This is a genomic window from Pseudomonas tremae, assembly GCF_001401155.1.
Classification (GTDB): domain Bacteria; phylum Pseudomonadota; class Gammaproteobacteria; order Pseudomonadales; family Pseudomonadaceae; genus Aquipseudomonas; species Aquipseudomonas tremae.
Map to the genome: position 1 here is coordinate 1 of NZ_LJRO01000090.1, position 114,781 is coordinate 114,781.

Genomic DNA, 114,781 nt, shown 5'->3' on the forward strand with positions numbered 1-114,781 from the left:
GCTAACCAATACTAATTGCCTGTGAGGCTTGACCATATAACACCCAAGCAATTTGCGTCGAATGACCAGATTGCGGTGACTGTGAAGATGACACGAACCGAAAGTTTGCGTCACGAGCGACACCTGAATAACTGACTGTCACATACCCGATTTGCTGAAGCGCGCCGCATGGCACGACTCGGTACCCGAATTTCTTGACGACCATAGAGCATTGGAACCACCTGATCCCATCCCGAACTCAGCAGTGAAACGATGTATCGCCGATGGTAGTGTGGGGTTTCCCCATGTGAGAGTAGGTCATCGTCAAGATTGAATTCCAGAAACCCTCATCGCTCACGCGTTGAGGGTTTTTGTTTTTATGGCGTTCGTCAAATTTCACTCCGCGCCAGCCTTTGACTTTGTATGTATGAAGCTCAGTGGGAAAATCCTGGTAGTGCCCGTGCTCTAATTGCAGGCATAAAAAAACCACCGGCAAGGTGGTTTTTACGTTTGGTGCAGATCAATCTCCGCGATACTCACAGCCACTGGTGCAGGTCTCGTGAATGCGGATGGCCGAAAGCTCAGGTAGCAACGGTTTCAATTCATCCCAGATCCACTTCGCAAGATTTTCGCTGGTCGGGTTTTCCAAGCCTGGAATGTCATTCAGATAATGGTGGTCAAGGCGCTCGTAAAGCGGCTTGAAGATGGCTTTGATTTCGGAGAAATCTCGAATCCAGCCAGTATGCGGGTCTACCTTGCCGGCCAGGTGAATACCGACTCGAAATGAATGACCGTGCAGACGTCCGCATTTATGCCCCTCAGGAACGTTGGGGAGGAGATGTGCTGACTCAAACGTAAACTCTTTGAAGATTTCCACTGTGTATTGGCCCCGAAAAATGGCGATCGCAGACGCGATAAATGCAGGCGGCAAGTTTAACAGCAATGGTCCGAAACTCCATGCAACCAAAAAAATGACGACGCCTTAAAAAGTGATGGCACTCGGCCAGATCTATTCAGCTTGAGTTAAGTTGCGCCAGTTAAGGTGAGCACCATAAAAGCATCGACGGCTATGGACTCCCATTAATAATGAAAACGCTGACGAACCTTGCGTCGCTTATCACTCTTGCTCTGGTTTCTTCGGCCAGTCAGGCGCAAGGTGTTGATCCGCTTGAGGTGCTGCGTCTCAGTGATGCGGGCACGCTCCAGTCAAGCGAAAAGCTTGATGCCAAGGCCTTAAGCAAGCACCCAGGCGCGAGCATTATTGGCACTCAGATCAAGAACATCTACGGCAGGTACGTTTACAATGTCGAGCTGCGCGATGCGCAGGATATTGAGTGGGACCTCGAAATAGACGCCGCCACAGGCCAGGTCTACCGGAATCATCAGGACAACTAATGAATGTCGACAAGCATCTCTGTGCCATCCTTGGTTTGAGCCTGATCTGCTCCTTAGCGCTTGCCAGAGATTTGAATCAGGATGAAGCGCTCAGTTTGCGTCAGCGCGGAGTGATTCTGCCGCTTGAACAGTTCATCGAACGAGCGATGGGGCTGCACCCCGGTTCGCGTTTGCTGGAAGCCGAGCTTGAAGAGAAAAACAATAGGTACGTTTACGAGTTCGAGCTGCTGACTCCGCAGGGTGTTGTGCGAGAGCTCAAGTTCGATGCACGCGACAGCAGTCAGTTACTGAAAGACGAGGATGATTGATGCGCCTGCTACTGGTTGAAGACCATGTTCCCCTCGCCGACGAGCTGCTTGCTGCCTTGGGCAGGCAAGGTTACGCAGTCGATTGGCTGGCTGACGGACGTGATGCGGTGTATCAGGGGGCCAGTGAGCCGTACGACCTCATAGTTCTGGATCTGGGTTTGCCTGGGATGTCGGGGCTTGAGGTATTACAGCAATGGCGTGGCAAAGGTCTGGCGACTCCGGTACTGATCCTGACGGCGCGGGGCTCTTGGTCAGAGCGAATAGAAGGATTGAAGGCCGGTGCCGACGATTACCTGACCAAGCCTTTTCATCCTGAAGAGCTGCAACTGCGTATTCAGGCCCTGTTGCGTCGCTCGCATGGTCTGGCCAACCAGCCAACGCTTGAATCCGCAGGTCTTAATCTGGATGAAGGTCGGCAATGCGTCAGCCGCGATGGTGTTGATATCCAGCTTACGTCCGCAGAGTTTCGCCTTTTACGCTATTTCATGCTTCACCCTGGGCAGATTCTCTCCAAAAGCCATCTGTCCGAGCATTTGTATGACGGTGAAAACGAGCGTGACTCGAATGTCATCGAAGTCCACGTCAATCATCTGAGGCGCAAGCTGGGTCGTGCGGTCATAGAGACACGTCGCGGGCAAGGCTACCTTTACGGCGGAGCCGGAGGTTGAAGTCCATACAGCGACGTTTGAGCCTCGGCCTGATCGCTGTCATGGTGGTCGTTGGTCTGGTGATGGCGCAGACCAGTCTCTGGCTGTTTGAAGTGGGTCTGCAACGTTACCTGGAATCGGGCCTGCGTAACCAAAGCGAGAACCTTCTGGTAGCGTTGGTTCGCGGCCCCGCCGGACTGCAACTCGACGATCATCGCTTATCAGGGGCCTATCAGCGTCCTTTGTCCGGCCATTACTTTCGTATGGACCTGCCGCAAGGGCACTGGCGATCCCGGTCATTGTGGGATTTCGAGCTTCCTCAACCTGGTGTGGGTCTGCATGCCAATCTTGAGCTAGGCAAAACTGGACAGTCACTGTTGATGCTGACCAGCGAATATCGCAAGTTCGGCCAGCAGATTTCCATCACTGTCGCGCAGGACTACACCCCGGTAAGGGCAAGCTTTCGCCTCATGCAGCAGATCGGGCTAGGGCTCGGGCTCGCAGCGCTGATTCTTGTGCTTGTACTGCAGCGCATTACCGTGCGAAGGGCACTGCGTCCGCTGGAAACCGTTCGAGAGCAGATATCCCAGCTCCAGCAGGGCCAGCGTTCCCAGCTGGATAATCAGGTACCTCTTGAGCTCGAGCCTCTGGTCGCCCAGATCAACCACCTGCTTGCGCACACCGAGGACAGTCTGAAGCGTTCACGCAACGCGTTGGGGAATCTGGGGCACGCTCTGAAGACGCCGCTTGCCGTTCTCCTCAGCCTCGCCTTGAGCGGTGAGCTCGATGCCAATCCTGCGTTGCGCAAGACGCTCCAGGAGCAACTGGAAAACATCCGTCTGCGTCTTGAGCGTGAGCTCAATCGAGCACGCCTTTCCGGCGATGCGCTGCCGGGTGCTCGTTTTGATTGTGATGCAGAGTTGCCCGGGTTGTTTTCTACCCTGGGGATGATCCACGGTGCTCACCTGCAGTTGCTCAATGACGTCGAGCCAGGCATGTACCTGCCCTGGGATCGGGAGGATATTCTGGAGCTGCTGGGCAATCTGCTGGACAACGCCTGCAAGTGGGCCGACAGCGAAGTACGATTAGGCATCTTGCGTCAGAATCATGGCTTCTGCCTGTTGATCGACGACGACGGGCCCGGCATTCCCGAATCTCAGCGTGCAGAGGTATTCAGTCGTGGGGCTCGTCTGGACGAGCAGATCACGGGTCACGGGCTGGGGCTGGGCATCGTGCGCGACATCGTTGAAGCGTGGTGCGGTCAGCTGCAGTTGCTGGAGAGCCCTGCCGGGGGGCTTCGCGTACGTATCGAACTGCCTGAGCGCACGGCACCCTGAGCAGCCCACCTTGACTGGTCGGGCCGCAGCATAAAACCTTGTTGGAGGTTGTTGCCTTGCGATCATATTGCCTGCATGAGATGGCACTCGTACGTTCATGTGCTGACTAAGCTCTAGACCGCGCGCAAGGCGCGGTTTACTGACATGGACAGGACATGAACGAAACCACGTTGCAATACAAAACCCTTATTCTGCTATTGGTGCTGGTGAGCATTGCCTTCATCTGGATTCTGCTGCCGTTTTATGGCGCGGTGTTCTGGGCGGTTATTCTCGGAATCATTTTTGCGCCAGTACAGCGCAGGTTGCAGATCAAGTTCAACTGGTCACGCAATCTCACCTCCCTGTGTACCCTGACGATCTGTCTGGTGATTGCGATTCTTCCGGTGATCGTCATCAGCGCCTTGCTGGTTCAGGAAGGCACCACACTGTACAAAAACGTCGAAACCGGACAGCTGGATATTGCTGGCTATCTGGCCGAATTCAAGGACCTGCTGCCACACTCGATTCAGGCATTGCTCGACCGTCTGGGCATGGGCGATCTTGAAGGGCTGCGCGACAAGATCACCAAAGGTGCGATGCAGGGCAGTCAGTATCTTGCAACCCAGGCTTTCAGCTTCGGGCAGGGCACGTTCGATTTCGTGGTGAGCGTCTTCATCATGCTTTATCTGTTGTATTTCTTTCTGCGCGACGGGCAGGAACTGGTACGCAAGATACGCACTGCCTTCCCGCTGGGCGAACAACAGAAGCGTCGTTTGCAGCTCAAATTCACCCGAGTGGTACGTGCCACAGTGAAAGGCAACGTGGTGGTCGCGGTGACACAGGGCATGCTGGGAGGCTTCATCTTCTGGGCGCTGGATATTCCAAGCGCATTGCTCTGGGCCGTGATCATGGCCTTTCTGTCGCTTTTGCCGGCAGTCGGCGCGGGAATTGTCTGGGCTCCAGTAGCTGTCTACTTCCTGCTCAGCGGCATGATCTGGCAAGGCGTGATTCTGGGGTTGTTCGGTGTATTCGTCATCGGACTGGTGGACAACGTGTTGCGCCCGGTTCTGGTTGGCAAAGACACCAAGATGCCGGACTACCTGATCCTGATTTCCACTCTGGGCGGCATGTCGGTCTTTGGTCTGAATGGCTTTGTGATAGGGCCTCTGATCGCTGCGCTATTCATCTCCAGCTGGGGACTGTTCAGCGGAGCCAAAAAGACGGTAAAGCTGCCGGGCTAATTCTCGGAGGCAAAAAAAACCCTGCTCTAGCAGGGTTTTTTGTTTGCGGATGATCAGCCTGCGACGTGCAAGCCGGCATTGACCACCAGGTCCAGCAGCGGTTGCGGGTAAACACCCAGTGCAAACGTCAGGATCGCCACAGCCAGCAGCATTACGCCACCTGTGCGCTGTGCCCAGTTGATTGCAGCGTCGTGACGCGGCATCTTGTTGTCGACCAGATACATGGTCACCATCACGCGCAGGTAGTAGAACAGACCGATAGCGCTACCGATTACCAGCGCCCCGACCAGCCACCACAGTTGCGACTCGACGCCGGTTGCCATGATGTAGAACTTGCCGATGAAACCGGCAGTGAGCGGGATGCCGGCCAGCGACAGCATCATCAGGGTCATGACTGCCGTCAGGTAAGGACGACGCCAGAACAGACCACGGTATTCGAACATCGCATCGGCATCACGCCCGCTGTAAGGCGAGGACATCATGGTGATCACACCGAAGCTGCCCAGCGATGTCAGGACGTAGGTCGCCAGATAGACGCCAATGGCTTCGACTGCCATACCTTTGCTGGCTACCAGCGCGATCATCAGGTAACCGAAGTGTGCGATGGACGAGTAGCCCAGCAGACGCTTGAGGTTGGTCTGAGTCAATGCCAGCAGGTTACCGACCAGAATGGACGCTACTGCAATCACTGCCAGTACGTCATGCAGCACGCCGCTGCTCGCAGCCGGGGAAATCTGGAACAGACGCACCAGCACTGCGAACACGGCGACCTTGCTCGCTGTGGCCAGAAACGCAGCGACAGGGGCGGGTGCGCCTTCGTAAACGTCCGGGGTCCACAGGTGGAAAGGTACCAGTGACAGTTTGAAGGCAAGCCCCACAACCATCATGCCCAGACCCAGGCTGGCGATCGGGCTGGGCATGCCTGTAGCTGCAATAGCCTTGCCGATGCCTTCAAAGCTCAGAGAACCCGCTTCTGCGTATAACAACGCCATGCCGAACAGCAGGAAAGCCGACCCGGCTGCCGATAGCACCATGTACTTGATGCCGCCTTCCAGCGAGCGCTTGTTGAAGAAGGCATAAGCCACCAGGCCATAGACCGGCACCGACAGCAGCTCCAGGCCGATGAACAGGCCAGCCAGATGCTGAGCACTGACCAGCACCAGGCCGCCGGCAGCTGCCAGCAGGATCAGCAGGTAAAGTTCTTCGCGGTTGCCCGGATAGCCTGCCTTGCCGTCGCCCAGATAAGCGTGCGCCATCGTTACGCAAGCCAGAGTAGAGGCGAGGATGATCGCCATATACAGACAGGCAAAGTTGTCGATGTGCAGCAGTGGTGTCACCACCAGCGGGGCAACTTTCAGTGCCGGGTAAATCGACAGCAGCGCCAGGTTGAGGCCTGCTACCGACAGCAGGAACGTTTGTGAGTGATTGCGGCGCCATGCAATCGCCAACATCACCACTACAACGGTGAGGCTGGTGATCAGCAGTGGCGCAAGCGCAATAAAGTGTTGAATCGTCAGGTCCATAGCGCTCTTACCGGGCCGAAGCGAGTTGAGTGAAGGCAGTGCCTAGCCATTGCTGCACGCCGTGCATGGTCGCTGCCGAGGTATCGAGGAACGGCTGCGGGAAAACCCCGAGCACGATCAGCAACACGGCAAGGCCCAGCACCATGATCATTTCCCGTCCGTCCATGCCTTTCAGAACCGCGTCGGATTTCGACGGGCCGAAGTAGGCGCGGTGGATCATGATCAGCGAGTAGACAGAACCAAACACCAGTCCGGAAGTGGCAATTGCCGTGATCCATGGCGAACTGGCGAAACTGCCCAGCAGGATCAGGAACTCACCGACAAAGTTACCAGTGCCGGGCAGACCCAGAGAGGCAGCCGCGAAGAACAGACTGATCGCCGGTATGTAAGCGATGCGTGACCACAGGCCACCCATTTCTCGCATATCCCGAGTGTGCATACGTTCGTACAACTGGCCACTGAGAATGAACAGGGCAGCAGCTGACAGACCATGCGCAATCATCTGTATCAGCACGCCTTGCAACGCCTGCTGGCTGCCCGAGTAGATACCGATCAGCACGAAGCCCATGTGCGACACACTGGAAAACGCGATGAGACGCTTGATATCGGTCTGGGCGAAAGCCAGGAATGCGCCGTAGAAGATACCGACCAGACCCAGGCCCATCGCAATCGGCGCGAATTCGGCCGATGCATTGGGGAACAGTGGCAGGGCGAAGCGCAGCAGGCCGTAGGCAGCGGTTTTCAGCAGGATACCGGCAAGGTCGACGGAACCGGCAGTCGGTGCCTGAGCATGTGCATCCGGCAGCCAAGAGTGCAGTGGCACCACCGGCAGCTTCACCGCGAAAGCGATGAAGAAGCCCAGCATCAGGATGTACTCGGTACCTGGCGCCAGCTTGGTCTTCAACAGGTCGGCGTAGGCAAAGGTGATCACGCCGGTCTGGTTGAAATGCACCAGCACCAGACCAAGGATCGCCACCAGCATGATCAGACCGCTGGCCTGGGTGAAGATGAAGAACTTGGTCGCTGCGTAGATCCGGGTCTTCTTGCCGTCCGATGAGCTATGGCCCCACAGTGCGATGAGGAAATACATCGGCACCAGCATCATTTCCCAGAAGAAGAAGAACATGAACAGGTCGATGGCCAGGAACACGCCGACGACACCACCCAGAATCCACATCAGGTTAAGGTGGAAGAAACCCACCTTGCGCTGGATTTCCTTCCACGAGCACAGCACCGACAGAACGCCGAGCAGGCCGGTCAACAGAATCATCAGCAGCGAAAGGCCGTCGAGTGCCAGATGCACGTCGATGCCGAAGCGGGTGATCCACGGGTGGTGGAATTCCAGGGTCCAGGTCGGATCGGCACCAGGCACCGGCGCGTAGCCGAAGTTGCCGGTTGCCCACAGCCAGAGGCCGAGAACCAGTTCGAGGGTCATTGTCAGTAGCGCGATCCAGCGCGGCAGGGTAGAGCCGAAGCGCTCACCCAGCCAGCACAGCAGGCCGCCGATAAAGGGGATCAGGATTAGCCAAGGCAGAATCATGACGGGCTCAATTCCTTTCGCAAATTCGCAAGGTTCATGTCAGACCGCAACCAGAACGACGGCACCGAGTACCAGAACGGCACCTACGGCGATCGAGGCAGCATACCAACGCAACTGGCCGGTCTCGGTACGGCTCATGGTGTCATGACCGCCTTTGACCAGACGTGGGATCAAGCCGATGGTGCGGTCGAATGGATCGCTACGCAGCACATGGCTGATCGCCAGATAAGGTTTGACGAACAGCTTGTCGTAGATCCAGTCGAAGCCCCAGGCGGCGAACCACCAGGCCGAGAGGAAGCGACCCGGACCGCTGTTGGCGATAGCCGTTGCCAGGCGACGCTTGCCGAGAAACAGCAACGCTGCCAGCAGGATACCGGCCAGGGCAATGGCCCCCGAGGCGATTTCCAGGCTGTGCTTGGCTTCGCCACCGGCATGCCCGACGCTTTGCGGCAGAACACCGGCCAGCGGCGGGGTGATCATCGCGCCGACGAATGTCGACAGTACAATCAGCACCCACAGTGGCAACCAGTGAGCAATGCCGTGACCTGCGTGCGCTTCAGTCTTGGCCTCACCATGAAACGCGATGAAGATCAGGCGGAAGGTGTACAGCGAGGTCATGAACGCGCCGACCAGACCGGCATACAGCAGACCATTGTTACCGCTGGCGAACGCTTCCCAGAGGATTTCGTCCTTGGAGTAGAAACCGGCAGTCAACAGCGGCAAGGCAGACAACGCAGCACCGCCGACGATGAAGCTGGCATAGGCCAGAGGCAGTTTCTTCCACAGGCCGCCCATCTTGAAGATGTTCTGTTCATGGTGGCAGGCAACGATGACCGCACCCGACGCAAGGAACAGCAGCGCCTTGAAGAAGGCGTGAGTCATAAGATGGAAGATCGCGCCTTCCCAGGCACCTACACCCAACGCCAGAAACATGTAGCCGATCTGGCTCATGGTCGAGTAGGCGAGAATGCGTTTGATGTCGGTCTGCACGAGTGCTGCAAAACCGGCCAGTACCAGCGTGACGCCACCGACCAGACCTACCAGATGCAGGATGTCGGGTGCCAGTGCAAACAGGCCATGAGTCCGCGCGATCAGGTAGACACCTGCCGTTACCATTGTGGCCGCGTGGATCAATGCAGAAACCGGAGTAGGGCCGGCCATTGCGTCTGCCAGCCAGGTCTGCAGTGGCAGCTGCGCGGATTTACCGACGGCACCGCCGAGCAGCATCAGCGTCGCCAGCACGATCCAGAAATCGCCAACCTTGAAGTGCTCAGGCGCCTTGATCAGCAGCTCCTGCACATTGAGCGTACCCAACTGCTGGAACAGGATGAACATGCCGATGGCCATGAACACGTCGCCGATACGGGTGACGATGAAGGCCTTGAGTGCTGCGTTGCCGTTGTTGCGGTTGCTGTAGTAGAAACCGATCAACAGGTAGCTGCACAGGCCTACACCCTCCCAGCCAAAGTAAATGAACAGCAGGTTATCGCCCAGAATCAGGAACAGCATGCTGGCAATGAACAGGTTGGTGTAAGCGAAGAAGCGCGAGTAACCGGCCTCGCCGCGCATGTACCAGGACGCAAACAGGTGGATCAGGAAACCGACGCCCACCACGACACCGAGCATCGTGACGGAGAGACCGTCCAGATACAGCGCGAAGTTGGGCTGGAAGCCATCGACGTCCATCCAGCGCCACAGCACCTGGGTGTAGTGACCGCCTTCTGGTGGTGCGACATTGAACTGCCAGATGATCCAGGCCGTCACGACAGCCGACAGGCCAATGGAACCCACGCCGATCAGCGCTGCGAGATTTTCCGAGATGCGTCCTCGAGAGAACGACAGCAGCAGAAAGCCGATGAGGGGAAATACGAAAGTCAGAAAGAGAAGGTTCATCCGCGCATCTCGCTGGCAGCATCGATATCGAGAGTGTGGAAGCGGCGATACAGTTGCATCAGGATCGCCAGGCCAATACTGGCCTCGGCTGCCGCAAGGCTGATCACCAGAATGAACATGACCTGTCCATCCGGTTGCGCCCAGCGGCTGCCGGCAACTACAAACGCCAGAGCAGAAGCGTTCATCATGATTTCCAGGCTCATCAACACGAAGAGAATGTTACGGCGCACCATCAGGCCGACCAGACCCAGGCAGAACAGGACCCCGGCGACCGCCAGACCGTGCTCAAGAGGAATAGCATTCATTGGCTTGGCTCCTTGGCCTCGTTGCGGCCCAGATGGAATGCCGTGATGGCTGCGGCAAGCAGCAGCATCGAGGCGAGTTCCACCACCAGCAGATAGGGCCCGAACAGGCTGATGCCGACCGCTTTGGCGTCGACCGTGGTGTGACCGATGGCAGCACCGGTCTGGTTGGCGAAGAGGACGTACAGCAACTCGGCAAGCAACAGCGTGCCGAGAATCACCGGGCCTATCCAGATGCCGGGTTTGAGCCAGGCTCGTTCCTGCTGAACCGAAGCCGGACCCAGGTTCAGCATCATCACCACAAACACAAACAGAACCATGATCGCGCCCGCATAGGCGATAACTTCCAGTACCCCGGCAAACGGCGCGCCAAGGCTGAAAAATGTCATCGCAACAGCGATCAGCGAGATGATCAGGTAGAGCAGGGCATGCACCGGATTCGTGTTGGTGATCACCCGCAGGGTGGACACAACAGCGATACCGGATGCGAAATAGAAAGCGAATTCCATCTTTACTTCCTTAAGGCAGCAAGCTCTTGACGTTGATCGGCTCGGCTTCATTCTGTGCGGAGCCCTTGGGCTTGCCGCCGATCGCCATACCGGCAACGCGATAGAAGTTGTAGTCGGGGTTCTTGCCGGGACCGGAGATCAGCAGATCTTCTTTCTCGTACACCAGATCCTGACGTTTGAAGTCGGCCATCTCGAAGTCCGGCGTGAGCTGGATTGCGGTGGTAGGGCAGGCTTCCTCACACAGGCCGCAGAAAATGCAGCGTGAGAAGTTGATGCGGAAAAAATCCGGGTACCAGCGTCCGTCCTCTGTTTCTGCCTTCTGCAACGAGATACAACCAACCGGGCATGCCACGGCGCACAGGTTGCACGCCACACAGCGTTCTTCTCCGTCCGGGTCGCGGGTCAGCACGATGCGGCCACGGTAGCGAGGCGGCAGATACACTTGCTCCTCTGGGTATTGCAGGGTGTCGCGTTTGCGGAAGCCGTGACCGAACACCATCACCATGCTGCGCAACTGGGTACCAGTACCCTTAACGATGTCACCAATATATTTGAACATGGGTCAAATCCTCACTGAACCGAGCCTGCCGGTGTGTTCAACAACACGATCGCAGCAGTCACCAGCAAATTGATCAGGGTCAGCGGCAGACAGAACTTCCAGCTGAAATCCATGACCTGGTCATAACGCGGGCGCGGGATGGAAGCGCGCAGCAGAATGAACAGCATGATGAAGAACGCGGTTTTCAAGGCGAACCAGAAGAACGCAAGCGATGGCAGGATATCGAACGGACCGTGCCAGCCACCGAAGAACAGCGTAACCAGCAGCGCCGAGATCAGGATGATCCCGATGTATTCACCCACGAAGAACATGCCCCATTTCATGCCTGCATATTCAATGTGGTAGCCGTCAGCCAGTTCCTGCTCGGCTTCCGGCTGGTCAAACGGGTGACGGTGAGTGACCGCAACGCCTGCGATGAAGAACGTACAGAAGCCGAAGAACTGCGGAATGATGAACCACAGGTTCTGCGCCTGATATTCGACGATGTCGCGCATGTTGAACGAGCCGACCTGAACCACGATGCCCATCAGCGCCAGGCCCATGAACACTTCGTAGGATACAGTTTGCGCCGAAGCACGCAGGCTGCCCAACAGGGCGAACTTGTTGTTGCTCGACCAGCCCGCAAACAAGACGGCATACACCGACAGACCGGCCATAGCGAAGAAGAACAGCAGGCCGATGTTCAGGTCCGCCACGCCCCAGTTAGGTGTGATCGGAATCACAGCGAAGGCGATCAACAAGGCGCTCATGGCCACGACCGGTGCCAAGGTGAATATCACCTTGTCGGCGAACGGTGGTGTCCAGTCTTCCTTGAAGAACATCTTCAGCATGTCGGCTGCGATCTGGAACATGCCGAACGGGCCAACGCGGTTCGGGCCGTAGCGGTCCTGCCACCAACCCAGCAGACGACGTTCCACAAAGCTCAGCAGCGCGCCGCAGACCACCACGGCCAGCAGCACGACAATGGCCTTGACCGCAGCAAGTATCGCGTCAATCACATCAGGGGTGAACCAGGTCATTGCGCTGCCTCCTGCAGACCGTCAACGGATTTGCCGAAGATAGCTGGTGGAATGCCTGGCAAACCGGCCGGCAATGCCACCAGGCCGGCGCCCAGTTCTTCATTGATACGTAGCGGCAGTGTCAGCGACTGTCCTGCAACGCTCAGCGAAAGCAGGGCACCTTCGTTGACGCCCAGACGATCGGCTTCGGACTTGGCCAGTGCCACGTATGGCTGGGGAATGCGCTCTTGAACCGGTGCAGCCAGTGACGAGGTCTCGTCGCTGCCGAACAGGTGGAAGAACGGCACGACCTGCCAGGTACCGCGCTCCGGGGAAAACGCGCGTGGAACACCGGAGAACCACGACAGACCATCGCCATGGCTTTCGATCAGGCGGGTGCCTGGGTCGCCGGCGCGCAAATGACCGCCAACTTCGTCCTGGAACTTGTTCCAGGCTTGCGGCGAGTTCCAGCCCGGCGACCAGGCGAATGGCACCTGCTGACGAGGTTCAGCAGAACCCGAGTAGCCTTCCATGGAGAAGGAGAAGGCGGTATCGATGTCTTGCGAGGTACGAGGCTCATGCACACTGATGTTCGCGCGCATCGCTGTACGACCGCTGTAGCGCAGCGGTTCGCGAGCCAGCTTCAGGCCTTTGATGCGGAACGAGGCAGACGGTGCAGCATTGACGATACCGGCGAGTTGCGCAGAGCTGCCAGCACAGGCTTCGGTGACGTGATCAAGCTGAGTCCAGTCAACCGGCTTGTTCAGCAAGGTCGCGCGCAGGGCATGCATCCAGCGCCAGCCTTCGTGAACCAGAATGGCAGGGTCCAGATAGGTCGGGTCGAACACTTGGAAGAAGCGCTGAGCGCGGCCCTCCTGGCTGACCAGTGTGCCATCGCCTTCGGCAAAGCTGGCTGCTGGCAGAACCAGATGTGCGCGATCAACAGTCGGTGTTTTCTGATGGTCAGCAACGATCACCACTTTCGCAGCGCTCAGCGCAGCGTCGACGATTTTGGCGTCCACACGGCGATACAGATCGTTTTCCAGAACCACAATGGCGTCGGCCTGACCGGAAATCACTGCCTGCAGTGCAGCATCGACAGACTCACCGCCGAACATCGCCAGGCCCATGCTGTTGGCTTCTGGCACGATCAGGCTGATTGAGCCCTGTTTGTCGCGTAGCTTCAGAGCCTTGGCAATGTTTGCCGCTGCTTCGATCAACGCTGTCGAACCCAGCGAACTGCCGGAAATGATCAGCGGGCGCTTGGCCGCGAGGAGGGCGTCGGCAATACGTTGCGCCAGTTCCAGCGCTTCGCTGTCCAGACCTTCAACGGCCGGTGCGCTGGCGTCTAGTGCGTGGGCAACAGCGAAGCCGATGCGTGCGAGGTCATCCGGTGCGGCGTGGACACATTCTTCTGCAATGTCGTCGAGTCGGGTTTCAGCCAGGCTGGCGATGAACAGCGGATTCAGTTCATGCTGACCGATGTTCTTCACAGCAGCATCGAGCCACGGCTGGACTTTCATCGCTGCGGCCATGTCTTCGGCCTTGCCCTTGACGGCCTGACGCAGGCCCAGCGCCATGCGCGCTGCGGTCTGGGTCAGGTCTTCGCCAAGGACGAAAATGGCGTCGTGATCTTCGATGTCTCGCAGGGTAGGAATCGGCAGCGGGCTGTCGTTCAGCACCTTGAGGATCAGGCGTACACGTTCCAGCTCGCCGGCTTCGATACCACTGTAGAAGTGTTCGGCCCCGACCAGTTCGCGCAGGGCATAGTTGCTTTCCAGACTGGCACGAGGCGAGCCGATGCCGACAATATTGCGACCGCGCAACAGGTCAGCGGCCTTGTCCAGTGCCTGATCCAGGCTCAGCTTGACCTGACCATCAGCCAGTAATGGCTGACGTGGACGGTCTGTGCGGTTGACATAGCCGTAGCCAAAACGACCGCGGTCACACAGGAAGTACTGGTTGACCGAACCGTTATAGCGGTTTTCGATGCGGCGCAGCTCACCGTAACGCTCGCCTGGGCTGATGTTGCAACCGCTGGAGCAGCCGTGGCAGATGCTCGGCGAGAACTGCATGTCCCATTTGCGGTTGTAGCGCTCGGAGTGAGTCTTGTCGGTAAACACACCGGTCGGGCAGACTTCGGTGAGGTTGCCGGAGAACTCGCTTTCCAGCGTGCCATCTTCGACGCGGCCGAAGTACACGTTGTCGTGAGCGCCGTAAACGCCCAGGTCGGTGCCGCCAGCGTAGTCTTTATAGAAGCGCACGCAACGATAACAGGCGATGCAGCGGTTCATCTCATGCGCGATGAACGGCCCCAGCTCCTGATTCTGGTGGGTGCGTTTGGTGAAGCGATAACGGCGCTCGTTATGGCCGGTCATCACCGTCATGTCCTGCAGGTGGCAGTGACCGCCTTCCTCACAGACAGGGCAGTCGTGCGGATGGTTGGTCATCAGCCATTCGACGACACTGGCCCGAAAGGCCTTGGATTCATCGTCTTCGATGGAGATCCAGGTGTTGTCGGTGGCTGGTGTCATGCAGGACATGACGATACGACCACGGGTGTCGTTTTCGTCGGTGTACTGCTTGACCGCGCACTGGCGACAGGCGCCAACGCTGCCAAGGGCGGGGTGCCAGCAGAAATAAGGGATGTCGAGGCCCAGCGACAGACATGCCTGTAACAGGTTGTCTGCACCATCGACTTCGAGCGCTTTGCCGTCTACGTGAATAGTAGCCATGGTTCAAAGGTCTTCGTTGGCCCGTTGTCAGCGGGCGTGGCTAATGGAATCTCGGTAGTACCCGTATCGTTCAGCCCGCAGGCGTCAGCAGGTACGAGGACGGCAGCCCGAACAGCCGCCGACCGTTGTGTCTTGTTATGCGCCGACCACAGTCGGACTTTTACCCGGAACAAGTGTGGACGCGCTGGCGGGCGCTATGCCTGCTTCGAACTCCGAGCGGAAGTACTTGATTGCACTGCCAAGCGGCTCGACGGCACCTGGTGCGTGAGCGCAGAACGTCTTGCCAGGGCCAAGGAAATTGACCAGTCCCAGCAGGGTTTCGATATCCCCCGGCTGACCCTGGCCCATTTCGATGGCGCGAAGCATCTTCACGCTCCACGGCAGGCCGTCACGGCAAGGGGTGCAGAAACCACAGGATTCCTGGGCAAAGAACTCTTCCATGTTGCGCAGCAGCGACACCATGTTGACCGAATCGTCTACAGCCATCGCCAGTCCGGTGCCCATTCGGGTGCCGACCTTGGCAATACCGCCAGCGTACATCTGCGCATCCAGATGCTCTGGCAGCAGGAAGCCGGTTCCCGCGCCGCCTGGCTGCCAGCACTTGAGCTTGAAACCGTCGCGCATGCCACCGGCATAGTCTTCGAACAGTTCGCGAGCCTGCACGCCGAAAGGCAACTCCCACAAACCGGGGTTCTTGACCTTGCCGGAGAAGCCCATCAGCTTGGTGCCGTGGTCTTCACTGCCTTCGCGGGCAAGCGACTTGTACCAGTCGTTGCCGTTATTGACGATGGCTGGCACGTTGCACAGCGTCTCGACATTGTTCACGCAGGTCGGCTTGCCCCAGACGCCTACGGCGGCGGGGAAGGGTGGCTTGGAGCGCGGGTTGGCACGGCGGCCTTCGAGCGAGTTGATCAGAGCGGTTTCTTCACCGCAGATATAACGACCGGCGCCGGTATGCACGAACAGCTCGAAGTCGAAACCAGTGCCCAGGATGTTTTTGCCCAGCAGACCGGCAGCCTTGGCTTCAGCCACGGCACGGTTCAAGTGCTTCGCAGCCGTTACATATTCGCCTCGCAGGAAGATGTAGCCGCGATAGGCCTTGAGCGCGCGTGCGCTGATCAGCATGCCCTCGATCAGCAGATGGGGCAATTGCTCCATCAGCATGCGGTCTTTCCAGGTGTTGGGCTCCATTTCATCCGCATTGCACAGCAGGTAGCGGATGTTCATGGATTCGTCTTTGGGCATCAGGCCCCATTTCACGCCAGTCGGGAAGCCCGCACCGCCGCGACCTTTGAGGCCGGAGTCCTTGACCGACTGAACGATATCGTCAGGCGCCTGCTGGGTCAGCGCCTTGCGCGCCGCTGCATAGCCGTCTTTGGTCTGATATTCGTCGAGCCAGACCGGCTCGCCGTCATCACGCAGACGCCAGGTCAGCGGGTGGGTTTCAGCCGTACGCGTAATGCGGTTGGCTGGGCCGAAGGAAGTGATGGTCATAGGTAACCCTCCAGCATCTTGGCAACGCCAGCAGGCTGTACATCGCCGAAAGTGTCGTCATCGACCATCACGGCCGGGGCCTTGTCGCAGTTACCGAGGCAGCATACCGGCAGCAAGGTGAAGCGGCCGTCAGCAGTAGTTTGCCCAAGGCCGATACCCAGCGAAGTTTTGATTTCGTCCACCACGTTCTCGTGACCACCGATGAAGCACACCATGCTGTTGCAGACACGAATGATGTGACGTCCGACCGGCTGGCGGAATATCTGGCTGTAGAAGGTCGCAACACCTTCGACGTCGCTCGCCGGGATACCCAGCAGATCGCCGATCGCATAGATGGCGCCGTCCGGCACCCAGCCACGTTCCTTTTGAACGATTTTCAGGGCTTCGATGGACGCCGCGCGCGGGTCTTCGTAGTGATGCATCTCATGCTCGATGGCCGAGCGCTCGGTTTCGCTCAGAGCGAAACGGTCAGTCTGGATTAGCGGGCTATTCATGCTTAGCGGTCCACGTCGGCCATAACGAAATCGATACTACCCAGGTACGCGATCAAGTCCGCGACCATGCTGCCCTGGATCACCGAAGGGATCTGCTGCAGATGCGGGAAACTTGGTGTGCGGATCCGGGTACGGTAGCTCATTGTGCCGCCGTCGCTCGTCAGGTAATAACTGTTGATACCCTTGGTCGCTTCGATCATCTGGAAGGACTCGTTGGCCGGCATGACCGGGCCCCACGAAACCTGCAGGAAGTGCGTGATCAGGGTTTCGATGTGCTGCAGGGTGCGCTCTTTCGGTGGCGGCGTGGTCAGCGGGTGATCCGCCTTGTACGGGCCTTCCGGCATGTTGCGCATGCACTGGTCGATGATCTTGATGCTCTGACGCATCTCTTCGACACGCACCATGCAGCGATCATAGGCATCGCCGTTCGCGGCCAGCGGTACTTCGAACTCGAAGTTCTCGTAGCCGGAGTATGGGCGAGCCTTGCGCAGGTCGAAGTCGCAGCCGGTGGAGCGCAGGCCTGCACCGGTGACGCCCCATTCGAGGGCTTCCTTGGTGTTATAGGCGGCAACGCCGACGGTACGACCCTTGAGGATACTGTTCTGCAGCGCAGCCTTGGTGTATTCGTCGAGGCGCTTTGGCAGCCAGTCGACGAAGTCCTTGACCAGCTTTTCCCAGCCGCGTGGCAGGTCGTGAGCAACCCCGCCGATGCGATACCAGGCCGGATGCAGGCGGAAGCCGGTGATGGCCTCGATCACGGTGTAGGCTTTTTGGCGGTCGGTGAAGGTGAAGAACACCGGCGTCATGGCCCCCACGTCCTGAATATAGGTGCCCAGGAACAGCAAGTGGCTGGTGATACGGAAGAACTCGGCCATCATGATACGAATGACGTCGACTTTTTCCGGCACCTTGATGCCCGCCAGCTTCTCGACCGAAAGTACGTACGGCAGGTTGTTCATCACCCCGCCGAGGTAGTCGATCCGGTCGGTATACGGGATGAAGCTGTGCCAGGACTGACGTTCGGCCATTTTCTCGGCACCACGGTGGTGGTAGCCGATGTCTGGAACGCAGTCGACGATTTCTTCGCCGTCCAGCTGCAGAATGATTCGGAATGCGCCGTGAGCAGAAGGGTGGTTCGGCCCAAGGTTGAGGAACATGTAGTCCTCGTTCTGGCCGGAGCGCTTCATGCCCCAGTCTTCTGGACGGAAGCGCGCGGCTTCTTCTTCCAGTTGCTGTTTGGCGAGCGTCAGGCTGTAGGGGTCGAATTCGGTTGCGCGGGCAGGGAAGTCCTTGCGCAGCGGGTGACCTTCCCAGGTCGGCGGCATCATGATGCGGCTCAGGTGCGGGTGGCCCGGGAAGTCGATACCGAACATGTCCCAGACTTCGCGCTCGTACCAGTTGGCGTTCGGCCAGATGCTGGTGATGGTCGGCACGCTCAGGTCGCTTTCCGACAGCGCGACCTTGATCATCACATCGCTATTTCTTTCAATCGACAGCAGATGGTAGAAGACCGTGAAGTCAGCGCCGGGCAAGCCCCGGCGATTGGTGCGCAAACGCTCGTCCACGCCATGCAGGTCATAAAGCATGGAGTAGGGCTTGGGCACGTTGCGCAGGAACGTCAGAATTTCAAACAGGCGAGCGCGCTCTACCCATAACACAGGCATGCCGGTGCGAGTCGGCTGGGCTGTGAAAGCCTCGGCGCCAAAACGGTTATTCAGTTCAATGACGACATCTTGGTCGTCAGCCTTGTAAGGCGGGATGTACAGAGCGTTGTCTGCAGTCATAGGTCTCAATCACTTCGGTCAACGTACAGAATCAACCCCGGTTCCTGTCTTTTTTATAAGCAGAACGGGCTGTATCAGACTTCGTCGGGGCTGCGCAGGTTGGTCACCTGAATACGCTGTTCGCGGCGCTGTTCCTTTTGCGAAGGCATCTCGGCGCGGTACACGCCTTGATCGCCTACAACCCAGGAAAGTGGGCGACGCTCCTTGCCGATGGATTCCTGCAGCAGCATCAGGCCTTGCAGAAAAGCTTCGGGGCGGGGCGGGCAGCCGGGCACGTAGACATCCACGGGAAGGAATTTGTCCACCCCCTGGACCACTGAGTAGATGTCGTACATGCCACCGGAGTTGGCACACGAGCCCATGGAAATGACCCACTTGGGCTCGAGCATTTGCTCGTAGAGACGCTGGATGATCGGCGCCATCTTGATGAAGCAGGTACCGGCAATAACCATGAAGTCTGCCTGACGCGGCGATGCCCTGATGACTTCGGCGCCGAAGCGTGCGATGTCATGGGGAGCCGTGAAGGCAGTGGTCATTTCCACATAGCAGCACGACAGGCCGAAGTTGTAAGGCCAAAGGGAGTTCTTGCGACCCCAGTTGACCGCACCGTTCAGCACGTCTTCCAGCTTGCCCATGTAGATGTTTTTGTGGACTTGATCTTCTAACGGATCGGAGACGGTTTCCCGCTTGCCGATGGGGTACTGCTCGTTAGGAGCGTCCGGGTCGATCCTGGTGAGATTATATTGCATCGCCAAAGCCTCATTGTTTCAGCTTCGCTTGCCGATTACGGCGACCTTCAGGAGCCCAGTCAAGAGCGCCAACCCGCCATAGGTAGACAAGACCTGCCAACAGAATTGCTATGAAAACGAGAGCTTCGGCGAATCCGGTCCAGCCGCTTTCGCGGACGGACACAGACCAGGCAAAGAGAAAAAGGGCTTCGATGTCAAAGATCACGAAAAGCATCGCGACCAGATAGAATTTTGCGGAGAGCCGCAGACGCGCACTGCCGGTTGGCAGCATGCCGGATTCGAAAGGTTCGTTCTTGCTGCGGCCCCAGGCCTTGCTTCCGAGCAGGCTGGACAGACCGAGCATGAAGGCGCAAAGGCCGACAACCCCCAAAAGGAAAATGGCGAAGCCCCAATTGTGGGCAATCAGACCTGTCGATTCGGGCATGCTGGCAGTCCTTGTTAGAGAGCAAAGGTCTCTGTGCTTGATAAAGAGTCGAGGCAGTGACGAAATGTCGCAGCGCGGTCAACGAATTGATTTTATGTGCAAACAGTTGGCAAGTAAATTTTCTACATCAAATTTATTTACCGAATCAATCACAGTCTGCCCTCTGACTGGGCTGCAGGCCCTGCCAGGCGGGCACTGACAGGTTTTTCGGCGATTATATTTCCAGAAGACAAAAAAGGGCGAAACGAAATTTGAATGATAATTGATATCATTTAAACGCTCTGGATAGTTTATGCCTAGTTAGTCAAGCGGTAGTTGTCAGCAATGACAGTTAGAAAGTGCGCCCTTTTTAGCATTTCTGAAAGAGCAGATGATTGTCCAAGGTCAATTCAGGCAATGCCTGACAGAAAAAACAGGCCGCCCCTACGGACGGCCTGTTTTTTCAACGCGTTGCGCGATGGGTCAGTGGAATTGCTCTTCTTCTGTGGAGCCGGTAAGTGCGGTCACTGAAGACACGCCGCCCTGGATCACGGTGGTCATGTCGTCGAAATAACCGGTACCTACCTCCTGCTGGTGAGCCACAAAGGTGTAGCCCTTGGCGGCATCGGCGAACTCCTGTTCCTGCAGCTTCACATATGCCGTCATGTCGTTGCGCGCGTAGTCGTGCGCCAGGTTGAACATGCTGTGCCACATGTTGTGGATGCCCGCCAGGGTAATGAACTGGTGCTTGTAGCCCATGGCTGACAGTTCGCGCTGAAATTTGGCAATGGTCGCGTCGTCGAGGTTTTTCTTCCAGTTGAAGGAGGGCGAGCAGTTGTACGACAGCAACTGATCCGGGTACTCCTTTTTGATCGCTTCGGCAAAGCGACGTGCTTCGTCCAGATCCGGTTTCGCCGTTTCGCACCAGATCAGGTCTGCATAGGGCGCGTAAGCCAGGCCGCGTGAAATGGCTTGATCAAGACCCGCGCGAACTTTGTAGAACCCTTCATGCGTGCGCTGGCCGGTCACGAAAGGTTTGTCGTAAGGGTCACAGTCGGAAGTCAGCAGATCGGCGGCGTTGGCGTCGGTGCGGGCCAGAATAATCGTTGGCACCCCGGCAACGTCGGCGGCAAGGCGCGCAGCAACCAGCTTCTGGATGGCCTCCTGAGTTGGTACCAGCACTTTGCCGCCCATGTGGCCGCATTTCTTCACTGAGGCGAGCTGATCCTCGAAGTGGACGCCAGCAGCGCCGGCCTCGATCATGCTCTTCATCAGTTCGTAGGCGTTGAGTACTCCACCAAAGCCGGCTTCCGCGTCGGCCACGATAGGCGCGAAGTAGTCGATGTAACCCTCATCCCCAGGCGCCTTGCCAGCCTTCCACTGGATCTGGTCGGCACGGCGAAACGCGTTGTTGATGCGTTTCACTACCGTGGGAACCGAGTCCACCGGGTACAGCGACTGATCCGGGTACATGGACTCGGCGGAGTTGTTGTCGGCGGCGACTTGCCAGCCGGACAGGTAGATGGCCTGAATCCCGGCCTTGACTTGCTGAACCGCCTGGCCGCCGGTCAGCGCACCCATGCAGTTTACGAAGTCCTTGTCAGGGCGAAATGAAGGTTTGGCACCTTGCGTCACTAGGTTCCACAACTTGTCGGCGCCCAGTTTTGCAAAGGTGTGTTCAGGTTGAACCGAGCCTCGCAGGCGGACCACATCAGTTGCAGAATAAGTGCGGGTCACGTTTTTCCAGCGCGGATTTTCAGCCCAGTCTTTTTCGAGAGCCGCTATTTGTTGTTCGCGTGTCAGTGCCATTTCATAAACCCCAGGAAGTAGGTCTCGATTAAAGTCCTGCTCCGCCAAATGCCTCGTGTCTCATGGCACTGTAAATGGCTGCTCGCTGCTCGGCGCGTAACGATCAGGGCGCGTGTCACCGTGGGCTCCAGGCAGCGGGAGCGAGGCAATCATGCCTTGGGGTCTGGAAGGGCGTCAAACGTTTTGTAGTGCTTTTTTTGAATCACTACATATTTGTAAGGTGAGACCGGATAGTCATTAAAAGGCCCGCAAGTGCTGGCTTTCACGCCAGCCCTTGTTACTCAAGCGTTTCGACCTTGACTCGCAATACCATGTCGTTTCGACCCTGCGTCGAATAGCGTTGTGCGATACCTCTCTGGTCAGCAACAGACTGGTCGCTATTGCTTGCAAGGGTGATCCATTCGCCTAGCCTCCCGCTGACCTGGCTGTCGGTGCTTTGCACCTTGATGGCGTCGGGCTGTTCCTGGCTCATGCGGTCATGGTTGGTGCTGATATTGAGGTGCACGGTATCGCCGGTCACGCTGGCCGTGACGTAAAACCCCTGAGTCACATTGCGGTACTCGGTGTTGTTCTGCGAATAGCCGTAAGAGTCCGTAGAGGAGGAGGTCAGCGGAACGCTTTGTCCGACCTGAATCAGCGCCGGTGTGCCTTCGCTGGTCTGTACCTGTTGCACGCCGCCCTCGCGGCTGGCAGTGCCATACTCGATAACCTGAGAGCCGCCGCTGCTGCGCATGGCGGTGTCGCTGGTATCGACACTGATCAACAGGCGCTTTGGTGCAGTGTCCAGCTGCGAGATAAGTGCACGAAGCTCTTCGATCTTGCGCGAGTCGGCGTTGACTATCAGCTGGTTGCCATAAGCGCTGACGGTACCGTCTGACCCTATAAAGGATTTGGCCACCGGCAGCAGGTCTGCGCTGGTGCGATAGTTGAGCGGGACCACTTCAGTCGCCGCCAGCGCGCTGGCACTGAATGCGATGAGCAGTGTGACAAGCAAAGTGCGTAAAAGCATGTTCATTCTCCGCGATGGGCGCGTGACACGTGATGCACGCATGCATTACGCATGAGTGTGCCTCTGTGTCGGCCGTTATGGATGCAAACTGAATGGCCAGACGCAAAAACGCCCTGCCTTTTGTCAGTCTGGTATGAGTGATACCAGCCTTCGAAGGGCAGGGCGTCAATTATGTAGTGCTTTTAAAACCGCCTACATGATCCAGGTTCGTTACGCTTCCTGGCGAAGCATATCGACATGGGGCAAACCGGCTTCGAGAAATTCCTTGCTGGTTATCTGAAAGCCATAACGCTGGTAAAACTCCACCGCCTGTACCTGAGCGCTGAGTCTCAACGTGGTGAACCCGCGTTTCTCTGCCTCCAGAAGCACCGCCTCAAGCAACATTTCACCAACTCTAAGGCCACGCCAATCCTTGAGTACTGAAAGACGACCAATTTCACCGCCATTCAACAGGCGTGCTGTACCTATCGCGTAGTCACCTTCGTAGGCCAGAAAATGCACCGCATCGGCGTCTTCGGCATCCCACTCCAGCTCGGCGGGAACTGACTGCTCGACGATAAATACTGACTCGCGTATGCGTCGTATATCGGCGTTGTTTTTCTGCCATTGTGCGGCAGCTACGGTGACTTTATTCATCGGCAAATCCCAGGCTTCCTTGTTTTACGAGTTCGCAAAGCAAATTGCGTCCCTCGTCGTCGGCCAACCATTGGCCGAGGTTTTCGCTGTGCAGCGCGTCGGCAGCGCAGATAAGTTTGAGCAGTTCGCGCAGGCTGCCCGGTAGCAGGCGACTCTGCCCGCTGGCAAATAGTAGCAGATCGTCATCAACCTCCGACCAGGCCAGCCTTGCACTCGGGTTGCGTATGAGTACGGCTCCTTGCTCCAGGCTGTCGAGCAAGTCCTGTTCCTGCAGTTCCGGACCGGTTACCAGCTCCGGATAGCGCGGCTCAGTCATGAACTGACCGAACCAGGTCAGCAGCAGTCGTTCATCACTCATGTGCTCCGTGAGCAGCGCCTTGAGCCGATCAAGTGCGTCATGCTGGATCTGGTGAGGGTCGCTGACCGGCTGCGCATCGGCGTCGGTGTAGCGCTCTTCATCCGGAATGAACTGGCTGAGGAAGTCGGTAAAGTGGGTCAGGACCTCAGCGGCGCTGGGTGCGCGAAAGCCGACCGAGTAGGTCAGGCAGTCATCCACTGCAACGCCGCAGTGCGCCAGGCGCGGTGGCAGGTACAGCATGTCACCTGGCTCCAGCGTCCATTCTTCGGTCTTCTCGAATTCGGCAAGGATGCGCAGGTCCGCGTGCTGCAGCAGCGGGCTTTCGGCATCGCACATCTGGCCGATCTGCCAATGGCGCTTGCCATGACCCTGAAGCAGGAACACGTCGTAGTTGTCGAAATGCGGACCCACGCTGCCGCCGGGCGCCGCATAGCTGATCATCACATCGTCAATACGCCAGCTTGGCAGAAAACGGAAATTTTCCAGCAGCTCGCTGACTTCCGGGACGAATTGATCCACCGCCTGTACCAGCAGAGTCCAGTCGCGCTCGGGCAGTTTGCTGAACTCGTCTTCGGCGAACGGGCCGCGACGCAGCTCCCAAGGGCGCTCGCCGTTTTCGATGACCAGCCGTGACTCGACTTCTTCTTCCAGGGCAAGGCCGGCAAGCTCGTCTGCATCGATCGGGCTTTCGAAGTCCGGCAAGGCCTGGCGGATCAGCAACGGTTTTTTCTGCCAGTAATCGCGCAGGAAAACCCGAGCGCTGATGCCGCCGAGAAGTTGAAGAGGGATGTCAGGATTCATGTGTAAGCCCTTGAAATGAAAACGCCCGGCACAGCCGGGCGTGTGCAATAGTTATGCGTGTCAGATGCGCTTGGCCTGAGCGGCTGCGTTACCGATGTAATTGGCAGGCGTCAGCTTCTTCAGCTCGGCCTTCGCTTCGGCAGGCATGTCCAGACCGTCGATGAAAGTCTGCAGCGCTTGCGGGCCAATGCCCTTGCCGCGGGTCAGTTCTTTCAGTTTTTCGTACGGATTTTCGATGTTGTATCGACGCATCACGGTCTGGATAGGCTCGGCCAGAACTTCCCAGCAGGCGTCCAGGTCAGCAGCGATGCGTTGCTCGTTGAGCTCCAGTTTGCTGATGCCCTTGAGGCTGGCCTCGTAGGCAATGACGCTATGGGCAAAGCCTACACCCAGGTTGCGCAGCACGGTGGAGTCGGTCAGGTCGCGCTGCCAGCGAGACACTGGCAGTTTGCTCGCCAGATGCTGAAACAACGCGTTGGCGATACCCAGATTGCCTTCGGAGTTTTCGAAGTCGATCGGGTTGACCTTGTGCGGCATGGTCGATGAGCCGATTTCGCCAGCGATGGTGCGCTGCTTGAAATAGCCCAGAGAGATGTAGCCCCAGATATCACGATCGAAATCGATCAGGATGGTGTTGAAGCGCGCAATTGCGTCGAACAGCTCGGCAATGTAGTCATGCGGCTCGATCTGCGTGGTGTAGGGGTTGAAGCCCAGGCCCAGTTCGTCTTCGATGAAGGCGCGTGCGTTGGCTTCCCAGTCGATGTCTGCGTAGGCAGAGAGGTGGGCGTTGTAGTTACCGACCGCGCCGTTGATCTTGCCCAGCAGTGGAACTGCCGCAACCTGCTTGATCTGGCGCTCCAGACGGTAAACGACGTTGGCTAGCTCCTTGCCCAGGGTGGTCGGGGAGGCGGGCTGGCCGTGAGTGCGCGACAGCATCGGTACGTCGGCGAAACGTATTGCCAGTTCGCGGATGGCGTCGGCAATCTGGCGCATCAGCGGCAGCATGACGTTGTCGCGGCCTTCACGCAGCATCAGCGCGTGGGACAGGTTATTGATGTCTTCGCTGGTGCAGGCAAAGTGGATGAACTCGCTGACCTTCTCCAGCTCGGGCAGCTTTGCGGCCTGCTCCTTGAGCAGGTATTCCACAGCCTTGACGTCGTGGTTGGTGGTGCGCTCGATTTCCTTGACGCGCTCGGCGTGCTCCACGGAGAAGTCTTGAGCCAGCGTGTCGAGGATGGCGTTGGCCTGCGCAGAGAAAGCCGGCACTTCGGTGATCTGAGGGTGAGCCGCCAGGCGCTGAAGCCAGCGAACCTCGACCATCACGCGAAAACGGATCAGGCCGTATTCGCTGAAAATAGGGCGCAAGGCCTTGGTTTTGCCGGCGTAGCGGCCATCAACAGGGGAAACCGCGGTGAGCGAAGAAAGCTGCATGGGATGCTCTCGGACAGTCGGCGACGAAAAGGGGCGCGTATCATACATGAAAAGTCAGGCGGACCGGTGTCCGCCGACCAGCGTAGACAGCGTCGTGCCGGTGGTGGTGAAGGGCCATTGGTGCGCAGCGGATCAGCCGTGCAGCAATGGGTACAGTTCTTTCAATAACTTGCGACGGCTGAATACCAGCTGCCAGCGATGACCGCCAACTTGCCGCCACAGACGAGCGGAGCGTATGCCTGCCAGCAGAATGGCGCGAATCTTGGAGGCATTGTTTGGCTGCTGCAGGTTGCGCATGTCGCCCTGCACCTGAATACGTTGGCGCAATGTGCTCAGTGTGTCCTGGTACAGCGCGCCGGTCGCGGCTATCACGTTTTCATGCGCCACGCCGAAATGTTCGACCTGAGACTGAATCACCGGGATACGCTTGCCGATCACTTCGAGCAGATCATCACGCTTTGCCAGTTGCCGCTCGAGGCCGAGCATTGAAAGGGCATAGCGCAACGGTTCGCGTTGCAGTGTGGCAGGGTCGCGTTCCAGAGCGCTGGCCATGGCGCGATAACCTTCGTGCAGATTGAGGTCGTCACCGCCGTAGACGTCCAGCGTGTCTTTCGGGTTGACCACCAGCAGGCTGCCGAGCATGCAGCTCAGTGCCGCTTCGCTGATCTGTCCGGTCTTGGCGATTCGATCAACCAGCACGGCGGCCTGAAATACTCCGCCCAAGGCAATCAGTTGTTCCTGAATCGGGGTCATCAACGCTTGTCCTTGCTGGTCCAGGGTTCGGCGATTTCGATTACGCCGCCGCCCAGACATATGTCGCCATCGTAGAACACCACGGACTGACCGGGCGTCACTGCGCGTTGCGGGTCGTCAAAAATTGCCCGGTAGCCATCAGCGGTCTTTTCCAGCGTGCAAGGCTGATCGCCCTGACGATAACGAACTTTCGCAGTGAGCCTGCGCGGGGTGCTCAGGTCGACCGGATTGACCCAGTAGATTTCCGAAGAAACCAGTGCGCTTGAAAACAGCCACGGGTGGTCATTGCCCTGGCCGACGATCAATTCATTGGCGCCCAGGTCCTTGACCAGCACGTACCACGGATCATCGCTGGCGTCCTTGAGGCCGCCGATGCCCAGGCCCTGGCGCTGACCGATGGTGTGGTACATCAGGCCGTTGTGGCGCCCGATGACTTCGCCGGTGGTGGTCTTGATCTCGCCAGGCTGTGCTGGCAGGTATTGGCGAAGGAAATCGGTGAACCTGCGCTCGCCGATGAAGCAGATCCCGGTGGAGTCCTTCTTCTTCGCTGTGGCAAGGCCGTGTTTTTCAGCAATGGCCCGTACTTCCGGCTTTTCCAGTTCGCCCACTGGGAACAGCGTCCGGGCGATCTGTTCACCGCCGACGGCATGCAGGAAATAGCTCTGATCCTTGTTCGGGTCCAGGCCTTTGAGCAGCTCGGTGCGGCCATCGATATCACGGCGGCGCACATAGTGGCCGGTGGCGATAAGGTCGGCACCCAGCATCAACGCATAGTCGAGAAACGCTTTGAACTTGATTTCCCGGTTGCAGAGGATATCCGGGTTGGGCGTGCGCCCGGCCTTGTACTCTTCCAGAAAGTGCTCGAAGACGTTGTCCCAGTACTCGGCAGCGAAGTTGGCCGTGTGCAGTTTGATGCCGATCTTGTCGCACACGGCCTGGGCATCTGCCAGGTCTTCGCGAGCGGTGCAGTATTCCGTTCCGTCGTCTTCTTCCCAGTTCTTCATGAACAAGCCTTCCACCTGATAACCCTGCTCCATGAGCAGTACGGCGGAAACGGAAGAGTCCACGCCGCCGGACATGCCGACTATGACGCGCTTCATTTCTGAGTTCGAGGGGGCTGGATCATGCATGGGGATTAAACGGCTGACCTGTAAAAGGACGCGATTCTATCAGGCTGAAGGCGTCGAGTCTCACGCCTTGTCGCGCAGCAGGTCGAGACTGAAATGTTCGCCATTCAGGTAGTCGTCCAGGCAGCGCATTACCAGTTCGCTGCGCCAGCGTGTCTGTTGGGCCAGTAATTCGTCACGTGTCAGCCATACAGGGCCGACAATCCCGTCGTCCAGCAAGTAGTCGGGGCGGTGACTCAGGGCCTTGGCAGCGAAGCAGATACGCTGGTAGGTCACGCCGTTGCTCGGTGCGGTGTACAGATAGATGCCCACCACGCTGGTCAATTCGACGTCCCAGCCGGTTTCTTCCAGGGTTTCGCGAACCGCCGCGTGCTGCAGGCTTTCATCAGGGTCCAGATGGCCTGCAGGCTGGTTGAGGACCGAACGGCCGCCTTTCATTTCTTCTACGAACAGGAAGCGGCCCTGATCTTCGACGATCGTGGCGACAGTAATGTGAGCTTGCCAGGTCATGATAATGGTCTCTTTAGTAAGGGTTAAGTCAGCCGTAACAGGTCACGCCGAACGCTTTGCGCGCTATTTTGGCTCGAACTGCAGATCATGCCTCAGGGCGCTGACGCAGAAGTCTACAAAAGCTCGTACCTTGGAAGAGCGCCGACGCCCCTCCAGATAAACAACGTGAACCGGTTCCGGCATTATTTCGAAAGTGTCCAGAACACACTTGAGCCTGCCTTCCTGCAAGTGCTCGCGTATCTGATAATACGGCACCTGGGTCAGCCCCCAGCCCTGCAATGCTGCGCTGATCGCTGCCTGATAGGAGGTCAGGCTTAGTCTGGAGCCGACGTCCACTGAGTAATCCTTGCCATCAATCCGGAAAAGCCAGTGAGGCGAGCGTTCGGCGGTGGTTGTCGAGATTGTCGAATGTTGTCGCAAATCGTCGGGATGCTGCGGGGCTCCGTGCTTTTCGAGATAGGCAGGGGATGCGCAAACCATACGCCGCACGCTGCCTGTCGGGATGGCGGTAAGAGACGAATCGGGCAGGGTACCGATCCTGACCGCCACGTCGACGCCTTCATCGAGCATGGACACCACCCGATCGACCAGAATTGCGCGTATGTCCACCGCCGGAAACCGCTCGAGAAAGCCCGTCATTACGGGCACAACATGCAGCGCGCCGAACATCTGCGGTGCCGTGACCGTCAGCAGGCCGCCTGGAAGCGCATGCAAACCGCCTGCTGCGCTTTCGGCCTCATCGAGGTCGGCAAGCAGCCGGCGGCAATCAGAGGCGAAGCGCTGGCCCGCCTCGGTGAGCCGCATGTTGCGGGTGGTGCGTACCACCAGCAGGATGCCCAGACGACTCTCCAGGCTCGCGACAGCACGGGTCACCGTTGCGGTCGACAGACCAAAGTGGCGGGCTACTCCGGCAAAACTGGTTTGCTCGGCAAGTCCGGCAAAAAGCGTCATTTCCTGAATACGGTCCATGTCCCGCCTGCTTGCCATGAGAGATGAGAAATCGTATCAGCATTTCATATTTTGAAATGGTGAATTGATTTTTATGGTGATTCTCAATGCTGGAAGCAACGATCAGGATGATGACCCATTCGTTCAGCCAGTAAGACTTTCATATGAAAAACTTCGGTTCAGCCGACGCTGAAAATGCCGCTCCCGGTGTCAGTCGTCGCAAGGTTTTACAAGCGTCAGCGTTAGGCGCTGCTTCTGCTCTCGGGGCATCTTTGGTGAGTGCCGCTTCTGCCAGCAACAAATATCCATCCAGGGAAAATGCAATGAACATTGATGATGCCTCTCGCGTGACGTTTCACACTCAGCAGGTAGGGAACGTAAATGTGTTCTACCGCGAAGCAGGACCCAAGGACGCTCCAGTGTTGCTGTTGCTTCATGGTTTTCCGAGTTCCAGCCACATGTTTCGTGACCTGATGCCGTTGCTGGCAACTCAGTACCGCCTTATTGCTCCTGATCTGCCCGGTTTCGGCAACACTCAGGCGCCGCCGCGTGGGCAGTTCGATTACAGCTTTGAAAACCTTTATAAAGTGATCGAGGGTTTTACCGAAGCGCTGGGGCTGAAGAAGTACGCGCTTTACGTATTCGACTATGGCGCACCGACCGGCTTTCGGCTCGCAGCAGCGAATCCGGAAAAAATCACTGCAATCATCAGTCAGAACGGCAACGCCTACCTCGAAGGCTTCAGTGATCAGTGGGGCCCTTGGCAGGCCTATTGGCGCGAACCTTCGGCGGCCAATCGTGAGGCATGCCGCGCGTCGTTATCGCCGCAAACCATACGTGACTGGCAGTACGGTACCGGGGCTGATCCTGAAAAGCTTTCGCCCGACGGCTACAATCTGGACATTCTGTACATGTCACGACCGGGCGCAGAAGAAATCCAGCTGGATCTTATTCTCGACTACCGCACCAATGTGGCGGCATACCCTTCATTTCAGTCTTACCTGCGCACGTATCAACCAGCGTTGCTGGCTGTCTGGGGCAAGCACGATCCCGCGTTCATACCGCCTGGAGCGCAGGCATTCCTCAAGGACGTTCCGGACGCCGAAGTGCATCTTCTGGATGCCGGTCATTTCGCGCTGGAGACGCATGCTCCGGAAGTCGCCGAATACATCCGCGACTTTCTTTCGCGAGCGCTGAAAGATTGAATCACCTGCGACAGCAGCCTCAACGGGTGGCTGTCGCAGGTATGGATTGAAATTTATCTGTGAATGCAAAAATCCCCGGCACCAGGCCAGGGATTTTTTTGTGCGACGCAGCGCATTTATGGATGCGCTACGCGGTTTGCCTCTTACAGCGCGGCGATGGCCGCGTTGAACGTAGCGCTTGGGCGCATGGCTTTGCTGGTCACATCCGCGTCAGGGAAGTAGTAGCCGCCAATATCAACTGGCTTGCCCTGAACGGCATTCAGCTCGGCAACGATTTTTTCTTCGTTGTCGGTCAGGGTCTTGGCCAGCGGCGTGAACTGCGCTTTCAAGTCCGCATCGTCATTCTGTGCGGCCAGTGCCTGAGCCCAGAACAGGGTCAGGTAGAAGTGGCTGCCGCGGTTGTCGATGCCACCTACTTTGCGCGATGGCGACTTGTTGCGATCCAGAAACTCGCCAGTGGCCTGGTCAAGAGTCTTGGACAGCACCAGTGCCTTCGGGTTGTTGTAGGCGTTGCCCAGGTGTTCCAGAGAGGCTGCCAGGGCCAGAAACTCGCCCAGCGAGTCCCAGCGCAGGAAGTTCTCTTCAACGAACTGCTGGACATGCTTGGGGGCCGAACCGCCAGCACCGGTCTCGAACAGGCCACCACCGTTCATCAGCGGAACGATCGACAGCATCTTCGCGCTGGTGCCCAGTTCCATGATCGGGAACAGGTCGGTGAGGTAGTCGCGCAGCACGTTACCGGTCACCGAAATGGTGTCCTTGCCAGCGCGAGTGCGCTCCAGGGTCAGCTTCATGGCGTCGACCGGCGAAAGAATCTGGATGTCCAGACCGGAAGTATCATGGTCGCCCAGGTACTTGCGCACTTTCTCGATCATTACGCTGTCGTGGGCGCGAGACGAGTCGAGCCAGAAGATCGCCGGCGTGTTGCTGGCGCGAGCGCGGTTGACGGCGAGCTTTACCCAGTCCTGGATCGGCGCGTCCTTGGCCTGGCACATGCGCCAGATATCGCCAGCTTCTACAGTCTGCTCCATCAGCAGCTTGCCCTGGCTGTCGGTGACACGAACCACGCCGCTGCTCTGGATGTGGAAGGTCTTGTCGTGGGAGCCGTACTCTTCGGCTTTCTGAGCCATCAGGCCAACGTTCGGCACGCTGCCCATGGTGGTCGGGTCGAAAGCGCCGTTCTTCTTGCAGTCGTCGATGACAGCTTGATAAATGGTGGCGTAGCAGCGATCCGGGATCACGGCCTTGGCATCGTGCAACTGACCGTCAGTGCCCCACATCTTGCCGGAGTCACGGATCATCGCCGGCATGGATGCATCGACGATCACGTCGCTTGGCACGTGCAGGTTGGTGATGCCCTTGTCGGAATTGACCATCGCCAGTTGAGGACGGACCGCATAGACCGCTTCGATGTCAGCCTTGATTTCAGCCTGCTTCTCGGCGGGCAGAGCGGTGATGCGCTCGTACAGGTCGCCGATGCCGTTGTTCAGACTGAAGCCTATCTGCTTCAGAGTATCGGCGTGCTTGGTCAGCGCGTCCTTGTAGAACTCGTCGACGATCTGACCGAACATGATCGGATCGGAGATCTTCATCATGGTGGCTTTCAGATGCACCGAGAACAGCACGCCCTGCTTGCGGGCGTCTTCGATTTCAGCGGCGATGAAGCTGCGCAATGCCTTGGCGCTCATCACCGAGCAATCGACAATCTCGCCCGCCTTGACGGCGGTTTTTTCTTTCAGAACGGTGGTGGTGCCGTCCTGGGCGACGAGTTCGATCTTGACCGAATTGTCGGCTTCGATCTGGGCTGCCTTCTCGCTGCCGTAGAAGTCGCCGTTGCTCATGTGCGCAACGTGGGCTTTCGAATCAGCAGACCAGGCGCCCATCTTGTGCGGGTGCTTGCGCGCATAGTTCTTGACCGACAGCGGGGCGCGACGATCGGAGTTGCCTTCGCGCAGAACCGGGTTTACGGCGCTGCCCTTGGTTTTGTCATAGCGTGCGCGGGCTTCTTTTTCCGCGTCAGTGGAAGGGTTCTCAGGGTAATCGGGAATCTTGTAGCCCTGGTCCTGCAGCTCCTTGATGGTCGCCTTCAATTGAGGAACCGAAGCGCTGATATTGGGCAGCTTGATAATGTTGGCTTCTGGAGTGGTCGCCAGTTTGCCCAGCTCGGCGAGATGATCCGGCACTTGCTGATCGGCGCCAAGGGACTCCGGGAAGCTGGAGAGAACACGGCCCGCCAGGGAGATGTCGCGTGTTTCCACGTCGATATCGGAGGTTGCCGTGAAAGCTTCGATGATAGGCAGCAGGGAGTAGGTGGCGAGGGCCGGAGCTTCGTCGGTGAAGGTGTAGATGATCTTCGAGCGGTTGGACATTCGTATTAACTCTCTGTTTTGCTGAACATGCACAAAATCTCGATTCGCGCAGGGTATGCACGTTTGCCCACGGTTCGGCCATGAGCCAGGTCGAGGTTTATTCGCGGTGATGTTGGGTGCGTCAGTCGAGCGTCAAGCTGTCGGGTCAGGTAGCGGCCCGACGCATTTGGAAGGCTGAGGGTCAGATTTCAGACGGGTCAGCCTTGATGACTCTGCGGTCACGGCGCGAGTATATCAAACCATTGGGGCAAGGCATTAATGCTATGCGTGCTATCGAAAAATGAATATCCGCCGTTGGTCGAACGAGCTGCCGACTGAAAAACGGACAAATCTGACCTGGCGGGAGCGAGCAAGGAGCTTGAGGATGGGCGAATGAGGTGAAAAGGCGATGGGTGATCTGGCAGGGGCTGTGGCGTCGTTAGTCAAAGGTCGGGCATCCGCGGTGCAATTCCCGCTAATTCGATACCCTGTCGAGTTGCGTCGGTCTAAAAGCCGTCACAATCTCATTGCGTACTGCTGCGCGTGCTGCGAGCTGGATCTGGCGATCCTGGATCCGCTGTGTGAACTATCTCGGCTGTCTCGACTGATTGGCTTCACGCATGCGCGAGAATGTCTTCGTGTTCATGCTGAAGCGGGGCAAGCGTCTCTATTGCCATTGCCGGTTCGCCTGATCGGGCTGCCGACGCTGAGATATTTACCGCGTGATTCCCTTTCGGGCCTTGAATAATGTCGAAGCTGACCGGTTGACCAGCTTTCAGGGTCTTGTATCCTTCCATCTGGATAGCCGAATAGTGAGCGAACAGATCTTCATCAGGTTTGCCGTCTTCAAGTATGAAGCCGTAACCTTTTGCGTTATTGAACCACTTGACTTTTCCATTAAGCATTGTCATATCCCTCTGCAAAGGACTCCGTCAGGAGTATCATCCACTTCAATCCGCCTCACCAAAAATTTTGGTTGACTGCGCGGACCCTTTTTACCCAATGTGGGCTCTATTGTTTGTAACACCGTTTAGCTGATAGTCAAGGTCATGCGACATTCCATTCAAAAACCGTCCAGACTGCGACTAACGGCTCAATCCGCCCTCACACGAACATTTCTTTCCATGCATGCATTCAGCAAGATTCGACTAACATTCAATCAGGATGGTCCGCAGTCACACGAGGACGACTCGGCAGGCATCGCGGTGCAGGACGCCAAACCGACCCTGCAGGCGCCACCGATGTACAAGGTGGTTTTGTTCAACGATGACTACACCCCGATGGATTTCGTCGTAGAAGTGCTCGAGGTGTTTTTTAACCTGAATCGTGAGCTGGCCACCAAAGTCATGCTGGCCGTCCATACAGAGGGACGGGCAGTCTGCGGATTGTTTACCCGCGACATCGCCGAGACCAAGGCAATGCAGGTCAATCAATACGCCAGGGAGAGCCAGCATCCGCTACTCTGTGAGATCGAGAAGGACGGTTAAACGCCGACCACTTGGGTATGAGGTGAAGCTATGTTAAACCGTGAGCTCGAAGTCACCCTCAATCTTGCCTTCAAGGAGGCACGTTCGAAGCGTCATGAGTTCATGACGGTCGAGCATCTCCTGCTGGCTCTATTGGATAACGAGGCTGCAGCGACTGTCTTGCGTGCCTGCGGCGCAAACCTCGATAAGCTCAAGCATGATCTGCAGGAGTTTATCGACTCCACCACACCGCTGATCCCCGTCCATGACGAGGACCGCGAGACCCAGCCTACGCTAGGGTTCCAGCGCGTTCTGCAACGCGCAGTCTTCCATGTGCAAAGCTCCGGCAAGCGTGAAGTCACCGGCGCCAATGTGCTGGTTGCAATTTTCAGTGAGCAGGAAAGCCAGGCCGTATTTTTGCTCAAGCAGCAAAGCGTGGCCCGGATTGATGTCGTCAACTACATTGCCCACGGGATCTCCAAAGTCCCAGGGCATGGCGAACACCCTTCTGAAGGTGAGCAAGATATGCAGGACGACGAGGGCGGTGAAGCATCTTCCTCAGGCAATCCTCTGGATGCCTATGCCAGCAATTTGAACGAGCTGGCGCGTCAGGGGCGTATCGATCCACTGGTCGGCCGCGAAAGCGAAGTCGAGCGTGTGGCTCAGATCCTGGCTCGTCGTCGCAAGAACAACCCCCTGCTGGTCGGTGAGGCGGGCGTCGGCAAGACGGCCATCGCTGAAGGCCTGGCCAAGCGCATCGTCGACAATCAGGTGCCTGACCTGCTTGCCAACAGCGTCGTGTATTCGCTTGATCTCGGTGCACTGCTGGCCGGCACTAAGTACCGCGGCGACTTCGAGAAGCGTTTCAAGGCGTTGCTCAATGAGCTGCGCAAACGTCCGCAGGCGATCCTTTTCATTGACGAGATTCACACCATCATCGGCGCCGGTGCAGCATCCGGTGGCGTGATGGATGCGTCGAATCTGCTCAAGCCATTGCTGTCTTCCGGTGATATTCGCTGCATTGGTTCGACGACGTTCCAGGAATTTCGCGGAATTTTCGAAAAAGACCGTGCCTTGGCACGTCGCTTTCAGAAAGTCGATGTATCCGAGCCTTCGGTCGAAGACACCATCGGCATCCTGCGCGGCCTGAAAAGTCGCTTCGAGCAACATCACAGCATCGAATATAGCGATGAGGCCTTGCGCGCTGCTGCAGAACTTGCGTCGCGCTACATCAATGACCGTCATATGCCTGACAAGGCCATCGATGTAATCGATGAGGCCGGTGCCTATCAGCGCCTGCAGCCGGTCGAGCAGCGCGTCAAGCGCATTGATGTGCCGCAGGTCGAAGACATCGTTGCGAAGATCGCGCGTATTCCCCCTAAGCACGTCAACAGTTCCGACAAGGAGCTGCTGCGTAACCTGGAGCGTGATCTCAAGCTCACCGTGTTTGGCCAGGATGCCGCGATTGACTCGCTGTCGACAGCGATCAAGCTCTCGCGAGCAGGTCTCAAGTCGCCAGACAAGCCGGTCGGCTCGTTCCTGTTCGCCGGCCCTACCGGTGTCGGCAAGACCGAAGCGGCGCGTCAGCTGGCCAAGGCTCTGGGTGTCGAACTGATACGTTTCGACATGTCCGAGTACATGGAGCGTCATACCGTGTCTCGTCTGATCGGTGCCCCTCCGGGGTATGTCGGGTTCGATCAGGGCGGCTTGCTGACAGAGGCCATCACTCGCCAGCCGCATTGCGTGCTGTTGCTCGATGAAATCGAAAAAGCGCACCCTGAGGTCTTCAACCTGCTGCTGCAGGTAATGGATCACGGTACGCTGACCGACAACAACGGGCGCAAGGCAGATTTCCGCAATGTGATCGTGATCATGACCACCAACGCCGGTGCCGAATCCGCTGCGCGGGCTTCGATCGGTTTCACGCATCAGGACCACTCGTCTGACGCGATGGAAGTGATCAAGAAGAGCTTCACGCCGGAATTCCGCAACCGTCTGGACACTATCATCCAGTTCGGTCGTCTGAGCCACGAAGTCATCAAGAGTGTGGTCGACAAGTTCCTCACCGAGCTTCAGGCGCAACTGGAAGACAAGCGCGTATTGCTCGAAGTCTCCGAAGCGGCGAGAAGCTGGCTGGCGCAGGGCGGTTACGACGCAGCGATGGGCGCACGTCCGATGGCTCGTCTGATTCAGGACAAGATCAAGCGGCCTTTGGCTGAGGAGATCCTGTTCGGCGAATTGTCCGAGCACGGTGGTGTGGTGCATATCGACATCAGAGATGGCGAAATCACCTTCGACTTTGAAACTACGGCAGAGATGGCCTGACGTCGTTACCTGCTCCGTATCGTTGATTGGTGCGGAGCAGGCGACCCAGGCGTCTGTTTCAGACAGACAAACAAAAACGCCCGGCTTATGCCGGGCGTTTTCGTCAATGCCTGATTAACGAGCGCGGTAAGTGATGCGCCCTTTGCTCAGGTCATAGGGCGTCAGTTCTACACGAACCTTGTCACCGGTCAGAATGCGGATGTAATTCTTGCGCATCTTGCCGGAGATATGCGCGGTTACGACGTGCCCGTTTTCCAACTCCACGCGGAACATGGTGTTGGGCAGGGTGTCGACGACAGTGCCTTCCATTTCGAAGCTGTCTTCTTTCGACATGCAGTAAAGCCCTCGGTATACAAATGAGTGGCCCGGTGCAAGTGGCGCCAGGCAAAAGCGGCGTGCATTGTGCCCGAAAAAACCTGTTTAAGCCAAGGGGTTCAATAAAGAGTGACCCATCTTTGATTGGTCAGCAGCTCGATAGGGCGATATTGGGTCTTGTAATTCATCTTTTTGCAGTTTTTTATCCAGTAACCGAGATACACCGCTTGCAGTTCAAGTCTGGCGGCTTCGGCTATCTGCCATAAAATGGCGTAGCGACCCAGGCTGCGGCGCTCTTCGTCAGGTTCGTAGAAGGTATAGACGGCAGAAAGCCCGTTGGGCAGCAGGTCTGTGACCGCAACGGCCAGCAAGCGCTGCTCGACGCGAAACTCGTAGAAGCGCGAAAAAGGCAGGTCTCGAATCAGAAATGTCGAAAATTGCTCGCGGCTGGGTGGGAACATGTCGCCGTCGGCGTGACGCTGCTCGATGTAGCGCTGATAAAGATCAAAGTATTCTTGAGTGAAAACCGGTTTGGCGCTGTGGACCTGAATGTCGGCATTACGTTTCAGGATGCGTTTTTGCTGCCTGTCGGGCACAAACAGCTTCACTGGAATGCGCGCAGGAACACAGGCGCTGCAATTCTGGCAATGTGGGCGATAAAGATGATCGCCGCTGCGGCGAAACCCCATGTCGGACAGGTCAGCGTAGACCTGCACATCCATAGGCTGACTGGGGTCCAGAAACAGGGTGGTCGCCTGCTCTTCGGGCAGATAACTGCAGGTGTGGGGTTGAGTGGCATAAAACTTCAGCCTTGCCAGCTCTGTCATGATCGCCGCCTAATGGTAAATCCATACCTGTGAGTGTATGCCAGCCTTTCAAACTCGCCTAGATAACCAGTCCGCGTCGGTCGGCTGGTCGAGGTGCTGCGCGAGGTAGTCTGCGAACTCCCTGCGTGGGATCGAGCGTGCGCCAAGGCTTTGCAGGTGCTGAGTCGGCATCTGGCAGTCGATCAGTACAAACCCCCAGTCAGTCAGGTGCTCTACCAGAGTGGCGAAGCCCACTTTCGAGGCATTGTCTGCGCGACTGAACATCGATTCTCCAAAAAACAGCCGCCCCATCGCCAAGCCGTACAGCCCCCCGACCAGTTCGCCCTGATCCCGGACTTCGACGCTGTGCGCGTACCCGCGACGATGCAGCTCAAGGTAGGCCTCCTGCATTGGGCCTGTGATCCAGGTTTCATTGGCGTAGCTGCGAGGCGCGGCGCACGCCTTGATCACGCTTGCGAAATCGTTGTCGAAGGTCACGCTGTAGCGAGACTGGCGCATCACTTTGGCGAGGCTGCGGGAGACGTGCAGCTCTTCAGGGAACAGCACCGTACGTGGGTCCGGCGACCACCACAAAATGGGCTGGCCGTCCTGAAACCAGGGGAAGCAGCCGTGCCGGTAGGCCTTGATCAGGCGGTCTGCCGATAAATCCCCGCCTGCGGCGAGCAGGCCGTCAGGTTCGCGAAGGGCTTTGTCCAGCGGAGGAAAATCGAGGCTGTTACGGTTTAACCAGGTCAGCATGGCATCACGACTTTGCGGAAGGGGAGGGCGCCCAGGCCTGTCGGTGCAACTCTAAGCGGCAGGCGTGGTCACAAGCGGTTGTCATTATGGCGCGTACGTAGCGCTTTCGGTAGGGCGCTGGCCCGACACAGGTGGCGCTATCGTGAAACTTGCAGGTTGTTGACACAATCACGTCATAAGCCTTTGTCACAAAACGGAATGCATGCTCAAATTGAACACTGCCGGCAAACATGAACGCTTATTCGGGCTTTCACGGGAACGGGATACATCCCAACCCGATTTGACGAGTTTTCGTACAGACCCCGGTATGTGTAAAGCCGTACAATGCCTTTTTTGGGCATTATCATTCAAGCGTCTGGCAAGCGGCCTTCCCGGTGCCTGCGATCCCTGTTCATTCGGGCGCAGGCATTGCTGTTCTGCCGACGTTTTTAGTCAATCAACGAGATGTTCGCGCTCCAGCGCAGGAAATAAAGCGTTTTGAAGAAATCCACACCAGCACCCAGCGCTGTCCCGCTTTGGCGGCAGCAACTGCACTATCGGCTCAAGGAAGGGGCTCTGATAGCCTTTGGCGCCCTTTGCCTGTACCTGATGATGGCGTTACTGACCTACGATCAGAGCGACCCTGGCTGGAGTCACACCAGCAGCAATGCTGCTCAGGTCCAGAATGCCGCTGGGCGCGCAGGGGCCTTCTGCGCCGATATCCTGTTCATGGTTCTGGGCTATTTCGCCTATATTTTTCCATTGCTGCTGGCCATCAAGGCCTGGCAGGTCTTCCGGCACCGCCATGAACCCTGGCAGTGGAGCGGCTGGCTATTCTCATGGCGCCTGATCGGGCTCGTTTTCCTGATTTTGGCGGGCGCAGCGCTGGCGCACATCCATTTTCATTTCTCGGCCGGTTTTCCAGGGTCTGCGGGTGGGGTGCTGGGTGAAGTACTGGGCGATCTGGCCAAAAAGGCCCTGAACATACAGGGCAGCACGCTGTTGTTCATTGCCCTGTTCCTGTTCGGTCTGACGGTATTTACCGACCTTTCCTGGTTCAAGGTCATGGACGTCACCGGCAAGATCACCCTTGACCTGTTCGAACTGTTTCAAGGTGCTGCGAACCGCTGGTGGACGGCCCGCGCCGAACGCAAGCAGATGGTTGCCCAGTTGCGCGAGGTCGATATGCGTGTAAATGACGTCGTGGCGCCTGTCGCCCCCGACCGTCGTGAGCAGGCCAAGGCCAAGGAGCGCCTGATAGAGCGCGAAGTGTCGTTGAGTAAGCACATGACCGAGCGCGAAAAGCACGTGCCTGCGGTCATAGCGCCAGCGCCGTCAAAGCCTGTCGAGCCCAGCAAGCGTGTACTCAAGGAAAAACAGGCGCCGCTGTTCGTAGACAGCGCCGTCGAAGGCACCTTGCCGCCGATTTCGATTCTCGATCCTGCAGAAAAGAAGCAGCTCAACTACTCGCCCGAGTCTCTGGCGGCGGTCGGGCATCTGCTGGAAATCAAGCTCAAGGAGTTTGGTGTCGAGGTGTCCGTGGACTCCATTCATCCAGGCCCGGTCATCACGCGTTACGAGATCCAGCCGGCTGCCGGCGTGAAGGTCAGCCGCATCTCCAATCTGGCCAAAGACCTTGCCCGTTCACTGGCCGTTACCAGCGTTCGTGTGGTCGAGGTAATCCCGGGCAAGACCACCGTGGGTATCGAGATTCCGAACGAAGACCGGCAGATCGTGCGTTTCTCCGAGGTCTTGTCCACGCCGGAGTACGATAACGCCAAGTCACCTGTGACCCTCGCTCTGGGGCATGACATCGGCGGCAAGCCGGTGATAACCGATCTGGCGAAAATGCCGCACCTGCTTGTTGCCGGTACGACCGGTTCCGGTAAGTCGGTGGGTGTGAACGCCATGATCCTGTCGATCCTGTTCAAGTCCGGCCCGGAAGACGCCAAACTGATCATGATCGACCCGAAAATGCTCGAGCTGTCGATCTACGAAGGCATTCCGCATTTGCTCTGCCCGGTCGTGACCGACATGAAGGACGCTGCCAACGCCTTGCGCTGGAGCGTTGCCGAGATGGAGCGACGTTACAAACTGATGGCCAAGATGGGTGTGCGTAACCTTTCTGGCTTCAACCAGAAGGTCAAGGATGCGCAGGATGCCGGCGAGCCGCTTGCCGACCCGCTGTACAAGCGCGAAAGCATTCACGATGAAGCGCCGTTGCTGACCAAGCTGCCGACCATCGTGGTGGTGGTGGACGAGTTTGCCGACATGATGATGATCGTCGGCAAGAAGGTTGAAGAGCTCATCGCACGTATCGCCCAGAAAGCCCGTGCAGCCGGCATTCACTTGATCCTCGCGACCCAGCGTCCATCTGTGGACGTCATTACCGGTCTGATCAAGGCCAACATTCCGACGCGAATGGCATTCCAGGTATCGAGCAAGATCGATTCGCGGACCATCATCGACCAGGGCGGTGCCGAGCAATTGCTGGGCCATGGTGACATGCTGTACATGCCCCCCGGCACCAGCCTGCCGATCCGTGTACACGGCGCGTTCGTTTCCGACGAAGAAGTGCATCGAGTCGTCGAGGCCTGGAAGCTGCGTGGCTCTCCGGAGTACAACGACGATATTCTCGCAGGCGTGGAAGAGGCCGGTAGCGGCTTTGACGGCGGCAGTGGCGAGGGCGGCGAAGACAGCGAGAGCGATGCCCTTTACGATGAAGCTGTCAAGTTCGTACTTGAAAGCCGTCGAGCTTCTATCTCGGCCGTGCAGCGCAAACTCAAGATTGGCTACAACCGCGCCGCCCGTATGATCGAGGCCATGGAAATGGCTGGCGTGGTGACATCGATGAACACCAACGGCTCGCGTGAAGTTATCGCACCTGCTCCTATGCGCGACTGAGTTGTACCATCCCGGATTACGGCTGCAGCGTGCATTGCGCGTTGCCGCATCATCTTCGACACAATGAGGAATCCCATGCGTCTTATCCGCATGCTGTTGGCCACCGCACTGACTTTTTCCGTAATCTCCGCCCACGCTGACAGCAAGGACGTGGCACGCTTGACTCAGCTGCTGGAGAAATCCCAGACCCTGACCGCGCGTTTCTCGCAACTGACTCTGGACGGTGGCGGTACGCAGTTGCAGGAGACCACAGGTGAAATGGCCTTGCAGCGTCCTGGCCTGTTCAACTGGCACACCGATGCACCACAAGAGCAACTGATGGTCTCCGACGGCAAGAAAGTATCGCTGTGGGACCCTGACCTGGAGCAGGTCACCATCAAGAAACTTGATCAGCGCCTGACCCAGACCCCGGCACTGCTGCTTTCAGGTGACGTGTCGAAGATCAGCGAAAGTTTTGATATCACTGCGAAAGAAGCGGGTGGCGTGATCGACTTCGTGCTCAAGCCCAAGACCAAGGACACGCTTTTCGACAGCCTGCGTCTGTCGTTTCGCAACGGCATCATCAACGACATGCAGTTAATTGACAGCGTAGGTCAGCGGACCAATATCCTGTTCACCGGCGTCAAGGCCAATGAGCCGATTGCCGCCAGCAAGTTTCAGTTCCAGATTCCCAAGGGCGCTGATGTCATTCAAGAGTAATAGGGCCTATTCCTGATCATGGATCTGTTCAGCCGCGAACCGATAGCTCAGCCCCTGGCTGCACGTTTGCGTGCTACCAACCTGGACGAGTACGTCGGTCAGGAGCATGTGCTCGCACACGGCAAGCCGCTGCGCGAAGCGCTTGAGCAGGGTGCATTGCACTCGATGATTTTCTGGGGGCCGCCGGGCGTGGGCAAGACTACCCTCGCAAGGCTCCTGGCCAAGGTTTCGGATGCTCATTTCGAGACTGTTTCTGCCGTACTGGCGGGGGTCAAGGAAATTCGTCAGGCGGTGGAAGTTGCCCGGCAACAGGCCGGGCAGTATGGCAAACGCACCATTCTGTTTGTCGATGAAGTACACCGTTTCAACAAATCTCAGCAGGATGCATTTCTTCCATACGTGGAAGACGGCACGCTGATTTTCATTGGTGCGACCACCGAAAACCCATCGTTTGAACTCAATAACGCGTTGTTGTCCCGAGCCCGCGTTTACGTACTCAAGAGCCTCGACGAGGCGGCGCTGCGCAAGTTGGTAAATCGTGCCCTGACCGAAGATCGCGGTCTGGGCCAGCGCAGGCTGACCCTGAGCGACGAAGGTTTCGCGATTCTGATGTCTGCTGCCGACGGTGACGGTCGGCGCATGCTCAACCTGCTGGAGAACGCCTCCGATCTGGCCGAAGATGGCAGCGAGATCGACATAAACTTGTTGCAAAGCCTGCTGGGCGACAGTCGGCGCCGTTTCGACAAGGGCGGTGAGGCTTTTTACGACCAGATATCGGCGCTGCACAAGTCGATACGTGGCTCTAATCCCGATGCGGCCCTGTACTGGTTCGCACGCATGATTGACGGTGGGTGCGACCCGTTGTATCTGGCTCGTCGCGTGGTACGCATGGCCAGCGAAGATATCGGCAACGCCGATCCGCGAGCGCTGCCGCTGTGCATGTCGGCCTGGGATGTTCAGGAACGCCTGGGCAGCCCTGAGGGCGAATTGGCCGTCGCGCAGGCGATCGTGTACCTCGCTTGCGCGCCCAAGAGCAATGCGGTTTACATGGCATTCAAGGCTGCAATGCGGGAGGCGGGCGAGCACGGGTCTCTAGAGGTTCCGCTGCATTTGCGCAACGCACCGACCAAGCTGATGAAGCAGTTGGGTTACGGTGAAGAGTATCGGTATGCCCATGACGAGCCGGACGCCTACGCGGCAGGCGAAGACTATTTTCCGGACGATCTGGAGCCGCGTCAGTATTACCAGCCGGTGCCACGTGGCCTCGAGCTGAAAATCGGTGAAAAGCTCAGACACCTGAACGCATTGGACAATGCGAGTCCTCGCAAGCGGAGAAAATGATGTTTCAAACCATTCTTGCTGTGTCGGTTGCCGGTATCGCTGGTACATTATTGCGCTTCGCCACCGGCACGTGGGTCAGCGCCAACTGGCCGCGGTATTTCTATGCTGCAACGCTGGCGGTCAATATCGTCGGCTGTTTGATCATTGGTGTGCTTTACGGCCTGTTCCTGTTGCGTCCGGAAGTACCCGTCGAAATTCGTGCCGGCCTTATCGTCGGCTTTGTTGGGGGTCTCACGACCTTTTCATCCTTTTCACTGGATACGTTGCGCCTGCTTGAAAGCGGGCAATTGCCGCTAGCCCTGGGCTATGCCGGTATCAGTTTATTCGGCGGGCTGCTCGCGACCTGGGTTGGCCTTTCCCTGACCAGACTTTGATAGACGAGAGAACGATATGCTCGATTCCAAACTGTTACGTACCCAGCTTCAGGACGTAGCGGATCGCCTGGCCTCCCGTGGCTTTACACTGGATGTGGCGCGCATTGAATCGCTGGAAGCCCAGCGCAAGGTGGTGCAGACCCGCACCGAACAGTTGCAGGCCGAGCGCAATGCCCGTTCCAAATCCATAGGCCAAGCCAAACAGCGCGGTGAAGACATCGCGCCGTTGATGGCGGATGTCGAGCGTATGGGTAACGAACTGAGCGAAGGCAAGGTCGAGCTGGACGCCATTCAGGCTGAACTGGATGCGCTGGTGCTCAATATCCCGAACCTGCCTCACGAATCGGTGCCGCTGGGCGCCGACGAAGAAGGCAATGTTGAAGTACGCCGCTGGGGCACGCCGACTGCCTTTGATTTCGAGGTCAAGGATCACGTTGCGCTAGGCGAAAAATTCGGCTGGCTGGACTTCGAGACTGCCGCCAAGTTGTCCGGTGCACGTTTCGCGCTGTTGCGTGGCCCGATTGCGCGCCTGCACCGTGCGCTGGCGCAGTTCATGCTTAACCTGCACATCAACGAGCATGGTTACGAAGAGGCCTACACGCCTTATCTGGTGCAGGCTCCCGCGCTGCAGGGCACAGGCCAGCTGCCGAAATTCGAGGAAGACCTGTTCAAGATTTCGCGCGAAGGCGAAGCCGACCTGTACCTCATCCCGACGGCTGAAGTGTCACTGACCAATATTGTGTCGGGCGAGATTCTTGATGCCAAGCAGCTGCCGCTCAAGTTCGTGGCACACACACCTTGTTTCCGCAGTGAAGCAGGCGCATCGGGTCGCGACACGCGCGGGATGATCCGCCAGCATCAGTTCGACAAGGTCGAGATGGTCCAGATCGTCGCCCCGGACGATTCGATGGCCGCCCTGGAGTCGCTCACCGGCAATGCCGAGCGTGTTCTGCAACTGCTGGAGCTGCCTTATCGCACGCTGGCGCTGTGTACCGGCGATATGGGTTTCAGCGCGGTGAAGACCTACGATCTGGAAGTATGGATTCCTAGCCAGGACAAGTACCGCGAGATATCTTCGTGCTCCAACTGCGGCGATTTCCAGGCGCGTCGCATGCAGGCGCGCTGGCGCAACCCGGAAACCGGCAAGCCGGAACTGGTTCATACACTCAACGGTTCGGGGCTGGCGGTGGGGCGGACACTTGTTGCAGTGCTGGAAAACTATCAGCAGGCCGATGGTTCGATTCGCGTGCCGGAAGTTCTAAAGCCGTACATGGGCGGTATTGAGGTCATCGGTTAAATGGAATTTCTGCCGCTGTTCCATAACCTGCGTGGCAGCCGCGTGCTAGTGGTCGGCGGCGGCGAGATTGCCTTGCGCAAGTCTCGCCTGATCGCCGATGCCGGAGCCGTATTGCGCGTAGTCGCGCCGGAAGTAGAAACCCAGTTGCGCGAACTGGTGGCGCAAAGCGGTGGTGAACTGATCCTGCGTGGTTACAGTGAAAGCGACCTTGATGGCTGCGTGCTGATTATTGCCGCAACAGACGACGAGCCGCTCAACGCCCAGGTTTCCCACGATGCCCGGCTCCGTTGTGTTCCGGTCAATGTGGTGGATGCTCCGGCGTTGTGTACCGTGATCTTTCCGGCCATCGTCGACCGTTCGCCGCTGGTCATTGCAGTGTCCAGTGGTGGGGATGCGCCGGTCCTGGCGCGTCTGATACGGGCCAAGCTGGAAACCTGGATCCCCTCTACGTATGGTCAACTGGCCGGGCTCGCCGCGCGTTTTCGCCATCAGGTCAAAGGGCTGTTTCCCAACGTGCAACAGCGCCGGGCCTTCTGGGAAGAGGTTTTCCAGGGCGCCATCGCTGATCGCCAGCTGGCCGGGCAGGGCGCAGAGGCCGAGCGCATGCTGATCGCCAAGATCGCGGGTGAGCCGCCAGCGGAAACAGGTGAGGTCTATCTGGTCGGCGCCGGTCCAGGTGATCCAGATTTGTTGACGTTCCGTGCCTTGCGCCTGATGCAGCAAGCGGATGTGGTGCTGTATGACCGCCTGGTGGCGCCGACCATTCTTGATCTGTGCCGCCGCGATGCCGAGCGTGTTTACGTGGGTAAGCGTCGTGCAGAGCATGCGGTGCCTCAAGAGCAGATCAATCAGCAACTGGTTGCGCTGGCCAAGCAGGGCAAGCGGGTTGTGCGCCTCAAGGGCGGTGACCCGTTTATCTTTGGCCGTGGTGGCGAGGAAATCGAAGAGCTGGCAGCCCACGGGATCCCGTTTCAGGTGGTGCCGGGTATCACGGCTGCCAGCGGTTGTGCCGCGTACGCGGGTATCCCGCTGACGCACCGCGATCATGCCCAGTCTGTGCGCTTCATCACTGGGCATCTTAAGAATGGCACGACCGATCTGCCTTGGTCCGATCTGGTGGCGCCCGCTCAGACGCTGGTGTTTTACATGGGGCTTATCGGTTTGCCGATCATCTGCGAACAGCTGATAAAGCACGGGCGATCCGCCGACACCCCGGCGGCATTGGTCGAGCGCGGCACCACAGTCAATCAGCGCGTGTTCACGGGCACTCTGGCCGACTTGCCGCAAATGGTCGCCGAACATGAGGTTCATGCACCTACGCTGGTGATCATCGGTGAGGTGGTCAAGCTGCGTGAAAAGCTGGCCTGGTTCGAAGGCGCTCAAGCAACACTCTGAAGCTGAAGCGGATAGCCCGCCCGGGCTATCCGCTTTGCCAGCAGGCTACCTGCCTGCCTACCTTTCCCACACACCCTTTCCAGACAGGCGTGTCCGGTCATGAGCATCTTGCAGGCTCAGCGCCGGCCCTTTGGGAATGATCCCGGTCGGGTTGATGGTGCGATGGCTTGCGTAGTAGTGACCTTTGATGTGTTCAAAGTCGACCGTCTCGGCAATGCCCGGCCACTGATACAGCTCGCGCAGCCAGTTGCTGAGGTTCGGATAGTCCGCAATACGTCGCAGGTTGCATTTGAAGTGGCTGTAATACACCGCATCAAAGCGCACGATGCTGGTGAACAGGCGTACATCGGCCTCTGTCAGGTGTTCTCCGGCCAGATAGCGCTTCTCGCCCAATAGCTTTTCCAGTGCGTCCAGCTCGTTGAAGACATCGTCGAATGCCTCTTCATACGCACCTTGCGATGTCGCAAAGCCTGCCCGATACACGCCGTTGTTGACGTTCGGATAGATCTGCCCATTGAGTTCGTCGATGGTCGGCTTCAACGCTTGAGGATAAAAATCCAGCGTATTGCCGGTCAGTTCGTCGAAAGCCGAGTTGAACATGCGGATGATTTCTTCCGACTCATTGCTGACGATGCATTGCTGCTGCTTGTCCCATAACACGGGCACCGTCACGCGCCCGGTGTAGTTCGGATCGTCTGCGGTATAGCGTTGATGAAGGTACTGCAGCCCGTCCAGTGCATCGTCGCTGGAGCCTTTCTGCTGATCGAAGGTCCAGCCGTTTTCCAGCATCAGCCAACTGACCACGGAAACCTCGATAAGGCTTTCCAGCCCCTTGAGCTTGCGCACGATCAGCGTCCGGTGGGCCCAAGGGCAAGCCAGCGATACATAAAGATGGTAGCGGCCAGCTTCAGCGGCAAATCCACCTTTGCCGGAGGGGCCCGGTTGCCCATCCGCGGTTACCCAGTTACGGCGCAGAGCTTTTTCTCGCTGGAATGCGCCGTCTTTACTGCTTTCGTACCACTGGTCTTGCCAGCGTCCTTCGACCAGAAGGCCCATGTCTGACTCCCATTACTGAATGATGAAACTTGGAGGTCAGTCAAGGCGCATAGGTTCGACCTGAAAAGCGCAGGATTATGAACGTTGGTTATCGTCATGGCCGATAGATCAGATGCTCTTGTCGCGGCGATCCCAAAACACCCGGGCTTGCTCAAACGCCTCTTCACGAGCGACGCCCAGACCGCGCAACGCGAGCGCCATGGTGGAGATCAAGGCCAACTGCGGGTAACTGTCCTCGATTTCGCCGCGCCACAATGCCAGCAGTTGTTGTGGATCAAGTGTGGCCGGTTTGACATGGCGGCGCGGGGAGAGGGCGGGCCACTCTTCGTCCCAAGGCTGCCCTGCGGTGGTGCCATACAGGTGGCTGATGGTGTCAGGGTTGATCTCGATTTCACCGCCGTCGCCCTTGACCACAATGGCGTTATCACCCAGCAGGCTGCTGGCATCTCGATGCACGCCCTGGTAGCCCGGGTGAAAGATACTTTGCAGGCCGCAACGTGCCTGAAGCGGATTGAGAATGCGTGCCAGCGAATGAATCGGCGAGCGCAGCCCCAACGTGTTACGCAAGTCGATCATGCGTTGCAACTGCGGTGCCCAGTCCGCGAGCGGTATGAACGCCAGGTTGCCTTGTTCAAGCGAGCTGTCTACCGCTGCCCAGTTGCGGCACAGCGGTATATTCAGCAAACCCAGCAGCTGTTCGGTGTAAAGGCGCCCTGCGGTATGCGCACCACCACCATGCAGCAGGATTTTCACGCCGTTCTGCGCGAGGCATTTGGCTGCCAACAGGTACCACGGCAAATGGCGCTTCTTGCCGGCATAGGTTGGCCAGTCGATATCGACCTTGATGGGCGGGGCGTTCAAGCGTTCGCGCAGCGCTTCAGTAAAACCGGCCAGTTCCTCGGGGCTTTCTTCCTTGTGGCGCAGCAGCATCAGAAACGCGCCGAGTTGGGTGTCCTCGACCTTTTCATCGAGCAGCATACCCATTGCCTCGCGTGCTTCTTCGCGGGTCAGGTTACGCGCGCCGCGTTTTCCTTTGCCCAGAATGCGTACGAAAACAGCAAAAGGGTGTTCTTCCGGCGTTTCAGTCACCAGCGATGTGTAGTCGTTCATATGCAATTGGTCGGCTTTGGCAGGCCCGCCAGCTTGGCGGCGAGTTTGGCGGGAGTGCCGTTGAACAGGCGATTGAGGTGCAGGCTGTTGCCTTTTTCCGTGCCCAGCTTGAGGGCGGTGTATTTGATCAGCGGCCGGGTGGCCGGTGAAAGCTGAAACTCTTCATGAAAATCCCGCAACAACAGAAGAATTTCGATATGTTCGGGACTCAGAGCGATGCCTTCTTCGGCCCCCAGCGCATGAGCGACGTCCAGCGCCCAGTCGTTGAGGTCCTCAAGGAATCCATCCTTATCCAGTTTAATGCTGAGTCCGTCCACAATCAGCTGTTTCATAACCAGGTATTGACCTTGTCAAAGCGCAGCGACAGTTGCACGAAAGTCGGATAGTCGACGCTGCTGACCCCAGCAGGAAGCGACAAGTTGCGTGCCTTGATGTCTTCGTCGAGGGCAAACAACTTCAATGAGCCGATCACTGCCTGCAGAGCGTTCAGCGGCGCGCTGGAGGGCGTCAGCGCATAAGTGGCATCGCCACAGAGCAATACGCCGTCGTCATTGCCCAGCACGCGCAGGCAACTGTCCAGGCGGGTATCGGCAAACGGCGAGTGAGAGAGAACGTGCAATGTAGCCATCAGATCGTGATCACCTCGTCGTATCGATCAAAAAGCGCCGACAGCTCGGAGCGTGTCGACAATTGACTGATCTCATCGCTCAAGGCATCGGCAGCGATGCCTCGTTCTGCCAGGCTGTAGGCGCAGGCGTAAAGAGCTTCTACACCGAACATCGGCAAGGCTTTCAGGTTGGCGGTGAGGTCTTTTTGTTGCAGTGCCGTCGGCGATTGCTGTGGCACCAACTGAAATACGCCGTCATCCAGAAACAGCAGGCCGACCGGCAGATCGAATGCGCCACCCGCCAGCACGATGTCCAGCGCCTCTCTGGCGCCGGGGCCTGACCAGGGTGACTGACGGCTGACAATCAATAATGACCTGGGCATTTCACGGCCCTCCAAAACAGATCAGGCGATCAGCCGATTGCACTGCATCGTGCAACTGACCCAGGCCGGATAATTGCCAAGGCTCATGCAGGTTCGCCGCTGGCCGCTGGTAACGTTCGGCCTCTTGAGCATCGAGCACACCGCGGCGCAACGCTGCAGCAATGCATACCACGCCATCCAGATCATGCTCGACGATGAAATCACGCCATTGCAGCGCCATATCCTGTTCGTCCTGAGGCGTCACGGCATTGGCCGACGCGCTGTGTACGCCGTCCTGATAAAAAAACAACCGGACAATTTCGTGCCCGCCTGCAAGCACGGCGTTGGCAAACAGCAAGGCACGCCGCGAGGAGGGCGCATGGGCGGCGGAAAAAAGCGAGATGGCGAATTTCATGATCGGCTCTGCCAACGAAACATGCGTAATGATAAAGAATTCATGGCCGAGCGTGTGAGTTTGGCGTGCTCAGGAGAGACATTTGTATAGCGACCGGCCTGCTACATGGGCACATCGGCCTTTCACTGATTGATAACGGTTAGACATCAATCGATGAAAACATAGCACTTATCGTTTCAAAGTGTGTCCGGCAGACTCCTCGATCACAAGCGCTGACAAGCACTCTAATAAGATCGCTGGAGAACATTCATGCAAGGCTCTACCCCTCGACAAACCGCGTCTGCCCGATGCCGGGCCGGAGCAGTATTCCGCGTTACTTCAGGCAACTTTCTCGAGCAGTTCGATTTTTTCCTGTTCGGCTTTTACGCCACTCAAATTGCCTCTGCCTTCTTTCCCGCGAGCAGTGAATTCGCCTCACTGATGATGACGTTCGCGGTCTTCGGCGCGGGCTTCCTGATGCGTCCATTGGGTGCGGTGATTCTGGGTGCTTATATAGATGATGTCGGCCGCCGCAAAGGCTTGATCGTGACCCTGTCGATCATGGCCAGTGGCACGCTGCTGATTGTGCTGGTGCCCGGCTACGCGAGCATCGGACTCTGGGCGCCAGCGCTGGTTTTGCTGGGAAGGTTGCTGCAGGGGTTCTCCGCAGGGGCCGAGTTGGGCGGGGTGTCTGTCTACTTGGCCGAGATGGCCACACCGGGCCGCAAGGGGTTCTACACCAGTTGGCAGTCAGGCAGCCAGCAGGTGGCGATCGTCGTTGCTGCAGCGCTGGGTTACGGCCTCAACCAGTGGATGGCACCTGCCGCTGTTGCAGACTGGGGCTGGAGAATTCCATTCGCCATCGGTTGCCTGATCATTCCGTTCATTTTCATACTGCGCCGCAGCCTGCAGGAAACCGAAGAGTTTGCGACCCGTTCTCACCGTCCAACCATGCGGCAAGTGTTTGCGACGCTGTTGCAAAACTGGCGTGTGGTGATCGCAGGGATGCTGATGGTTGCAATGACCACCACCACGTTTTACCTGATCACTATCTACGCGCCGACCTTTGGCAAAACCGTGCTGAACCTGAGCACCTCGGATGCGCTGCTGGTGACCTTGCTGGTCGGTGTGTCCAATTTCATCTGGCTGCCCATTGGCGGCATGCTGAGCGACCGTTTCGGGCGCAAGCCATTGCTGGTGGCAATGACGTTGCTGACCATCGTCAGTGCCTACCTGGCGTTGTCCTTTCTCGCGCAGGCACCAAGCTTCGGTCATATGCTGGAAGTGCTGCTGTGGTTCTCGTGCCTTTACGGTTTGTATAACGGCGCAATGATTCCTGCGTTGACTGAAATCATGCCGGTAGAGGTTCGCGTAGCCGGGTTTTCTCTGGCCTACAGCCTGGCGACCGCCGTTTTTGGTGGCTTTACCCCGGCCATATCGACCTGGCTTATCCATTTGACCGGAGACAAGGCTGCGCCTGCCTACTGGATGACGTTTGCCGCGCTGTGCGCGTTGGGCGCAACCCTGGCGTTGTACCGGCACATTTCAGCTCGCCCGCAATTGGCTGTGTAATAAAGGAAAATGAATATGAAAATGTTGCATAAACACTCACTGGCACTGCTGTTTCTGGGCTGCATAGCTGCCAGCGCGGCGGCTCAGGCTGAAGAACTCAAGGTCATGACATCCGGTGGTTTTACCGCTGCTTACACGTTGCTTGGTCCTCAATACGCGGCGTCTTCGGGTGACACTCTGGACACCATTCTCGGCCCGTCGATGGGCAAGGCACCCGAGGCGATTCCAAACCGTCTGGCCCGAGGTGAGCATGCCGATGTGGTGATCATGGTCGGCTATGCGCTGGATGATCTGATCAAGCAGGGCAAAGTAGATCCGGCATCGCGGGTCGAACTGGCCGATTCACGTATCGGCATGGTCGTGAAGCAGGGCGCTGCCAAGCCTTCGATCGGAACCGACAGCGAACTGAAAGACACGCTGCTCAAAGCCCGCTCGGTTGCGTATTCTGACAGCGCCAGCGGCATGTACATCGAGAAGGAGCTGTTCAAAAAGCTCGGCATTCAGCAACAGTTGGCGCCAAAGAGCAAAATGGTCGAGCGGATTCCAGTCGCCTCTGTGGTCGCGAAAGGCGACTACGAGCTGGGCTTTCAGCAGGTTGCCGAGTTGTTGCCGATTCCCGGTGTGACATTCGTGGCAAAGATCCCGGAAGACGTCCAGTCGGTTACGCGTTATGCCGCCGGCATTCCGGTCAATGCCGAGCATCCGAAGCAGGCGAAAGCGTTGCTGAAGTATCTGGCATCACCTGAAGCGCAGGCTGCCGTGCAGTCGACGGGGCTGGATTCAGTTCCCGATTGATCGAGACGGCATTTTTCGCACCAGTCGCTCCAGCTCCAGCGCAGCGGGCGTCAATGTTCGCCCGCGGCGCTTGATAAGCCCGACATTGCGGACCACCTCAGGTGCGACCAATGGCACGCTGACCAGAAACGGGTGAGCGGTCATTGGCATGGCAATCGACGGCACCGCTGCCACGCCAAGCCCGGCCTCCACGAGGCCGATCATGGTTGTGACATGCCGCGTTTCACAGATGCTTTCCTTGTGCGGTCGCGAAGATGCCAGCGCCTGATCCAGCACAAGCCGGTTACCCGACGTGATGTCCAGAGCAATGTAGTCGTGGCCATACATCTGTTCCCAGCTGACGCTTTCCTGACCGGCAAGCGGGTGATCGCGCCGGCAGGCCATCACGTAGCGCTCCTGCAGAAGCAGCTCGAAATCCACTTCCGGGGCCAGGTTGCCACTGAAACTCACTCCGAAATCCGCCTCGCCCGAGGCAACTGCACTGTTTGCCTCATTGGCGCTGGCGTCCATTACCCTGATTCTGATCTTCGGGAACAGCTCATGGAACGCGCTGATGACAGTAGGCATGAAGTAGTAGGCGGCTGACGGCACGCAGGCAATGGTGACGTTGCCCATCCTGGTCGAGCCGAGCTCGCCTATGGTCATCAAGGCAATATCCAGATCGTCCAGAATTCGCTCGACCTGCGGCAGAAAGGCACGGCCGACGGTGGTCAGGCTGACCTTGCGCGTGGTGCGTTCGAACAGTTTCACATTCAGCGCGGACTCAAGCTTTTCTATACGACGGCTGAGTGCAGGCTGGGTGATCTGCACGGTATCCGCTGCCTTGCGGAAGCTGCCGTTCTCGACCACCGCGCGAAATGCCTGGAGGTCGTTGAGGTCGAAATTGATGGGCATTGCCTGGCCAGGTTATTGATACGTGGGGGGCATCAATATATCAGACCGGGCCGGCCAGGCCTTGAAGCCGCGTAGTGCGTGTACCTGCTGCACCTCGATACGCCGGCTTCCAGTTCACGCCACCTGGCACATCGACCAAACCCCGGAAACGACAAAGCCCTGAATAATCAGGGCTTTGCGCTTTTTAATATGGCGGAGGCATAGAGATTCGAACTCTAGGACCTGTTACAGTCGGCAGTTTTCAAGACTGCTGCCTTAAACCACTCGGCCATACCTCCACTTCGTTGCGGGCGCCATAATACCGGAATGAAACAAGCTGTCAAACTCTGTGACTAGCCAGTTGCAGCTCCTCTGTTATGATCTTTGCAACTCAACATTTCAACAGGAAGGAGTTTCGCCATGCGCGAACAGGATTACAGCCTTAAAACCGGCGTGCAGGCCGACCAACTCGAGGTTAGTCGTGTCCTGCGCAACACTTACGGTCTTCTCGCCCTGACCCTCGCTTTCAGCGGTGTCATGGCGTTTGTCGCTCAGCAGATGCGCGTCGGCTACCCGAATATCTTCGTGGTACTCATTGGCTTCTACGGTCTGTTCTTCCTGACCAACAAGCTGCGTGATTCGGTATGGGGCCTGGTTTCGACCTTCGCGCTGACCGGTTTCATGGGCTTCCTGCTCGGCCCGATCCTCAATCGTTATCTGGGCATGGCCGGTGGCGCCGAAGTCGTCAGTTCCGCTTTTGCGATGACCGCACTGGTTTTCGGCGGTCTTTCGGCCTATGTGTTGATCACGCGCAAGGACATGAGCTTCCTTGGCGGTTTCATCACGGCAGGCTTCTTCGTGCTGCTGGGTGCAGTGGTTGCCAGCATGTTCTTCCAGATCAGCGGGCTGCAACTGGCGATCAGCGCAGGTTTTGTCCTGTTCTCGTCGGTCTGCATTCTGTTTCAGACCAGCGCGATCATTCAGGGTGGCGAGCGTAACTACATCATGGCGACTGTCAGCCTGTATGTGTCGATCTACAATCTGTTCATCAGCCTGTTGCAGATCTTCGGCATCATGAGCCGCGACGACTGATCCACATGATCAAGGCGGCCTGAGTTATCAGGCCGCTTCGCTGCGAACAAAAGCCCCGACTTGTCGGGGCTTTTGTGTTTCCGGAATTTGAAAATACAAGGTGTGCAGGTGACGTCGGGTTGTGCTGCTTTTCAGTGCGTTCGCGCGTGAGCAGGGTGGGGATGAAGCTCGTCACTTCCTTTTAAGCTCAAACGTAAAATTTTTTTGACCGATCAGTCATTTTTATCAAGATTCTTTCCTTCTTATCAGGCATTTATCGATTTTCAATCATCACTGGAAAATATACCGCGCTATTCCCCAAGGTTTGTAGGCATTTCCTTTTTTAGGCCAAGTGACATCACTCAGGAGGAGTGGACACATTTTTTCAAGGTGTGTCAGTTTTGTTACGCATCACAAGGCGAGTGACAGGATTTCCTCGCTACAGATGGAGTCCTGTCTACCAATCTGATCTACCAGCAAACAAGGAAGTGTCATGACGAAAGTCAAAGAAAATGCTGCAATTCAACTCTCCGCCGCTACCAGTACCTCCTTCGACCAGATCAATACGTTTGCTCACCAGTACGACCGTGGCGGTAACCTCACGGTCAATGGCAAGCCTTCGTATTCGGTCGACCAGGCTGCTGATTATCTTCTTCGCGACGATGCCGCCTGGGCGGATCGCGACGGGAACGGCACCATCAACCTCACTTATACCTTCCTGACCGCCAAACCCGCCGGGTTCAACAATTCTCTGGGGACTTTCAGCGCGTTCAACGCGCAACAGAAAGCCCAAGCCGTGCTGTCGATGCAATCGTGGGCGGATGTCGCCAAAGTCAGCTTCACCCAGGCTGCTTCCGGCGGCGACGGGCACATGACGTTTGGCAACTACAGTGACGGCAACGCAGGCGGGGCAGCGTTCGCTTACCTGCCAAGTGGCAACAGTCGCACTGACGGTCAGTCCTGGTACCTTGTTGATAACAGCTACAAGCTCAATACAACCCCGGACAATGGCAACTATGGTCGTCATACCCTGACCCACGAAATCGGCCATACGCTGGGCCTGTCTCACCCTGGCGACTACAATGCTGGCGAAGGCAACCCAGCCTACAAGGATGCAAGCTACGCAGAAGATACGCTTGGCTATAGCGTCATGAGTTACTGGAGTGAGTCCAATACCGACCAGAACTTCGTCAAGGGTGGCGCTCCGGCTTACTCATCGGGGCCGCAGCTGGACGATATTGCTGCTGTACAGCAGCTCTATGGGGCAAACATGAGCACCCGTGCCGGTGATACGGTTTATGGTTTCAACTCCACTGCCGGGCGTGACTTTTACAGCGCCACATCGGCAGCTTCCAAAGTGGTGTTCTCGGTATGGGACGGCGGGGGCAAGGATACCCTCGACTTCTCGGGGTTCACCCAGAACCAGAAGATCAACCTCAATGCAGCCTCGTTCTCGGACGTTGGCGGCATGGTGGGTAACATCTCCATTGCGAAAGGCGTTGTGGTCGAAAACGCCGTGGGTGGTTCGGGCAATGACCTGTTAATCGGCAATGCGGCCGCAAACGATCTGAAAGGCGGCGCCGGCAATGACATCATCTACGGTGGTGCCGGCGCGGACAGCCTGACAGGTGGCGCAGGTGCCGACGTGTTTGTGTTCGGTGCAAGCTCCGATTCCAATCGGGCTGCTCAGGATACGATTCGTGACTTTGTCAGCGGTCAGGACAAAATCGACGTTTCGGCCATTTCCACACTGAGCGCGCTGCAGTTCGTCAACGCATTCAGCGGTCATGCCGGTGAAGCGATCCTGAACTACAACCAGAGCAGTAACCTGGGTAGCCTGGCCATCGACTTCACGGGGCAGGGCTTGGGCGATTTCCTCGTAGGGACTGTTGGTCAAGCGTTTGCCACTGATATCGTGGTTTAATCTGTAACAATCATGGGCGACTGTATGCAGTTGCCCATGATCTGGAATGCACCCCCATCATGAAGATCAATCACTTTGTTCGAATCGTGCCACTCGCTTTTGCGTTGCTGGTGGGGATTTCTGGAGCAAGCATGGCCATGAGTTTGAAACTGCCCGATCCTGCCGAACTCAGCGGCAAGTGGCGACTTTCTCTTGAGGGAAAGGCGGGTGATCGCTGTGAGCTGCAACTGAATACCGAAATACCGCAACTGGGCGGTGAGCTTGCCTGCGCTGCAAAGTGGTTGCATGGCACACCTGCGGGCTGGTTTCCGACCCCGGATGGTCTGGCTTTTACCGACAAGGAAGGCAATCGCCTGATCCACCTCAATAACATGGGGGAGCAGATCTACCAGGCGCGTCTGCCCGACGGCGAAGTGCTGATCCTTGGACGGCTCGCCGATTAAGCGTTTCATGAACGGACGCGAGTTGTTTGACAAAATCCAGGGATGCCACCCCGCCGCAAGCAAGACCATCAAGGAACCATCATGAGTGCGTTGCCCCAAAGCGCCCGACCGCCGCTTTATAAAGCGCTGGCCGATTACAAAAGCGCGTTGATCGCTGTCGGTTGTTTCACCGCGCTGATCAACGTGTTGATGCTCGCCCCGTCGATTTACATGTTGCAAGTCTATGACCGCGTATTGACGTCACAGAACCAGACCACGCTGGCCATGCTGACCCTGATGGTGGTCGGTTTCTTCGCATTCATAGGGCTGCTGGAAATGATTCGCAGCTTTGTGGTGATCCGCATTGGCAGCGAGCTGGAACGGCGTTTCAACCTGCGCGTCTATCAGGCCGCGTTCGAGAGCAACCTGCATGCCGGACAACGGCAGGCAGGGCAGGCGCTGGGCGACCTGACTTTCATTCGGCAGTTTCTCACTGGTCCTGCGCTGTTCGCGTTCTTCGACGCTCCCTGGTTTCCAATTTATCTGGCGGTCATTTTCCTTTTTGACCCTTGGCTGGGTGTGCTGGCCTGTGTCGGCACCGTGCTGTTAGTGGGGCTGGCCTGTCTTAACGAGTGGCTGACCCGCAAGCCTCTGGCCGAGGCCAGCGGTTACTCGCAGCAATCTGCGCAGTTGGCAACCCGCCATCTGCAACAGGCCGAGGCCATTCAGGCCATGGGTATGCTGGAAGCGTTGCGACGTCGCTGGTTCAACGTTCACGGCCGTTTTCTGGCCTTGCAGAACCGCGCCAGCGACACAGGCGCGGTGATCAGCTCGATCAGCAAGGCGCTGCGCCTTTGTCTGCAATCGCTGGTGCTGGGACTGGGTGCATTGCTGGTGATTCAGGGTGAGATGACAGCGGGCATGATGATTGCTGGCTCGATACTGATGGGTCGTGTGCTCAGCCCGATCGATCAGCTTATTGCCGTCTGGAAACAGTGGAGTTCCGCGCGTCTGGCCTACGGACGTCTTGACCAGTTGCTCAAGACCTATGCCGAGCCTGTCCCGCGCATGGCGTTGCCGACGCCGCGCGGTCAGATCAGTGCGGAGCAGGTCAGCGCTGCGCCTCCGGGCCATACCTCGGCCACGGTTCAACAGGTGAGCTTCCAGTTGCAGGCCGGTGAAGTACTCGGCGTGCTCGGTGCTTCCGGGTCCGGCAAGTCAACGCTTGCCCGCGTATTGGTCGGGGTCTGGCCAGCGCTGGGCGGAACTGTGCGGCTGGACGGTGCCGATATGCATCGCCTGGAGCGCGAGGCGCTTGGACCCTTCATCGGTTATCTGCCGCAGGATATCGAGCTGTTCGGCGGCACTGTGGCAGAGAATATCGCGCGTTTCCGTGAAGGCGATGCCAGTGCAGTGGTGGCTGCAGCACAATTGGCGGGGGTGCATGAGTTGATTCTGCGCTTGCCGCAAGGTTATGACACCCGGCTTGGCGATGATGGCGGCGGCTTGTCCGGCGGACAGAAGCAGCGCGTTGCGCTGGCCCGTGCGTTGTACGGCGATCCCAGACTGGTGGTGCTCGATGAGCCCAACTCCAATCTGGACGCTGCAGGCGAAGCGGCCCTGACCCAGGCTATTGGTGAGCTCAAGGCGCGCGGTTGTACAGTTGTTCTGGTCACCCACCGCACTCTCTCTCTTAACCAGACAGATCGGTTGCTGGTGCTGAGCGAAGGTCGCATGCAGGCCTTCGGCCCTACGGCTCAGGTGTTGCAGGCCTTGTCGGGGCAGGCGACACCCAGCCAGGCAGTACAACCGCAACCTCGCTCGGCACCTGCCGGGCTTACCATGAGCCGTCAGTACGGCACCCAGAACAGGCAGTCCGACGTATGAGCAGCCCTCTCGACAATCATTACGCGGTGCCTGGCAAGGAACGCGGCGTGCAGTTCTTTGTTCGCGCGGGCTGGATTCTCATGTTGGCCGGAGCGGGCAGTTTCTTTCTTTGGGCCAGTCTCGCGCCATTGGACCAGGGCATTGCCGTGCAGGGCACGGTTGTCGTGTCGGGTAAGCGCAAGGCTGTGCAGTCGCTGGATGGCGGCGTGGTGAGCAAAATTCTGGTCAGCGAGGGCCAGACGGTGAAAGAGGGCGAGCCGCTGTTTCGACTTGATCAGACTCAGGTCGAGGCTGACGTGCAATCGCTGCGTGCGCAGTACCGAATGGCGTGGGCCAGCCTGGCCCGCTGGCAGAGCGAGCGTGACAATCTGGAGCAGATAGACTTTCCCGCCGAACTCATCGCAGCCGGGCAGGGCAAAGACCCCGACCCTCGTCTGGCTCTGGTACTCGAAGGTCAGCGGCAATTGTTCAGCAGCCGTCGGCAGGCTCTGGCTCGCGAGCAGGCCGGTTTGCAGGCCAGCATCGAAGGTGCTGGCCTGCAGCTCGCAGGCATGCGCCGCGCGCGCTCGGACCTGCTGGCTCAGGCCGACTCGTTGCGACAGCAGTTGAGCAATCTGGAGCCCCTCGCACAAAATGGTTTCATTCCGGGCAACCGCCTTCTGGAGTTCCAGCGCCAGTTGTCTCAGGTGCAGCAGAGCCTGGCGCAGAACGCAGGCGATACCGGACGGATAGAGCAGAGCATCGTCGAGTCGCGGTTGCGCATACAGCAACAGCGCGAGGAGTATCAGAAAGAAGTGCGCAGCCAATGGGCCGACGCTCAGGTCAAGGCGCTGACCCTTGAGCAGCAACTGGCCTCGGCCGGTTTCAGTCTGCAGCACAGCGCCATTCTTGCGCCTGCCGACGGTATTGCCGTCAACCTCGGGGTACACACTGAAGGCGCGGTGGTGCGTGCAGGCGAGACCCTGCTGGAAATCGTCCCGCAAGGCACGCGGCTGGAGGTCGAAGGACGTCTGCCGGTGCAGTTGATCGACAAGGTCGCCAGCCATTTGCCGGTCGATATCCTGTTCACCGCGTTCAATCAGAGCCGTACACCTAGGGTGTCAGGCGAAGTGAGCCTGGTTTCCGCCGATCAGATGCAGGATGAAAAAACCGGGCAACCGTATTACGTGTTGCGCACCTCTGTGGGCGATGCCGCCCTGGAAAAACTCAATGGCCTGGTGATCAAACCGGGAATGCCCGCTGAAATGTTTGTGCGCACAGGCGAGCGCTCGTTGCTCAATTATTTGTTCAAGCCGCTGCTGGACCGCGCCGGTTCCGCGTTGACGGAGGAATAGGATGTTTGGTTATCCTCTGAAAGCCGCGTTGCTGACCGCTGTTCTGATAGGCGTTGCACCGATGGCTCATGCGATCGGGCCTTTTCAGGTCTACGAGCTGGCGCTTCGCAACGACCCGACTTACCTCGGTGCCCTCAAGGAGCGTGACGCGGGCCTGGAAAACCGGGTGATCGGTCGAGCAGGATTGTTGCCTCGTGTGTCGTACAGCTACAACAAAGGGCGCAACGATTCAAAGGCCACAGTCAAAGGCGCCCGCGACGACACCACCGACCATCGTCATTACAACAGTTTTGGTTCAAGCCTGATGATCCAGCAACCGCTGATCGACTACGCAGCTTATGCCAATTACCGCAAAGGCCTGGCTCAGGCGTTGTTTGCCGACGAAACCTTTCGCAGCAAGAGCCAGGAGTTGCTGGTGCGGGTGCTGACGCTCTACACCGATGCGTTGTTCGCTCAGGACCAGATCAACATCGCACGCGCCAAGCAGCAAGCGTTCGAGCGACAGTTTGCGCAGAACAAGCAGATGTTTCAGCAAGGCGAGGGCACCCGCACCGACATCCTCGAAGCGGAGTCGCGCAACGAGCTGGCGATTGCCGAACAGATCGAAGCCAGTGATGAGCAGGACGCAGCCTTGCGTGAGCTCGCTGCATTGCTGGGGGAACCGGGTATTGATATTGATCAGCTGGAGCCGCTGAGGGACAACTTCCAGGCCCTGGTGCTGGCACCTTCCAGCTTTACCGAGTGGCATGCATTGGCGATGGCCAACAGCCCGATTCTGGCATCGCAGCGTCAGTCGCTGGAAGTGGCGCGCTACGAGGTCGAGCGCAACCGCGCCGGTCACCTGCCAACGGTGAATGCCTACGCGAGTATTCGCCAGAACGAGTCCGACAGCGGCAACACTTATAATCAGCGCTACGACACCAACACTGTCGGTATCGAGCTGAGCCTGCCGCTGTACGCCGGGGGCGGCACCAGTGCCTCTGTACGCCAGGCCAACAGCAAGCGCGAGCAGGCTGAATACGAGCTGGACGGCAAGACGCGAGAAACCCTGATCGAGCTGCGGCGGCAGTTCAATGCCTGTGCGTCGGGAGTGAGCAAGTTGCGCGCTTACCAGAAAGCACTGGTCTCGGCTCAGGCATTGGTCGAATCGACTCGGCAAAGCATTCTTGGTGGCGAACGCATCAGCCTGGACGCGCTCAACGCCGAACAGCAGCTCTACAGCACTCGTCGCGATCTGGCGAAAGCCCGTTACGACTATTTGATGGCCTGGATCAAATTGCATTACTACGCGGGCACGTTGCGCGACACTGACTTGGCGCGCATTGACGAGGCGTTCGTGATGACGCGCTGAGCTCTTTGCTCAAGCCTGCCTGGTGAAGCGTCGCAGCGAGAAAGCCGAAAGGTCTGCTTCGCTCTCGCCGTCAATACAGCGTTGCGCCAAGGCCAGGCCGAGCGCTGCCGAGTGCTTGAAGCCATGCCCGGAGCAGGCTGAGACCACCGTCACGTTTTTCAGGCGCGGATGCTCGTCAATAATGAAGTGATAGTCCGGTGTGACGGTGTAGGCGCAGACTGCCGACTTGGCTACCGTTGGTGCAAGACCGGCGACCTTTCCCTGAACCTGCGTCTGAAACATGTCCTGCACCTCCTGCGCTGTAAAGGTTCGATCCAGCTCGCTTGCGGCTGAGGCATGCATGTACTGCTCGGTGGCGATCTTCATGCTGTGCTCGCCGGGCAGGGGCGGAAAACCATAGTTCACGTCTGCGTCACCCGGCCCGTGAATCATGATGAAGCTGGGCGAGGCCGGAGCAAAAACGGCGTCTTTCTGTAAGTCGAACCAGAACAGAGTCTGTCGACAGACCCTCAGCAGGTCGCTGAAAGGCGCGCCCAGCAAGTCCGCCGACCACATGCCTGCGCTGACCACCACTTTGTCGGCGATGATCAAGCCCTTGTCTGTGCTGATCCGCACCTGATCGCCGTGGTTTTGTAACGTCGTGACTGTCTCGTTCATCCGCAATCGCGCCCCGAGTTGCCTGGCCAGCCTGAGCTGCACGGCGATGCATCGCTCTGGCCGAACGAACCCGCCACCCGGTTCGAAGTAGCCAACGGCCGTGTCCAGGACCGGCGAGAACTGCGGGAAGCGCTCGCGAATGTCGACCGCTGTCAGCACTTCATGCTCTATACCATTGGCCTGGGCCAAGGCGATGGTCTTGTGGGTGAAGTCTTCGCTGTCGTCAGGGTCGTAAGTCGGGCTTGATGTCATTACCAACACGCCGCATTGCTCGAAGAGTGATTCGCCGGTCATGGCTTCGAGTTCGCGCCAGATCATCTGGGAGCGGCGCACCAGCGGCAGGTATTGCTCACCTTCGCCCGCCGAGAGGCGGGTAATGCGTGTATCGCCGTGGCTGGACCCCAAGGTGTGGGGTGGCTCGTAGCGATCGACACCGATCACGTCAATGCCGGCTTTGGCGAGCTGGTAGACAGTGGCTGCCCCCATGGCACCCAAGCCAAGCACGGCTACCTTGCAGCGCTGTTCCATCTTTCGTCTACCTCGAAAAAAGCAAGCATTTCAGGGGGATGGGTGTTTTGAATCAACAGTCAATAATGCTAAAGCATATGTCAAAGCGCAGTCGCCGTGCGCTGTGCAGATTTCGACAATCGCCAAAAAATTTACGCTTGCACTGCCCAAGGTTTTTAAGTTCCGGAATCGATGAAAAGTTGTCCACGGAAATCGTGGGTATGTCTGTGGGTAACTTTTTGAAACCCTTGTTGCACGTGGCTTACAGTCGTGTGGTTATTTTATGAACAGCCTGTGAAACGCACCTGTATGGTGCCGCAGACAGGTTGAAAAACAGGCGTGCCAGCGGCGACTGAACGCACAAAAACGAAATATTTTGGCTGGATGAGCGATCATTTTTTCATAAAAAAACGGCGCCACTTTGTCCAGGTGGCGCCGCTTTTCGTCTCAGACGTTACAACTCAGCCATTACACGACAGGCTGATCACTCCACTCACCGTTGACCAGGCGACGCAAGCCCAGCGGGTTGGCGTTCTGCAGAGCAGGTGGCAACTGGCTGTCGGCGAGGTTCTGGTAGCAGACCGGGCGCAGGAAGCGATCGATGGCCAGAGTACCTACCGAGGTACCTCGTGCATCCGAGGTTGCCGGGTAAGGACCACCGTGGACCATCGCTTCGCATACTTCCACACCGGTCGGGTAACCGTTGAACAGGATGCGACCGACTTTTTCTTCCAGAATAGGCTGCAGCCAGTTGTATTGGCTGAGGTCAGCCGGTTCACCGATCACGGTAGCAGTCAGCTGTCCGCGCAAGGCCTGCAAGGCATCTTTAAGCTGTGCATCGTCAGCAACTTCGATGATCAGCGTGGTCGGGCCGAAGACTTCTTCCTGCAACAACTGATCGCCATTGAGTAGCAGGCTGACGTCCGCCTTGAACAGCTGTGCCTGAGCCTGCTTGCCTTCCTGCGGCTTGCCGGCCAGGTGGGTCACGCCGGCGTGCGACAACAGATGCTCGACGCCCTTGCTGTAGCTACGCAGACCGCCTGCGTTAAGCATGGTCTGAGGTGCCTGACTGCCCATCTGTTCAGTGAGCTGTTCCACAAAAGTCGTGAACGCAGGAGAGCGCAGACCGATGACGACGCCCGGGTTGGTGCAGAATTGACCGGCACCCATCACGACAGAACCTGCAAGCTCCTTGGCCACGGTTTCTGAACGGGCCTGAAGGGCGCCGGGCAGAATGACGACAGGGTTGATGCTGGACATCTCGGCGAACACCGGAATAGGTTGCGGACGCTCGGCGGCCATTTTGCACAGGGCATTGCCGCCATTCAGCGAGCCGGTAAAGCCGACCGCCTGAATGGCCGGGTGCTTGACCAGACCTTCGCCGACGCCGTTGCCGAAGATCATGTTGAACACACCTTTCGGCATCTTGGTGCGCTCTGCGGCGCGGATGATGGCACTGGCTACCAGATCGGCAGTCGCCATGTGGCCGCTATGAGCTTTGAAGACGACCGGGCAACCGGCGGCCAGTGCGGCAGCGGTATCACCGCCAGCAGTAGAGAAGGCCAGCGGAAAGTTGCTGGCGCCAAACACGGCAACCGGGCCTACGCCGATGCGGTATTGGCGAAGGTCCACGCGCGGCAGCGGTTTACGGTCTGGCAGGGCGAGATCGATGCGAGCACCGACAAAATCACCACGGCGCAACACTTTGGCGAACAAGCGCATCTGGCCGCTGGTGCGACCGCGCTCACCTTGAATTCGAGCCTGTGGCAGTGCGGTTTCCTGGCAGACAATGGCGACGAAATCGTCGCCCAACTGGTCAAGTTCATCGGCAATGGCGTCGAGGAACTCGGCGCGGCGGGCCGGGCTCAGCTGACGAAACTCAGGAAAAGCTGCTTTGGCAGCAAGGGCAGCAGCATCGATTTCGCCGTCGGTGGCTTGGTGGAAGCTGTAGGGCAACTCTTCACCAGTGGTTGCATCCAGGCTCTTTTGCAGGCTTTGGCCGAGGGCACTGCGGCCGCCTGCGATAAAGTTCTGGCCAAGAATGTTAGGCATCGGTATCTCCTGTTGTTTGATGTTGGAGGCGGGTACGAAGGCTCCGGACCGTGCGCTCCTTATGGGTTGCCGAGTTGCTTTGCGGGTGACGGTGTTGCGGCATCTGTGAAGCCGGCCGCAATCATGTTCCATGAATTAGTGGGCAGTCATCGTACAACCTGATTCGATGCCTATGCAACTGCCGGGCGATTTTGCCGCCGGCAATGCGCCTGCCGTTACCGCGTATCAACACGGTCATGCGCTTATGGTGATACGTCTTCATGAACCTTTCAGGCGTTGTAGTGCATCCAGCACCTGACGCAGGGGTTTGCTGAGCGGCTTGTCCTGGCGCACCACAATGCCCAGAGTACGGCTTAAACCGGGCGTCAGCGAATGCACCTGCAGCCCGCGCCGGTGATGGACGGCAGCGACGGCCATGCGCGGCACGATGCTATAGCCCAAACCTGCAGCTACCATTTCCTTGATCGCCTCGATGCTACCGAGTTCCATCACAGGCTTGACGCGAATCCCTGACTGCAAAAACCACTCGTTGATCAGCAGACGCGTACTGCTCCCGGCTTCGAACACCACCAGAGGCAGCGGGTCAAGGTTCTGGGGTGTCATTCCGGTGTCGGGTAGAGACTGGCTGGTGGCAAAGATCGCCACGAATTCATCGTCGAGCAAGGGGCTGATGTCCAGGCTGCGTCCGGCTGCGGGGAGGGTGACCAGCGCAAGGTCCAGACGGTTTTCCTCGACTGCTTTAAGGATGCCATCTGTGTTGCCGGTGCTGACCCGCACATCCAGCTCGGGAAAACGCAGGCGCAGGGCTCGCAACACAGGCGGCAACAAGTGGATACAGGCGGTCGCGCCGGTGCCGATGGAGACTTGCCCTGCAACGCCGCTGGCGTGACTGGACAAATCCAGCAAAGCCTCCTCGACCACAGCCTCGATGCGCACGATGTGCTCCAGCAGTGCCTTGCCGGCAGACGTCGGTTTAAGACGTTTGCCCACGCGCTCGATCAATTGCAGGTTCAATTGATCTTCCAGCTGGCGTACTTGCAGGCTCACGGCAGGCTGAGTCAGGTGCAGATGCTCGGCGGCGACAGAAAAACTGCCATGAGCGATGACCAGCGAAAACGTATGCAGATGGTTTAGATTCAGTCGGCGCATGGCAAAGTATTTCTTATGCTGTCGATGAAAAATCATAGCTTTTTTAATGTCGTAGCGGGCGGCATGATTACCGTCTTCTACCCAGAACTGCCCAAGAGCCCTGTGATGATCCCGAAACTTATGCTGCGTGACGCCCTCGACGACGACATGCCTGCCGTCCAGACGATTTACGCCGACCATGTGCTGCACGGTATTTCCAGTTTCGAGCTTGAACCCCCGAGCCTTGCCGAGCTGTTGCAGCGTCGCGCGCAGGTGCTCGCCAAAGGCCTGCCGTATCTGGTCGCCGAGCATGCGGGAGAGGTGGTGGGCTATGGCTACGTCACGCCTTATCGACCTCGTCCTGCCTACCGCTTCACTGTCGAAGATTCGGTGTATGTACGTGCTGGCATGGGCGGGCTGGGTATCGGCCATGCGCTGCTGGGCGAGCTGATCAAACGGTGCGAAACGGGTGGCTGGCGGCAGATGATCGCGGTGATCGGCAACAGCGAAAACATCGCCTCGTTGCGCTTGCACGAGCGAATGGACTTTCGCCGGGTGGGGGTCTTCGAGTCGGTAGGGTTCAAGCACGGTCGTTGGGTGGACACCGTGTTGATGCAGAGGGCGTTGGGCGATGGCTCATGCAGCAGGCCTGGAGACCAGGCGTAAGAAGGGTGAAGGGCAGGGAACTGCCTAGCCTGACGGCTCGCGTCGCTGATCAGTCGCCTGAGTTTTCTGAATGCCGGGGGCTTTCGAGCTTCTGCCTGATGCGGCCAATGGGTTGCAATTTTGCGCCCACGCCACTGTAATACGTCAATAAATTGTCTGACAATCAGGTTTGTTGGCGTTGCCAGAGGCGTTCTGAATGGTTAGGGTATGCGGCTGTTGAAGAAGGAGCCCGATATGACTCGGCATGAACCCATGGAAACGGGAGCGGTAGCCATCCGACAGCGGCGTGCGCCCAAAGGCGAGAAACGTCGCGAAGAGTTGCTGGACGCCGCGTTGCAGATATTTTCCCTTGAGGGTTACACCGGCGCATCTGTCGCCAAGGTGGCGGCTATCGTCGGAATCTCCGTCGCGGGTTTGCTGCACCACTTTCCGAGCAAGATCTCATTGTTGATGGGGGTGCTGGAGCGCCGTGATCAGGTCAACGCCCGGATTGCTGCCGAAGTCCGTACTGAAAACTCATTGACCGGCCTGCTCAACGGACTGCGTGCGATCAATCGCTCCAATGCCACTGCACCGGGTGTAGTGCGTGCCTTTTCCATCCTCAACGCCGAAAGCCTGCTGGACAACCAGCCTGCCTATGAGTGGTTTCAGACGCGCTACGAGCGCATCCATGCGCATTTGTTGAGTCAGTTTTCGGAATTGGTGGAACGAGGGGAAGTGCGAGCGGATGTGGATGTGTCAAAGGTGATCCAGCAGATCCTGGCCATGATGGATGGCTTGCAGATTCAGTGGTTACGCTTTCCCGACCAACTGGATCTGGTCGAGTGTTTCGATGCCTACATTGCGCAGGTCGATGCAGCGGTAAGGGCTCGTCCCTGAGCCTTTATTCGTCCGTTTTTCAGTCAGTCAGCGTGATGCTTACTCGACGGTCTGCTTGAACACACCGCCAGTCTTGACCGGTGGCTTCTCGACCAGAACCGAGTTCAGCGCTGAACGTGGCAGCGGGTTGCTGCTGGTGGTCGACAGTTCCTGACGGAACGAGTTGACCAGCTTGGCGTTCAGGCGGACGTCTTGCGACGAGGCACCGAGCGAGATGTTGAAGGTGTCGGCGTCGACCACCCACTGCTTGCTCTTCTCGTCGAAGTAGGCCAGCGAGCGATCATTCAGCTCGATGGTCACGCGCTTGCTTTCACCCGGCTTGAGGAACACCTTCTTGTAGCCTTTGAGTTCCTTGATCGGACGCTCGACTTTCGGGTTCTGCTGACCAACGTACAGCTGCGCAACTTCCGAACCGCCCACCTTGCCAGTGTTGGTCAGGTCGAACGACACCTTGATCGGCGTATTGCCCACTGCAACGCCCGGCGTGACCTTGATGTTGCTGTAACCGAAGGTGGTGTACGACAGGCCGTAACCGAACGGGTAGAGAGGCTTGATGCCTTTCTTCTCGTAACCGCGATAACCCAGCATCAGGTCATCCTTGTAATCCATGTCGGTCAGAGTGTTCTGATTGTCGAATTTCGGGAAGGATGCGTAGACAGGGTTGTCTTCGATATTGCGTTCGATACTGATCGGCAGCTTGCCCGACGGGTTGACTTTGCCGAACAGAATCTCGGCCAGCGCCTGACCACCGTTCTGGCCCGGGTAGAAGGCGTGCAGAGCTACCGGAACCTGTTCGATCCAGTCGCTCATCTTCAGACCGGTACCGCCGTACATGGTCACCACGGTGTTCGGGTTGACCTTGGCGATGTTCTGGATGAGCTCGTTCTGGAACTCAGGCAGATCGAAGCTGTGGTCGAAACCTTCACCTTCGTATTCGCTGCTGTTACCGACGGCAACCACGACGGCGTCGTAGCCGGACAGATCCTGCGGCGCGTTCAGCGAAGCCGAGCTCAACTGTACGCCCACCAGGCCGCCCATGGTCGACAGGTAGCCTGCACGACGCGAGTACTCGAGCTTCACGTCATAGGACTGGCCCGCTTCCAGATTGACCTTGGCGAACTCTGGAATGGTTGGCGGGATGCTGTTGCCCGGCAATGGCTTGCCTTCACCGTTGTCGATGATTTTCTTGCCATTGACCCACAGGCGCACAGCACCGTCGGCGCGAACCTTGAACACCTGCTCGCCGCTCTGGGTCGGGGTGATCTTGCCGGTGTAGCGGATCGATGTCGACGAAGTATCGCCATTCAGCTGGCTAGCGGTCGAACCTTTGCTGGTGTACGGATCGGACGTCGAGGTGTTGCTTTCGAACGGCAGGTTCTTGTCGTTGGCCCAGTCCAGATCAACGTGTTTTTCGGTACGGGTGACCGCTGCATCGCCGGACCAGTTGGTGTTGCTGAAGTACTCGGCTTTCATGCCTTGAACTTCGTTGCCAGCGGTGTCGGTGGTGGTCCAGGCAGAGGTGCTCGGATCCAGCGACAGCCCGTCGATGAACTCGACCTTGGCGTTAGGTGCCATTTGCTGCAGGCCGCTCAGCTCGCTGACGTAATGGCTGGCCATAACGTTGGCGCTGCCGAAACCGGTAGGCGGTGCGTATTTTGCCAAGGTGCCGACCACGGCGATTTTCTTGACTTTCTGCTTGTCCAGCGGCAGCAGGTTGTCCTGGTTCTTCAGCAGCACGATACCTTCACGCGCAGCATTCAGAGCAACCTTGTTGCTGGTCGAGCTGTTCATGTTGTGGGTGGTCAGCGGTGCTTTGCTGTCGAACTTGTACAGGTAGATCTGCTTGAGGATGCGGCGCACCTTGTCATCGATGGTCGCAGCGCTCAGGTCACCGGCGTCCAGATGCGGCTTCAGCACGGAGCTGTTCATCTGGTAGCCCATCATGTCCAGGTCGGTACCGGCACGAGCAGCGTTGAAGCCGTGAACCACGGCGTTGTAGTCGCTCTGTACAAAGCCCTTGTAGCCCCATTCCTTCTTCAGGATCTGGGCGATCAGGTGCTCGCTTTCGCAAGCGAACTCACCGTTCACCTTCTGGAAGGCGCACATCATCATCGCAACGTTGCCGTTTTTCGAGGACGATTCGAAAGCAGGCAGCGACATTTCGCGCAGAACGCGTTCGCTCATCTTCTGGTCGAGATTGAAGCGGTTGCTTTCCTGGTCGTTAGCTGCGTAGTGCTTGGCGTTGGCCCACACACCACGAGACTGGATACCGTTGATCACGCCCGGTGCCAGGCTGGCGCCCAGGAACGGATCTTCGCCGGAGAGGTATTCGAATGCACGGCCGCCGTAAGGCATGCGGTACAGGTTGACGCCGGGGCCAGTGATGAACTGGTAACCGCCGGTGGCAGTGTCATAGCCGAGTGCGCGACCCAGGTCGATGGCACGACGCGGGTTCCAGGTGGCTGCCAGGTTAGGACCGGACGGATAGACCACGCCTTGATCGTTGCCTTCGCTGGTGTAACGCACACCGACGCCGCCATCGGCGCCGTGGATCTGCGGAACGCCATAGTTGGTCAGTGGCTTGACGTCCCAGCCGCCGGTGCCGCCGATGTAGGCCAGCTTTTCTTCCATGGTCATCTTGGCCAAGGTCTTTTGCGCGACTTTTTCAGCGCGATCTTCACGACCCTGCTGCACGGTCGCGTCAGCGGCGTACACCTGCGAAACCGCCAACGCGAGCAAGGCCAGAGCCGAGTGCGCGCCTATCATCTTTCGTTTGTTCATGCTGCTCTCCAACGGTATTTAGAATAACTGTTTGCCCGCGCTTACACGCCGGTTTAATGCGTCACAACTTGCCCATCGGCGTTTAATATTTTTTCAGGCAACGGTCATCCGTTATCGCGTTTTACCCCCTGTTTGAAGGGGGCGATACAGGTCCGCTTAGTTAACACTTTTCTTTTAAATTGTTATGTTTTACTGCCTCTAAGGTGCCATCATTTTGCTATCGCTAAATGGCGCCTCGGGTTTGTGAACGGTGACGATTAAGTCTAAAACAAGCCATAAATGTCAAACAAAAGCGTATTTTTCTTTATTTTTGTCATTTTTCTGTGCAGATGAGGAACTCTTATTAAACCTACTGGTCGATTGGTTTAAGATTTTTCAGGATGAAGAAAGACAGCTCGCAAGTTGCCATGCGTGCTGTTCGTTAATTCTTGCCCGTTTTTTATTGTGAGTGCTGCGTCGTGCAGTCTCCTGTGTTTTTCCGAGGAGTTATTAAAATGAAGTTTTCCATGATCAGTGCAGCGGTGGTTTTAGGTCTGGCCCTGAGTGGCGCAGCAGTTGCCGAAGAGTCGACAGACGCAGATGCCACTTCGGGTACTACCGATTCGACCGTGATGACCCAGACTCAGGACGCCAAAGCAGCTCAAAAACAAAAGACCGAACCCACAAAAGGTGGTCGCCCACAGAACGCAACCCCTCAAAAGCAGTCAAACTGATCGTTTGAAGCCTTTGAGCGCAGCACTCTCCATGCGGAGAGTGCTGTAATATGTCCCTCCGAAGTAGCAAAATGCCCTCATTCATGTCTCCAGTTCCCGTCGATATATCCCGCATCGCAATCCCGGATGCCGAGCAGGTCTGTGCCTGGCTGGTCGAAAATGCCGGTCTGAAAGCGGTCGATCTGGAGCGGGCGCACCGTTTGCAACAGGAATCGGAAGGCACCGAGCTGTTGGGTCTTCTGACCCGCCTTGGATTGGTGTCGGAGTTTGAACTGGCACGCGCCTGGGCTGCGCTGTTGAATGCTCCGCTGGTACTGGCCGACGGCGTGCCGCCAATGCTGGATCCGCTGCCGCCGCTGACCGAGCGTTTCATGCGCCACTATCAGGTGGTGCCGGTAGGCTGGAGCGATCAGGGGCTTCAGGTACTCGGCGCCAACCCCGGCACGCTGTACCCGTTTCAAGCAATTGCCTATGCCTGTGAAGTGCCGGTGCGCCTTTCCGTGGGCCCGCGCAATGAAGTCGAGACGCTGATCGAGCGGTATTACGGGCAGGGCCGGTCGGCAATGGGCACTCTGATCGAGAACCTTGACGACGAGGGCGGCTCGCTGGAAGACATCGAGCATCTCAAGGACCTGGCGTCAGAGGCGCCGGTCATTCGTCTGGTCAACCTGATTTTGCAGCGCGCGGTTGAACAGCGTGCGTCGGACATTCATATAGAGCCGTTCGAAAGCCAGCTGAAGGTGCGCTATCGCATCGACGGCGTACTGCATGAAGCCGAAGCGCCACCTTCCAGCTCGTCGGCAGCGGTCATATCCCGGGTGAAGATCATGGCTCGCCTGGACATCGCCGAGCGACGTTTGCCGCAGGATGGCCGGATCATGTTGCGTATTCAGGGCAAGGAGCTGGACCTGCGGGTTTCTACCGTGCCCACCAGTTTCGGCGAGTCGGTTGTCATGCGTCTGCTGGACCGGCAAACCATCAATTTCGACTTCCCGAGCCTGGGCTTCGATGGCGAACGCCTGGACGAGTTTCTGGATGTGCTTGAGCGACCGCACGGCATCCTGCTGGTCACCGGGCCGACGGGTTCCGGTAAAACCACCACGCTCTATACGGCGTTGTCGCGGCTCAACACTGCCGAGCGCAAGATCATCACCGTCGAAGACCCGGTGGAATACCAGCTCGAAGGCATCAACCAGATTCAGGTCAAGCCCTCCATCGGTCTGGACTTCGCCGGGGCGTTGCGCTCCATTGTGCGTCAGGACCCGGACGTCATCATGATCGGTGAGATGCGCGACCTCGAAACCTGCCGCATTGCCATCCAGTCTTCATTAACCGGTCACTTGGTGCTTTCGACCCTGCACACCAACAGCGCTGCGGCGAGTATTACTCGTTTGCTGGACATGGGCGTCGAAAGCTACCTGATCGCCTCGACCGTCAACGGTATTCTGGCTCAGCGACTGGTGCGACGACTGGACCCGGCCACTCGTGAGGCGTTCGATGCTCCACCGGAGCTGATCGCCGAGCACGGGCTCGAGCGTTTCACCGACGAGCGTCCGATTCGGCTGTACCGGCCACGCGCCGACGCGCCGGGCGGTGGCTACCGCGGGCGCAGTGCAATCACCGAGTTGCTGGTCATGAATGAAGAGCTGCGCAGCCTGTTGATGCGTCACGCCGACGCCTCGACACTGGAGGAGGCTGCACGTCGCGGCGGGTTGCGCACCTTGCACGAAGAGGGCTTGCGTCAGGCCGTAGCCGGCGTCACCTCACTGGAAGAGGTGTTGCGCGTCACCCGGGGTGATGGCACATGAGTCTGTTCAAATACCGCGCGCTGGACGCGCAAGGCGCGCCGCAGAACGGCACACTGGAGGCTCGAGATCAGGACGCTGCCATTGCTGCTTTGCAAAAGCGCGGTTTGATGGTCTTGCAGGTCGATGTCGCCGGTCTCGGCGGGCTACGTCGTGTGCTCGGCAGCGGCTTGCTGAACGGAGCGGCGCTGGTCAGTTTTACTCAGCAGCTCGCTACGTTGCTGGGTGCAGGGCAACCTTTGGAACGATCTCTCGGGATTCTGCTCAAACAGCCTGGACAACCGCAGACCAAGGCGCTGATCGAACGTATTCGCGAGCAGGTCAAGGCGGGTAAGCCGTTGTCCGTTGCGCTGGAAGAAGAGGGCACTCAGTTTTCGCCCCTCTATATAAGCATGGTGCGCGCCGGTGAAGCCGGTGGTGCTCTCGAAAGCACGTTGCGCCAGCTGAGCGATTACCTGGAACGCAGCCAGTTGTTGCGCGGTGAAGTGATCAACGCACTGATCTACCCGGCGTTCCTTGTCGTAGGTGTGCTGGGCTCACTGGCCTTGTTGCTGGCTTACGTGGTGCCGCAATTCGTACCCATTTTCAAGGATCTCGGGGTGCCGATCCCTTTGATCACCGAGGTCATTCTCGACCTTGGACAGTTTCTCGGTGACTACGGCCTGGCGGTGTTTGCAGGTCTGATTGCGCTTATATGGGGCATGGCGATCCGCATGCGTGATCCCCTGCGGCGTGAACGGCGTGACCGCCGCCTGTTGGGTATCCGGGTCATCGGCCCTCTGTTGCAGCGCATCGAAGCCGCGCGCCTGACCCGCACTCTCGGAACGCTTTTGACCAATGGCGTGGCGTTGCTTCAGGCGCTGGTCATCGCACGGCAGGTGTGTACCAATCGTGCCTTGCAGGCCCAGGTGGAGCAGGCCGCCGAGTCGGTCAAGGGCGGTGGCACGCTGGCCAGTGCGTTCGGCGCGCAGCCACTGCTGCCGGACCTGGCCCTGCAAATGATTGAAGTCGGCGAACAGGCTGGCGAGCTGGACACGATGCTGATGAAGGTCGCCGACGTGTTCGACGTCGAGGCCAAGCGCGGTATCGACCGCATGCTGGCAGCTCTTGTACCGGCGTTGACAGTGGTGATGGCGGGCATGGTCGCGGTGATCATGCTGGCCATCATGCTGCCGCTGATGAGCCTGACCAGCAATATCTGAATCCATGAACGAGGAAACCATTGCGATGAATTTTAGCCGTACACGCTTCAAACCCGCACGCCGTCAGGGTGGCTTCACCTTGCTGGAAATGCTCGCCGTTATCGTCCTGCTGGGCATCGTTGCGACCATTGTCGTGCGGCAAGTGGGCGGCAACGTCGACAAGGGCAAGTACGGCGCGGGCAAGGCGCAGCTGGCGAGCCTGGGCATGAAAATCGAAAGCTACGCGCTGGATGTCGGTTCGCCTCCCAAGACGTTGCAGCAGTTGACTGAAAAACCGGGTAACGCGTCGAACTGGAATGGCCCTTACGCCAAGCCTTCGGACCTCAAGGACCCGTTCGGCCATGCATTTGGCTATCGCTTCCCAGGCCAGCACGGCAGCTTCGATCTGATCTTCTACGGCCAGGACGGTCAGCCGGGTGGCGAAGGTTACAGCGCCGACCTGGGCAACTGGGAGTAAATGGCGGAATGAAAACGTCTGTTGCGAGCCGGGGTTTTACCCTCATGGAAATGCTGGTGGTGCTGGTCTTGATGAGCATCGCTGTCGGTCTGGTGGGTTTCGGTCTGCAACAGGGTTTGAGTACTGCCAGCGAGCGTCGTGCAGTGGGCGACATGGTCGAGGCACTGCGGGCGACCCGAGTGCGGGCTATTGTGACGGGCCAGCCGGCGCGCACCGAGTTCAATCTGCGCAAGGCAACGTTCAAGGCCCCCGGCAAGCGTGAAATGCGTTGGCCTGTCACGCTGCGAGTGACCCTGCAGACCTCCTCGGACCTTGGCTCGTCGGTCGAGTTTTACCCGGACGGAGGTTCCAGCGGTGGCAACGTTTTGGTCGCCGACGGTGACCGGCGCTGGCGTATCGATATTGGCTGGCTGACCGGCAGTGTCCAGGTTCGGTCGCTTTAATGAAAACATCGCAGTCGGGGTTCACCCTGCTGGAGATGCTGGCTGCATTGACCGTTATGGCGGTCTGCAGTGGCGTTTTACTGGTTGCGTTCGGGCAAAGTGCGCGGTCGCTGCAACAGGTGTCACGCAGCGACCGGCTCAGTCACGCTGCCCGCACCATCATGGATCAGGAAAGCGCCGGGCCGCTGGAAAACGCTACGCGTAAGGGCACCTTGTCCGGCATTGACTGGACACTGGATATTCACCAATTGCCAGGCGCGAACGGACAACCCAGGCTGTTTCGCCTTGATCTGTCGCTGAACGAGCATCAGCGCAAGGCGCAGTTCAGTACCCTGAAGCTACGCGGCGCTGTCACCGGGGCTGGCTCATGAGGTCGGCTCAGCGTGGCTTCACGTTGCTTGAAGTGTTGCTGGTGATCAGCCTGCTGGGCGTGCTGCTGGTATTGGTAGCCGGGGCATTGTTGGGAGCCAATCGTGCCGTGCTCAAGGCTGAGCGCTACACCGTCAATCTGGATGAGACCCGCGCTGCGCAGGCCTTTTTGCGCAGTTCGATAAGCCAGGCGCTGCCGCTGGACACGTCCGCGGAAGACGATGTGAACAGCGGTTTTTTCGAAGGCTCGGCGCAACAGTTGCGGTTTGTCGCCACGTTGCCTGGCGAGTTGGGCGGCGGCATCCAGGTTCATAGCCTTGAGCTCAAGGGGCCTGAGGGGCGTCGTTCCTTGCAGGTATCTTTTGCTCAGGTTCAGTCCGGTGCAAACGGTATTGCACTTAAACCGTGGGGTGAGCCTCAAGTGTTGCTGCAAAACGTCGATTCACTGACGTTCAGTTACAGAGGGCTCAACCCGAAGGGCAAGCCTACAGGATGGCTGCCCGATTGGCCGTGGCCGAATCGTTTACCGGGAGCGGTACGGATCGACATGCAGACCAGAGGAACCATCAAATGGGTACCCGAGGTTGTAGCGTTGCGTCTGGATTTGTCCGGCGGGGCGAGCGGCGAATGATTGAAGCAAATCGATACCAGCGCGGCGTAGCGCTGCTGGTAGTGCTTTGGGTTCTTGCACTGCTCAGCCTGTTGCTGGGCGGGCTGGCGGGCTGGGTGCAACTGGAAAGCCGGCAGGCACTCTGGCTGCGGCAGAACACGCAGGCTTTGATGGCGGCTGAGGCTGGCATGAATATGGCTGTGCAGGGGTTGCTTGATCCTGCGCAGCGCAAACGCTGGATTGCCGATGGGCGTCTGGTGTCGTTGCGCATGGATGACACGCAACTGGTTGTGAGTATCAGGAGCGAGCGCGGCAAGCTGGACCTTAATAGTGCGCCGGTCGCCGATATATCCCGGCTGCTGCAGGCGTGTGGCGCGGCCAAAAACCAGGCCAGCAGTATTGCCCAGGTGCTGGAGGCTCAGCGTAATGGCGGCCAGTCACCCTTGCGAGTGGTCGAGGAAGTACGTCAGTTGCCGGGCATGAGTCAGGCGCTGTATACCCGGATATTACCGGAAATAACATTATGGAGCGGCCTGGACAGGCCCGATCCGGCATTCGCTTCGGGGTTGCTGCGTAGGGCCTTGAACTTGCCGAACCAGAGCGCTGCAGGGGCTGATCCTGGCGAGGTACTGGCCATCGACAGCCGCGCAGAACGACCGGGCGGTGTGACCGCCCTGTTAAAAACCACTGTTTTATTGAGCCCATCGGAGGGAAGCGCACAGCCCTACAGGGTATTGCGTTGGCAAGAATGAATTCATCAGTTTCTGCACGTCTGGCGCCTGTTTACGCGTTACGCGAACAGGTCGCCAGGCAGTGGCGTGGCAGTCCGGCCCAACAGGCATGGCAATGGTGGGTGGCCGAGCTTCGCGCCTGCCTGCCTTTGCGCGTGCGCCGCTGGCTGGGTCGCGAGACCGTCGAGCAGACGCACGTCTGGCCATTGGTCGAGCCGTTGCCTGTCGCATCGGCCCAAGCGCGACGCGTTCTGCTGCTGCCTGCTTCTGCGGTGCTGGTGCAAACCTTGCAATTGCCGGCCGCCGCAGCCCGCAACCTGTCCACCGTGGTGGGCTACGAGCTGGATCGCTTTACGCCTTTCGACGCGGGGCAGTTGTATTTCGTCGCTCGCCAGGACAGCCGTAGCGCCAGCTTTGTCCAGGTCACGCTGGTGGCCATACTGCGCGAGCGGCTGGACGCGATACTCGCCGAGTGCGCCGAGCGTGGTCTGCGTCCTGATGCTGTGGACGTTGGCGCTGAAGGTCAGCGCATGGGTGTCGATCTGCTGCCTATGCCGCTGCGTCCGCAACAGTCGCGCTCTGGCCATCGCTTGCAACGCTGGTTGGGCTGGCTGTGTGTCGGTCTGCTGTTGAGTGCCATGCTGCTGTGGCTGAATGATCGCCAAAGCCTGCTCGACGACATGCAAGCCAGCGTCAAGGCACAAAAAGCCCAGGTCGGAGAGGTTCAGCAACTGCGCCAGCAATTGACTAACACCCTGGGTGCCGCCAATTACCTGTTGCGGCGCAAGGCTGCTCAGCCGCCGCTCTCGGCGTTACTCAGCGAGCTGACCGCCTGCCTTCCTTCGGACACCTGGATCGAGCATCTCGAGATCAGTGACAGCGCCGAAGTGGCGTTTTCCGGCCAGAGCGGCAAGGCCAGTGCTTTGATAGGCCGGGTAAAAGACTGTCGTAGCCTGGACAATGCCCAGTTTCAGGGGGTGATCCAGCCTGACACCAAAACCGGCAAGGATCAGTACTCCCTGCGTGCGCACTTGCACCAGAACCAGCAACAGGAGAACGCCGATGCGCCGTCCACTGACAAGCCGTGAACGGCGGGGCGCGGCCCTTACTGTCCTGGCACTGGTGCTATGCCTGGCGTACTGGTTGTTGATCGACAGCTGGTTCGCCGGGCCATTGCGTGATATCGGCGAACAGACCGAGCAGTTGCGTGAACAGCAGCAACGCTACGCCGGTTTGTTGCAGCAAGGTGATTCCCTGCGCGAGCAGTTAGAGCAGGCGCGTCGGGATCCGGCGAGCAGCACCAGCCTGTTGCCAGGAGAAGACCCCAGTGCCGTGGCGGCGGACCTGATGCAGCGTATCGCCGATCTGATCAGCAGTCAGGCCAACACCGGTGGCGGCTGCGAGCTGACCCAGCGTATGCCGATCACGCCGGAGCAGGACAGCGCCGAGCCGTATCGTCAGGTCAAGGTCAGCCTGACCCTGAACTGCGCCATTGAGCCGCTGACGGCCATTTTGCATGCGCTGGAATACCAGCGTCCGTTTCTGTTTATCGATGAGATGAGTATGCGTCGCGACGCCAATGCGCCTGCCAATGGTGCTGCGGGCAAGCTGGTAGTGCATCTGCTGGTGCGCGGCTACCTGCAACCGGCCAGTGTCGGGGAGGGCGAGCAATGATCGGCTCATTACGTCCGCTGGAGTGGGCCTTGCTGGCATGTGCCGCTTTGCTGGCTGCGCTGATTGCACTGATATTCAGTGGTGCAGCACATTCGCCAGGCTGGCTGCCGGAGCAGGCGCCGCGTAACCTGACGGATCAGAAGGCGCAGATCCACAGTGCGCCGTCAGCTACTCTGGACAGTCTGGCTAATACTTGGAAGACCCCGCTTTTCAGTCCTGATCGCAGCCCCGATGCGGCGGTCCGCAAAACTGATGTGCAGGCCTCCAGCCTGGCTGGCCTGACCCTGACCGGGGTAATCATGGATGGCTCGCTACGTGTTGCACTGCTCAAACAGGCCAGCGGGCCGGCACTTAAAGTGCGTCAGGGCGCGCGTCTGCCCAATGGCTGGACGCTTGAGCGTCTTGAGCCTACCGAGGCCACTTTCAGGCTCGACGAGCGTACGCAAGTCCTGCGCCTGCCCGCGTTGCGCCTGCCGCCGCCGTCAAGCAGCCCCCCGATTACCTTAACCAACGATTCCACCCTGTGATGGGTACATTTTCTGGAGTTCCTGCCATCGCTACCTTGCGCACACCCTTGCTTTGCCTGGCCACCGCCGTCGCCCTTGGCGGCTGCGCGACACCGTCAGACACACTCGATCCCGACAATGGCATGCTGCAGGAAGCGCTCCAGGGAACGGGTTCACAACGTCCGCCGGTAGACCCGCGCAGCGAGCGACCGCCTGTCGAGCCACCTGCCCAGCAGACGACGACCTCGCCACAGCGCAAGATCATCCAGGGCAACCAGCGGTTCATCCGTCAGCCCGCTGCGGCGCCGGCTGCGCGTCCGGCCGAGACTGGCGATATCGTCTTCAACTTCACCAACCAGCCCATTCAGGCGGTAATCAACAGCATCATGGGCGATCTGCTGCACGAGAATTACAGCATCGCTCAAGGTGTGAAGGGCGACGTCAGCTTCTCGACGTCCAAACCGGTCAACAAGCAACAGGCGCTGTCGATCCTCGAGACGCTGCTGTCCTGGACCGATAATGCGATGATCAAACAGGGCAATCGCTACGTCATCCTGCCTTCCAATCAGGCCGTGGCGGGCAAGCTGGTGCCGGAAATGCGTGTGGCACAACCTTCGCCAGGAATGTCGGCACGACTGTTTCCGCTGCGTTACATCTCGGCCAACGAAATGCAGAAGCTGCTCAAGCCGTTCGCCCGGGAAAACGCATTTCTGCTGGTCGATCCGGCGCGCAACGTTCTCAGCCTGGCGGGCACGCCTGAAGAACTGGCCAACTATCAGGACACCATCGACACCTTCGATGTGGACTGGCTGAAAGGTATGTCGGTCGGCGTATTCGGTCTGCAGCGCGCTTCGGTCGGCGAACTGATGCCCGAGCTGCAAAAAATGTTCGGCCCTGAAAGCGGCATGCCGCTGGCGGGCATGGTGCGCTTCCTGCCTATCGAGCGGACCAATTCGGTGGTCGCTATTTCCTCGCAGCCCGAATACCTGCGCGAAGTCGGCGAGTGGATTCACACCATCGACGAAGGCGGCGGCAACGAGCCGCAGATGTACGTGTACGACGTGCGCAACATGAAGGCCACTGACCTTGCCAAATACCTGCGGCAGATCTACGGCACGGGCGCTATCAAGGAAGATTCGCCGGCCAAGGTGGCGCCAGGTCTGCGCACCACCACTCTGTCATCGCTCAACTCCAGCGGCGGCGGCGGCATGAGCGGTTCCGGTGGGCTGGGCGGCAACGGCGGTGGTATCGGCAACAGCGGCGGCATGAGCAATGGCGGCGGTTTTGGTAACAACCAGGGCCTGAACAACAGCCAGAACAACGCCGACAGCGAATCCGAGGGTGATGACCAGAGCGGCGGTGATTCCGAATCCGATTCGTCCGGCCAGGACGGCAGCGGCTCCGCAGGCAACGGCAAGTCACTCGACGCCAGCACGCGCATTACTGCGCAGAAGAGCAGCAACCAGTTGCTGGTACGCACACGTCCAGCACAGTGGAAAGAAATCGAATCAGCCATCAAGCGCCTCGATAATCCACCGCTGCAAGTGCAGATCGAGACGCGCATTCTGGAAGTCTCGTTGACTGGCGAACTGGACATGGGCGTGCAGTGGTATCTGGGGCGTCTGGCGGGCAATTCGGGAACCACCGGAAACGTCGCCAACACGGCAGGCAGTCAGGGCGCACTCGGCACCGGCGGGGCTGCGCTGGGCGCGACCGATGCGTTCTTCTACTCCTTCGTCAGCAATAATTTGCAGGTGGCGTTGCGCGCTCTTGAACGCAATGGCCGCACTCAGGTGCTGTCGGCGCCGTCGCTGGTGGTCATGAACAATCAGCAGGCGCAGATTCAGGTGGGTGACAACATTCCGATCAGCCAGACCTCGATCAACACCAATACGTCCACCAACACCACATTGAGCAGTGTGGAATACGTGCAGACCGGTGTGATTCTCGATGTCGTGCCGCGCATCAATCCGGGTGGCCTGGTGTACATGGACATTCAGCAACAGGTCAGTAATGCCGACAACAACGCCTCGAATAACGATGCCAACGGCAACCCGCGCATTTCAAGTCGCTCCGTTTCCACTCAGGTTGCGGCTCAGAGCGGTCAGACGATATTGCTGGGCGGGCTGATCAAGCAGGATAACGCAGAGACGGTCGACGCCGTGCCGTATCTGGGACGTATTCCAGGCTTGAGATGGCTGTTCGGCACCACCAGCAAGTCCAAGGGGCGTACCGAGCTGATCGTGCTGATTACGCCACGGGTCATCACCAGCAGCAGTCAGGCGCGTCAGGTGACTGATGATTACCGTCAGCAGATGCAGCTGCTCAAACCCGAGGTTTCGCGGACCAGCATGCATAACTGACGCTGTGTTAGTTTTGCCACGACATCCACTCACGGCGCTGCCTGTCGGCAGCGCTCAAAAGAGGTCATGAACCGATGCTGAAATTTTTCGCCGCCTTGCTGTTTGCTGTTGCCGGGATGGCGCAGGCACAGGACACCCTGCACACGGATCTGCCGCTGGACTACCTTGCGCAAGCAAATGTCGAAACCCCGAACCGGCCGCTGGTGATCTTCATTCATGGCTATGGCAGCAACGCTGCTGATCTGTTCGGGCTCAAGGAGCATCTGCCGGCCGATTACAACTACCTGTCGGTGCAGGCTCCGGTAACGTTACAGCCCGACAGTTACAAGTGGTTCACCCAAAAGCGGGGTGCACCCGATTACGACGGCGTGACTGAAGACCTGAAAAGCAGCGGCACCAAACTGACTGCATTCATTACTCAGGCCACGGCAAAATTCCACACTCAGCCTGACAAGGTTTTTCTGGTCGGCTTCAGCCAGGGCGCAATGATGAGCTACGAAGTTGCCTTGCGTCAGCCGAAGCTGGTGGGGGGCATTGCGGCGTTGAGCGGGCGTTTGTTGCCGGTGGTTCAGTCCGAGGTCAAACCCTCTGACGACCTCAAGGCGTTGAAAGTCTTCATCGGTCATGGAAAGCAGGACCGCCAGGTGGCCTACGCCAGCGGCCCGCAAGCCGAAGCAACCCTCAAGTCGCTCGGCCTGACGCCGCAGTTTCATGCTTATGAAGGCCTTGGGCACAGCATCAGCGAGGCTGAAGTGGTGGACCTGGGGAACTGGTTGCAACAGTCAGCACGCTAGCCAAAACGTGCGTCATCATGCCTGGAGGGGCGACGCACCATTCACGGTTAACTAATTGACCTTGACCTCGTTGAACTTGAGTACGTTGTCTTTGTTCTCGCGATCACGGAAGGTCAGCTTCAAAGCAGGTGATTGCTTGATCCGGCCCTTGGTCGCTTCAAAGATCAGCGTCACGCGGGTAGGGACGTTGCGGATTAACTGGAAACTGTCCCAACGGTCGTACTTGGCATCGCCAACGCGCAGTTGCGACAGACCCAGTGCGCCACCGGTTTCCTCAAACAGGCTTATTGGAGTGAGAAAACGGAAGTCGCGGTCTGCACTCTTGTTGATCAGTTCGAGGGTACAGGTAGGCGACTGGCCGTTCTGATCGCAATCAAGCAATTCCACGCTGAGGTTGTCGACGGTCTCGGATCGTTTGCCGAACATGTTGGCGTTGTCATTCTCGACGAACAGCTTCTGACTGCGGGCGAATTCGAGCGAAGGCTTGGCGTATTCACCGCCCAACTTGAAAAAAACTGCACACAGAAACAACGCCAGCGCCAACCAGACGCCAAGCTTGAGTACCGCAGGCAGCTTCCTGGCGAGGATTGCGATACCCAGCCCGCTGAACAACATGATCGCGCTGACAATGATTATCAGCGTCTTCCAGTTGATGAAGTCGACGCTGAGGCCAAGAATGGCCGGGTCCGGGAAGAGGTAGGTAAAGATGCTCCAGATGACCCCGATCATGCCGCTGATGCCAAGCGATATCTTGGCGAAAATCGCGGAAATTTTGCTTGTTCGTGGTGCTGCGTCCATTGCTGTTTTGCCTTGTTCGGGTTGCGGAGGTGCTTACCGATGCGCTTGAACAGCACATCGGAGGGTTGGGGGCCTTGGGATGAGGCGTCTGTACAATCCGTGTTCAATCGCGCTTATCCAGAGGTGCCGGATACGCGAGCCTAAAGGTGCGAGAGAGCCAGAAGGGCGATTTGCTATGCAACCGCCGCGGCATTATCCTGCAAATCAGTCACAAAGTGCAGCGTTTACGCATTCTGCCTTGATCGATCCCTGAGAAACGCCAGCAACGCAATCAGCGGCAGTACCGTGCCTGCGATCAGCACCCAAGCCCATCCGCCATGGTCGAATAGCGGGCTGGCCACCGCTGAGCCAATAGCGCCGCCGATGAAGATGCTGGTCATGTACAGCGCATTGAGCCGGCTGCGACTGGCCGCATCCAGGGCGTAGACAGTGCGCTGACCCAGGACCATGCTGGTCTGTACGCAGAAATCCAGGACCACGCCCGTGATTGCCAGGCCGATCACGCTGTAGGCAGGGTGAACCATGCCCGGGAGAAAACTCAGAGCGCCGAGCAATAGCGCGCCCAGTGAGGCTATGCGGGTATAGCCGGCGTCTGCCAGGCGACCACTGATGGGGGCAGCGATTGCGCCGATCGCGCCGATCAGGGCGAAGATGGCAATCTGCGTTTGCGACAGCCCGTGGTTGCGCGACAGTTCCAGTGGCACAGCCGTCCAGAACAGGCTGAACGTCGCGAACATGCACGCTTGGTAAAAGGCGCGCTGACGCAGCACCGGTTGGGTACGCAGCAGAGTCCAGAGCGAGAACAACAACTGGCCGTAGGACGCACGATGGTCCGGCACGCGCTTGGGCATGGTAGTCGCAAGCACTACGCTGATACCTATCATGATCACTGCCGCCGAGCCGAATACTGCACGCCAGCCGAAATGATCCGCCACCAAGCTGGCAATGGGCCGTGCCAGTAGAATCCCCAACAGCAGCCCGCCCATGATCCCGCCGACCACACGGCCTCGAGACTCCTCGGGCGCAAGGTGCGCTGCCAGTGGGATCAGCATTTGCACCGACACAGAACTGAACCCCACCAGCAACGACACCAGCAGAAACAGATTTGGTTGTTCGGCAAAAGCCGCGCCCAGCAGGCTGAGAACCGCAACCACGGTGGTGATCAGCATCAACCGCCGGTTCTCCAGCAAATCGCCCAGCGGCACCAGAAAGAACAAGCCCAGCGCATAACCGATCTGCGTCAACGAAACGATCAGACTGGCCGCTGTACTCGACAACCCGATGTCCGGGGCAATCAGCTCGATAATCGGCTGGGCATAGTAAATGTTGGCAACAATCGCGCCACAGCAGAACGCGAACAGCATCACCATGGCCGGAGTCATTGTCATCGCATTGTGCGCGGGTCGGGATGCGTGAGGCATGTAAAATCTCGCTTGGGCGCAGGCCTGTCAGATGTCCGGGACGTCTGTGTCAGGCGGTTGTGTGATTGATGGCGAGCAGGCTAACGTTTTTGTCAGGGATTAAGTAGGCACGGCGAGTTGATACAGGATATTTCTGCGAGTGATGGGTGGAGATGGGCTGTTACGTGGCAAGGCTGTTACGAGATACGTGATGAGCAGGATTTTCGTCCTTCTTCCATCAGGCCGGCTGCTTGATCCCATAACTCACCACATACAGCGCCGGCAGAAAAAACAGGGTGAGCAGGGTCGCGATGGCGATGCCGCCGATCATGGCGATCGCCATTGGGCCCCAGAACACTTCGCGGGCGATCGGGATCATGCCCAGGCTGGCAGCCGCTGCGGTCAGCATGATCGGTCGACAACGGTGTTCGGTGGCCTTGACCACTGATGACCAGGCGCTTTCGCCAGCGGCGATGAACTCGTCGATCTGGGTCACCAGAATCACTGAGTTGCGGATAATGATGCCGATCAATGCCAGCACCCCGAGAATCGCCACGAAGCCCAGCGGATAGCCGGAAATCAGCAGGGCGGCGACTACCCCTATCAGCCCCAGCGGCACCACACTGACCACCAGCAGAAGCTTTTTAACGCTGTGCAACTGGATCATCAAGAAGCTCACTACCAATAACAGCATCAGCGGCACGACCTTCAGAATGGGCCCTTGCGAGCGTGCGCTGGCTTCTACCGCACCGCCTGTGGCGATCGAATAACGCAGGGGGAGGCGGGCGCTGAAGGCATCGACTTCGGGTTTCAATTGCTTCACCAGTGCAGCCGGTTGCAACTTGCCGAGTACGCTGGCTTTCAGGGTAATAGTCGGCAGTCGGTCGCGACGCCAGACTAAAGGCTGTTCCTGCTCATAACTGAGGGTGGCAAACGCCAGTAGCGGTATGGTCGAACCATCCGGCGTCGGAATCTGCAGGTTGCGGAGGGTGTCTATCGAACTGCGCTCGTCGCTGTCGGCGCGTCCCACCAGATCAATCAGGTAGGTGCCGTCACGTACCTGGGTAATGGCAGTGCCCGTTACCAGGCTATTGAGGATCTGCGCCACGTCTTCCGAGGACAGACCAAACTGACGTATTTTGTCTTGAGCGATGTCGATCTTCAGTACTTTGCCCGGCTCGTTCCAGTCGTAGATCACCTGACCGATATTGGGGTTTGCATCCAGAATGGCGGCAAGCGCCATGGCCTGGCTGCGCACTTGCTCGATGTCCGGACCGCTGACCCGATATTGCACCGGCCAGCCGACTGGCGGGCCCATGTTCAAGGGCTGCACATAACCGCCCACACCGACGTAATCATCACGAAAGCGTTGGCGCAAACGTTCGATCAGACGGTCGCGCACTTCGCCACTCTGGCTGACGATCACCAGTTGCCCATAAAACGGATTGCTCAATTGCTGATCCAGCGGCAGGTAGAAACGCACCGCACCTTTGCCGACATAGGAGCTCCAGCGCAGCACATCGGGATCCTGCTTGAGCGTCGCTTCAAAACGGTCCATGGTCTGGCGGGTGCCTTCGATGGAACCGTTTTGTGGCATGTAGATGTCCACGAGGATTTCCGGTCGGTCGGAGTCCGGGAAGAACTGGTTCTGCAGCAATCTGGCCGCGAACAACGAGCCAATGAACAGCAGTACGGTCAACCCGATCACCCACCCTCGGTGCTCAAGGGTCTTGATCAGCAGACGGCTGAAACCTCGCATCCAGCGCCCCGGTTCGGCGTGTCGTGCCGACGCCTTGAGAATGTGCACACCGATCAGCGGCGCAAACAGCACTGCCACCAGCCAGGACAGCAGCAAGGCTACTGCGATCACCGCGAACATGGTGAATACGTACTCGCCTGCCGAACTGGAGTTCAGGCCGATGGGCACGAAACCGGCAACCGTTACCAGCGTGCCGGTAAGCATCGGGAATGCGGTCGATGTGTAGGCGAATGTTGCGGCCTGAGGCAATGAGTCTCCGCTCTCGAGCCGTGTAACCATCATTTCTACCGTGATCATGGCGTCATCCACCAGCAACCCGAGGGCGATGATCAGTGCGCCAAGCGAAATACGCTGCATGGTGATGCCGCTGTACTCCATGAACACGAACACCAGCGCGAGCACCAGCGGTATCGAGCAGGCCACTACCAGCCCGGCACGAATGCCGAGGCTGATGAAACTGACCACCAATACGATCAGGATCGCTTCGAAGAGCGCATGGGTGAAACCGCCGATGGCTTTCTCGACCACCTCGGCCTGGCTGGACACCAGATGCACGTCGATCCCTAGCGGCAGTTCTGCGCTCAGGTCATCGATGCGTTGCTGTAATTGCGTGCCGAATGTCTGGATATTGCCACCTTGCTTCATGGCCACCGCAAGGCCGATGGCAGGTTGACCGTTGAAGCGGAACAGCGAGGAGGGCGGGTCAGCATAGCGACGCTCGATGGTTGCCAGATCGCTGAGGCGAAAGAACCGGTCGCCGAGGCGTAAATTAACCGCTTGCAGGTCTTCTTCACTCTTGAACTGACCGCTCGCCCGCACCGCGATCCTTTCCGGACCCGCCTCCATCACGCCAGCCGGCGTGACCGAGTTTTGCGCTTGCAGGCTTTGCAGCACCTGACGTTGATCAATCCCCAGCGCTGCCAGCTTGCGGGTCGAGAAATTCAGGTAAATGATTTCGCGCTGGGCACCGAGCAATTCGATCTTGCCCAGATTGGGCACGCTGCGGATGTCGGCGCGTACCTGCTCGACATAATCCCGCAGCTGGCGAAACGACAGTCCGTCGGTAGTGAACGCGTAGATACTGCCGAATACATCACCGAACTCGTCGTTGAACGCCGGCCCCTGAATGCCGCTGGGCAACTCGGCGCGCACGTCGCTGATTTTCTTGCGCACCTGATACCACGCCGCCGGGATGTCGACGCTGCGGGTCTCACTTTTCAGGAACACGAAAATTGTCGATTCACCCGCCAGCGTGTAGCTTTTGACGTAGTCCAGAGCGTCGATTTCCTCAAGCTTCTTTTCCAGCCGATCGGTGACTTGCAGCAGCGTGTCAGGCAACGTTGCGCCGGGCCAGCGAGCCTGGATGACCATGGTCTTGATGGCAAACGACGGGTCCTCTTCGCGCCCCAGATTCAGGAATGACCAACTGCCCATCAGCAGTGAAACGAACATCATGTACCAGACCAGCGTACGGTGTTTGAGCCCCCAGGCCGAAAGATTGAAGCGCTCCCTCACAAACTGACCTCTCGCTGCAGACCAGTCTTCTGCCCGGGCGAGAGGGTTTTCTCGGTCGACGCGCGCTCGACCACTTCAACCGGTTGGCCGGGGTAAAGAAACTGCAGGCCCCTGGAAACCACGCGATCACCTTCCGACAACCCTTCGGAAATCACCACCTGACCTTGTTCATAACGCAGCACCTTAACGCGGACCAAAGCGACCTTCGCCTGTGCATCTACTCGCCAGACGGCTGGCTGTCCCTGTGTGCGGCTCAGTGCCGACCAAGGCAGGGCGACTGCCGGCTGCGGGTGCGTCTGCACCTGTGCGCGTACCGCCGTGCCCAGCGAGGGAGCAACGGCATCGTCCGGTAAGGCGACGCGTACACGCAGCGTGCCGTTGGTGGCGGAAACGATGGGCGTGATCTCTCTGATGGTGCCGATAAAGGAAATACCGGGCTGGCCGAGCGCTGTAATCGTGACCTCGCGTCCAGCCTGATCCGCATCCAGCAGTGATTCATACGCGGAAAATACCGCCTCGCGCTTTCCATCGTGGGCAAGGCTGAAAACCGGAGCGGCAGCCTGTACCACCTGGCCTTCTTCAGCATGACGCGCTGTGATGACGCCATCTGCCACCGCGAACAGCTCTGTGTAACCCACTTGCTCACGTGCGTTGGCGAGTTGCGCCTGCAACGCTGCCAGATCTGCGCGTGCGCTCTCCAGGTTCGAGTGTGCTTTCTGATGTTCGCTGAGACTGGTATAGCCTTTGGGGAGCAGGGTCTGCTGACGCTGGTAATTCTGCTCAGCCAGGCGTAGCCGGGATTCGCGTATGGCTACGTCGGCACTGGCTGATGCCAGTTGGGTCTTTTGTTCACGCGGGTCCAGCCTGGCGAGCACTTGATGGGCCCGGACCCGGTCGCCGACGTCCACATAACGTTCGACCAGCTTGCCTGACACGCGAAACGACTGCTCGGTCACTTTACGAGCCTGGATATCACCTGTGAGCGCCACACTGCTGACGACATCCACCGAGACGACTGGCTGCACCTCGACGCGCACCAGTGCCTTATCAGCAGGTTTGCCTGCGGAGCAAGCACTGAGCGAGAGCAGCGAGATGAGGCCCGGCACAGCGAGTAACCGGAAGAACGGAAAGGGGAGCGACCGGGAAGTTATGGGCGCACAGCAGAACGAGCGCAAAGGCGCCGCGATAGAAAAAGTAATCAACTAATAGCACTGCCCAGTCAGGTAAAACAGCGTCCATGCATCACAGCGTCAGACCGGGAAAGCCGATGAGCTGTCCCGGCACTGACGAAGGTGTTTCATGCCATTGCGGGAATACTGGGCCAAACCTGCTGGCTGACTTCGGTGCCCAGAAAGCTCAGTGCAGTCTTTTGCGAGTGATGCCAGGCTGCTTTGCTTTCCAGGTCCAGAAAGTGCCCAGTGTCCGGTACGACATTGAAGCTGCTTTTGGCGATGTAGTTGGAAAACATACGAGCGTCTTCAACAGTGGTGTATTCATCTTTTTCACCATTGATGAACAGCACCGGAATATCGATCGAGGAAAAACGCTCGACGTAGTTACTGGCGCTTAGTTTCCGGATCTGGCTGATATGAAAGTCGATCTGGCCGTATTCGTGTTCAGCAAGACTGATCAGGTGTTTGTAGTTATAGAGTTTGAAAAGGCGCGGCAGGTGTTTGCCCACGGTGTCGTTCAACAGCGAGCCGATCTTGCGTTTTTCGCGCGCTGCAAGGTAGACCTGAGCCTTGTCGATGTAGTCGAGCATGGGCGCGTTGAGCACCGGCGAGAACGAACTGATGATCGCCTTCTCCACGGATGGAGGGCATTCAGCAAGCGCCAGCAGCGCTGAAACGCCGCCCCATGACACGGACAGCAGGTAATTGACCTGATACAGGTCAATCAGTTGAAGGAGGATGTGTACTTCATCTTCCTTGCTGACGATCATCTCGTCCGGGTTGTGCGCCCGTGATTGCCCCGAGAACGGCAGGTCGAACAGCACGAGGTTGTAGTGAGGCTGCAGGTACTTGACCGTCTGCCCGAAAGAGCCTGTGGTAGACAACGCACCATTGACCAGCAAGATGGTCTTGGCATCGCTGCTCTTCCAGTAAGTCTCGGTGTAAACCTTGTAGTTACCCACGCTTAAAATCTTTGATTGTGCGCCCATGACAGCCTCCCAGCCGATGTCGATCCTACGATTAGTCCAGCGTTTCTCTGCTCTGGCGGCCATGCCAGTGCCTCGCCTGATAAGTGGCGAATCCGATGAGTTATTGTTATGGGTGCAGCGCATGCAGTTGCGCAGGAACCTTGTTTGCCCGGCTATAAATAACGCAGTGCCAGTATGCCGACAAGCCGCTGGCGTCAAAAAAATAAGGCGTGCCTGACGTTTGGATCCCTAAACCGAATTTCGCTGATTGATCGGGCAATGGGGGTTGTTCGGGGAAAAAGTCAGTATCGAGGCAGAAAAGCGCAATTTCTGGTCGGAACTTGTCCGTGCTGAAACGGTCAAGCGACGCCATTCTTGAAACATTAAGTTACAATTTAGCGCTTGGCATTGTGCGTCAGATTAATAACCAAAGCTCTGAAACCCCTGAGCCAGACGCGTTAAGCTCGTCAAAAAGCAGGCGCAGGGTTGTCTTGAGGAATACGCCTCATAGGGCATGTGTGATTTGATCTGGACTTTGGGAGAGACGTGCCGCAGGTGAGCGGCAGCTTTCATGCGAACCTTGCGTTTCGGCGTCTCAGTTGAGGGTGTTGGCCGTACGACATTCCAGCAGCAGGCTGGCGCCCCCGTACTCGCTGGTGCCTATTTGCAGCGTAAAGCCATGCAGATTGACGATGGCCGCGACGACGGACAAACCGAGGCCGAAGCCGCTTTGCTCGTTGCTGGCTTCGCTGCGATAAAAGCGTTGAAAGACCGCTGCTCGTTCAGCGACCGGGATGCCAGGCCCCGAATCCTGTACTTCAATGCAGGGTGTATTGCCTTGCTTGTCGGGGAATGCGCTGATTTTCACGATGCCGCCGGCAGGGGTGAACTTGATGGCGTTGCCCAGCAGGTTGGTCAGTGCTTCAAACAACAGCGCACGATCGCCCACAAGCGTCGGCAGCGGGTCTCGCAGTTCCAGCAGCAGCGTGATCTGATCTTCCTCTGCCAGTGGCAGATAAAAATCATGCAGCTCCTGCAATAGCGGCTGGAGTTCCAGCTCGATAAATGCGGAGCGTCTCTGACGGTCCTCAAGCTCGGAAATGCGCAACAGCCCCCGGAAACGCGCCATCAGCGTATCTGCCTCGCCGATGACCTGAGCGATCTGGGTGGCGTGGGTCGAATCGTGCGCAGATTGCTGCTGGATTCGATACAGCTGAGCTCGCAGGCGAGTGAGCGGGGTGCGCAGGTCGTGGGCGATATTGTCGCAGACACCCTTGACCTCATTCATGAGCTTTTCGATCCGGTCAAGCATCGCGTTAACGATCACCGCCAGCATGTCCAGCTCGTCACGCCTGTTGGACACCGGCAGGCGCCCGGCCATGTCGCCTGCGATGATCGATTCGGCGCTGGCCTGAATAGCCCGGATGCGCCGCAAAGGGCGGCGCCGCAGCAGATGCCAGCCAGCGACCCCGGGGATGATGGTCAGCGATATACCCCACAGCAACGCGTGCAGGATCAATGTGCTCACCGCAAACAGCGAGCCATTCTCGCGTACCAGCACCAGCCAGCGGCCATCCGAAGTCCGGTTGACGATGGCGTCGCAGCTGCCCTCCGGCATGCCAGGGTCATCCGATTCGATGCAATCGTTCAGGACGTGAATCTGGCCATCAATGGGCAGGTTGCTCGGCACGCTGCTGATGGGGCCGGCGACCGGTCGAAAGTTTTCGTCGAACAGCCCATAGGCGTCCACCGAGCGCGAATCGAAGGTCATGCTGGTGGCCAGCGCATCCTCCAGCGCCTGCCCCTCGAACCGCGAGAACAGCTGCTGGCGATGGGTCAGTGACTGGCGGGCGAGGGTGTCCAGATAGGAAGTGACTTCCCAGTACAGAACGCCCAGAAGAATAACGCTCCAGGCAACGAAGAGAGAGCTGTACAGCGCCAGCAGGCGGCTTGTTGAAGATCGCCAGCCCTTAGACGGGTTCGGCAATGACATAACCCGATCCTCGCACGGTCTGAATAAGCTGTGCGGTGCCGGGTTGGTCGATCTTTTTGCGCAGACGGCCAATGTGGACGTCGATCAGGTTGGTGCCCGGATCGAAGTGATAGCCCCAGACTTCCTGGAAGATCATCATTCGGGTAATGATCTGTCCGCTGTTGCGCATCAGAAATTCCAGCAGTTTGAACTCGGTAGGCAGCAGGATCAGTGGTTCGCCGCCACGGCAGGCTTCCCGGGTGATCAGATTGAGTTCAAGATCGGCTACCTGCAGCACGGTCTTCGCCGCGCTGACCGGGTTGCTGCGACGCAACAGCACCTCGACGCGCGCCGCCATCTCGTCTGAAGCGAATGGCTTTGGCAGGTAGTCATCACCTCCGGCACGCAATCCGCGTACACGTTCGTCCACATCGGACAACGCGCTGATCATCAGAATCGGCGTGGATATACCCTGGGCGCGCAAGTGGGTGACGATGGTCAGGCCATCCATCTCCGGCAGCATGCGATCCAGGGTTATGAGGTCGTAGTCGCCACTCACTGCACGCGCCAGGCCATCACGACCGTTATCGACCCAATCCACTTCCAGCCCGTGGCTGTTGAGTTCGGTGACGATTTCCTTGGCGGTGATGGCATCATCTTCGATTGCCAGAATTCGGGTCATGGTCCCTGCCTGAATAAGTGCGTTCAAAGCGTCATTCTGCCTTTAAAAGAAGGCGCCGTTTCTGAAAGAAAGTTTAATGACAGGGATCATATCTCTTTCTTTGCCCCGGCATCTGCGTCTTTGAGCTGTTGCGCCTTCTGCAAACGAATTTTTTCTGCCTTGTTCTTGCGGTCGCGCTCCATTCGCGCGGTGGTGTCCTTTTCGCTGCGAATCTGCGCATGGCTGATCAGCGCAAAAATGAAGCTGCCACCGATGATATTGCCTGCCAGTGTCGGCGCTGCAAAGGTCAACCAAAAGTCCCCCCAGCCCAATTCTCCGGCAAACACCAGATAGGACACTTCCGCCGAGCCCACCACGATGTGAGTGAAGTCTCCGAGCGCCATGAGGTAGGTAATAAGCACAATGATCGCGATCTTGGCTTTTTCCATGGAGGCAATCATCCAGACCATGGTCGCAATCATCCAGCCCGACACGATGCCCTTGGAAAACATCTGGGCGACATCGTTTTCCATGACTTTGTGGCCTATCTCCAGAAACGCCTTGTCTGTGCTGGCATCGAAAATTGGCAGATTGAGCATCACGTAGGCGACCAGCAACGTGCCGACCAGGTTGCCGCCAAGCACCACACCCCACAGGCGAAACAAACGGCCTATGTTGGCCAGATTGAATTTGCTCATGATGGGCAATACGGCAGTGATCGTGTTTTCAGTGAACAACTGCTGGCGCGCCAGAATGACCGCCAGAAAGCCTGCCGAATAGCCCAGGCTGCTGATGACATGACTGCCGGTAATGCCCTCGAGACGGGAGTTGAGCAGCCCCATCGCCATCAATGACAACCCCATGGTCAGACCCGCTGCCAGCGCCGACCACCACAATGCGGCCACACTGCGCTCAAGCTCGTGATCGCCCTGAATACGGATCGTCTCGTGCAACACCGCTGCACGAGGCGGCTGGTTCTCGTCAATCTCGCGCTCTTCCTCGGCGGAAAGGCCGGGGGTCTTGCCGTCTACTTCGTGGTCCATACAACGTCCTCAGCGCCAGTGATGAATGGTCCTGCGCAGGCGGCGTCAGTCCGATGCTTCAGACAGGTGCGGCGCGCCGTCGTTCGCTGCCGCTCTTGCACATCGAGAATTGTATGCGCGAGTTGGCAAATTGTCGGTGCTAGCCCAGCAAATGGGCGCTTTGTACACGCTCTACGCCGATGCCCAGAAGGGTCTTCCATGCGTGCTCCAGCGAGCCGTTCATGTCGATGGCGCGACAGGCGTCTTCAACCACGTACGTATTGAAACCGGCACTGCGTGCATCCTGCGCCGACCACGCAACGCAGAAATCCAGCGCCAGGCCGACCACGAACAATGTGTCGATGCCACGTTCTTTCAGATAACCCGCGAGCCCCGTAGAAGTCGTGCGATCGGCTTCCAGAAAAGCCGAATAACTGTCGATATGCGCATTGCAGCCCTTGCGCAGGATCAATTGTGCGTGAGGCAGATCAAGCGCTGCATGCAATTGCGCACCGTGGCTGCCTTGCACGCAGTGGTCCGGCCAGAGGGTTTGCAGGCCGTAGGGCAGGGTGATGCTCTCGAACGGCGTGCGTTGCGCGTGGCTGGACGCAAAGGAGATATGCCCGGCCGGGTGCCAATCCTGAGTGATGATCACCCTCGTAAAGCGGCTGCCCAGACAGTTTATCAATGGCAACAAGGCATCGCCATCAGCCACGGCCAGTTGCCCGCCGGGCATGAAGTCGTATTGCATGTCGATCACCAGCAAGGCGCAGCGAGGGTCAGCAGGCTTGTCGGAAAGGAGCATGGTCGGTTCTCTCGTCAGGGCGTAAGCGTCAGTTTGCCTGTTTGCGCCTGTGTTGGCTAAGCGAGGCAGGCAGCATGGAAAAGGAAATAAGGGATTTTGTATCAAGTGTTAATGCGAATCTGTACTATTCGCAAAAAAATCCTGCTGGGTCCCAAGAGGCCTGGTTTCTTGCCAAGGGCAGCACCTCAATGCGTCGTACTCTCGTTTCTCTTTGTATCATTCAGGCCATATCTCAAAACGCCTGGGCCGAGCAGCCCACTGCCGGTCAACCTTCACTGGAATTGCAGAACATCGACATCCAGAGTACGGCCAGCGCCGATACGGCGCAGGGGCCGGTGGAAGGTTATCGCGCCACGCGCTCTGCCAGCGCAACACGTACCGACACCTCTTTGCATGAAACGCCGCAGTCCGTCAGCGTCATGACCCGTGATGCGGTAGAGGACATCGGCTCCACGCGTCTGCAGGATGCGCTCGACTATGCCGGCGGGGTCGGTCGGGCCAACAATTTCGGTGGGCAGGGCCTGACGACGTTCACCGTTCGCGGCTTCACCACCGGCGAGTTCTACCGCAACGGCTTCCCGATCAACCGGGGTTACCCGAACATGCCTGATGCCAACAGCATCGAGCGTCTTGAAGTGCTGCGCGGTCCGGCGACCACACTGTATGGCCGTGGCGATCCCGGCGGTACTTTCAACGTAGTGTCGAAACAACCGCTCAGCGAGCCCAAGGTCACACTGGGCAGCCAGCTCAATGACCAGGGCATGAAGCGCGGCACACTGGACGCTTCTGGCCCGCTGGATGATGAAGGGCGCTTCGCTTATCGCCTGAACGTCGTGGGCGAGGGTGGTGACACCTTCCGGGATCACGTCGAAACCGAGCGCTATGGCGTGGCACCCGTATTGAGCTGGCAGGTCAACGACGCGACCCGCATCACCTTCGAGGGGGATTTCATGCGCAACAACGCGCCGCTGGATCGGGGCCTGACGCGCTATGCCAACCAGACGAGCACCGCTTCTCGAGACACTTTCTTTGGCGAGAAGAGCGTGGGCAAGCTGCACAATGACAACAACATGGCGCAGCTGCGCTTCGATCACGACCTGAACGCCGACTGGAAGCTGGGCGGCGGCGTGCAGATACTCGACGGCTCGCTGCAGGGCGATGCCATCGAGGCCAACGGCCTGGCTGCCGACGGTCGCACCCTCGGACGCAACTTCAACTATCGCAAGCTGGAGTGGACCGACCGCGACGTGCAACTGAACCTTACCGGGTATTTTTCTGCTGGCGGCTTCGACCACACCTTGCTGACCGGGGTCGAATACGAAGACTACGACTACAAGTCGATCATCCAGCGCTCCAGTGGCGCGGTCAGTGCCTACCCCATCGACATTTTCAACCCGGTCTATGGGCAGGCTCGGCCTGCGCTGACCCGAACCACCACCCATGACAAGGAAAACCTGAAAACCTGGGCGGCCTTCGTGCAGGACCAGGTGGCGTTGACCGAGCGCCTGAAGCTGCTGGGCGGCGTACGTCTGGAGCGTTTCGAGCACGATTACGATTCATTCCTGCCCGGTACCAGCAGCTGGACAGCCAGTGATAATGCGGTCACGCCACGCATTGGCCTCAGCTATGACCTGACCGACACCGTCGCCGTTTATGCCAACACGGCACGCTCGTTCAAACCCAACAGCGGTGCCAGCCGTCTGGGTGGCGGATTCAAGCCGGAAGAAGGCAAGTCTTACGAGATCGGCACCAAATGGGAGGCGCTGGACGGGCAATTGAGTGTCGATGCAGCGGTCTACCAGATCGAGAAACGCAACGTGCTGACCACCGACCCGGTAGATTCCACATTCAGCGTGGCGGCAGGCGAAGTGCGCAGTCGTGGTCTTGACCTCAACATGGTCGGCAACCTGACCCCCGAGTGGCGGATGATGGGCAGCTACGCCTATGTCGATGCCGAAGTGACCAAGGACAACACGCTGCGCTCCGGCACACGGCTGATGAACATCCCCGAACAGACCTTCAGCCTGCTCAATGTCTACGAATTTCAGGACGGTGCCTTGCGTCGCCTGGGGCTTGGCGCTGGCGGACGTTACGTCGACCAGCGTGCTGGTCGTACCGCCAATGTCGCCTTCTCGATGGACAGCTACACCGTTTTCGACCTGCTGGCTTATTACAAGGTCAATCAGCACGTGAAGCTGAATCTCGACTTGAAGAACGTGTTCAATACTGAGTACGAAGAAGGCGCGTTCGGTAACGTCTACGCCTATCCGGGAGCCCCGCGAACGGTGCAGGTGGGAGTCGCTTATACGTTGTGATGCTGCACGTATATGCTTCTTGTATAGAAAGCCTGACCCTTTTCAGGGGCGGGTTGAGCGGCGCGTGTCGCTGATATAAAACCCCGGTCGCACGGGCATTGAATCATGAGTACTGGTCTGACTTTGAAAACCCGACACGGTGGCGAAGTTTGCCATACTGGAACTGCTCCTTGCCGGGTAAAATATCCGCCCCCGCTGCTTTGAGCGCGGTCATGTTATCCGTCAAGGCTTTAGTGGCAGCGTCCTTTTGCTGGAAGGTGTTGCCTAACAGCAAGCTGGCATTGCCCACTTCTCCGATCTGGAATTTATAGCCGGCCTCTTGTAACGCCTTGATCTGTTTTGCGAGCCGGGAAGATGCTTCGTTTTCCCTGGCATACACATGAAAACCGCCAATGAGGGCGGGGTTGCCTTCACCATTGGCGGCTTTCAGTTGTTCGGCAAACTTGACCAGGCCACTCTGCGGGCCAGCGGTCAGGCCACCCCCCCAGTTACTGTCCTCGACAACAATGCTTCCTTTAAAGCTGGCATTGCGCGCGGATCTAATCAACGTGGTCTGCATGTCGGCCCATTCCTGACTGGCACTCTGGCCGCCCTGGTTAAACGTATCCAGCACGAAACCGGGGCGACTGCCGAACTTTTTGACCACACTGCTGATGTCGGCCGCAGCCTGCTTCAACTTGTCTCCCGTCAGCACGTTGCCGCTGCCCTGGTTCGCATTGTCACGAAAAGTGAACTGAACTTTTACACCCTGTTTGCCCCCTTCATTAAGCAGTGCCCTGAGCTTATCCATCTGCTGGGAATCCTGAATCTGAACATGGGTCATCTGGATGCGTAACGTCCCGCCTCCAATCGCTTTCAGCTCCTGAATCATCTTTGTGGCAGCTGCAGGTGTGGCGATGTCATCAGGATTGACGTTGGCCCCCCCGCGCGCTGGCGGGGCGGCAATTTTGGCTGGCTCTGAAGCGGCAGCTTTTTCAGCTTCCTTGGCTTTTTTTTCTGCTGAAAGGACCGTGCTGTCTTTAACTGCGGCCACTTCGTCGCGAGAAGCCTTTGGATCGTCGCGGCTGACACGCGCTTTTTGACTGGCAAGCAAAGCCGTGTCTGACGAGGAAGCTTCGCTCTCCAGTGACCGAGTATTTCGACTGAGCATCATTCTTGTGTAAACGGGGGACGTCTCCGGTGTCGCTGCGGTGCGCCTGTCGGAGGCCGTGTAGGTGTCGAGTTTTGCCTGCTTATCCGGATTAGCTTCAGTCGCGACAGCGTCCACGGTCCGAGTGGTCCCGTCTGCCTTTGCAGGCCTTTCGTTGGCGGCCGTAAGAGGGTCATATGACCTGGCGGTGCGGATATTCATCGAATGTCTCTGTAGGCTCTGTACGAAAAGTGGCTGCGCTCGGCGAAACAGGAGAGTGAGTCGTCAGGGAAGCAATAACTTATTAAATGACAGTGTTCATATAGCTGGTTGGGGTAGTTGTGATGACGCTTTTATTAACGTTCCGCTTTTCCTGTTTTTTTTCTTAATATGCTTTTTGGGGCAAAAACGTATGTTGAGCGTTAATCTGTCGGCAGCGAGTGACGCATAAACAGAGCGCTCAGGGCAACAAAAATTATGAGTGGCTGCGGTCAAGTCACCTCCCCAGTGACTGTAGCTCCCTGTTGGCAACGTTCATGAGACGTGCGGCCTTGTTTATTACAGCAGGTTTTTCTGTCGCACCCATCGAAAGGTCATAGGGCTGTTTTTCATCGCGCGTCTCTGTAAAGGGGTAAATTCGGCGGCGATGCTCAAGGTGTCAATTATCTATATCAAGTACTCAACAGTAAAATATATAAGTGTCGAGCGCCCTGAGTTATTGAATGTCGTTAATAATAAGAAGGCGTGAAAAGAGCGTTAAATAAATCAATGCCTGTGTTCGCCTTTTAGGGCGCGGCTAAGACTTTTAAATACTCCGCTCGTCACGCCAAACAGGTTCACGCACTGATCACGGCAGGTCAGGAAGACGCAGTGCACGTCACCCAAACACCCGAATCGGCGACCCCGCATGCCAGGCCAGAATGTCCTCGATCATCTGCCCATAGAACGTCCGGTAGTTGTTCTCGGTGACATAACCGATATGCGGAGTTGCCAGCACGTTATCCAGCGTGCGGAACGCATGGTCGGCGGGCAGCGGTTCGATGTCGAAGACGTCCAGCGCCGCGCCTGCGATCCTGTGCTGTTGCAGCGTCTCGATCAGTGCGGCCTGATCGATTATCGGGCCGCGTGACGAGTTGATCAGGTAGGCGCCTGGCTTCATCCAGCCCAGTGCTTCTGCATCCACCAGCCCACGGCTGCGGTCGCTGAGCACCAGGTGCACCGACAGCACGTCGGCCTGCTCGAACAATTGCTGTTTGCTGACATAAGTGACGCCCGATTCGGCTGCGGTTTCTGCGGTCAGGTTCTGGCTCCAGGCAATGACGTTCATGCCGAATGCCTGCCCATAACGCGCGATCCACTTGCCGATACTGCCCAACCCGAGGATGCCAAGCGTTTTGCCATGCAGGTCACTGCCCAGGCCGACCTGCCAGTTGCCAGCGCGCAGCGAATTGGCTTCGCTGACCAGATTGCGGGTGATGCCCATGATCAGTGCCCAGGTCAGTTCCGGAGCCGCATTTTTATAGCTTTCAGTGCCGCACACGACAATGCCCTGTCGTTTGGCGGCTGCCGTATCAATGGCAGCGTTACGCATGCCGCCAGTGACCAGCAACTTGAGTTGGGGCAGCTGGCTGAGCAGCGCTTCGTCGAACAGGGTTCGCTCGCGCATCACACAAATGATGTCGAACGCCTGCAGGCGCTGCACCATGGTCGGCGTGTCGGCAGGGTAGTCGTGCAAAAAACTCACGTCGCCCACTGAGTCGAGTGCCGACCAGTCCACCACGTCGCTCGCGACGTTCTGCCAGTCATCAAGCACGGCGATGTTCAATGGGGTCATGTCTGCAGTCCTCATGGTGAAGTTTGCTGAAAGGGTTAGTTGAACAGGCTGGCGGCAATGTTGATCGAGAAGCCCAGAATAGCTGTGTTGAAGACGAAGCAGATCAGCGATTGGCCCAGCACGACCTTGCGCATTTCACGCGTCGCCACGCCGACATCCGAGGTCTGAACCGCGACGCTGATGGTGAACGAGAAATACAGGAAGTCCCAGTAATCAGGGTGCTGCTCACCGCCGACAAATGCCAGCGCCGGCTCCTTGCCTTTCCAGGTGTAGAACACGCGCGCGTAATGCAGGCTGAAGATTACGCCGATCATCAGCCAGGAACCGATGACGGTCAGGCCGGTAAAGGCGTGATGAAGCATGCGGGCATCGCTGGAAAGCCCCTTGCTGCTCGCAATCTCGACGATGATTGCAGCCAGGCTGGCCAGCGCCGCGACGCACACCGTGACGAGGATGACGCCAGCGTTTTCGTCTTCCATCAGGGCGACCCGGCGGACATCCTGAGCATTGCTGCGCAGGGTGCGGACGAAAATCAGGATCAGGTACAGCCAGACGCCTGTGTCCCAGCCGGTCAATAAACTCTGCGTGAGTGTTGCCTGGGGTATAAGCCAGGCCCAGGCGATGCCAGCGGTCAGTCCAACCAGAGCTGCGAGAGTCAAGCGAGGGCGGGTGCGGGCGAGATGGCGCATGCGGTTTAGTCGTTACTGGATGTTGCGAGACAGTAGCACGGCCATTCGACGGGCCAAATCCGATTTGAAAAAAAACGGCGCGCAAGGGGGGTGCGCGCCGTTTGCCAGCATCGTGGCGAGTCAGCTTTGAATACAGGTTTGTTTCAACGCACCAGGCAAGGCTGTTTGTTGTTGAATTTCCAGTCGGCGATCAGAAACTGCATGGCCACGGCGTCGTTGCGTGCGCCTAGGCCCATGCCTTTATAGAGCTCGTGCGCCTTGGCCAACTGGTCCATGTCCAGTTCGACACCAAGCCCCGGCGTCTTCGGTACATCTACCTTACCGCCGACGATCTGCAGCGGGGCCTTGGTCAGGCGCTGGCCGTCCTGCCAGATCCAGTGAGTATCGATTGCCGTGATGTTGCCTGGCGCTGCGGCGGCGACATGGGTGAACATTGCCAGCGAAATATCGAAATGATTGTTGGAATGCGAACCCCAGGTCAGGCCCCATTCGTTGCACATCTGAGCCACCCGGACCGAGCCCTGCATGGTCCAGAAGTGCGGGTCGGCCAGTGGAATGTCCACCGATTGCAACTGAATGGCATGGCCCATTTCACGGCAGTCGGTGGCGATCATGTTGGTTGCTGTCTTAAGGCCAGTGGCGCGACGGAACTCGGCCATGACTTCGCGGCCGGAAAAGCCGTTTTCCGCACCGCATGGGTCTTCGGCATACGCCAGCACGTGATGTTGATCACGGCACAGGCGGATGGCTTCCTTGAGTGACCAGGCACCATTGGGGTCGAGGGTGATGCGCGCTTCGGGAAAACGCTCGGCCAAAGCGGTGACTGCTTCGATCTCCTGGTCGCCGCCTAATACGCCGCCCTTGAGTTTGAAGTCCTGGAAGCCGTAACGCTGGTGCGCTGCCTCGGCCAGACGCACTACTGCCTCGGGGGTGAGCGCTTCTTCATGGCGAATGCGGAACCAGTCGTTGTCAGCGTCGGGTTCGCTGCGGTAGGCCAGATCGGTCTTGCGCTGGTCGCCTACGTAGAACAGGTAGCCAAGCATCTCGACCTGGTCACGCTGCTGTCCTTCGCCCAGCAACGCCGCCACAGGGACTTCCAGGTATTGACCCAGCAAGTCGAGCAGCGCGGCTTCGAGTGCGGTAACCGCATGAATGGCGATGCGCAGGTCGAAGGTTTGCAGGCCGCGACCGCCAGAATCGCGGTCGGCGAAGGCCTTGCGTGCCTCGTTGAGAATCTTCTGGTAAGTGCCGATGCTGCTGCCGACCACCAGTGAGCGGGCGTCCTCCAGGGTCTGGCGGATAAGCTCGCCGCCAGGCACTTCGCCGACGCCGACGTGCCCGGAGTTGTCCTTGAGGATGACGATATTGCGGGTGAAATAGGGGCCGTGTGCGCCGCTGAGATTGAGCAGCATATCGTCATGCCCGGCCACCGGCACGATCTGCATTTCGGTAATGACGGGTGCCTTGCCGGTGATATTGGAGTGCTGAATGTCCATGGCGGGTCCTGTAAAAAGTACGGCCTTTGAATGCGGCCTTTAAAAACGGGCGGTCGTTCAGTGAGCTGCCGCGGTCTGGATCGCGGCGACCGGTGTCGCGCCCGGTTTGGGCGTGTTGCGCGCGGCAAAAACAATGATCGCGGCAATGATCGATGTCGCGGTCAGGCCATACAGGCCGCCCTGAATCGAGCCGGTGTGCTCTTCCAGCAGGCCGAATGTGGTAGGTGCCACGAACCCGCCGAGGTTGCCGACCGAGTTGATCAGCGCGATGACCGCAGCAGCTATTCGGGCATCCAGATACGCCTGAGGAATAGGCCAGAACAGTGAGGAGGCCGATTTGAAACCGAGGGCGGCGAAACAGATAGCCACGAAAGCAAAGATCGGACTACCGGTGGTAGACATGAACATTCCGGCGGCAGCGATCAGCAGGGCAATCGCGACCCACGCCTGCTGGCGTTTCCATTTGGCCGAAAGGGTTGCGAAGACGTACATACCGATGATCGACAGCAGCCACGGAATCGAGTTGAACATGCCCACTTCAAAATCGGTCATGTTGCCCATTTTCCTGATGATGCTCGGCAGCCAGAAGGTCGCTGCATAAATGGTTAACTGAATGAAGAAGTAGATCAGGCAGAACAGGATGATCTGACTGTCCTTTAGGAGCTGGCCGATAGACGACTTCACCGGCGTCGCCGCTTCACGGGCAGCTTGCTCGGCGTCGATGGCATTGACCAGCGCATCCTGTTCTTCACGGGTCAGCCATTTGGCATCGTGCGGTTTGGAGTCCAGCCAGAACCAGACGAAGAAGCACAGCCCGACCGAGAACATGCCTTCGATGAAATACATCCACTGCCAGCCTTTCAGGCCCAGGCCGGTGATTTGCAGCAGCAGGCCGGACAGCGGGCCGGAGATCAGAGAGGCGATGGCCGAGCCGCTGAGGAAGATGGCAATTGCCTTGCCACGCTCGACGCCGGGCAGCCAGCGGGTGAAGTAGTAGATCACCCCCGGAAAGAAGCCGGCTTCGGCCACGCCCAGCAGAAAGCGCAGGATATAAAAGTGCGTTTCGTTCTGGATAAAGGCCATGCAGGCGGCAACGATGCCCCAGGTGAGCATGATCCGCGTCAGCCAGATACGTGCGCCTACTTTTTGCAGCAAGATATTGGAGGGGACTTCGAACAGCGCGTAACCGATGAAGAACAGCCCCGCACCCAGCCCGTAGGCAGCAGCACCGATCCCCAGATCGTGCTCCATGTGCGAGCGCACGAAGCCGATGTTCACCCGGTCGATGTAATTGACGATAAACATGATGACGAATAGCGGCAGGACATGACGTTTGACTTTCGATACGGCTGAATTCAGCACCGAATCTGTGCCGTCGGCCATCCTGGAACTGGATGTGCTCACAGATGAATCTCCCACTCGTTGTTTTTATGCGGGTATGTGCAGGGTGTGTCCCGTGCATTGTCGGTCATCATACAAGTAAAAACCGGTTTCGCAATCCCCTCAATGTGGTTGATTCACATGTCTGATGAGCAAGCGATGGGCGAAAATTCTTGTCAATTTGAGACTGGTCAGAGGCTCGATTAATGGAGTTAATCTTATTTAAAACAATTAGATAGCTATTTTCTATAAGACTTTTCTCTTGCTGCTATGGATGATTTTTCCGATGCTTGACGGCACAAGTTACAATCAACGCTGAAACAATACGCTTTGACACGTCTAATCAGCTTGTAATACAAGTCGGACAACCGGTAGGGCTTTGAAACCGGGCTCTCCGCGCATTTGCTGTCGCTATGGCACTGTTCCAGGCCTGATGTGGCAGCACAATCAGACAAGTCAGGATTACTCGCCATGCAGGAACCTCTCAGTGCCGCGCCCAAGCGCCGTCAGCACAGCCTCGCCACGGATCTGGTCACCGAGTTGAGTCAGCGTATTTTGCTGGGCAAGATCGCGCCGGGTCAGAAGTTGCCGTCCGAAAACCAGATTGTTCGGGAGCATGGTGTCAGCCGTACCGTGGTCCGCGAAGCGATTTCCAGGTTGCAGGCTTCCGGTCTGGTGATCACTCATCATGGCATTGGCACCTTTGTGCTGGAGCGGGGCGATCAGACCGGTCTGCGCCTCAAGGTCGAAACCGTTTCCAGGGTGCGCGACATCATCGAACTGCGCATCGGGCTGGAAACCCAGGCCGTTGCCTTGGCCGCTGTGCGTCGTACCGATGAGCAACTGGCGGCCATGCGTCAGGCGCTGGACGATTACCAGAGCCTGCTGGCGAAGGAGGACAGCTGTGTCGAAGCCGACAAGCGCTTTCACATGCTGATCGCCGAAGCGACCGGCAACCCGTACTTCATGGAGATCATGCAGCATCTGGGCAGTGCGGTTATTCCGCGCAGCCGCATCGCCTCGAGCGAGAGGGCCGGCAACAACCTGGCGCATCAGGGGTATCTGGCCAACCTGGAGCACGAAGCGCTGCTCAGCGCCATTCGCCGCAAGGATCCTGACGCAGCCAGGGCCGCGATGTGGACACACCTGAGCAACAGTCGCGAGCGACTGGTGCCGATGGAGTAGGGCCGGCGCTAAGGTTGGGCATCGAGTACGCCGAGCATCACGTCGCTCTGCCACTCGAAATACGGGTTGAACGTCAGACGTGCGTGGATTTTGCCCGGCTCGGTGTAGCCCCAGTCCGAATACCACACGGGTTCGCCCGCCATGCATTTCGCGGTGTCCGGCGTGCTCTGGCCGTTCCAGCAGATACGCTGATTGCCCGCCACGCCATAGAGCGGGTTATCCGGCGAAAAAAGCATTCCCATGTGCGAAAAACGGCTGATGCGATAGTCCGGCAGGTAGTCCGTGCGCACCTCAACGCGAGGTTTCTTTGTGGTGCCCTCAGGCAGGTCGCCGTACCAGATCAGGCGGCTGGCCGGGTGGCTGAAACGCTGAAGGAAGTTGTCCAGCACATAATCGGTGTCCAGCACCGAATCGTGTTCGGCGATCGCGATGAACACGGGCTTTTCGTAGCGCTGTCGATGCAGGCGATTCTGTGCGAGCGCACTGCTGCGATAGAACTGGGCAAAACCGTTGGTGGGCACATTCATGTAGCGCACCGGGGTCTGCATGGGGCGCAGGCCGCCATCGGGTTTTGCCAGCCAGGGCCTGACCCAGCCGATCCATGGTGTCAGCCAGGCGTAGCCATTGTTGGAGCGAAATGCCGGTGAGAAGAGCACCAGACCGGCAATTTCGTCGTGATCATAGGCGTAGTCCAGAACCAGATTGGCGCCGGTGGAAAAACCGCCCAGGTAGACTTTGGGGACTTCCTGGCCGAGCAGTTGCGCCTGCTCGCGCACTACTTGCTGCCATTGCTCAAGGCTCACATTGAGCATGTCCTCGGGTTTGGTGCCGTGCCCTGGCAGCAGCACGGTGCGCACCAGAAAGCCCTGATCGGCGAGTTTTCGGGCGACATCGTGGAACGACCACGGCGAATCGCCCAGCCCGTGTACCAGCAGCACACCGGCCTTGATCGTCCCGTTTGGAGTCCATTGGCGTGGTGCATTCCAGTCAAGCTCCGCGCGGTGATCATCGGTCTGGAAAGTGCGCTGATTGCGGATCAGTTCGACGGTCCGTTGCCGGTAATCGTCGAAACGTGTGTCCGGTACGTCGTTGTCAGCCATTGAGGTGCAGGCTTGCAGGGTCAGCAGTGACAGCAAACCGGCGAGTCGGGATCTGATCAAATCTAGGGGCCTCATGCTGGGGAACAGTCGAAACGATCAATAAAGCATTGCAGTTCAACGCGGGCACGCCGTCAGGTACATCGCGCGCTGTGTCACTTTCAGGCACACTCGGATGCTCCATAACTTCAATAAAATGCATCCATATGCCGAACCATTGCAAGCCTTGCCCGGCGTCGGGAGCCTTTCATGTTTGCGCTTGATCGAGCGCTGGCGCAGGACATCGTCGCCCGGGCGATGGCCATTCTGCCTTACAACGTCAACGTCATGGACTACCTGGGCATCATCATCGGCAGTGGTGACCCGCATAGGCTGTGCACTCGTCATGAAGGGGCGCAAAAGGTCCTTGCCAGCAGTCAGGTTGTAGAAATCGACTCCCGTGCTGCCTTGCAACTGGGTGGCGTCAGGCCAGGAGTCAATCTGCCTTTGATGCTGGACCATCAACTGGTCGGCGTACTGGGCATCACCGGCGAACCGGATGAGGTTCGCGTGTATGGCGAGCTGGTGAAGATGACCGCCGAGATGCTCATGGAGCATCGTCGTCAGCAGGCTGGCCGTGAGTGGCGCGCACAACGCAGCGAGGACCTGCTGGCTCGCTTGCTGTTGCCCGATTGCCCCGAGAGCCTGGTGGACGAAGCGCGCCAGCTGGGGCTGCAACCGCATTTGCCGCGCCAGGTGGCATTGATCCAGTTCGACCCACAGGGTGCATTTGCCAGCCAGATCGCAAGCTGGCTGGGTTCGCGCTGCACCGACAGCTGGTGCGTACTGCGCGAGCCCGGTTTTCTGTACTGGTGTCGACCGGTGCCCAAGGAGCGGGACGACGGGCTGCTGCTCAAACAGATTAATGATCGCGGCTGGCCGGTATCACGCATCGCAACCGCCGCGCCATCCTCTGACTTGCCGGCATTACGGCATGCCTGCGTAGCAGCTCGGGATCTGCTGGATTACGCCGCTCAGGCCAGACCGGAGCAACGCATCCTGCATCTTGACGCGTTCCGTTTGCCGGTGCTGTTCTGGCGCTATCGTCACGATTGGCTGGCTGCGGAGATAGCCGAGCCGGTGGTGCGTTTGCAAAAACACCCGCAATTGCTTGATACCTTGTGCATGTGGTTCGAACACAGCGGCGAGAGCCAGACCTGCGCACAGGCGCTGGGCATTCATCGCAACAGCCTGCGTTACCGGCTGGAGAAAATTGCCGAACTGACCGATTGCGATCCGTACAAGACCGGTGACTTGCTGCGCCTTTACGTGGGTGCGCAAATGATTACCCGTCACCAATAAGCAGGGCTTTGGTCAAATGCCCGAGAAGCGCTGAGTATCATTGTGCGAAGCGCTGGCGGTAAAGCGGGCGCCGGATGAGAGCATGCGGGCACTGGATATGGAGAACAACAATGAAAATAGTGATTGCCCCCGACTCGTTCAAGGACAGCCTCAGCGCCCAGGCAGTTGCCGACGCAATCGCCAGCGGTCTGGCCGAAACCTGGCCGGATGCCGAACTGATCAAGTGCCCGATGGCCGATGGCGGGGAGGGCACCATCGAAGCGCTGCTAGCTGCCTGTAACGGCACACTGATGAGTGCCAGCGTCAGCGGACCACTGGGTGAACTGGTCGAAGCCCAATGGGGCTGGCTGGCCGACAGCAAGACCGCAATCATCGAAATGGCCATGGCCAGTGGTTTGCAATTACTGAGGCTTGACCAGCGTAATGCCTGCGTGACCAGCACAGAAGGCACCGGGCAGTTGATTCTTGCAGCACTGGACGCGGGTGCGCAGCGGGTCATTCTGGCCATTGGCGGCAGCGCGACCAATGACGCTGGCAGCGGCATGCTCAGTGCTCTGGGCGCGCGCTTTCTCGATGCCGATGATCAGCCGCTGCAGCCAGGCGGGCTTGCGCTTGCCGACCTGTCCCGTATCGACCTCGGCGGTTTTGATCCACGCTTGTCAGCCGTGCGCATCGAGATTGCCGCCGACGTCGATAATCCCCTGTGCGGGCCGAACGGCGCCTCGCATATCTTCGGTCCGCAAAAAGGCGCTTCGCCCGAACACGTCATGGCACTGGACGCCGCGCTCGGTTGCTTCGCCGACCACTCGGCGAAAATCCTTGGCCGGGACCAGCGCAACAGCCCGGGCAGCGGTGCGGCAGGGGGGATGGGCTTTGCAGCCAAGGCTTACCTGAATGCCTCGTTTCGAGCAGGGGTCGAAGTGGTTGCCGACCTGACCGGGCTTGAACAGCTGTTGGAGGGCGCTGATCTGATCATCACCGGTGAAGGCCGTTTCGACGCACAGACCCTGCGTGGCAAGACGCCTCTTGGCGTGGCGCGAGTCGCGCAGCGCCAGCAAGTGCCGGTGATTGTCCTGGCGGGAACGCTGGGCGAGGGCTACGAGCAGCTCTATGCGCATGGCATCGGCGTTGCCTTTGCCTTGGTCAGTGGGCCGATGAGCCTAGAGCAGGCCTGTCAGGATACTCGCCGCCTGCTGCATGATCGCGCGCGGGACATTGCCCGGCTTTGGCAACTGGCCGCAAGACATTGATGACAGCCCTCTGATCAGGGGCCCCACGCATGGCGACCGCACAGGATGACTAAAAAGCCTTAAGTTCACTGAACGCTCTAAAGAATTGTCGAGCAGCGACGATACGCTGGCGGTTGTCTGACAACTCCTCGCCCGACACCCCCCTCTAAATACAAAAGAGCACTGGTCATGAACTTACGCAAACTCACTATCGCTCGTCGCGCCGGCCTGGGGTTTACCCTGATATCGCTGCTGGTCGCGTTGCTTGGCTGGTTCGCGCTGGCGCAGATGTCGACCATTCGACAGAGCGAGGTGGCAGTGGAGACCAACTGGCTGCCCAGTATGCGGGTGGTCGGTGATATCCGGGAAATCATGCTGCGGATTCGTACCATCTCTCTGCGTATGGCACTGGATACCGATCCTGCGAGCATCCCGACCTATCGTGGGCAGATGGATGTGCGCCTGGGTGATCTGGGCAAGAAGCTGGACGTCCTCAAGACCTTTGTCGACACACCTGAAGAGAAAACCCTGACCGATCAGTTCATGGTGACAATGGGCCAATACCGCAGTGCGCTGGATCGCTCCTTTGTTCTCGCAGGGCAGGGCGACAGTGCCGGCCTGAACAAGCTGCTGCTGGTCGATATGAAACAGATCGTCGACGGCTCAGGCAAGCAGCTCAATGACCTCGCCGATTTTTATGTCACCAAAGTCGATGCGGAAGGCAAGTCGGCCGAAGCCCAGTACACCAAGTCGCGCGACATCGTCATCGCTTTTGTTGTCCTCGCCGCACTCTGCACCATCGGTCTGGCCCTGTGGCTGACGCGCAGCATCGTTCGTCCGCTGCAGCGTGCAGTGACGGCTGCCGAGCAGGTTGCCAACGGTGACCTGACCCACACCATCGAAGTTGATGGTGAAGACGAAGTCACCCGTCTGTTGCGTGCGCTGGCGATGATGCAGGTCAACCTGCGCGAAGCCATGCGACACATCGGCAGCTCGGCGACCCAGTTGGCGTCGGCAGCCACTGAACTCAACTCCGTCACTGAAGACAGCTATCGCGGATTGAATCAGCAGAATGCGGAAATCGATCAGGCCGCCACGGCGATCAACGAAATGACTTCGGCGGTAGAAGAAGTCGCTCGTAACGCCGTGTCCACTTCCGATGCGTCCAGTCAATCCAGCACCTCGGCACGTGCGGGCCAGGCGCGGGTGATCGAGACCGTGCAGTCTATCCAGACGCTGACTGACAACGTGCAGGCCACCTCAACCCTGGTGCAGAACCTGGCCAACCAGTCGCAGGATATCGGCAAAGTGCTGGACGTCATTCGGTCTATCGCCGAACAAACCAACCTGTTGGCGCTCAATGCGGCTATCGAGGCAGCGCGTGCCGGCGAGTCGGGTCGTGGCTTTGCGGTGGTGGCGGATGAAGTGCGGGCGCTGGCACACCGTACTCAACAGTCGACGCTGGAGATCGATTCGATGGTCGGCGCCATGCGCAGCGGTTCTGCGCAGGCGCTTGATTCGATGAATACCAGCCGTGACCGCGCCGACTCAACCCTGGCACTGGCGAAGGGGGCAGGTGAGTCTTTGAGTGAAATCACTTCGTCGATCAACCAGATATCCGAGCGAAATCTGGTTATTGCCAGTGCTGCGGAAGAGCAGGCGCAGGTGTCGCGTGAAGTCGATCGTAACATCGTCAACATTCGTGATCTGTCGATGCAGTCGACTCAGGGTGCCAACCAGATCAGCGCATCGAGCCACGAGTTGTCGCGTCTGGCGGCAGATCTGAATCAGGTGGTCTCACGCTTCAAAGTGTAAAACCCTACCTTGATACAGGTTGTGTCCGCTTGCCGCCGCTCGACCGTGCGCGCATTATGCCCACGGTCAAAATGACCATCGGTACAGTCTGGACACATACCTTATCGAAGGGGGTGGCATCGCGTCATGGACAATAACAATCATACCTTCAGCAGTTGGCTGCGCTCTCCAGCCCATCATCAATGGCTGGCACTGGAGGGTAACCGCCTGCTGGCTTTCGCCAAGGCCGCCAGGCTGGAAAACGGCTTCGGCAGTCTGGATGACTACGGCCGCCTGATGGTGGGTGCCACCGCTGAAACCATGAACACCGCGCGCATGACCCATTGTTTTGCAATGGCTCACGCACAAGGCATTCCCGGCTGCGCCGCGCTGGTCGATCACGGTATTGCTGCCCTGCAGGGGCCGTTGCGCGATGCCGAGCACGACGGCTGGTTCAACGCCGCGCTCGAAGACGGCGGGACAACCGGTAAACAGGCTTATCTGCATGCCTTTGTGGCACTGGCTGCCAGCTCGGCAGTCGTCGCACGTCGCCCTGGCGCGCAGGCACTGCTGTCCGACGCGATCAACGTGATCCAGACCCGTTTCTGGAGCGAGCAGGAAGGCGCGATGCGCGAGTCATTCGCGCAGGACTGGAGCGACGAAGAGCCCTATCGCGGTGCCAATAGCAACATGCACAGCACCGAAGCCTTTCTTGCTCTGGCAGACGTGACCGGCGACGCGCAATGGCTCGACCGGGCGCTGAGCATTGTCGAGCGGGTGATCCATCAGCATGCCGGCGCCAATGACTTTCAGGTCATCGAGCACTTTTCCCAAAGCTGGGAGCCGCTCGCCGATTACAACCGTGAAAACCCTGCTGATGGCTTTCGGCCTTTCGGCACCACGCCCGGTCACGCTTTCGAGTGGGCGCGTTTGCTGTTGCACCTGGAAGCAGCGCGGCGCCGTGCAGGGCGTGGCAATCCTGAATGGTTACTCGACGATGCGCGGAGCCTGTTCGCCAATGCCTGTCGCTACGGCTGGGACGTGGACGGTGCGCCTGGCATTGTCTATACCCTCGACTGGCAGAACACGCCCGTGGTTCGCCATCGCCTGCACTGGGTTCACTGTGAGGCGGCCGCCGCAGCCGCTGCATTGTTGCAACGCACCGGCGAGCAACAATACGAAGAGTGGTATCGCTGCTTCTGGGAGTTCAACGAAACCCTGTTCATCGACCATGAACACGGCAGCTGGCGACACGAACTGAACGAGCGCAACGAGCCGAGCGAGGATATCTGGCCAGGCAAGCCCGACCTGTACCATGCGTATCAGGCCACGTTATTGCCGGTACTGCCGCTTGCCCCCAGCCTGGCTAGCGCACTGGCGTCCCCAGCCTGACCGGGTGCAGAAGCAAAGGTGTCAGAGCGCAGGGATGCGTTTGTCTGTCAGGCGAATGATCTGTCGGGCTAGAAAGCTGCCCGTCAGAATCACGCCGAACAGGCGCAGGGTCTGCATGGCCAGCACAAAACCGACGTCTGCGTGAGTGTCGATTGCGATGATCGCCATTGTGTCCAGCCCGCCTGGGCTGGTAGCCAGGTAAACCGAGAGGTAGTCCTTGTCCATCATTACCGCGATCAGCCAGGCTGACAGCGCGCAAAGCACAATCAGCAGCAGCGAGGCCAGCACCATCATCGGCAGTCTTCTCCAGACGTATTGCACGGTAGGGCGATCAAAGCGCAAGCCGACGTAGCAGCCAATAGCGCCATAACCTATGGGCAGCAGCCAGTCCGGAATGGTGATTTGCATCACGCCGCTCAGTTGCAGCGCACCGCCCAGCATCAACGGTACCAGCAAGGCGCCCGCCGGCAACCTAGAGCCCAGCACTACGCCCGCCACGATAACCGCCAGGCTCAACCCCAGATCCACAAGGCTCAGGCTCTGTATGACAGCGTCGCTGACGTGCGCCTGTGCGCCGGAAACCGGGACGCCGATGAAATGGCTGACCAGCGCGCCGATGGTCACCACGCAGACCACTCGCACGTATTGCATCGTCGCCACAACGCGTGAATCGGCACCGTAGTCCTCGGACATGGCGACCATCGCCGAAGCGGCACCTGGTGAAGTACCCCAGGCCGCAGTGTTGCTGGGGATACCTGCAAAACGCACCAGTACCAGGCCGACTGCGGCACTGAGCATGACGGTGAGAATCGTCGCCAGCAACATGACTGGCCATGACTTCAGTGCCGTCAGCAGTACGCTGGCTGACATCGCATGGGCGATCAGCACGCCAACCGTGCCTTGACCCAGCTGAAACACTTTCTTGGGCAAACGAATCGTGGCGCCCGACACGCCGAAACCAATGGCTACCAGCATCGGGCCAAGGAACATTGCAGCAGGCATCTCAAACAGCTTGAGCAACTGCCCGGCAGCCCCAGCCAGCAGGATCAGGCCCGCCCATTGGACCAGCGGGGGAAGGGTGGGTATCGAAAAACGTGCCGCCTGTGACAAGGACGATCTCCTTGAGTGGTGTGGATTACAGGCATCAGTATCGACATCACAACCAATCAAGTCTATTTTCTAATAATCATGAATTGATAACTTTGGTTGATGAATATGGACCTGCGGGATCTCAATTATTTCGAAACCATTGCGGAGCTGGGGCACCTCGGCCGTGCAGCGGAAAAGCTCAATCGCAGCCAGCCGGCACTGACCAAAAGCATCCAGCGCCTTGAAGAATCGTTCGGGACGAAGCTGTTTCAACGAGACGGCCGACGGATCAAGCTGACCCCTGTGGGCGAGCTGCTGCAGGCTCGCGGCAAGGAGCTGCAACAGAGCGTGGCTCAGACCCAGCGTGAGGTACGGGACTTTGCCAGCGGCATGGTGGGCAATATTCGCGTCGGCTGTGCTGCGACGATGGCGGAATACCTGATGCCGAAACTGACGTCGGCGCTGTTGCAGCGCACGCCGGACGTTACGTTCAAACTGGTGATCGGCCAGGATGACCTGTTGCGCGAGTCGCTGCGTTCCGGTCAGTTGGACATGATCATTTGTGCATTGGCGCCCGACAGCGAAGACGTCAGCAGCTTTGCCATCTTCAGGGATGAAGCTGTGGTGATTGCTGCCAAGCATCACCCGATCTTCAAGGGTCCATTGAAGATGAGTGATCTGTGTGGATACCGCTGGGTGTTGCCGCCGGTAAGTGTTTCATCGCGTAAATGGCTGGACGCGACCTTTGCTGCGCACGGCTTGCCGCTGCCGATGGTGCAGATAGAAGCCAATTCCATTTCTCTTCTGCCGGGCCTGATTGCACAGGGCAACCTGTTGAGCTTCATCGCCCGAGAGTCACTTGAATTCGGCAAGACCATGCAACATCTGCGCGAGGTGCCGCTTGAACAGACCACATTGAAGCGCACCATCGGCGTGACCCTGCGCAAGGGCGGCTACCTGTCGCCTGCTGCAGAAGGGATGCTGCAGATGCTGCGTGACAACGGCGGGGACTTTCTGGTTTGGGGGTGAGCATGCCTGGTTAGCGTCAGACCGCCGTTGCCTGTCAGAGAGCCCCCTTGCGCGCCTTGCTGTTCATGATTTGCAGGCTTCCTTGCAAGCAAGGCTCATCGCTCACTCAGGTACTTCGCCAGCGCCTCGGCACCGAGTTCCACGGTCGAGCTGGTGCCTGTCCAGCTACAGGCGAGCATCAGGTTGCGTGGCAATCCAAAGTCTTCAACCGTGAAGCCGCGCTGGTCCTGACCGTTTTCATCGTGAGGTACCAGCTCACGTAAAGAAGCTACCGGGTCAAAGTACGCCCATACCGGCTTGTTCAGCGCCACTGCCATGCCGATTTCAAAAGCTGTTCCCGAATCCGGCTCCAGACCGCGAAACACATTCAGGTTTGCAAGTACGGCTGTACAGCGGTGGATCATCGCGACGTTCATCGCATAGATCTGTTGCGCCGTTTCATGGGGTTCGCGACCGGGCGTAGCCTCATTGTCGAAGGGATACAAACCCTCAAGCCCATGCGCTGTACACAACGCCTTGAGATAGCGGCCGTGCTCGACTGCGTCCGGTCTGAATACGTCAAAACCTGCGAGATAAACCAGTGGTGCTTGCATATCCGACTCTCTGCTGCCGATAAAATCCCGGCAATACTAAGGCCCACAGGCCGTGCGGGCTACATGCCGCTGATCGGCCCGCAGACAATCGACAGCCGTTTGCGCTGGAATCTGTACGGATAACCAGTATCCTTGTGACCCTGATTACCTGCGGTGTGAACACTCGCCTTGAATACCTCGCCCCTCGAGAATCCTTTTTACTATCTCGAAAACTTCCGGCATGTCCTCGGCTGGATCGCGCAACGTTACGATGATCTGCTCGACACGTCCGAGCGGCGATTCATCAGCGAGTTCGCTGACTTGCCTGTGCCTGCGCAGGGGTTGCTGGTGCGTATGGTCATGCGCAAGGGGGTGTTGTTTCGGGCCAGCAAGCTGAGTTATGCCGAGATTGGTGACCCTCGTGACGCCGTGCTGCCATTGTTGGCGCGCGACTGGGTCGATCTCAGCCCGCCACTGGGTTTGAGCGAACTGTTCCAGTTGTTGCGCAGAGAGGAGCTGAATCAGTGTTTCAAAAGCCACGCGGTCAAAGGCCCTCAGCGCAAGCACGAATGGATGACGCGCTTGCAACCGCTGTATGAATCGCCGCAACCGCTCGAACAGTGGCACCCATCGCTGACCGATGCGGTTTTTGCTCTGAAGATCATGCCGCTCTGTGATCGCCTGCGGTTGTTGTATTTCGGCAATCTGTATCAGGAGTGGTCCGAATTCGTTCTGGCCGATCTGGGCATCTACAGGTACGAAAAAGTCGAATTTTCGACCGCGTCGCGGGCGATCCAGGCGCGCGCAGACATCGACGTGTGCCTGCAACTGCATGACTGCCGGGAAGCGCTGGACACCTGCACCGACCTGCAGGAACTTGCAGAACGCGTCATTGCCATTCAGTGCGGTAATCCCTGGCTGCGCATGCGTCATGCCAAATTGCTGTTCCGTATCGGGCAACAGGCAGAACGCGTGCAGGACTGGTTTCTGGCAATGTCGGTGTACGCGCAGTCAAGCTATGCGGGCGCGCGTTCAAGGCGGATTCGCGTGCTGGAACGCAGCGCAGAGTACGTCGAGGCACTGAGGCTGGCAGAGCAGGCACAACTAGAGCCTGAAAGCGAAGCCGAGGTCCAGCATCTGTCGCGTGTCATGCCGCGGTTGCAGCGCAAGCTCGGTCTGGCTGCCGGTGCAAAACGCAAGACCCGCAGCGTTTCGCGGCTGGACGTGGAAATCACCCCAATGCCGGGTGTAAGTGTCGAACGGCTGATACGCCTGCACCTTGAAGAGCAGGGCGGCGAGGTGCATTACGTAGAGAATGCGTTGATCAATTCGTTGTTCGGGCTGCTGTGCTGGCGAGCAATTTTCGCCCCCTTGCCGGGTGCGTTCTTTCATCCTTTTCACAGTGCGCCCAGCGACCTGTACAGCCCTGACTTCTATCAGCGCAGGGCAGACCTGTTTGACGCCTGCCTGAAACAACTGGACTCAGATGAATACCTGGCAACCATACGCGAGCATTTTCAGAGCAAAACCGGTTTGCAATCGCCGTTCGTTTTCTGGGGAGCATTGACGCCCGAGCTTC

Annotated in this window: 102 protein-coding genes, 1 tRNA gene, 1 rRNA gene and 1 pseudogene (1 of these 105 cut by a window edge); 47 read left to right on the forward strand and 58 right to left on the reverse strand. The window is 58.3% G+C overall.

From position 1 onward, the window contains the following. Positions 1 to 193 precede the first annotated feature (193 nt). Positions 194 to 309, forward strand: a 5S ribosomal RNA gene (rrf, locus tag ALO43_RS06590). A 190-nt stretch (positions 310 to 499) separates the two neighbouring features. Here rrf and queD read toward each other — a convergent pair. Then, entirely contained in the window at positions 500 to 856 is a 357-nt protein-coding gene (queD, locus tag ALO43_RS06595; protein WP_005886646.1) for a 6-carboxytetrahydropterin synthase QueD, read from the reverse strand. 209 nt (positions 857 to 1,065) lie between these two features. On the opposite strand from queD, the gene ALO43_RS06600 reads away from it, so the two are divergent. The 5 genes from ALO43_RS06600 to ALO43_RS06620 all read left to right on the forward strand — a co-directional run bounded on the left by ALO43_RS06600 (position 1,066) and on the right by ALO43_RS06620 (position 4,886). Next, positions 1,066 to 1,374 (forward strand): PepSY domain-containing protein, encoded by a 309-nt coding sequence (locus ALO43_RS06600; protein WP_005886648.1) that lies wholly within the window; start codon positions 1,066 to 1,068, stop codon positions 1,372 to 1,374. Then, positions 1,374 to 1,682: a PepSY domain-containing protein gene (locus tag ALO43_RS06605; RefSeq protein ID WP_005886650.1), complete on the forward strand. Its 309-nt coding sequence runs from the start codon at positions 1,374 to 1,376 to the stop codon at positions 1,680 to 1,682. The genes ALO43_RS06600 and ALO43_RS06605 overlap by 1 nt, the downstream gene beginning before the upstream one ends. Beyond that, a complete protein-coding gene (locus ALO43_RS06610) occupies positions 1,682 to 2,350 on the forward strand; it encodes a response regulator transcription factor (RefSeq protein WP_005886652.1) in 669 nt (222 codons plus the stop codon). Before ALO43_RS06605 ends, ALO43_RS06610 begins: the two co-directional genes overlap by 1 nt. Next, positions 2,347 to 3,666: an ATP-binding protein gene (locus tag ALO43_RS06615; protein ID WP_024689670.1), complete on the forward strand. Its 1,320-nt coding sequence runs from the start codon at positions 2,347 to 2,349 to the stop codon at positions 3,664 to 3,666. Before ALO43_RS06610 ends, ALO43_RS06615 begins: the two co-directional genes overlap by 4 nt. A 155-nt stretch (positions 3,667 to 3,821) precedes the next feature. Further along, complete coding sequence (locus ALO43_RS06620) at positions 3,822 to 4,886, forward strand: AI-2E family transporter (protein ID WP_005886656.1); 1,065 nt, start codon at positions 3,822 to 3,824, stop codon at positions 4,884 to 4,886. A gap of 53 nt (positions 4,887 to 4,939) precedes the next feature. Here the strand turns inward: ALO43_RS06620 and nuoN are convergent, their stop codons facing one another. The 22 genes from nuoN to ALO43_RS06730 all read right to left on the reverse strand — a co-directional run bounded on the left by nuoN (position 4,940) and on the right by ALO43_RS06730 (position 29,272). Further along, a complete protein-coding gene (gene nuoN / locus ALO43_RS06625; protein ID WP_024670043.1) occupies positions 4,940 to 6,409 on the reverse strand; it encodes an NADH-quinone oxidoreductase subunit NuoN in 1,470 nt (489 codons plus the stop codon). 7 nt (positions 6,410 to 6,416) lie between these two features. After that, positions 6,417 to 7,949 carry an NADH-quinone oxidoreductase subunit M gene (nuoM, locus tag ALO43_RS06630; RefSeq protein WP_053479595.1) on the reverse strand — a complete coding sequence of 511 codons (1,533 nt, stop codon included), beginning with the start codon at positions 7,947 to 7,949 and terminating at the stop codon, positions 6,417 to 6,419. Between the two features lie 39 nt (positions 7,950 to 7,988). Beyond that, positions 7,989 to 9,842: an NADH-quinone oxidoreductase subunit L gene (gene nuoL, locus ALO43_RS06635; protein WP_054997278.1), complete on the reverse strand. Its 1,854-nt coding sequence runs from the start codon at positions 9,840 to 9,842 to the stop codon at positions 7,989 to 7,991. Further along, a complete protein-coding gene (gene nuoK / locus ALO43_RS06640) occupies positions 9,839 to 10,147 on the reverse strand; it encodes an NADH-quinone oxidoreductase subunit NuoK (RefSeq protein WP_002554020.1) in 309 nt (102 codons plus the stop codon). The genes nuoL and nuoK overlap by 4 nt, the downstream gene beginning before the upstream one ends. Beyond that, positions 10,144 to 10,653 (reverse strand): NADH-quinone oxidoreductase subunit J, encoded by a 510-nt coding sequence (gene nuoJ, locus ALO43_RS06645; protein WP_005892646.1) that lies wholly within the window; start codon positions 10,651 to 10,653, stop codon positions 10,144 to 10,146. Before nuoJ ends, nuoK begins: the two co-directional genes overlap by 4 nt. Before the next feature lie 10 nt (positions 10,654 to 10,663). Then, positions 10,664 to 11,212 (reverse strand): NADH-quinone oxidoreductase subunit NuoI, encoded by a 549-nt coding sequence (nuoI, locus tag ALO43_RS06650; protein WP_005892647.1) that lies wholly within the window; start codon positions 11,210 to 11,212, stop codon positions 10,664 to 10,666. Positions 11,213 to 11,223: 11 nt separating this feature from the next. Beyond that, positions 11,224 to 12,231 (reverse strand): NADH-quinone oxidoreductase subunit NuoH, encoded by a 1,008-nt coding sequence (nuoH, locus tag ALO43_RS06655; protein ID WP_005892648.1) that lies wholly within the window; start codon positions 12,229 to 12,231, stop codon positions 11,224 to 11,226. Then, positions 12,228 to 14,945 (reverse strand): NADH-quinone oxidoreductase subunit NuoG, encoded by a 2,718-nt coding sequence (gene nuoG / locus ALO43_RS06660; RefSeq protein ID WP_054997279.1) that lies wholly within the window; start codon positions 14,943 to 14,945, stop codon positions 12,228 to 12,230. Before nuoG ends, nuoH begins: the two co-directional genes overlap by 4 nt. Before the next feature lie 135 nt (positions 14,946 to 15,080). After that, positions 15,081 to 16,439 (reverse strand): NADH-quinone oxidoreductase subunit NuoF, encoded by a 1,359-nt coding sequence (gene nuoF / locus ALO43_RS06665; RefSeq protein ID WP_024689667.1) that lies wholly within the window; start codon positions 16,437 to 16,439, stop codon positions 15,081 to 15,083. Then, complete coding sequence (nuoE, locus tag ALO43_RS06670; protein WP_024689666.1) at positions 16,436 to 16,933, reverse strand: NADH-quinone oxidoreductase subunit NuoE; 498 nt, start codon at positions 16,931 to 16,933, stop codon at positions 16,436 to 16,438. Before nuoE ends, nuoF begins: the two co-directional genes overlap by 4 nt. Before the next feature lie 2 nt (positions 16,934 to 16,935). Next, a complete protein-coding gene (gene nuoC, locus ALO43_RS06675; RefSeq protein WP_024670038.1) occupies positions 16,936 to 18,717 on the reverse strand; it encodes an NADH-quinone oxidoreductase subunit C/D in 1,782 nt (593 codons plus the stop codon). Between the two features lie 74 nt (positions 18,718 to 18,791). Beyond that, a complete protein-coding gene (locus ALO43_RS06680) occupies positions 18,792 to 19,466 on the reverse strand; it encodes a NuoB/complex I 20 kDa subunit family protein (RefSeq protein ID WP_002554012.1) in 675 nt (224 codons plus the stop codon). Positions 19,467 to 19,476: 10 nt separating this feature from the next. Next, positions 19,477 to 19,890, reverse strand: a complete 414-nt coding sequence (locus ALO43_RS06685) for an NADH-quinone oxidoreductase subunit A (RefSeq protein ID WP_005892671.1) — start codon at positions 19,888 to 19,890, stop codon at positions 19,477 to 19,479. 462 nt (positions 19,891 to 20,352) lie between these two features. Continuing rightward, positions 20,353 to 21,678, reverse strand: coding sequence for an isocitrate lyase (gene aceA / locus ALO43_RS06690; RefSeq protein WP_054997280.1), 1,326 nt, complete (start codon positions 21,676 to 21,678; stop codon positions 20,353 to 20,355). Between the two features lie 277 nt (positions 21,679 to 21,955). Next, positions 21,956 to 22,693, reverse strand: coding sequence for a secretin N-terminal domain-containing protein (locus ALO43_RS06695; protein WP_024670037.1), 738 nt, complete (start codon positions 22,691 to 22,693; stop codon positions 21,956 to 21,958). Positions 22,694 to 22,897: 204 nt separating this feature from the next. After that, complete coding sequence (locus ALO43_RS06700; RefSeq protein ID WP_005892679.1) at positions 22,898 to 23,323, reverse strand: GNAT family N-acetyltransferase; 426 nt, start codon at positions 23,321 to 23,323, stop codon at positions 22,898 to 22,900. Continuing rightward, positions 23,316 to 24,482 (reverse strand): ribosomal protein uL16 3-hydroxylase, encoded by a 1,167-nt coding sequence (locus ALO43_RS06705; RefSeq protein WP_005892681.1) that lies wholly within the window; start codon positions 24,480 to 24,482, stop codon positions 23,316 to 23,318. Before ALO43_RS06705 ends, ALO43_RS06700 begins: the two co-directional genes overlap by 8 nt. Positions 24,483 to 24,542: 60 nt before the next feature. After that, positions 24,543 to 25,913: an adenylosuccinate lyase gene (gene purB / locus ALO43_RS06710; RefSeq protein WP_054997281.1), complete on the reverse strand. Its 1,371-nt coding sequence runs from the start codon at positions 25,911 to 25,913 to the stop codon at positions 24,543 to 24,545. 132 nt (positions 25,914 to 26,045) lie between these two features. Continuing rightward, entirely contained in the window at positions 26,046 to 26,666 is a 621-nt protein-coding gene (gene hflD, locus ALO43_RS06715; RefSeq protein WP_024670036.1) for a high frequency lysogenization protein HflD, read from the reverse strand. Continuing rightward, positions 26,666 to 27,796 (reverse strand): tRNA 2-thiouridine(34) synthase MnmA, encoded by a 1,131-nt coding sequence (gene mnmA, locus ALO43_RS06720; RefSeq protein WP_024670035.1) that lies wholly within the window; start codon positions 27,794 to 27,796, stop codon positions 26,666 to 26,668. Before mnmA ends, hflD begins: the two co-directional genes overlap by 1 nt. Before the next feature lie 60 nt (positions 27,797 to 27,856). After that, the gene (locus ALO43_RS06725) at positions 27,857 to 28,303 is read right to left on the reverse strand and encodes an NUDIX hydrolase (RefSeq protein WP_054997282.1); all 447 of its coding nucleotides are present in this window, start codon (positions 28,301 to 28,303) and stop codon (positions 27,857 to 27,859) included. Positions 28,304 to 28,366: 63 nt separating this feature from the next. Beyond that, positions 28,367 to 29,272, reverse strand: a complete 906-nt coding sequence (locus tag ALO43_RS06730) for a LysR family transcriptional regulator (protein WP_054997283.1) — start codon at positions 29,270 to 29,272, stop codon at positions 28,367 to 28,369. A gap of 302 nt (positions 29,273 to 29,574) precedes the next feature. On the opposite strand from ALO43_RS06730, the gene ALO43_RS06735 reads away from it, so the two are divergent. Further along, positions 29,575 to 30,456 carry an alpha/beta fold hydrolase gene (locus ALO43_RS06735; protein WP_054997284.1) on the forward strand — a complete coding sequence of 294 codons (882 nt, stop codon included), beginning with the start codon at positions 29,575 to 29,577 and terminating at the stop codon, positions 30,454 to 30,456. A 143-nt stretch (positions 30,457 to 30,599) separates the two neighbouring features. Here the strand turns inward: ALO43_RS06735 and ALO43_RS06740 are convergent, their stop codons facing one another. Together ALO43_RS06740 and cspD are read right to left on the reverse strand one after the other, a co-directional pair. Then, entirely contained in the window at positions 30,600 to 32,825 is a 2,226-nt protein-coding gene (locus tag ALO43_RS06740; protein ID WP_054997285.1) for an NADP-dependent isocitrate dehydrogenase, read from the reverse strand. A gap of 593 nt (positions 32,826 to 33,418) precedes the next feature. Beyond that, entirely contained in the window at positions 33,419 to 33,709 is a 291-nt protein-coding gene (gene cspD / locus ALO43_RS06745) for a cold shock domain-containing protein CspD (protein WP_083492126.1), read from the reverse strand. A 219-nt stretch (positions 33,710 to 33,928) separates the two neighbouring features. Here cspD and clpS point away from each other — a divergent pair, with 219 nt between their 5' ends. Beyond that, positions 33,929 to 34,291 carry an ATP-dependent Clp protease adapter ClpS gene (clpS, locus tag ALO43_RS06750; RefSeq protein WP_004884680.1) on the forward strand — a complete coding sequence of 121 codons (363 nt, stop codon included), beginning with the start codon at positions 33,929 to 33,931 and terminating at the stop codon, positions 34,289 to 34,291. A gap of 30 nt (positions 34,292 to 34,321) precedes the next feature. Further along, on the forward strand, positions 34,322 to 36,595 hold the full coding sequence (gene clpA, locus ALO43_RS06755; protein WP_024670029.1) for an ATP-dependent Clp protease ATP-binding subunit ClpA: 2,274 nt from the start codon (positions 34,322 to 34,324) through the stop codon (positions 36,593 to 36,595). A 114-nt stretch (positions 36,596 to 36,709) separates the two neighbouring features. Here clpA and infA read toward each other — a convergent pair whose 3' ends face one another. The 3 genes from infA to aat all read right to left on the reverse strand — a co-directional run bounded on the left by infA (position 36,710) and on the right by aat (position 38,475). Beyond that, on the reverse strand, positions 36,710 to 36,928 hold the full coding sequence (gene infA, locus ALO43_RS06760) for a translation initiation factor IF-1 (protein ID WP_002553999.1): 219 nt from the start codon (positions 36,926 to 36,928) through the stop codon (positions 36,710 to 36,712). Positions 36,929 to 37,029: 101 nt separating this feature from the next. Beyond that, positions 37,030 to 37,737 carry an arginyltransferase gene (locus ALO43_RS06765; protein ID WP_005892717.1) on the reverse strand — a complete coding sequence of 236 codons (708 nt, stop codon included), beginning with the start codon at positions 37,735 to 37,737 and terminating at the stop codon, positions 37,030 to 37,032. Between the two features lie 48 nt (positions 37,738 to 37,785). Then, positions 37,786 to 38,475 (reverse strand): leucyl/phenylalanyl-tRNA--protein transferase, encoded by a 690-nt coding sequence (gene aat / locus ALO43_RS06770; RefSeq protein ID WP_005892720.1) that lies wholly within the window; start codon positions 38,473 to 38,475, stop codon positions 37,786 to 37,788. 477 nt (positions 38,476 to 38,952) lie between these two features. Between aat and ftsK the strand changes: the two genes are divergently transcribed. The 6 genes from ftsK (at position 38,953) to cysG (ending at position 46,464) form a co-directional block, all read left to right on the forward strand. Next, positions 38,953 to 41,358: a DNA translocase FtsK gene (ftsK, locus tag ALO43_RS06775; protein WP_024670027.1), complete on the forward strand. Its 2,406-nt coding sequence runs from the start codon at positions 38,953 to 38,955 to the stop codon at positions 41,356 to 41,358. A gap of 75 nt (positions 41,359 to 41,433) precedes the next feature. Next, a complete protein-coding gene (gene lolA / locus ALO43_RS06780) occupies positions 41,434 to 42,057 on the forward strand; it encodes an outer membrane lipoprotein chaperone LolA (protein WP_005892726.1) in 624 nt (207 codons plus the stop codon). 18 nt (positions 42,058 to 42,075) lie between these two features. Continuing rightward, on the forward strand, positions 42,076 to 43,398 hold the full coding sequence (locus ALO43_RS06785; RefSeq protein WP_024689661.1) for a replication-associated recombination protein A: 1,323 nt from the start codon (positions 42,076 to 42,078) through the stop codon (positions 43,396 to 43,398). After that, positions 43,398 to 43,772, forward strand: a complete 375-nt coding sequence (crcB, locus tag ALO43_RS06790) for a fluoride efflux transporter CrcB (protein WP_054997287.1) — start codon at positions 43,398 to 43,400, stop codon at positions 43,770 to 43,772. Before ALO43_RS06785 ends, crcB begins: the two co-directional genes overlap by 1 nt. Positions 43,773 to 43,788: 16 nt before the next feature. Beyond that, the gene (gene serS / locus ALO43_RS06795) at positions 43,789 to 45,069 is read left to right on the forward strand and encodes a serine--tRNA ligase (protein WP_005892733.1); all 1,281 of its coding nucleotides are present in this window, start codon (positions 43,789 to 43,791) and stop codon (positions 45,067 to 45,069) included. Beyond that, entirely contained in the window at positions 45,070 to 46,464 is a 1,395-nt protein-coding gene (cysG, locus tag ALO43_RS06800; RefSeq protein ID WP_024689660.1) for a siroheme synthase CysG, read from the forward strand. Between the two features lie 57 nt (positions 46,465 to 46,521). Here the strand turns inward: cysG and ALO43_RS06805 are convergent, their stop codons facing one another. The 6 genes from ALO43_RS06805 to tusD all read right to left on the reverse strand — a co-directional run bounded on the left by ALO43_RS06805 (position 46,522) and on the right by tusD (position 50,014). Next, positions 46,522 to 47,520: a glutathione S-transferase family protein gene (locus ALO43_RS06805; RefSeq protein WP_054997288.1), complete on the reverse strand. Its 999-nt coding sequence runs from the start codon at positions 47,518 to 47,520 to the stop codon at positions 46,522 to 46,524. A 108-nt stretch (positions 47,521 to 47,628) separates the two neighbouring features. After that, positions 47,629 to 48,630, reverse strand: coding sequence for a glycosyl transferase family protein (locus ALO43_RS06810; protein ID WP_054997289.1), 1,002 nt, complete (start codon positions 48,628 to 48,630; stop codon positions 47,629 to 47,631). Then, complete coding sequence (locus tag ALO43_RS06815) at positions 48,627 to 48,962, reverse strand: TusE/DsrC/DsvC family sulfur relay protein (protein ID WP_054997290.1); 336 nt, start codon at positions 48,960 to 48,962, stop codon at positions 48,627 to 48,629. The genes ALO43_RS06810 and ALO43_RS06815 overlap by 4 nt, the downstream gene beginning before the upstream one ends. Further along, entirely contained in the window at positions 48,959 to 49,258 is a 300-nt protein-coding gene (gene tusB / locus ALO43_RS06820) for a sulfurtransferase complex subunit TusB (RefSeq protein WP_005892742.1), read from the reverse strand. Before tusB ends, ALO43_RS06815 begins: the two co-directional genes overlap by 4 nt. Next, on the reverse strand, positions 49,258 to 49,620 hold the full coding sequence (gene tusC / locus ALO43_RS06825; RefSeq protein ID WP_024670022.1) for a sulfurtransferase complex subunit TusC: 363 nt from the start codon (positions 49,618 to 49,620) through the stop codon (positions 49,258 to 49,260). Before tusC ends, tusB begins: the two co-directional genes overlap by 1 nt. 1 nt (position 49,621) lies before the next feature. After that, complete coding sequence (gene tusD / locus ALO43_RS06830) at positions 49,622 to 50,014, reverse strand: sulfurtransferase complex subunit TusD (RefSeq protein WP_005892746.1); 393 nt, start codon at positions 50,012 to 50,014, stop codon at positions 49,622 to 49,624. 249 nt (positions 50,015 to 50,263) lie between these two features. Between tusD and tcuC the strand changes: the two genes are divergently transcribed. Beyond that, on the forward strand, positions 50,264 to 51,565 hold the full coding sequence (tcuC, locus tag ALO43_RS06835; protein ID WP_054997291.1) for an MFS transporter: 1,302 nt from the start codon (positions 50,264 to 50,266) through the stop codon (positions 51,563 to 51,565). A 15-nt stretch (positions 51,566 to 51,580) separates the two neighbouring features. Next, complete coding sequence (locus ALO43_RS06840) at positions 51,581 to 52,360, forward strand: substrate-binding domain-containing protein (protein ID WP_005892752.1); 780 nt, start codon at positions 51,581 to 51,583, stop codon at positions 52,358 to 52,360. Here ALO43_RS06840 and ALO43_RS06845 read toward each other — a convergent pair. Further along, on the reverse strand, positions 52,346 to 53,254 hold the full coding sequence (locus tag ALO43_RS06845) for a LysR family transcriptional regulator (protein ID WP_024670020.1): 909 nt from the start codon (positions 53,252 to 53,254) through the stop codon (positions 52,346 to 52,348). The genes ALO43_RS06840 and ALO43_RS06845 overlap by 15 nt on opposite strands. 190 nt (positions 53,255 to 53,444) lie before the next feature. After that, positions 53,445 to 53,532, reverse strand: a tRNA-Ser gene (locus ALO43_RS06850). Between the two features lie 121 nt (positions 53,533 to 53,653). On the opposite strand from ALO43_RS06850, the gene ALO43_RS06855 reads away from it, so the two are divergent. The 6 genes from ALO43_RS06855 (at position 53,654) to ALO43_RS06880 (ending at position 61,222) form a co-directional block, all read left to right on the forward strand. Next, entirely contained in the window at positions 53,654 to 54,325 is a 672-nt protein-coding gene (locus ALO43_RS06855) for a Bax inhibitor-1/YccA family protein (protein WP_005893886.1), read from the forward strand. Between the two features lie 472 nt (positions 54,326 to 54,797). Next, positions 54,798 to 56,228 (forward strand): serralysin family metalloprotease, encoded by a 1,431-nt coding sequence (locus tag ALO43_RS06860; protein WP_024689654.1) that lies wholly within the window; start codon positions 54,798 to 54,800, stop codon positions 56,226 to 56,228. Between the two features lie 59 nt (positions 56,229 to 56,287). Then, positions 56,288 to 56,671, forward strand: a complete 384-nt coding sequence (locus ALO43_RS06865) for a protease inhibitor Inh/omp19 family protein (protein ID WP_054997292.1) — start codon at positions 56,288 to 56,290, stop codon at positions 56,669 to 56,671. An 81-nt stretch (positions 56,672 to 56,752) separates the two neighbouring features. Beyond that, a complete protein-coding gene (locus ALO43_RS06870) occupies positions 56,753 to 58,537 on the forward strand; it encodes a type I secretion system permease/ATPase (RefSeq protein ID WP_054997293.1) in 1,785 nt (594 codons plus the stop codon). Next, a complete protein-coding gene (locus tag ALO43_RS06875) occupies positions 58,534 to 59,871 on the forward strand; it encodes an HlyD family type I secretion periplasmic adaptor subunit (RefSeq protein ID WP_024669453.1) in 1,338 nt (445 codons plus the stop codon). The genes ALO43_RS06870 and ALO43_RS06875 overlap by 4 nt, the downstream gene beginning before the upstream one ends. 1 nt (position 59,872) lies before the next feature. Continuing rightward, a complete protein-coding gene (locus ALO43_RS06880) occupies positions 59,873 to 61,222 on the forward strand; it encodes a TolC family outer membrane protein (protein WP_005893893.1) in 1,350 nt (449 codons plus the stop codon). Between the two features lie 9 nt (positions 61,223 to 61,231). Here the strand turns inward: ALO43_RS06880 and solA are convergent, their stop codons facing one another. The 3 genes from solA to ALO43_RS06895 all read right to left on the reverse strand — a co-directional run bounded on the left by solA (position 61,232) and on the right by ALO43_RS06895 (position 65,587). Continuing rightward, complete coding sequence (gene solA, locus ALO43_RS06885) at positions 61,232 to 62,407, reverse strand: N-methyl-L-tryptophan oxidase (protein ID WP_054997294.1); 1,176 nt, start codon at positions 62,405 to 62,407, stop codon at positions 61,232 to 61,234. Between the two features lie 447 nt (positions 62,408 to 62,854). Further along, positions 62,855 to 64,438 carry an aldehyde dehydrogenase (NADP(+)) gene (locus tag ALO43_RS06890; protein WP_024669450.1) on the reverse strand — a complete coding sequence of 528 codons (1,584 nt, stop codon included), beginning with the start codon at positions 64,436 to 64,438 and terminating at the stop codon, positions 62,855 to 62,857. A 258-nt stretch (positions 64,439 to 64,696) separates the two neighbouring features. Next, entirely contained in the window at positions 64,697 to 65,587 is an 891-nt protein-coding gene (locus tag ALO43_RS06895) for a LysR family transcriptional regulator (RefSeq protein WP_005893897.1), read from the reverse strand. Between the two features lie 105 nt (positions 65,588 to 65,692). Here ALO43_RS06895 and ALO43_RS06900 point away from each other — a divergent pair, with 105 nt between their 5' ends. Further along, the gene (locus tag ALO43_RS06900) at positions 65,693 to 66,232 is read left to right on the forward strand and encodes a GNAT family N-acetyltransferase (protein WP_024689652.1); all 540 of its coding nucleotides are present in this window, start codon (positions 65,693 to 65,695) and stop codon (positions 66,230 to 66,232) included. A gap of 234 nt (positions 66,233 to 66,466) precedes the next feature. After that, a complete protein-coding gene (locus ALO43_RS06905) occupies positions 66,467 to 67,111 on the forward strand; it encodes a TetR/AcrR family transcriptional regulator (RefSeq protein ID WP_005893899.1) in 645 nt (214 codons plus the stop codon). Between the two features lie 39 nt (positions 67,112 to 67,150). Here ALO43_RS06905 and ALO43_RS06910 read toward each other — a convergent pair whose 3' ends face one another. Beyond that, a complete protein-coding gene (locus tag ALO43_RS06910) occupies positions 67,151 to 69,892 on the reverse strand; it encodes a beta-glucosidase (RefSeq protein WP_054997295.1) in 2,742 nt (913 codons plus the stop codon). Between the two features lie 494 nt (positions 69,893 to 70,386). Between ALO43_RS06910 and ALO43_RS06915 the strand changes: the two genes are divergently transcribed. The 13 genes from ALO43_RS06915 to ALO43_RS06975 all read left to right on the forward strand — a co-directional run bounded on the left by ALO43_RS06915 (position 70,387) and on the right by ALO43_RS06975 (position 81,559). After that, a complete protein-coding gene (locus tag ALO43_RS06915; RefSeq protein WP_005893902.1) occupies positions 70,387 to 70,605 on the forward strand; it encodes a hypothetical protein in 219 nt (72 codons plus the stop codon). Between the two features lie 83 nt (positions 70,606 to 70,688). Then, on the forward strand, positions 70,689 to 72,413 hold the full coding sequence (gspE, locus tag ALO43_RS06920; protein WP_024669448.1) for a type II secretion system ATPase GspE: 1,725 nt from the start codon (positions 70,689 to 70,691) through the stop codon (positions 72,411 to 72,413). Next, positions 72,410 to 73,612 carry a type II secretion system inner membrane protein GspF gene (gene gspF / locus ALO43_RS06925; protein WP_024669447.1) on the forward strand — a complete coding sequence of 401 codons (1,203 nt, stop codon included), beginning with the start codon at positions 72,410 to 72,412 and terminating at the stop codon, positions 73,610 to 73,612. Before gspE ends, gspF begins: the two co-directional genes overlap by 4 nt. Before the next feature lie 25 nt (positions 73,613 to 73,637). Then, positions 73,638 to 74,069: a type II secretion system major pseudopilin GspG gene (gene gspG, locus ALO43_RS06930; protein ID WP_080267791.1), complete on the forward strand. Its 432-nt coding sequence runs from the start codon at positions 73,638 to 73,640 to the stop codon at positions 74,067 to 74,069. Positions 74,070 to 74,077: 8 nt separating this feature from the next. Further along, positions 74,078 to 74,512, forward strand: coding sequence for a prepilin-type N-terminal cleavage/methylation domain-containing protein (locus ALO43_RS06935; RefSeq protein ID WP_083492127.1), 435 nt, complete (start codon positions 74,078 to 74,080; stop codon positions 74,510 to 74,512). Further along, on the forward strand, positions 74,512 to 74,883 hold the full coding sequence (locus ALO43_RS06940) for a type II secretion system protein (protein ID WP_005893909.1): 372 nt from the start codon (positions 74,512 to 74,514) through the stop codon (positions 74,881 to 74,883). Before ALO43_RS06935 ends, ALO43_RS06940 begins: the two co-directional genes overlap by 1 nt. Further along, positions 74,880 to 75,512 carry a prepilin-type N-terminal cleavage/methylation domain-containing protein gene (locus tag ALO43_RS06945; protein ID WP_005893910.1) on the forward strand — a complete coding sequence of 211 codons (633 nt, stop codon included), beginning with the start codon at positions 74,880 to 74,882 and terminating at the stop codon, positions 75,510 to 75,512. The genes ALO43_RS06940 and ALO43_RS06945 overlap by 4 nt, the downstream gene beginning before the upstream one ends. Then, entirely contained in the window at positions 75,509 to 76,243 is a 735-nt protein-coding gene (locus tag ALO43_RS06950; RefSeq protein ID WP_024689651.1) for a type II secretion system protein GspK, read from the forward strand. The genes ALO43_RS06945 and ALO43_RS06950 overlap by 4 nt, the downstream gene beginning before the upstream one ends. Next, complete coding sequence (locus tag ALO43_RS06955) at positions 76,240 to 77,310, forward strand: type II secretion system protein GspL (RefSeq protein ID WP_005893914.1); 1,071 nt, start codon at positions 76,240 to 76,242, stop codon at positions 77,308 to 77,310. Before ALO43_RS06950 ends, ALO43_RS06955 begins: the two co-directional genes overlap by 4 nt. Beyond that, positions 77,285 to 77,896: a type II secretion system protein GspM gene (gene gspM, locus ALO43_RS06960; protein ID WP_024669443.1), complete on the forward strand. Its 612-nt coding sequence runs from the start codon at positions 77,285 to 77,287 to the stop codon at positions 77,894 to 77,896. The genes ALO43_RS06955 and gspM overlap by 26 nt, the downstream gene beginning before the upstream one ends. Then, the gene (locus ALO43_RS06965) at positions 77,893 to 78,423 is read left to right on the forward strand and encodes a general secretion pathway protein GspN (protein WP_024669442.1); all 531 of its coding nucleotides are present in this window, start codon (positions 77,893 to 77,895) and stop codon (positions 78,421 to 78,423) included. Before gspM ends, ALO43_RS06965 begins: the two co-directional genes overlap by 4 nt. Further along, entirely contained in the window at positions 78,423 to 80,765 is a 2,343-nt protein-coding gene (gene gspD, locus ALO43_RS06970; RefSeq protein WP_053932739.1) for a type II secretion system secretin GspD, read from the forward strand. The genes ALO43_RS06965 and gspD overlap by 1 nt, the downstream gene beginning before the upstream one ends. 74 nt (positions 80,766 to 80,839) lie before the next feature. Continuing rightward, positions 80,840 to 81,559 (forward strand): alpha/beta hydrolase, encoded by a 720-nt coding sequence (locus ALO43_RS06975; RefSeq protein ID WP_005893918.1) that lies wholly within the window; start codon positions 80,840 to 80,842, stop codon positions 81,557 to 81,559. A 51-nt stretch (positions 81,560 to 81,610) separates the two neighbouring features. Here ALO43_RS06975 and ALO43_RS06980 read toward each other — a convergent pair whose 3' ends face one another. From ALO43_RS06980 to pncA, 10 genes are all read right to left on the reverse strand, one after another. Beyond that, on the reverse strand, positions 81,611 to 82,357 hold the full coding sequence (locus ALO43_RS06980; protein WP_005893919.1) for a hypothetical protein: 747 nt from the start codon (positions 82,355 to 82,357) through the stop codon (positions 81,611 to 81,613). A gap of 224 nt (positions 82,358 to 82,581) precedes the next feature. After that, positions 82,582 to 83,778, reverse strand: coding sequence for an MFS transporter (locus tag ALO43_RS06985; RefSeq protein WP_054997296.1), 1,197 nt, complete (start codon positions 83,776 to 83,778; stop codon positions 82,582 to 82,584). A gap of 217 nt (positions 83,779 to 83,995) precedes the next feature. Continuing rightward, a complete protein-coding gene (locus ALO43_RS06990) occupies positions 83,996 to 87,031 on the reverse strand; it encodes an efflux RND transporter permease subunit (RefSeq protein ID WP_024669439.1) in 3,036 nt (1,011 codons plus the stop codon). Next, positions 87,028 to 88,218 (reverse strand): efflux RND transporter periplasmic adaptor subunit, encoded by a 1,191-nt coding sequence (locus ALO43_RS06995; RefSeq protein WP_024689648.1) that lies wholly within the window; start codon positions 88,216 to 88,218, stop codon positions 87,028 to 87,030. Before ALO43_RS06995 ends, ALO43_RS06990 begins: the two co-directional genes overlap by 4 nt. Before the next feature lie 110 nt (positions 88,219 to 88,328). Further along, positions 88,329 to 89,192, reverse strand: coding sequence for an alpha/beta fold hydrolase (locus tag ALO43_RS07000; RefSeq protein WP_024669437.1), 864 nt, complete (start codon positions 89,190 to 89,192; stop codon positions 88,329 to 88,331). Between the two features lie 106 nt (positions 89,193 to 89,298). After that, the gene (locus tag ALO43_RS29975) at positions 89,299 to 89,544 is read right to left on the reverse strand and encodes a hypothetical protein (protein WP_144106521.1); all 246 of its coding nucleotides are present in this window, start codon (positions 89,542 to 89,544) and stop codon (positions 89,299 to 89,301) included. 222 nt (positions 89,545 to 89,766) lie between these two features. Continuing rightward, a complete protein-coding gene (locus ALO43_RS07005) occupies positions 89,767 to 91,164 on the reverse strand; it encodes a sensor histidine kinase (RefSeq protein WP_024669436.1) in 1,398 nt (465 codons plus the stop codon). Next, positions 91,142 to 91,825 (reverse strand): response regulator transcription factor, encoded by a 684-nt coding sequence (locus tag ALO43_RS07010; RefSeq protein ID WP_005893930.1) that lies wholly within the window; start codon positions 91,823 to 91,825, stop codon positions 91,142 to 91,144. Before ALO43_RS07010 ends, ALO43_RS07005 begins: the two co-directional genes overlap by 23 nt. Positions 91,826 to 91,911: 86 nt before the next feature. After that, the gene (locus tag ALO43_RS07015; protein WP_024669435.1) at positions 91,912 to 92,847 is read right to left on the reverse strand and encodes a formate/nitrite transporter family protein; all 936 of its coding nucleotides are present in this window, start codon (positions 92,845 to 92,847) and stop codon (positions 91,912 to 91,914) included. Positions 92,848 to 92,986: 139 nt separating this feature from the next. After that, the gene (pncA, locus tag ALO43_RS07020) at positions 92,987 to 93,631 is read right to left on the reverse strand and encodes a bifunctional nicotinamidase/pyrazinamidase (RefSeq protein ID WP_005893933.1); all 645 of its coding nucleotides are present in this window, start codon (positions 93,629 to 93,631) and stop codon (positions 92,987 to 92,989) included. A 188-nt stretch (positions 93,632 to 93,819) separates the two neighbouring features. On the opposite strand from pncA, the gene ALO43_RS07025 reads away from it, so the two are divergent. Then, on the forward strand, positions 93,820 to 95,946 hold the full coding sequence (locus ALO43_RS07025) for a TonB-dependent siderophore receptor (protein ID WP_054997297.1): 2,127 nt from the start codon (positions 93,820 to 93,822) through the stop codon (positions 95,944 to 95,946). A 103-nt stretch (positions 95,947 to 96,049) separates the two neighbouring features. On the opposite strand, the gene ALO43_RS07030 is transcribed toward ALO43_RS07025, so the two are convergent. The 5 genes from ALO43_RS07030 to ALO43_RS07050 form a co-directional block, all read right to left on the reverse strand. Then, on the reverse strand, positions 96,050 to 97,297 hold the full coding sequence (locus ALO43_RS07030; RefSeq protein ID WP_024689645.1) for a cellulase family glycosylhydrolase: 1,248 nt from the start codon (positions 97,295 to 97,297) through the stop codon (positions 96,050 to 96,052). A 655-nt stretch (positions 97,298 to 97,952) separates the two neighbouring features. Further along, the gene (locus ALO43_RS07035) at positions 97,953 to 98,909 is read right to left on the reverse strand and encodes a D-2-hydroxyacid dehydrogenase family protein (RefSeq protein ID WP_024669431.1); all 957 of its coding nucleotides are present in this window, start codon (positions 98,907 to 98,909) and stop codon (positions 97,953 to 97,955) included. Positions 98,910 to 98,944: 35 nt separating this feature from the next. After that, on the reverse strand, positions 98,945 to 99,598 hold the full coding sequence (locus tag ALO43_RS07040; RefSeq protein WP_024669430.1) for a DUF1345 domain-containing protein: 654 nt from the start codon (positions 99,596 to 99,598) through the stop codon (positions 98,945 to 98,947). A 143-nt stretch (positions 99,599 to 99,741) separates the two neighbouring features. Beyond that, entirely contained in the window at positions 99,742 to 101,094 is a 1,353-nt protein-coding gene (gene gudD / locus ALO43_RS07045) for a glucarate dehydratase (RefSeq protein ID WP_054997298.1), read from the reverse strand. A 57-nt stretch (positions 101,095 to 101,151) separates the two neighbouring features. Next, positions 101,152 to 102,477 (reverse strand): MFS transporter, encoded by a 1,326-nt coding sequence (locus tag ALO43_RS07050; RefSeq protein ID WP_054997299.1) that lies wholly within the window; start codon positions 102,475 to 102,477, stop codon positions 101,152 to 101,154. A 468-nt stretch (positions 102,478 to 102,945) separates the two neighbouring features. Between ALO43_RS07050 and ALO43_RS07055 the strand changes: the two genes are divergently transcribed. Next, positions 102,946 to 103,659 carry a FadR/GntR family transcriptional regulator gene (locus ALO43_RS07055; protein WP_005893942.1) on the forward strand — a complete coding sequence of 238 codons (714 nt, stop codon included), beginning with the start codon at positions 102,946 to 102,948 and terminating at the stop codon, positions 103,657 to 103,659. An 8-nt stretch (positions 103,660 to 103,667) separates the two neighbouring features. On the opposite strand, the gene ALO43_RS07060 is transcribed toward ALO43_RS07055, so the two are convergent. Further along, positions 103,668 to 104,759: an alpha/beta hydrolase gene (locus tag ALO43_RS07060; RefSeq protein WP_053932769.1), complete on the reverse strand. Its 1,092-nt coding sequence runs from the start codon at positions 104,757 to 104,759 to the stop codon at positions 103,668 to 103,670. A gap of 246 nt (positions 104,760 to 105,005) precedes the next feature. Between ALO43_RS07060 and ALO43_RS07065 the strand changes: the two genes are divergently transcribed. The 5 genes and pseudogenes from ALO43_RS07065 to ALO43_RS07080 all read left to right on the forward strand — a co-directional run bounded on the left by ALO43_RS07065 (position 105,006) and on the right by ALO43_RS07080 (position 110,512). Beyond that, the gene (locus ALO43_RS07065) at positions 105,006 to 106,097 is read left to right on the forward strand and encodes a CdaR family transcriptional regulator (RefSeq protein WP_054997300.1); all 1,092 of its coding nucleotides are present in this window, start codon (positions 105,006 to 105,008) and stop codon (positions 106,095 to 106,097) included. Positions 106,098 to 106,207: 110 nt separating this feature from the next. After that, complete coding sequence (locus tag ALO43_RS07070; RefSeq protein ID WP_005893947.1) at positions 106,208 to 107,347, forward strand: glycerate kinase; 1,140 nt, start codon at positions 106,208 to 106,210, stop codon at positions 107,345 to 107,347. 168 nt (positions 107,348 to 107,515) lie between these two features. Beyond that, positions 107,516 to 108,286: pseudogene (locus tag ALO43_RS32060) on the forward strand (HAMP domain-containing protein); the annotation flags it as partial. A 15-nt stretch (positions 108,287 to 108,301) separates the two neighbouring features. After that, complete coding sequence (locus ALO43_RS32065) at positions 108,302 to 109,141, forward strand: methyl-accepting chemotaxis protein (protein WP_371903709.1); 840 nt, start codon at positions 108,302 to 108,304, stop codon at positions 109,139 to 109,141. A 126-nt stretch (positions 109,142 to 109,267) separates the two neighbouring features. Next, on the forward strand, positions 109,268 to 110,512 hold the full coding sequence (locus tag ALO43_RS07080) for a D-mannose isomerase (RefSeq protein WP_024669426.1): 1,245 nt from the start codon (positions 109,268 to 109,270) through the stop codon (positions 110,510 to 110,512). Positions 110,513 to 110,533: 21 nt separating this feature from the next. On the opposite strand, the gene ALO43_RS07085 is transcribed toward ALO43_RS07080, so the two are convergent. Further along, a complete protein-coding gene (locus ALO43_RS07085; RefSeq protein WP_005893951.1) occupies positions 110,534 to 111,622 on the reverse strand; it encodes an AbrB family transcriptional regulator in 1,089 nt (362 codons plus the stop codon). 105 nt (positions 111,623 to 111,727) lie between these two features. Between ALO43_RS07085 and ALO43_RS07090 the strand changes: the two genes are divergently transcribed. Further along, a complete protein-coding gene (locus ALO43_RS07090) occupies positions 111,728 to 112,630 on the forward strand; it encodes a LysR family transcriptional regulator (protein WP_005893952.1) in 903 nt (300 codons plus the stop codon). Between the two features lie 95 nt (positions 112,631 to 112,725). Here the strand turns inward: ALO43_RS07090 and ALO43_RS07095 are convergent, their stop codons facing one another. Then, entirely contained in the window at positions 112,726 to 113,223 is a 498-nt protein-coding gene (locus ALO43_RS07095) for a nucleoside 2-deoxyribosyltransferase (RefSeq protein WP_005893953.1), read from the reverse strand. Positions 113,224 to 113,391: 168 nt separating this feature from the next. On the opposite strand from ALO43_RS07095, the gene ALO43_RS07100 reads away from it, so the two are divergent. Further along, on the forward strand, positions 113,392 to 114,781 hold the 5' portion of the coding sequence (locus ALO43_RS07100; RefSeq protein WP_024691276.1) for a VRR-NUC domain-containing protein. It continues 296 nt past the right edge of the window; only the first 1,390 of its 1,686 coding nucleotides appear in the window; its start codon is at positions 113,392 to 113,394; its stop codon lies off the right edge, out of view.

Excerpts from the sequence above, each read along its gene's own strand:
- tcuC (WP_054997291.1), top strand. The coding sequence starts at position 50,264 with ATGCAAGGCTCTACCCCTCGACAAACCGCGTCTGCCCGATGCCGGGCC.
- nuoF (WP_024689667.1), bottom strand. The coding sequence starts at position 16,439 with ATGACCATCACTTCCTTCGGCCCAGCCAACCGCATTACGCGTACGGCT.
- ALO43_RS06735 (WP_054997284.1), top strand. The coding sequence starts at position 29,575 with ATGAACATTGATGATGCCTCTCGCGTGACGTTTCACACTCAGCAGGTA.
- ALO43_RS06730 (WP_054997283.1), bottom strand. The coding sequence starts at position 29,272 with ATGGACCGTATTCAGGAAATGACGCTTTTTGCCGGACTTGCCGAGCAA.
- ALO43_RS06600 (WP_005886648.1), top strand. The coding sequence starts at position 1,066 with ATGAAAACGCTGACGAACCTTGCGTCGCTTATCACTCTTGCTCTGGTT.
- tusB (WP_005892742.1), bottom strand. The coding sequence starts at position 49,258 with ATGGCTACATTGCACGTTCTCTCTCACTCGCCGTTTGCCGATACCCGC.
- gudD (WP_054997298.1), bottom strand. The coding sequence starts at position 101,094 with ATGGACATTCAGCACTCCAATATCACCGGCAAGGCACCCGTCATTACC.
- ALO43_RS06840 (WP_005892752.1), top strand. The coding sequence starts at position 51,581 with ATGAAAATGTTGCATAAACACTCACTGGCACTGCTGTTTCTGGGCTGC.
- ALO43_RS06910 (WP_054997295.1), bottom strand. The coding sequence starts at position 69,892 with ATGAACAAACGAAAGATGATAGGCGCGCACTCGGCTCTGGCCTTGCTC.
- ALO43_RS06610 (WP_005886652.1), top strand. The coding sequence starts at position 1,682 with ATGCGCCTGCTACTGGTTGAAGACCATGTTCCCCTCGCCGACGAGCTG.
- nuoM (WP_053479595.1), bottom strand. The coding sequence starts at position 7,949 with ATGATTCTGCCTTGGCTAATCCTGATCCCCTTTATCGGCGGCCTGCTG.
- ALO43_RS06865 (WP_054997292.1), top strand. The coding sequence starts at position 56,288 with ATGAAGATCAATCACTTTGTTCGAATCGTGCCACTCGCTTTTGCGTTG.
- ALO43_RS06605 (WP_005886650.1), top strand. The coding sequence starts at position 1,374 with ATGAATGTCGACAAGCATCTCTGTGCCATCCTTGGTTTGAGCCTGATC.
- cysG (WP_024689660.1), top strand. The coding sequence starts at position 45,070 with ATGGAATTTCTGCCGCTGTTCCATAACCTGCGTGGCAGCCGCGTGCTA.
- nuoK (WP_002554020.1), bottom strand. The coding sequence starts at position 10,147 with ATGAATGCTATTCCTCTTGAGCACGGTCTGGCGGTCGCCGGGGTCCTG.
- ALO43_RS06725 (WP_054997282.1), bottom strand. The coding sequence starts at position 28,303 with ATGACCTGGCAAGCTCACATTACTGTCGCCACGATCGTCGAAGATCAG.
- gspD (WP_053932739.1), top strand. The coding sequence starts at position 78,423 with ATGGGTACATTTTCTGGAGTTCCTGCCATCGCTACCTTGCGCACACCC.
- ALO43_RS06680 (WP_002554012.1), bottom strand. The coding sequence starts at position 19,466 with ATGCAATATAATCTCACCAGGATCGACCCGGACGCTCCTAACGAGCAG.
- crcB (WP_054997287.1), top strand. The coding sequence starts at position 43,398 with ATGTTTCAAACCATTCTTGCTGTGTCGGTTGCCGGTATCGCTGGTACA.
- purB (WP_054997281.1), bottom strand. The coding sequence starts at position 25,913 with ATGCAGCTTTCTTCGCTCACCGCGGTTTCCCCTGTTGATGGCCGCTAC.
- ALO43_RS07055 (WP_005893942.1), top strand. The coding sequence starts at position 102,946 with ATGCAGGAACCTCTCAGTGCCGCGCCCAAGCGCCGTCAGCACAGCCTC.
- ALO43_RS06875 (WP_024669453.1), top strand. The coding sequence starts at position 58,534 with ATGAGCAGCCCTCTCGACAATCATTACGCGGTGCCTGGCAAGGAACGC.
- ALO43_RS06700 (WP_005892679.1), bottom strand. The coding sequence starts at position 23,323 with ATGAATAAAGTCACCGTAGCTGCCGCACAATGGCAGAAAAACAACGCC.
- ALO43_RS29975 (WP_144106521.1), bottom strand. The coding sequence starts at position 89,544 with ATGGCGTCGCTTGACCGTTTCAGCACGGACAAGTTCCGACCAGAAATT.
- gspE (WP_024669448.1), top strand. The coding sequence starts at position 70,689 with ATGTCTCCAGTTCCCGTCGATATATCCCGCATCGCAATCCCGGATGCC.
- ALO43_RS06815 (WP_054997290.1), bottom strand. The coding sequence starts at position 48,962 with ATGAAACAGCTGATTGTGGACGGACTCAGCATTAAACTGGATAAGGAT.
- serS (WP_005892733.1), top strand. The coding sequence starts at position 43,789 with ATGCTCGATTCCAAACTGTTACGTACCCAGCTTCAGGACGTAGCGGAT.
- ALO43_RS07060 (WP_053932769.1), bottom strand. The coding sequence starts at position 104,759 with ATGGCTGACAACGACGTACCGGACACACGTTTCGACGATTACCGGCAA.
- hflD (WP_024670036.1), bottom strand. The coding sequence starts at position 26,666 with ATGACCCCGATTCAGGAACAACTGATTGCCTTGGGCGGAGTATTTCAG.
- ALO43_RS06985 (WP_054997296.1), bottom strand. The coding sequence starts at position 83,778 with ATGCCTCACGCATCCCGACCCGCGCACAATGCGATGACAATGACTCCG.
- ALO43_RS06945 (WP_005893910.1), top strand. The coding sequence starts at position 74,880 with ATGAGGTCGGCTCAGCGTGGCTTCACGTTGCTTGAAGTGTTGCTGGTG.
- ALO43_RS06900 (WP_024689652.1), top strand. The coding sequence starts at position 65,693 with ATGATCCCGAAACTTATGCTGCGTGACGCCCTCGACGACGACATGCCT.
- ALO43_RS06705 (WP_005892681.1), bottom strand. The coding sequence starts at position 24,482 with ATGAATCCTGACATCCCTCTTCAACTTCTCGGCGGCATCAGCGCTCGG.
- ALO43_RS06845 (WP_024670020.1), bottom strand. The coding sequence starts at position 53,254 with ATGCCCATCAATTTCGACCTCAACGACCTCCAGGCATTTCGCGCGGTG.
- ALO43_RS07095 (WP_005893953.1), bottom strand. The coding sequence starts at position 113,223 with ATGCAAGCACCACTGGTTTATCTCGCAGGTTTTGACGTATTCAGACCG.
- ALO43_RS06740 (WP_054997285.1), bottom strand. The coding sequence starts at position 32,825 with ATGTCCAACCGCTCGAAGATCATCTACACCTTCACCGACGAAGCTCCG.
- ALO43_RS06765 (WP_005892717.1), bottom strand. The coding sequence starts at position 37,737 with ATGACAGAGCTGGCAAGGCTGAAGTTTTATGCCACTCAACCCCACACC.
- nuoH (WP_005892648.1), bottom strand. The coding sequence starts at position 12,231 with ATGACCTGGTTCACCCCTGATGTGATTGACGCGATACTTGCTGCGGTC.
- nuoI (WP_005892647.1), bottom strand. The coding sequence starts at position 11,212 with ATGTTCAAATATATTGGTGACATCGTTAAGGGTACTGGTACCCAGTTG.
- clpA (WP_024670029.1), top strand. The coding sequence starts at position 34,322 with ATGTTAAACCGTGAGCTCGAAGTCACCCTCAATCTTGCCTTCAAGGAG.
- aat (WP_005892720.1), bottom strand. The coding sequence starts at position 38,475 with ATGCTGACCTGGTTAAACCGTAACAGCCTCGATTTTCCTCCGCTGGAC.
- nuoN (WP_024670043.1), bottom strand. The coding sequence starts at position 6,409 with ATGGACCTGACGATTCAACACTTTATTGCGCTTGCGCCACTGCTGATC.
- nuoE (WP_024689666.1), bottom strand. The coding sequence starts at position 16,933 with ATGAATAGCCCGCTAATCCAGACTGACCGTTTCGCTCTGAGCGAAACC.
- nuoC (WP_024670038.1), bottom strand. The coding sequence starts at position 18,717 with ATGACTGCAGACAACGCTCTGTACATCCCGCCTTACAAGGCTGACGAC.
- ALO43_RS07025 (WP_054997297.1), top strand. The coding sequence starts at position 93,820 with ATGCGTCGTACTCTCGTTTCTCTTTGTATCATTCAGGCCATATCTCAA.
- ALO43_RS07050 (WP_054997299.1), bottom strand. The coding sequence starts at position 102,477 with ATGGCCGACGGCACAGATTCGGTGCTGAATTCAGCCGTATCGAAAGTC.
- ALO43_RS32065 (WP_371903709.1), top strand. The coding sequence starts at position 108,302 with ATGCGACACATCGGCAGCTCGGCGACCCAGTTGGCGTCGGCAGCCACT.
- ALO43_RS06855 (WP_005893886.1), top strand. The coding sequence starts at position 53,654 with ATGCGCGAACAGGATTACAGCCTTAAAACCGGCGTGCAGGCCGACCAA.
- ALO43_RS06810 (WP_054997289.1), bottom strand. The coding sequence starts at position 48,630 with ATGAACGACTACACATCGCTGGTGACTGAAACGCCGGAAGAACACCCT.
- ALO43_RS06620 (WP_005886656.1), top strand. The coding sequence starts at position 3,822 with ATGAACGAAACCACGTTGCAATACAAAACCCTTATTCTGCTATTGGTG.
- nuoL (WP_054997278.1), bottom strand. The coding sequence starts at position 9,842 with ATGAACCTTCTCTTTCTGACTTTCGTATTTCCCCTCATCGGCTTTCTG.
- ALO43_RS06935 (WP_083492127.1), top strand. The coding sequence starts at position 74,078 with ATGAAAACGTCTGTTGCGAGCCGGGGTTTTACCCTCATGGAAATGCTG.
- nuoJ (WP_005892646.1), bottom strand. The coding sequence starts at position 10,653 with ATGGAATTCGCTTTCTATTTCGCATCCGGTATCGCTGTTGTGTCCACC.
- solA (WP_054997294.1), bottom strand. The coding sequence starts at position 62,407 with ATGGAACAGCGCTGCAAGGTAGCCGTGCTTGGCTTGGGTGCCATGGGG.
- ALO43_RS06805 (WP_054997288.1), bottom strand. The coding sequence starts at position 47,520 with ATGGGCCTTCTGGTCGAAGGACGCTGGCAAGACCAGTGGTACGAAAGC.
- ALO43_RS06980 (WP_005893919.1), bottom strand. The coding sequence starts at position 82,357 with ATGGACGCAGCACCACGAACAAGCAAAATTTCCGCGATTTTCGCCAAG.
- lolA (WP_005892726.1), top strand. The coding sequence starts at position 41,434 with ATGCGTCTTATCCGCATGCTGTTGGCCACCGCACTGACTTTTTCCGTA.
- ALO43_RS06905 (WP_005893899.1), top strand. The coding sequence starts at position 66,467 with ATGACTCGGCATGAACCCATGGAAACGGGAGCGGTAGCCATCCGACAG.
- ALO43_RS07040 (WP_024669430.1), bottom strand. The coding sequence starts at position 99,598 with ATGCGCCATCTCGCCCGCACCCGCCCTCGCTTGACTCTCGCAGCTCTG.
- gspM (WP_024669443.1), top strand. The coding sequence starts at position 77,285 with ATGCGCCGTCCACTGACAAGCCGTGAACGGCGGGGCGCGGCCCTTACT.
- clpS (WP_004884680.1), top strand. The coding sequence starts at position 33,929 with ATGCATGCATTCAGCAAGATTCGACTAACATTCAATCAGGATGGTCCG.
- mnmA (WP_024670035.1), bottom strand. The coding sequence starts at position 27,796 with ATGCATGATCCAGCCCCCTCGAACTCAGAAATGAAGCGCGTCATAGTC.
- ALO43_RS07065 (WP_054997300.1), top strand. The coding sequence starts at position 105,006 with ATGTTTGCGCTTGATCGAGCGCTGGCGCAGGACATCGTCGCCCGGGCG.
- ALO43_RS06895 (WP_005893897.1), bottom strand. The coding sequence starts at position 65,587 with ATGCGCCGACTGAATCTAAACCATCTGCATACGTTTTCGCTGGTCATC.
- ALO43_RS07005 (WP_024669436.1), bottom strand. The coding sequence starts at position 91,164 with ATGTCATTGCCGAACCCGTCTAAGGGCTGGCGATCTTCAACAAGCCGC.
- ALO43_RS07010 (WP_005893930.1), bottom strand. The coding sequence starts at position 91,825 with ATGACCCGAATTCTGGCAATCGAAGATGATGCCATCACCGCCAAGGAA.
- gspF (WP_024669447.1), top strand. The coding sequence starts at position 72,410 with ATGAGTCTGTTCAAATACCGCGCGCTGGACGCGCAAGGCGCGCCGCAG.
- ALO43_RS07015 (WP_024669435.1), bottom strand. The coding sequence starts at position 92,847 with ATGGACCACGAAGTAGACGGCAAGACCCCCGGCCTTTCCGCCGAGGAA.
- ALO43_RS07000 (WP_024669437.1), bottom strand. The coding sequence starts at position 89,192 with ATGGGCGCACAATCAAAGATTTTAAGCGTGGGTAACTACAAGGTTTAC.
- ALO43_RS06965 (WP_024669442.1), top strand. The coding sequence starts at position 77,893 with ATGATCGGCTCATTACGTCCGCTGGAGTGGGCCTTGCTGGCATGTGCC.
- ALO43_RS06975 (WP_005893918.1), top strand. The coding sequence starts at position 80,840 with ATGCTGAAATTTTTCGCCGCCTTGCTGTTTGCTGTTGCCGGGATGGCG.
- ALO43_RS07030 (WP_024689645.1), bottom strand. The coding sequence starts at position 97,297 with ATGAATATCCGCACCGCCAGGTCATATGACCCTCTTACGGCCGCCAAC.
- ALO43_RS06880 (WP_005893893.1), top strand. The coding sequence starts at position 59,873 with ATGTTTGGTTATCCTCTGAAAGCCGCGTTGCTGACCGCTGTTCTGATA.
- pncA (WP_005893933.1), bottom strand. The coding sequence starts at position 93,631 with ATGCTCCTTTCCGACAAGCCTGCTGACCCTCGCTGCGCCTTGCTGGTG.
- ALO43_RS06860 (WP_024689654.1), top strand. The coding sequence starts at position 54,798 with ATGACGAAAGTCAAAGAAAATGCTGCAATTCAACTCTCCGCCGCTACC.
- ALO43_RS06915 (WP_005893902.1), top strand. The coding sequence starts at position 70,387 with ATGAAGTTTTCCATGATCAGTGCAGCGGTGGTTTTAGGTCTGGCCCTG.
- ALO43_RS07090 (WP_005893952.1), top strand. The coding sequence starts at position 111,728 with ATGGACCTGCGGGATCTCAATTATTTCGAAACCATTGCGGAGCTGGGG.
- infA (WP_002553999.1), bottom strand. The coding sequence starts at position 36,928 with ATGTCGAAAGAAGACAGCTTCGAAATGGAAGGCACTGTCGTCGACACC.
- aceA (WP_054997280.1), bottom strand. The coding sequence starts at position 21,678 with ATGGCACTGACACGCGAACAACAAATAGCGGCTCTCGAAAAAGACTGG.
- ALO43_RS06940 (WP_005893909.1), top strand. The coding sequence starts at position 74,512 with ATGAAAACATCGCAGTCGGGGTTCACCCTGCTGGAGATGCTGGCTGCA.
- ALO43_RS07080 (WP_024669426.1), top strand. The coding sequence starts at position 109,268 with ATGGACAATAACAATCATACCTTCAGCAGTTGGCTGCGCTCTCCAGCC.
- tusD (WP_005892746.1), bottom strand. The coding sequence starts at position 50,014 with ATGAAATTCGCCATCTCGCTTTTTTCCGCCGCCCATGCGCCCTCCTCG.
- ALO43_RS06785 (WP_024689661.1), top strand. The coding sequence starts at position 42,076 with ATGGATCTGTTCAGCCGCGAACCGATAGCTCAGCCCCTGGCTGCACGT.
- ALO43_RS07035 (WP_024669431.1), bottom strand. The coding sequence starts at position 98,909 with ATGACCCCATTGAACATCGCCGTGCTTGATGACTGGCAGAACGTCGCG.
- ALO43_RS06890 (WP_024669450.1), bottom strand. The coding sequence starts at position 64,438 with ATGCCTAACATTCTTGGCCAGAACTTTATCGCAGGCGGCCGCAGTGCC.
- ALO43_RS06955 (WP_005893914.1), top strand. The coding sequence starts at position 76,240 with ATGAATTCATCAGTTTCTGCACGTCTGGCGCCTGTTTACGCGTTACGC.
- gspG (WP_080267791.1), top strand. The coding sequence starts at position 73,638 with ATGAATTTTAGCCGTACACGCTTCAAACCCGCACGCCGTCAGGGTGGC.
- ALO43_RS06695 (WP_024670037.1), bottom strand. The coding sequence starts at position 22,693 with ATGAACATGCTTTTACGCACTTTGCTTGTCACACTGCTCATCGCATTC.
- ALO43_RS06870 (WP_054997293.1), top strand. The coding sequence starts at position 56,753 with ATGAGTGCGTTGCCCCAAAGCGCCCGACCGCCGCTTTATAAAGCGCTG.
- tusC (WP_024670022.1), bottom strand. The coding sequence starts at position 49,620 with ATGCCCAGGTCATTATTGATTGTCAGCCGTCAGTCACCCTGGTCAGGC.
- ALO43_RS07070 (WP_005893947.1), top strand. The coding sequence starts at position 106,208 with ATGAAAATAGTGATTGCCCCCGACTCGTTCAAGGACAGCCTCAGCGCC.
- ALO43_RS06950 (WP_024689651.1), top strand. The coding sequence starts at position 75,509 with ATGATTGAAGCAAATCGATACCAGCGCGGCGTAGCGCTGCTGGTAGTG.
- ALO43_RS06685 (WP_005892671.1), bottom strand. The coding sequence starts at position 19,890 with ATGCCCGAATCGACAGGTCTGATTGCCCACAATTGGGGCTTCGCCATT.
- cspD (WP_083492126.1), bottom strand. The coding sequence starts at position 33,709 with ATGCTTAATGGAAAAGTCAAGTGGTTCAATAACGCAAAAGGTTACGGC.
- nuoG (WP_054997279.1), bottom strand. The coding sequence starts at position 14,945 with ATGGCTACTATTCACGTAGACGGCAAAGCGCTCGAAGTCGATGGTGCA.